This is a genomic window from Qipengyuania seohaensis (assembly GCF_002795865.1).
GTDB classification, from domain to species: Bacteria; Pseudomonadota; Alphaproteobacteria; order Sphingomonadales; family Sphingomonadaceae; genus Qipengyuania; species Qipengyuania seohaensis.
Genome location: NZ_CP024920.1, coordinates 672,664 through 788,006, shown reverse-complemented (window position 1 = coordinate 788,006; position 115,343 = coordinate 672,664). Strand labels below are relative to the sequence as shown.

Here is a 115,343-nt window from a genome sequence, read left to right as displayed (position 1 = left end):
GATTTGCTCGCAGCTGTGATGCCGGCGGCTTTCATCGCAAGCGTGTTGGCCCAGCCGGCATGGCCGTCAACCCGCTCGAGATAGACGGGACGGTCGGCAACCGCGCTGTCGAGTTCGGAAGCGGTCGGGAAGCGGCCGAGGCCCCATTTCTCCTGATTCCAGCCGCGCCCGAGGATCCACGGGCGTGCTTCGTTTTCCGCTGCAAAAGTACGGATCTTGTGCAGCGCCTCTTCCAGCGAAGTGGTGTCCGACAGATCCAGCGTCAGTGCACCAAAGCCGACGCCCATCACGTGAGCATGGGCATCGATCATGCCGGGCAGCATGACGCGGCCCTCTCCGTCTTCGCGATAGTCAGTCCGAGGCCGGTCTTCGCCTCGCTCGATCAGCTGGGCGATACGGCCATCGTCGTCGATCACCAGTGCCTCGAAGCGCTTCACCTTGCCTTCGGCATCAATCGTGATGCCGGAGACGTTGTCGACCAGGACGTCTGCCTGTGCGGGCACGGCAATAGTCGATGCGAGCAATGCGGCGAGGTATTTGGTTTTCATCAGGCAATCCCAATCCGGTAATTTTCCGACCCGTCGATAAGGCAAAGCTTGGCGGGGGCAAACCCTTTCGCCGATTGCAGCCCGCCTTCGCGGCACGTAGGTCAGCATCATGACCCAGGCAAATCCCATGCCCGCCGGAGACAAGGCAACCGATCTCCTGACACTCGACGATGTGCGTGCAGCCGCAAAGCGCATCGAAGGCGCGGTCGTACGGACCGAGCTGATGCATTCCATCACCCTGTCCGAAATTACCGGCGCGGATATCTGGCTCAAGTTCGAAAACCATCAGTTCACCGCCGCGTACAAGGAACGCGGTGCGCTCAATGCCTTGCTTCATCTGACTGAAGAACAGCGCAGCCGCGGGGTCATCGCGGCATCGGCAGGCAATCATTCGCAAGGACTTTCCTACCATGGCAGGCGCCTTGGTGTGCCCGTGACGATCGTCATGCCGTCGACCACGCCGAGCGTTAAGGTCATGCAAACGGAAAGCGTCGGCGGGAATGTGGTCCTGTTCGGCGAGACTTTCGACGAAGCCTATGACCATGCGCTTGAATTGGAGAAGGAGCGGGGCCTCACCTTCGTCCATCCGTTCGACGATCCCAAGGTGGCTGCAGGTCAGGGCACCGTCGCGCTCGAGATGCTGGCGGCGAAAGACGATTTCGATTGCCTCGTCGTGCCGATCGGCGGTGGCGGCCTGATGAGCGGCATGGCGACCGTTGCAAAGGCGCTGCGCCCGGAGATCGAGATGATCGGCGTCCAGGCGCAGCTATACCCCTCGATGTATTCGGCGGTGACCGGCGAAGAGCTACCATGCGGCGGCGATACGCTGGCGGAAGGCATTGCCGTGAAGAAGCCCGGCGACTTCACCCGTCAGATCATTGCGGAACTCGTGGACGAGGTCTTGCTGGTCGGCGAGCCCAAGCTGGAGCGGTCCGTGTCCCTCCTTCTCCAGATCGAGAAGACCGTCGTCGAAGGTGCAGGCGCTGCAGGCCTCGCTGCGGTTCTCTCAAACCCCGAGAAATTCGCGGGCAAGAAAGTCGGCCTCGTCCTGTGCGGCGGGAATATCGACACCCGCCTGCTTGCCAACGTCCTGATCCGCGATCTTGCGCGAAGCGGCCGTCTGGCGCGCCTGCGCGTGACGCTGCAGGACCGGCCAGGCGCGCTTTACAAGGTGATGCGCGAGTTCAACGACCACAACGTCAATATCATCGAGATCTACCACCAGCGGATTTTCACGACTCTCCCGGCCAAGGGACTCGTGACAGAAATCGAGTGCGAAGCGCGCGATCAGAGCCAGATCGACGGCCTGATCAAGACCCTGGAGGCCAAGGGCTATTCAGTCGAAATGGCAGAGCTGGAATAGATTCGGCTCGCAAGCGGCGGAATCCCAACGCTTTTCCGCCGGCGATTCCTTTTTCATGGTTAAGGCACTTTTAACCGGGCCTCCGATCCTGCATAAAGAATGCGTTAAACATAAATAATCGCACGCAATTCGAAGGATGCCTTTCACTCGTGACGGCCCCGATCCGCTTCCCCCGCTTCTTCGTGACGAGCCCTGCGCCGTGCCCCTATTTGCCGGGCAAGAGCGAACGCAAGGTCTTCACCGAGTTGCGCGGCGAAAGCGCCGACGAATTGAACGAAGCGCTCGGCCGCATCGGTTTCCGGCGGAGCCAGACCGTCGCCTATCGCCCATCGTGCCTCGATTGCCAGGCCTGCGTATCGGTCCGTGTCGTCGCGAACGAATTCAAGGCGTCTTCCAGCCAGAAGCGTACTCTCAAAGCGAACGATGACCTGGTGGTCAGCGAATGCCGGCCCTGGGCGACCGACGAACAGTACGAATTGCTGCGCAAATATCTTGCCCATCGCCACCCGGGCGGGGGCATGGCAGAGATGGACGAATCCGACTTTGCAGATATGGTGGAACATACGCCCGTATCCAGCTATGTGGTTGAATATAGGGAGCCGGGAGTTGGGTCGCAGCCAGGTCGTCTGGTCGGGGCCTGCCTAACGGACATTCAGGGTGACGGGCTGTCGATGATCTACAGCTTCTATGACCCTGAGATCGAGGATCGCGCCGGACTTGGGAATTTCATCATCCTGGATCACATCCGCCGCGCGGGCGCGCACGGCCTTCCCTATGTCTATCTCGGCTATTGGGTCGAAGGCTCGGGTCGGATGCAATACAAGGTTCGTTACCGGCCGCTCGAAAAGCTCACCCGTGGCGGATGGGAACGCATGCCCGAATTCGAACAGAAGCGGCTCATCGCCGCTGCGACCAAGCCGCGCGAACAGCGCGGATTGGAGCCTCTTCCCTCCAAGGACGGAAGTCAGCGCGAATACAAGCTCGCAGAATAAAAGCGCCAACCTGTTCCTGAGAACCTGCACCGCTGCACTGGCTTTGATCAGTTATCCTGTGCTTGCGCAGGATATGCAGGCGCCCGAGCGACTCGAGGACTTGATCCCCGACAGTGCCCTGGAGGACCCCGAAGCCTGGGCGCAGCAAGGCGTGGATGCGCCTGAGGAGGATGCCTCCGAGGACATACCTGACCCGAGCACCCCGATCGCGGACCCCATCGGAATCGAGATCGCCTGGCCCGACGAGATGGAAATCGACGGGTTCGAAGCCCTCGAGCCCGAAGAAGACATAGAGTTCGCCGATCTCGATACGGGAACTCCCGTGATCGCATTCGAAGACGCCGAGATCGAGAAAATTGCCGACAATCTGGTGCTCGGTTTCCCGCAAGCCGAGCCCCCATTCTCGGAGCGTGGCGATTTCGTCGCGCGCTACGAAGCGCTCTCGACGATCGAGGAACTGGGCGATTCCGATGCCAATGTCGCCCAGCTCGCCGCACGGGCCCGCGAAGATGAAGAATTGCTCGGAAACCTGCTGCGCGTCTACGGCTATTACGACGGCGAGATCATCCGTTCGATCGGGACCGTCGCTCCCGGTGACGAGGTATCTCTCGAACGGCCAGCGGTTCGCTTCGACGTGATCCCCGGAGCCCGCTTTCGCTATGGCGCGATCGACCTCGGCAATCTCGATGCCGCGCCCGACTACGCTTTGCTGCGTGACACCTTCGAGATACAGCCTGGCGACTATCTGCAAAGCGACAAGATCCTGCAGGAGCAGTTCGACCTCGACCGTGCGCTGGGCGAGAATGGCTATGCGTTCGCCGAGATCGACGAGCCCGAGCTGCTGATCGATCATGATCGCGAAGAGGGTGACCTTACCCTCCCGGTCGAACCAGGCGGCAAGTATGTCTTCGGCGAAGTCGTCAGCAGCGATCCGGGCTTCCTTTCGGGCCGACACATTGCCTCGATCGCGCGTTTCGAACCGGGCGACACTTACAAGCGCAGCCTTTCGCTGGACCTGAGGCGTGCCGTCACCGCGACGGGCCTCGTTTCGACTGTTTCGGTGACCCCTCGCGAAGTACGGGCGCCGACCGGTGACGAGCCGGGCGTCGTCGCGATGGACGTGGAAATGACGCGCGCCAAGCTGCGCACGATCGCAGGCGCAATCGGTTACGGCTCCGAAGAGGGTTTCCGCGTCCAGGCAAGCTGGGAACACCGCAACATGTTTCCTCCCGAGGGCTCGCTCAGGGTCCGCGGGATCGCGGGAACGCAGGAGCAGCTGGCGGGTGTGACATTCCGCAAGAACAATTTCGGCGGACGGGACCGTGTCCTCACGCTTGATGCCTATGCCACCACCATCGATAGCCCGGCCTTCGATGCACGTACCGTCGCGATGGTCGGTACTTACGAGCGCAAGTCGACGCTTCTCTTCCAGAAGCCGATCAGCTGGTCGGCTGGATTCGAGCTGCTTGCGACGCAGGAACGCCCACCGGAGGTCGATGGGGTTGCGAGGCCGCGCCAGACCTTCTTTGTATTCGCACTGCCGGGTTCGGTGCTGCTCGACACGACGGACGATCTGCTTGATCCGACCCAGGGTTTCCGGCTCGGCGGCCGGTTGTCGCCCGAAGCGTCGCGAACAAACGGCACAGAGAGTTTCTACCTGCGTAGTCAATTCGACGCGAGCTATTACCGGTCGGTAAGCGACAGCGTCGTGCTTGCGGGAAGGGCCACATTCGGCTCGATACCTGGAGCCCCCCTTGAAGCGATTGCACCCTCCCGGCGTTTCTACGCCGGCGGCGGCGGATCGGTGCGCGGCTATGGATTCCGCGAGATCGGCCCACGAAATGAGTTCAATGAACCTTCGGGCGGACGAAGCCTGGTCGAACTGGCCGCAGAGGCGCGGGTAAGGACCGGCTTCCTTGACGGTGCAGTTTCCGTGGTTCCCTTCATCGACGCCGGTTCGGTGGGAACGGGCACCACGCCCGATTTCGATGAAATCAAGGTCGGCGTCGGTGTCGGTGTTCGCTATCATACCGGCTTCGGCCCGTTGCGCCTGGACGTTGCCACGCCGGTCAATCCCGGACCTGACGATGCGCCGGTTGCGGTCTATGTCTCGCTTGGTCAGGCGTTCTGATGGCCGAAGTGGAAACACAGGCACCCGCCACGGCAACCAAGTCCCGCTCGCGCGTGGGCCGCGCGGGGAAATGGCTGCTTGGCGGTCTTGGAGCCCTCGTCCTCCTGGTTGCTGCTGCTCTTGTTATTTTGAACACTCCCATCGGGGAGCGCTTCCTCGCCGACCGGATCGCGCGGCAAACCTTTCCCAACGGCCTCAACATCGCCATCGGCAGGATCGACGGCAACATCTATGGCGAAGCGGTTCTCCACGATGTGCGCCTGTCGGATCCGCAAGGCGTATTCCTGACGATACCGCGCGCGGAAATCGACTGGAACCCTCGAGGCTGGCTCAACAACCGGCTCGACATCGACAGCTTCGTCGCGCGGCGTGCGACCTTGGCGCGTTTGCCGGAATTTCTTCCGAGCGAAGAAGAGGGTCCGATCCTCCCCGGCTTCGACATCGCCATCGACGAGCTTGAAATCGACAACCTCATGTTGGCGCCCGGCATCGCCGGAGGCGAGGCGCAGCGTGTCGACCTGACGGCAGAAGTGCAGGTCGAGGATCGGCGGCTGTTTGTCGACGGCGATGCTCGACTGGGCGAGAATGACACCCTCGCGGTCTTGCTCGATGCGGAACCCGATGGCGATAATTTCGACATCGAAGCAGATGTCTCCGCCTCGGCGGACGGGGTCATCGCTTCCCTCATTGGCCTGTCGGCTCCCTACGAGGCGCGGGTTAGCGGGGACGGCACCTGGTCGGCCTGGAATGGTTACCTTTACGCCCAAAGCGAGGGCGAGCGAGTGGCGGCGCTCAAACTGTCGAACCGGAAGGGCACTTTCGGTCTTCTGGGCAAGGTCGATCCCTCTGGTTTTCTCGAGGGTCTCCCGGCCAACGCACTTGGCGACGATGTCGCGCTGAGCTCACGCGTCACCATCGATAATCGCGCGTTCGACGGACGTACGATCCTTTCCGGCCGCGGCATCTTTCTCGACGGAGAGGGCCTGATCGATCTCGCCGAGAACAGGGTGGACGATTACGATGTCTCCGTGCGGCTGCGCGATCCGGAACTCTTCGGGGAAAGTTTGCGGCTCGAAGATACTACCGCAACGGCAACGCTGGATGGCGCTTTCAGCGACCTCGATATCGCGCATGACCTGCGTATCGGGGCGCTGGTCTCGGGCGACACGCGGCTGGCCGGGCTTGCGCAGCAGGGAACGGCTCGCTTCGACGGCAGTACTTGGACGCTCCCCTTGTCGGTCAGTGTCGAGCGCGTCTCTACCGGCAACGCTCTTGTCGACCCGCGGCTGGTGAATGGCGCTCTGAGAGGCCGCCTGCAGTTGGCAGGTAACCGCTTGACCGGCGATGATTTGCGTATCGCTTTTCAGGGGCTCGCTGCCAATCTTGCCCTGAGGGGCGATCTGGCTGCTGGGCGATACCAGCTTCGTGGTCCTGTGCGCGCCAATGGCCTTGCGCTCGACAACGTCGGAAGAGCGGGCGGGACCGCAATGATCGATTTCGACCTCCTGCCCGGAGGATGGCGTCTTGGCGCGGATCTCGATGCGCGTATCTCGCCTGTTACCAACGACACGCTGGCAAACCTTGCGGGCAGCACCATCCGCGTGCGCGGCGGCATAGCAACTGGCAGCGCGGCGGCGCTCGATTTTTCGACCATGCGCGTCAATGCCGAAAAGCTGCGCATGGTGCTGGACGGTTCGGTAGCGGGAGGGACCACGCAACTGGCCGGATCGGGCACACATACGGAATACGGTGACTTCACCGTCCAGGCCAGCATCGCCGATGACGGGCCCACTGCAGAACTGGTGTTCGCGCGCCCGTTTGCCGGGCTGGAAGACGTGCGGGTCGCCATCGCTCCGACCGAAGAAGGCTTCGCTATCGATACTCGGGGGGGCTCCGTCCTGGGCCCATTCGACGGGACACTTGCCCTGTTCGCCCCTGCCGATGGTCCTACCCGCATCGATGTCCAGCGGCTGACCCTTTCCGACACATCGGTCGAAGGTAGCCTAACCTTGGTTGATGGAGGCGCGGACGGACTTCTGGATCTTTCGGGCGGCGGCCTGTCCGGGACGATCGGCCTTGCGCCGCGCGCAGGGCAACAGTTTGTCGATCTCGATGTAGAGGCACGCAACGCGAGTTTCGGCGGAGATACACCGATCACGGTCGCCAGAGCGGATATCGATGCCGAAGGACTGATCGGCGACGGAACCACCAATTTCAGCGGAACGGCGAATGCGCAGGGCCTGCAATACGGCAATATCTTTATCGCAAGGCTGGCAGCGCAGGGCGAGGTTGAGAACGGTGTCGGCAGCGTGGATGCGCGCATTACCGGCCAGCGCGGGGTACGGTTCGCACTTGATCTCAACGCGCGTTTCCGGCCCGAAAGGATTGCGGTAGCCGCGCAGGGCGAATTCGCCGGTCGCTCGATCAACATGCCGCGGCGCGCCGTTCTGACGGCACAGGAAAGCGGCGGCTGGGTCCTGGCACCTACACAGCTTTCATATGGCGATGGCGGAGCGATCGCGTCCGGACGTTTCGGGGGCGGCGATCTCGCGCTCGATCTCAAGCTTTCGCAGATGCCGCTTTCACTCGCGGATGTCGCGATCTCCGGCCTCGGTCTTGGCGGCACGATTTCAGGAACCGTCGAATACAACAATTCGAAGGGATCACTGCCGACAGGGCTCGCTCGCGTGAAGGTCGACAATCTGAGCAGGTCGGGCCTCGTACTGACGTCCAAGCCGCTCGATCTCGCGCTCGTTGCGCGCCTTCAGCGCGACAGTTTCCAGGCGCGGGCCACGCTCGACAATGAGGACATCCGGCGCGGCAGGGTCCAGGCGCTGATCACCAATCTGCCTGCGCAAGGCAATGTCACCCAGCGGCTGCGGGCAGGGCGGCTCGACGGCCAGCTTCGCTTCGAAGGCGCTGCGGAAAGCCTGTGGAGGCTGGCGGCAATCGATGCGTTCGACCTGACCGGGCCGGTGTCCATCGCGGCGAATGCGACCGGCTCGCTCGCGGAACCGCGCGTCAGGGGTACGGTGTCGAGCGACGATCTGCGGGTGCGCAGTCCCCTTTCGGGCACAGACATTCGCGATGTGACCATGCGCGGCTCTTTTGCCGGCTCGCTCCTGCGATTGACCAGTTTTGCCGGGTCTACCGCCAATGGTGGTCGGGTTTCCGGTAGCGGGATCGTTGACCTCGAAGGGCTGGGTGAACGTGTCGAAGGACGTTTCGTTGAAATCCGCGGTCCGACGCTCGACTTGAGGGCTGCTGCCAGTAACGCACAATTGCTCGATGCCAACGGCCTTTCGGCCACAATTACCGGTCCGCTCCGCATCGTTTCCAACGGACTGGGCGGGACCATCGCCGGCCGCGTTCTGGTCAACCGGGCAAGCTGGAAGCTGGGCACGGCAAGCGACGATCTCAGGTTGCCGCGTATCAGCACGCGTGAGGTAAACCTTCCCGCGGACCGTCGTCGCACGGTGGCGGCGAGCAGACCTTGGCGTTACCTCATCGATGCAAAAGCCGACAGCCGGATCGACGTCGACGGAATGGGCCTCGATAGCGAATGGGGCGCGGACATTATCCTGCGCGGCACCACCGATGATCCGCGGATCGGGGGAAGCGCACAGGTGGTCCGCGGAGATTATACTTTTGCCGGGACGCGGTTCGAACTCACCCGCGGCGAAATCGATTTCGATGAAAACGTGCCGGTCGATCCCCGCCTCGACATTCGCGCCGAGACGGAAGCGAACGGCGTGAACGTTATCGTCACGATCACGGGCAGCGCGACGCAGCCGGAGGTTGCCTTCAATTCCGATCCGGCACTTCCGGAGGAAGAAATCCTCGCACGTCTGCTGTTCGGCGGCTCGATCACCACACTTTCAGCCACCGACGCCCTGCAGCTCGGCGCGGCTGTTGCCAGCTTGCGCGGCGGCGGCGGGATGGACCCGATCAACCAGTTGCGCTCGGCGATCGGCCTCGACCGGCTCCGCATCGTGGGCGCCGACGCCGCGCTTGGCCGCGGGACCGGCGTCGCTCTTGGCAAGAACATCGGACGACGCTTCTACGTCGAGATTATCACCGACGGACGCGGCTATAGCGCGACGGAACTGGAGTTCCGCGTCACCAGCTGGCTCTCACTTCTAGCGAGCGTTTCGACGATCGGGCGCGAGAGCATCGTCGCCGAGGTAAGCCGCGACTATTGAGGGGCGAGGACACTGTCGATCGGGATTATTACCCCGTTCGTCGCAGCTTCTGCGTTGCCGACAAACGTCGCGCTTTTCCCGTCTTCACGGGCCACGGTCAGAGTTTCGCCTTCACTGCTGAATACGACATCGCTGCCGCCCATGGTGGTGACAGTCACCTCGCCCCCCTGGCTTTCGATAGCCGAGAGGATGTCTTCGGGGCGCAGGTAGCCCGGCAGCATGTGATCGCGCAACAGGCCTACCAGAAGGGGACGCTGTTCTTCTGTGAGGAGCTTTTCGCCTGCTTCTCCCAGAACTTCGAATGCCGCGTCGTTAGGAGCGAGCAGCGTGTAGCTTCCAACGCCATCGAACACGCCCATCAGGTTGCTGCTCACCAGAGCATCGTTGATGGTCGATAGATCGGAAGCGTCGCCCAGGGTGGCTGCCATGGTCTGGCTCCCGTTGGAGAGCGTTGCACCCGAATTTTCGGTTTCGTCTGCGGTCTCGCCGCATGCCGGGAGGAGCACTAGTCCACCGAGGGCGAGCGCGAGCGCGAAGCGATTGGATGTCTTCGTCATTTTGGATTTCCTCAGGTCAGCAGATCGATGACGGCCGCAACAAGGCGGGTTTCGGGATCGACCCGGTACACGTAGCCATCGGAATACCGGTACATGGAGTCCGGCGTATCGTAATAACGGTCACGATATGGAGCCGGCACGTTGTAAACGTCGTAACCGCGCGGCATGGGCTGGCCCACGCTGAATTCGTCGCCGGTAATCAACGCAGCGACCGACATGATCGCGGCGTCCTCGGGATCGACGCGGTAAATCACATTGTCGGCATAGCGATAGCGATCGCGGCTGCCGAGACCGTAGTAATCGACATAGTAGTCAGGAACGTCATAGCTCGCATAACCGCTCGGCCAGACATTACCGATGCCCAGCGCACCACCGAGCAGCGGAAGCCAGCCGGAAATTCCGCTGTCTCCGTATCGTACGAGGTAGCCGTCGCGGTAGTAGTAGTCCCCGCGGCCGTAATTGGTCAGGCCGAATAGGCTGGGGCGATAATCGCTGCCGAAAAGGCTGCGGCGATAGTCGTCCTTCACCTGTCCTGGCGGATTGCAGCCGTTGCGCTTCTTCGCAAGGCCGGGAGGACACCCGTCAACCAGGCCGCGGTCCCGCTGTTCGCGGGTTAGCCAGAAGCCGCGCCCGTCGTAGGCAATACGAACATCGCGGTTGTCATTGCCGCGGTCTTCATACCGGACGCGGTCCGCGTTGCGGTTCCCGTTGTTTCCTTGACCATTACCGCGATCGTAAGTGCGCGCCGCATTGCGGTTGCCGTTACCATTGCCGTTCCCGCGCTCGGGATTCCCGGCCTGCACCGGCCGGCGGTCGCGGCCTCGGTCTGCCTTCGCGTTGCCGTTTCCGTTGCCGCGGGCTTCCTGGCCCTGAGGGCCGCGATCGGCCTTGGCGTTGCCGCCACCCTTGTTCTGGGCAGCGGCAGGCTTGCCCCCTCCGCGGTCATTTCCGTTACCTTTGCCGTTACCCTGGGCGTAGGCTCCGCTCGCGGCGAGCGCGACAGCGGCGGCTCCTGCCAGCAAAATACGCATTTGTTAATCTCCTTTGCCAGCTTCAACGGAGGGCCGCCCCATCCGGTTCCGGTTCATTTTTTGGCAAGTTTTTCAATCGCGAAGCTCAGGAGCGATAAAGGCGGGCTTCCGCCGCACGCCGCCGGACCAAGCCTTTCAGAACCCTGCCACCAGCATGCTTCCAGCGGGCGAATTCCAGAACGGCCTCGTCGTGGCGACCGGCGCAGTGGAGACGGGTGAGGGTGGCGCGTTGGATCGCCCCGGTGTTGTAGTGAAAGCTGACGAGTGCATCGAACTGGCCTTGCGTTGTCGGAGCGTCCCCGACCGCAGCTGCCACCTCTGCCGCATAGCGTTTGAGGTCGGCTTCCAGACGGGCGTCGCATTGGTCCTTTGTCCAGACTGTATCGGGTCCGATATCGGGGCCTGTCGCGCCCCAGCCGATTGTCCAGGGGGCTCCGCCGGTTCCGGGATCGGGATAGGCTTCGATCATGCCGTCGCGACGCAAGCGCGCGCAGCCTTCGAAACTCTTGATCAATTGGATTCCCGCTTCGCCGGTCCGACAGAGTGGAACGGGTGGAACACGGTCCTGGGACAAAATTTCTGATGACCCGTCGATCGCATGATCGAGAGCCTCGACCTCGGATTGACGAAAGCTCCGGCCGAGCAGGCGGCGAACAAGATCGAATATCGGTTTGCGGTTCATTTCTCTCGTACCTCGTAGATTATCGAGGCCGACGGATTAGGCAGATTCTAGCCGAGTAGGAAAATAGCGAGCGGAGCGCTGCCGAAGTGCCGGACGAATTTTGCGGGCAAAATAAAGGGCGCCCGGATTTCTCCGGACGCCCACTCGGTGATCACTGCGCTATAATGCTGAAGGATTAAGCGCTTATGTACCGGTTACTCTGCGCGGATCAGGCGCTGTAGTACATGTCGAACTCGGCCGGGCACGGCGTGGTTTCGACACGCAGCACTTCTTCCCACTTGAGCTCGGTGTAGGCTTCGATCTGGTCCTTGGTGAACACTTCGCCCTTGAGCAGGAAGTCGTGGTCGGCTTCCAGAGCTTCGAGAGCTTCGCGCAAGGATCCGCAAACGGTCGGCACTTCTGCCAATTCTGCCGGCGGCAGATCGTAGAGGTTCTTGTCCATGGCTTCGCCCGGATGGATCTTGTTCGTGATCCCGTCGAGGCCGGCCATGAGCAGCGCAGCATAGGCCAGATAGGGGTTCGCCATCGCGTCTGGGAAGCGGAACTCGACGCGCTTCGCCTTGTCGCCCGTGCCGTAGGGAATACGGCAGGAGGCCGAACGGTTGCGTGCCGAGTAGGCAAGCAGGACCGGCGCTTCGAAGCCCGGAACCAGGCGCTTGTAGCTGTTGGTCGTGGGGTTGGTGAAAGCGTTCAGGGCCTTGGCGTGCTTGATGACGCCGCCGATGTAGTAGAGGCAGTTCTCCGAAAGACCGCCGTACTGGTTGCCAGCGAAAGTCGGCTTGCCGCCGTCCCATATCGACATGTGGGTGTGCATGCCGCTGCCGTTATCGTCCTTGATCGGCTTGGGCATGAAGGTCGCGGTCTTGCCGTAGATATGGGCGACCTGGTGCACGACATACTTGTAGATCTGCATCTGGTCGGCGGTTTCGACGAGCGTGCCGAAGGTAAGGCCGAGTTCGTGCTGCGCTGCGGCCACTTCGTGGTGGTGCTTGTCGCAGTTGAGGCCCATTTCGATCATAGTCGAAACCATCTCGCCGCGGATGTCGACGGCACTATCGACCGGGGCAACGGGGAAGTAGCCACCCTTGGCACGCGGACGGTGGGCAAGATTTCCGCTCTCGTATTCGCGGCCGCTGTTGGTCGGCAGTTCGATATCGTCGAGCGTATATCCCGAACCGGCATAACCGTCTTCGAAACGCACGTCGTCGAACATGAAGAATTCGGCTTCGGGTCCGACATAGATGGTGTCGCCGATCCCGGTGGACTTGAGATAGTTCTCGGCGCGCTTGGCGGTCGTGCGCGGATCGCGCGAATACCAGTCGCCGGTCGAAGGTTCGACGATGTCGCAGAACATGATCAGCATCGGTTCGGCGCTGAACGGATCGACATAGACGCGTTCGAGGTCGGGCTTCAGGATCATGTCGCTTTCGTTGATGACCTTCCAGCCGGCAATCGAGGAGCCGTCGAACATGAGGCCGTCTTCAAGCTGGTCTTCGTCGAGCGTCTTGGCGACCATGGTGAGGTGCTGCCACTTGCCCTTCGGATCCGTGAAGCGCAGGTCGACCCATTCGATTTCCTCGTCCTTGATACGCTTCAGGACGTCCTTCGCATTTGCCATTAGATTGCCTCCAGTAGGGGTAGTTCGTGTTAGTCCCGGCTGCTGGCCGGTTTGAAAATCAGATTGCGTCTTCGTCTCTTTCGCCGGTGCGGATGCGCAATGCGCTCTCGATGGCGGAGACGAAAATCTTGCCGTCGCCGATGCGCCCGGTCTGGGCGGCTGCGGCGATGGCCTCGACGGTGCGTTCGGCGATATCGCTGGAAACGATTACCTCGAGTTTCACCTTGGGCAGGAAGTCGACGACGTATTCGGCGCCGCGATAGAGTTCGGTGTGGCCTTTCTGGCGGCCGAAACCCTTGGCCTCGGTCACGGTAATGCCGGACACGCCGATTTCGTGCAGCGCTTCCTTCACCTCGTCGAGCTTGAAGGGTTTGATGATCGCTTCGATCTTTTTCACGTCTATCCGATTCCCGCCTGCTTGTGTGAGTGCGCCCTCGATAAACGAATGCGCCTCTGCGCGCGGTGTTCCAAGAATCGTGCCAAGCGGGAAAAGTGAGGAGGAGACGAGCGGAACCGCGCAAATGCGTGCTCTCGCCATGAGCGGACAATCGGCCGCCCACAAATGGTGCCCAATGCGCAGCCTGGCGTTGCCTAATTTTTAGGCAGGCGGAATGGCGAGCCCTGCAGTCTCGGGGAGGTCGCAAAGCAGGTTCAGGTTCTGCACTGCGGCCCCGCTCGCACCTTTGCCGAGGTTGTCCAGCTTCGCCACGAGCCGCGCATGCCAGCCGCCCTCATTGCCGAAGACGAACAGTTCCATCGCGTCGGACGGCTCGGCATTTTTCTCGAGGACGAGCTTGTCGACCCCGGTGCTGTCACGCACCGAAACGATCGCGCTGTCGGCATAGAAATCGCGTAGCGCTTCGCGCAGTCCGTCGGCGGTGGGATCACCGTCCATTGCACCAAGGTGCAGGGGCACCTCCACGATCATGCCGCGATAGGCCGGGACCACCGAAGGGGCGAAAATCACGCCGTGTTGCAGACCGGCATGAGCTTTCATTTCGGGACGATGCTTGTGCGCCATGGAATAGCCGTAGCTTTGCAAGGCAGGCGCGCCATCCTGCTCGAATTGGGCGATCATGGCCTTGCCGCCGCCGGAATATCCGCTCACCGCGTTGATGGTGTAGGGCCAGTCGGCTGGCAGCAGGCCCTCCCTCACGAGCGGGGCGACGAGCGCGAGGAAGCCGGTTGGATAACATCCCGGATTGCTGACCCGCCGCGCGTCGGCAACGCGTTCGCGGCCGACGAGTTCGGGAAACCCGTAACACCATCCCTCGGCGGTGCGATGGGCGCTGGAAGCGTCGATGACGCGGGTGCCGCCAGCCGGATCGATCAGGCCCACTGCTTCGCGTGCGGCATCGTCAGGCAGGCACAGGATCGCAACATCAGCCTCGTTCAGCGCCTCGCGCCGCGCAGCTTTGTCCTTGCGCCTGTCGTCGTCGAGCGTGATCAGATCGAATTCGATGCGACCTTCGAGACGCGCGGCGATCTCCAGGCCGGTGGTCCCGGCAGCGCCGTCGATGAAGACCTTATGCACTGGTGTCGGGAGCTAGGGCGTTCATGCGTACATATCCGCTCGGACCTTCGGGTCCTTCGGTGATCCATGCCCAGTCTCCCGCGACATCGAGCAACTCTATCTCGCTGTTCGCCGCGAGTGTGGAGCCTTCGTCCGCATCGTCGCGCATGGCCAGCTTCAGCACGGCGTCGCTGCCGCCGATCGTCCGTTTCACAGGGACGACATAATGCGCTGCCAGATAGCGTCCCGCCAGCGCGACATGCGCCAGGTCGCCTCTTAGCGGAAGGGTGCCGGTCGCAGGCCGATCCACCGGACCTTTCAGTCCGACGATACCGTCCGGCAGGGAATACTGTGCGTCTTCGCTCACGAAACCTGTCTGGCTTGATATTTGTTACAAGCTCGGGCGCTTAGCCGCGCGCGCCCATTCTCGCAAGACATGCGCCTGTCATGTCCCCGTATAGCGCGCTTTGAGCATGTGCCACGCAGCACGCAGGCCGTAGGCATCGCCGCCCTTGGGGCGTCCGGGCTTGGCAGCAGGGCGCCAGGCGAATGTATCGAAATGGGCCCAATCCAGCCCTTCGCCCACGAACTTGTCGAGGAAGAGACCGGCAACGCTCGCACCTGCAAAAGAATTGCCATGCGCATTGTTCGTGTCCGCGATGTCGGATGCCAGCCATTCCCTATAGGCATCGGGGAGCGGCAGCCTCCATGGCTCGTCGTCGACACCCCGTCCGGCTTCGATAAGCGCGTCTGCCGTCTCGTCGCGGCGGGTCATGAGGGCCGGGTAATCGGGGCCGAGTGCCACGCGCGCGGCGCCTGTCAGCGTCGCAAAATCGAGGATCAGGTCGGGATTCTCTTCGCTTGCCCGCGTCAGGGCATCGCCCAGGATCAGGCGGCCTTCGGCATCAGTATTGCCGATTTCCACCGTCAGTCCCTTGCGGGACGAGAGCACGTCGCCGGGACGGAAGGCATTGCCCGCAATGGCATTTTCGACTGCGGGCACCAGCAGGTGCAGGCGGACGGGCAGCTTGCCGCCCATGATCAGCCCGCCGAGCGCCAGCGCGTGGGCGGCGCCGCCCATGTCCTTTTTCATCAGCTTCATGCCGGCTGCGCTCTTAACGTCGAGGCCGCCGCTGTCGAAGCAGACGCCCTTGCCGACGATGGCCAGAACCGGATCGCTTTCCTTGCCCCAAGTAAGGTGGATGAGCCGCGGTGCATGCTTGCGCTCGGCAGCGCGGCCGACTGCGTGGACCATGGGGTAATCCTGCTCCAGCGCATCCCCGCGGACGACCTTGAGGTCTGCGCCATGGGCCTTGGCGAGCTTTTCCGCCTGTGCCTCCAGCGAAGCGGGCCCCATATCCTCGGCAGGCGTATTCACCAGATCGCGCACGAGGCACACGGCCTTGGCTTCCGCGATCGCGCTTTCGATACGGCCCGCCTGCTTGGTAAGGAGGATGCGCGGTCCGGTCGGGTTTTCCGGCTTCTTGTAGCGCTCGAACGTATATTGCGCCGTCTGCCAGCCGTGCATTGCAGGACCCGGCTCTCCTCCGGCGCGGCGATAGGTGCCTTCCGGAAGGACCTCTGCCAGCTTGGCCATGCACCAGCTCGATAGATCGTCGGGGTTCGCGACGCCGCCGACGGCAAACCATCCGTCACCATCGGGCACGATCGCGGTCTGGTAACCGCCGCCATCGAATTTCTGCGCCTTCAGCGCCTCGCGCTGGCCTGCGGACAGTTTTTTCGCCCAATTTTCGAACCCGTCCTTGTTAACAAGGTGGATAAGCGTTGCGTCCTGGCCCTGGTCGGGCTGGATGAGAGCTGCGGTTTCGGCCATTGGTATTCACCCCGTACTAATTTGATCTCGGGCATGGAAATGAGATGCGACACCGCCTGTTCCTGATTTCACTCGCCCTGTCGAGTGCTGCTTGTACGCAATCGCCCGCCTTTACCGAGGTCCAGGACGATGCGCCTGCGGCTTCGGCCAGTGCCAGCGCCGATGCCGCGTCGGCCAGCGACGCCGCTCCTGCCGAGGTGACCTTTGAGGACGACGCGCGCGACGGGGACGCGGTGCGCGAATTTGCTTACAGTTGGCCAGCGGAGGTGACCGCAATCCCTGCCCTGGAGAAAATCCTGCGCAGCGAGCGTGACGAAGCATTGGCCGAGCAAAAGGCAGAGTGGGGGCGCTCGCTGGCCGATTTCGCCGGTGAGGATTGCGTGAGCTGCGTTGGAAGGGGTTATGAAGTCACGTGGAAGGTGGCCGCGGACATTCCCGGCTGGCTCAGCCTGACCCGCGACATGTATCTCTATACCGGCGGCGCACATGGAATGTCCGGCCGCACCTCGCTGGTCTGGGACCGCATAAAGGGCGTGGGGGTTGCAGGTGCAGACTTGTTCGAATCCGCAGTGGCCCTTGAAAACGCGCTCGGTGCGAAGCTGTGCGCGACCCTCAACAAGGAACGCGAAGAGCGGCGCGGCATTCCGGTCGATCCGCAAAGCGATGCGATATTCGAGGATTGCCCCAGTCTTGATGAAAGCAGCATCTTCATCGGCTCGTCCGACGGGAAGCATTTCGACCGTATCGGTATCTATTTCGGACCCTATGTCGCGGGTCCATACGCCGAAGGTAGCTACGAGCTCGACTTTCTCGTGAGCGCATCGGTGCTCGACGCAGTGAAGCCCGCCTATGCCGGAGCGTTTCGCGTCCGCAACTGACGGACCTCGCAATTTGCGCGCATGATCGCTACATGGGCGCGCATGACCGAATATCAGGTAATCGAGAGCGACCAGACCGTCTATCGTGACGGCACGATCAAGCTGCACGGAGCGGACGGCTTCGAGGGCATGCGCAAGGCCGGACGGCTGGCCGCGGAAATCCTCGACGAATTGACCGGTTTTGTGAAGCCCGGCGTCACCACCGGAGAGATCGACGACCTCGTGCGCAAGATGACGCTCGACGGCGGCGCGGTGCCCGCAACCATGGGCTATCGCGGCTATGCGCATAGTTGCTGCACCTCGATCAACCACGTGATCTGTCACGGGATTCCGAGTGAAAAGGCGCTCAAAGACGGCGACATCGTGAACGTCGATGTGACCCCGCTGCTCGACGGCTGGCACGGAGATACCAGCCGGATGTTCTTCGTCGGCGACGTGCCGCTCAAGGCGCGCAAGCTGGTCGATGTGACGTACGAATGCCTGATGCTCGGGATCGAAGCAGCGTCGAAGCCCGGCGCACGGCTGGGCGATATCGGCGCGGTCATCGAATCGCATGCGCGCCAGCACCGCTATGGCGTCGTGCAGGAATTCTGTGGCCATGGCCTTGGCCGCCTGTTCCATGACGCGCCCGAGGTGATCCATACCGGCCGCATGGGTACGGGTCCGGAATTGAAGCCCGGCATGTTCTTCACGATCGAACCGATGATCAACCTCGGCCGCCCGAATGCGAAACTGCTGCGCGACGGCTGGACTGCGGTGACCCGCGACAAGTCGCTTTCGGCGCAGTTCGAACACTCGATCGGCATTACCGAAAACGGGGTGGAGATCTTTACCGAAAGCCCCAAGGGCCTCCACAAGCCGCCCTATTCGTAAGCGGTCAGCTTTCCCGCGCAGCCTTTATCGCGGCACCTGCCGCCAGCGGGGCGAGCGCACATAGTCCGAGACTGATCGCGGCCGCCAGCAGTAGGCCGCTCGTATCGGGGCGGGCAAGCGAGCCTGCGCCAAATATCAGAATCGGGACAGCCAGCGGGATTACCATCAGCCCGGCCAGTGCGGCGCCGCCCCTGAGACTGGCCGTAAGTGCAGCGACTGCCAGACCGACCGCGGCAAGGCCGGGTGTCCCCGCCAGCAGGCCGAAAAGCACGGTTCGCGTTGTCTCTCCCGACAGGCCGAGTAGGGCTGCGGCGGGCAGGGTGGCGACCAGCAACAGGGGTGCGAAAGCCAGCCAGTGCGCGATCAGTCGCGACAGCATGGCCCATTCCTCGCTCACTCCGCGCAACGCGAGTTGGTCGAAAACCCCGGCTTCCAGATCGTCTGACACGAGCTTCTCGAGCGGCAGGATCGCTGCCAGCAAGGCTGCGACCCAGATGACGCCGCCACCGGTGCGGGCCAGCAATTGCGCATCGGGGCCGACTGCAAAGGGGTACAGCATTGCTACCGCGAGGAAGAACAGCAGCGGCAAGACGCCTGCACCGCCGCGCCCGCCCGGCAGAAGCAGGCCGAGATCGCGGCGAAGGAGGGTGGCCAGAGTGCTCATGCGGCATAACCCGCCAGGTCGATGGTTCGAACGTCCGGCATTGCCATCGCCTGGTGTGAAGCGACGAGCGCAATGCCCCCGCTACCGCAATGCTGCGCTACCAGCGCCTCCATGCTCGCCGCCGCCTGCGCATCGAGACCGTTCAGCGGCTCGTCCAGCAGCCAAATGGGGCAGTTGCGATTGAGCAGGCGGGCAAGGGCCGCGCGCTTCCTCTGCCCGGTTGACAGGTATCGGACCGGCACGTCCATCAGTGGCCCCAGCTGCAGCAGGTCGAAGGCCCGTCCCGGATCGCGGCAGCCGTCGAGCTTCTCGTAAAACGCCAGTGCCTTGCCCAAGGGCAGGTTCGCATCGAGGGCCAGCCGCTCGTCGACCAGCCCCATCGCCCCATCGCTCTCCACGACCCCGGCAAAAGGGCGCAGCAGTCCGGCGAGTATGCGGATCAGGCTCGATTTCCCGATCCCGTTCGCGCCCGCGATGTGGATGGCACTGCCGGGCGCGGCTTCGAAGGAAAGGCCACGGAACAGCAGCCGCTCGCCGCGGCGGCAGGCGAGGTCCGATGCTGCTAGGCGCGCTTGCATGGGCGGGAGCGATAGGCAAAAGCGCTGCCAGCGACAAGCAGGAGAGATTCGCAAATGGGTTCCGTCGAACAGCTCACCCAGGAAGAACGCGACAGCTGGCTGCGGGCCTTGCCCGAATGGTCGCTGGCCCGTGACGGCGATGCGATCGAGCGCAAGTTCGAATTCGACGACTTTTCCAAGGCCTTCGCCTTCATGACCCGCGTCGCAATGATCGCCGAGACGCGCGACCACCATCCCGAATGGTTCAACGTCTACAACCGTGTGGAGATCACGCTGACCACGCATGACGCAGGCGGATTGAGCCTGCGCGACGTGAAGATGGCCCGCAAGATCGACGCTCTACTCGCCTAAATTGCCTTCCCGCGGCGTCGGGCCAAGCTCCAGCAACAGGCAGCGGTAATATATCGCCTCGCGCGCCCGCTCCGCAGTGCCTGGCGTCATCAACATGCTGTTTTCGCGCGTGCATTCCTGTTCGAGGAGCGCGTTTTCCTCAGCACTTCGCTCCCTGATTTCCGGGCCGCCAATGAGCGGATAGCTGCGATATTCGCGGCTGGGCGTGCCGTAGAGGGCGCGGAACGCGTCGAGGGCCATCGGGTGATAAAGTGTTCCGTGGGTTTCGCTCTCACCAGCGTCCACAAAGGTCCATGTCAGATTTTCGGGAGCGTGCAGCCGTAATGCGGCGATCAAATGCTCCGTCCCCTCGCGGTGCCAGTCGCCTTCATTGGCCGTCGAGAGATAAAGCCGTCTCGCGCCTGAACCCATTTTCTCGAGATAGGCCTCGACTTCGCGGCCATATTTCATCTCTTCCCACCACATGCTTGGCGAAATGGCGATGTAGTCGTCGAACAACTCCGGCTCTTTGAGCAGCGTTTCGATCACGAATAGCGCGGCGAGCGATTCTCCCATGATTGCATCGCGGCCATCGGTGCGGAACTGCGCCTCGATCATCGGTTTGAGCTCGTCCTTCAGGAAGCGCCGATAATCTGCCGAGCCACCAGGCGTGGCTCTCAAGGCCTCTTCATATGGCGCGGGATCGGCAGCGGGCGGCGAAAGTTCGTGCCTGCGGTTCACGCTCTGGATGCCGACAAGGATAAGGGGCTCGAACGAGTAATTCATCTCGCGACTCTGCGCGATGCCGGCGATATGGGCGAAGTCCTGCTCCGGTCCGCCATCCAGCAAATAGACGACGGGAAAGGCGCGCTCCGGCTCGGCTTCGTACTCGGCCGGCAGGCGCACCGTTATCTTGCGCGTGCCTTCTTTGAGTATCGCGCTTTCGAGAGTGTAGGTCTGGCCAAGGACATAAGGTTCGGCCTCGGTGAGCTGGGCGCTTAGGGGCGCGGCAAGCAGAAGCGCTGCCAGCGACAGAATAATTCGCATAATGTTGTGGGTCCTTACTGGCCGAGAGGGCGGGCCGACTGGCGTGTCTGCTTGCGCACGCGGCCCGGCATCCAGCGCGATCCGAAAGCGATCCGTTTTGCGGTCTTGCCGACGGTGGTGTGCAGTTTGTCGCCGTGCACCGCGTCCCATGCAGCCTGCGCGACTTCAACTACCGGCGTGATCTCAAGCCCTGCATCCTTCACGCGCTGGCGAATGCCCTCATTGCTTTGTGCATTGGGCGTATGATCGAGCAGCGGCGTGTCGATGAAGCTGGGCATGATCGAGCGGACATTGATGCCGTCTTCCGCCCATTCGCCGTCGAGGCTTTCGGTAATCGCACGCACGCCGAACTTGGTGGCGGAATAGACGCTCGCGCCGGGCGTGCCGTAGATCCCGGCTGCACTGGCGGTGTTGAGCAGGCATGATCCCGGCGCGGTCTTCTTTAGATGCGGATAGGCTGCCTGCGCGCCGAACAGGACGCCCTTCAAATTGATGTCGAGGCAGCGCTCGATTTCACCGGTCGAGTTGTCCATTAGCGATCCGCCGAGCGGGATGCCCGCGTTGTTCGCAAGCACGTCGATCCGGCCGCCGCTGGCTGTGGCAAAGCCGTCGAGTGCGTGGTCCCATGCCTCGCGGTCGCGCACGTCGAACTTGTGAGCAAAGGTGAACCCGTTCTCGATCAGGGAAAGCGTCTCGTCCATGCCTGCCTGGTCAATATCGCCAAGGCCGACGAACCAGCCTTCATCCGCGAATTTCAGCGCGATCGCGCGGCCGATGCCCGAGCCCCCGCCGGTGATGAAAATCGCTTTCCGCTCGCTCATGTCTCTCTCCCTCGCGCGCCCATCAAAGCGCGGCATTATTGTAGGTGTGCCACGTGAAAATGGCCATGGCGCCGCGATAAGGACGCCATTGTTCGCCCAGTTCTCGGGTATGTTTCTCGCTTGGGCGTTCCGGCAGGTCTAGCAGGCGTCCGACAGCCTCCTGCACCGCCAGGTCTCCTGCCGGCCAGATGTCCTGCCTGCCTTCGGCAAACAGCAGGTATATCTCGGCCGACCAGCGTCCGATGCCCTTGATGCGGACCAGTTCGGCGATGGCTTCCTCGTCGTCTTGCGGCAGGCCCTCCAGGTCGAGTTCGCCGCTCTCGACGAGTTCGCACAGCGATCTGGCATAACCCTGTTTCTGGCGCGAAAGCCCGCACGCCCTCAAGGTATCGAAGTCGCGGTCGAGCAGTTCGCGCGCCGCCATCTCCTCGCCAAGTTCCGCCTCCAGTCGGTTCCAAACCGAGGCCGCCGCAGCGACGCTTACCTGCTGGCCGACGATCGTGCGCAGCAGGGTGCGATAGCCGGTCGGGCGGATGCGTTCTTCGGGATAGCCGCAGCGATCAAGCGCCGCCGCCACCACCGCGTCCTTTTCGGCTACGGCATCGAGATGCTCGCGCAATTGCGAATTGGTCAGGCCCACCTTGCGCTTCCGCTCCCTATTGAATAGCAGCGCAACGCATAGGGCCCGTTTGGCGGGCGAGGCAACAAGGATACGCAATCGATGCCCAAGCTGATCGTCACCACCCGCGAAGGCGAGACGAGCGAGATCGAAGTCGAAGACGGCCTGACCGTCATGGAAGCTATTCGCGACAACGGCTTCGACGAATTGCTGGCACTGTGCGGCGGCTGCTGTTCGTGTGCGACTTGCCACGTGCATGTCGATCCGGCCTTCCAGGACAAGCTTCCCGAGATGAGCGAAGACGAGGACGACCTGCTGGAATCGACCGAGCACCGCGTCGAGACTTCGCGCCTGTCTTGCCAGATTCCCTTCACCGGCGAACTTGACGGGTTGAAGGTTACTATCGCCCCTGAAGATTGATGTTGTTTGCGAGGTAGGGCGACCGCGCCTACCTCACGCAGCATGACACAAATTCCCATTCGCGAGCATGCGCTCGACCTGATCGGCAACACGCCGCTCGTCCGCCTCGAAGGGCCGAGCGCGGAAGCCGGCTGCGACATCTACGGCAAGTGCGAATTCGCCAATCCGGGCGCTTCGGTAAAGGACCGGGCTGCGCTTTACATCATCCGTGATGCAGAGGCGCGCGGCGAACTTAAGCCGGGTGGATGCGTGGTCGAAGGCACGGCTGGCAATACCGGTATCGGTATCGCGCTGGTGGCCAATGCGCTCGGCTACCGCACGATCATCGTGATGCCGGACAACCAGTCCAAGGAAAAGATGGACACGCTGCGCGCTCTCGGCGCGGAGCTGGTCACTGTCCCGCCGACGAAGTTCGCCGACAGCAACCACTTTGTTCACACCTCCCGTAGGCTGGCAGAAGAAACCGAAGGTGCGGTCTGGGCGAACCAATTCGACAATACCGCCAACCGTAAAGCCCATATCGAGGGTACGGCGAAGGAAATCTGGGAACAGACCGGCGGCAAGGTCGACGGGTTTACCTGTGCGGCCGGCACCGGCGGGACCATTGCGGGCGTGGGCATGGGCTTGAAAGAACTGGACGAGAACGTCGTCATCGCCCTGACCGATCCGCACGGCGCGGCGCTCTACAGCTATTACGCGACAGGCGAACTGAAGGCAGAAGGCTCTTCGGTTGCCGAAGGGATCGGGCAGGGCCGGATCACCGGCAACCTGGAAGGCGCGCCGATCGACACGCAATTCCGCGTCTCGGACGAAGAAGGTCTCGACTGGGTGGCGCGCCTGCTGCGCGAGGAGGGTCTGTGCCTCGGCCTTTCCAGCGGCATCAATGTCGCAGGAGCGGTCGCGCTCGGCAAGCAGCTCGTCGCAGAGGGACGCGAAAGTCCGAAAGTCGTCACAATCCTTTGCGACACCGGATTCCGCTACCTTTCCAGCCTCTACAACGCCGAGTGGCTGCAGGCGAAAGGCCTGCCGGTATTCGACTGGCTGAAGGCTTCCGATTGACGCCAGCCGCGAAGGGGCGCAGAATCATGAAAATGCCGCGCTATTTCGATCTTTCTTCCAGCAAGCCTCAAATTGGCGGCCTGCCCGAGGCACCGCTGGGCGGTTCGCGAGCCCAGGCGGTCCATCGCCTGCAGATCGGGATTGCCGGGGTGGTCCTGATGGTTTTGCTCGTGGGCCTGGCCAGCCTGGTGCAGGACAGGGCGCGCGAAGTGGATGCCTCCTCGGTGCCGCAGGCCGCTGCGACCACTGAGCCGAGCGCAAAGCCAACACAGGCGGATCCACTGGTGGAAGCTGGCGTGGTCCCGGACCTTCCCGCAGAACCTTCGCCTTCGAGCACTCAAAGCCCTGCCGTGATGCCTGAAACGGGCGCTGGCGATCCGAAAGCCGCTGCCGATTAAACCGGCTCTTCTTACCGTCGCGCTCCTGCTTGCCGCCTGTTCTTCCGGCGGGGAGGAGGCGCGCGGCAGTGCGCAGGAGCCGCAAGAACGGATGGGCCTCTTCACTTCGCTTCCGATCTATTGGGCGGAAGGGCAGGACATCGCCGCGATGCTGGAAAGCAATTCGCGAGATTCGAGCTGGGTGCGTTCCATGCTGGAAGAGCGATTCGAACTTGCACCTCTCGACACGCTCGAGAGCGAAGCGCTTGAAGGGCTGGATCAAGCCATTATCGCGCAGCCGCGTGCATTGGCGCCCTCGGAAAATGTCGCACTCGACGAATGGGTGCGGGGCGGTGGCAAGGCGCTGGTGTTTGCCGACCCGTTCCTGACCCAGCATTCCGAATTCGCGCTCGGCGATCCGCGCCGGCCATTTGACGTAGTATTGATCTCACCGATCCTGGCACGTTGGGGTCTGAGCCTGGAATTCGACGATACGCAGAGCCAGGACGAGCGGGTGATAGTCGGACCGGACGGCGATTTTCCCGTGCAACTGGCGGGCCGTTTCGCGCTGGGCGAAGAAGGCGAGGACGCGCGTTGCAGCTTGTCGGCGGACGCGTTGATCGCGGACTGCGCGATTGGTGCAGGGCAGGTCGTCCTGATTGCCGATGCCGCCATGCTCGACACGGAAAATTGCACTTCTCAGCGCAAGGCCGCGCTCTCCGATTTGTTGAACCGACTCGACTAATCGATTCCTTGCGGGATTTAACGGGATGCCTTGCGGGAAAACACGGGCCGGATGGCGATTCCCCGTATAAAACCGGTACTTGCGTTAGGATGATGGTAAGATTGGTAGGTGCTGTGAAGATAAATTAATCGCTATAAATCAGGTACTTGCAGGTTTATCCCGTAAAATCCCGCAATTTTCCCTTCCATCCCCGCGTCTCCCGCGATAAATCTTTCTCACATCGGACAGCCAGTGTCTTTGCGCGCCCTCCCAATCGGGATGGCGAGCCGGTCGAGCACGCGCTCGGGCGGACAGGGAGGGTGTGTCCGTGGGGGATTTGAACACAAGCCGGGGACAAGGCGTTGCAATTCGGAGGGTATAGCGGACAAGCCTATTCGCCTGCGGGCGACAAGGGCCGCTTTGTGCTTCCGCCGATCTTCCGCAAGGCCCTGAAGGAATCCAGCGACGGCCGCGTCCTGTGCCTGATGAAGCACACCAGCTGGAATTGCCTTGTCGGCTTCGGCCTGTCCCGCAAGGAAGAACTCAACGCCCAGCTCGACCGCGAAGAAGAACTGGCCGTTCGTCTCGGCAAGGAATTCGACCGCGACACGCGCGCCAGCCAGCTTTTCGGTTTCCTCGAAATGCCCTTCGACGACAGCGGTCGCTTCGTGATGCCCGAACATTTGCGCGCACTCGGCAAGATCGAGGACGGGCTCTACTTCCAGGGCGGTGGACGCTTCTTCACGCTGTGGAACCCCGCCGAACTCGCCAAGATGGGCGACGACTGGGCCGGCGCGAAAGCCGCCTGCGAAAGTTTCCTTGCCGATGCAAAGGCGAAGGGCAAATGAGCGCCGCGCCCCATATCCCCGTCCTCCTCGACGAAGTGATCGAAGCGCTCGATCCGCAGCCCGGCGACGTCATCATCGACGCGACTTTCGGCGCTGGCGGCTATACGCGCGCGCTGCTGGAGCGCGGCGCGACCGTGCACGCATTCGACAGGGATCCCGACGCGATTGCCTCGGGTCGCACATGGCGGGAGACGGAGCAAACTCCGCCCCGCCTAATTCTTCACCCGCATCGTTTCTCCGAGATGCTCGACGTCATGACGTCGGCTGGCGTCGCCAAGGTCGATGGCGTCGTCATGGATATCGGCGTTTCCTCGATGCAGCTCGACCAGGCCGAGCGCGGTTTCGCGTTCTCGTCCGACGGGCCGCTCGACATGCGGATGAGCCAGGACGGCGACAGCGCTGCCGACTTCCTCAATTCGGCCGACGAAAGCACGATTGCAGACGTCATCTACCAGTACGGTGAAGAGCGCCAATCGCGCCGCGTGGCCCGGGCGATCGTTGCTGCGCGTCCGCTGGAGACCACCGGTGAACTGGCGCGGGTCGTGCGCAAGGCTCTGGGCCACAAGCCGCATGACAAGAAGGACCCCGCCACCCGCACATTCCAGGCCATCAGAATTCACGTGAACGGCGAACTCGACGAACTGTCCCAAGGGTTGTCGGCCGCCGAACACTTGCTGCGCGAAGGGGGCCGCCTAGCGGTGGTCAGCTTCCACAGCCTCGAAGACCGGATCGTCAAGCGTTACCTTCGCGAGGCCTCCTCAACCCCGAGCGCCTCGCGTCACGTCCCAATGGTGACGCAGGACGATCCGGTTTTTTCGAAAGTCAGCAAGGCGATCAAGCCCGGCAAGGCCGAGCTCGAACGCAACCCGCGCGCCCGGTCCTCTGTCTTGCGCCACGCCACGCGCACCACCACCCCGGCAAGGGAGGCCGCGTGATGGTGCGTTCTTCCCGCCTCCGCCAGATCGGCTGGCTGCTCGCGCTCGGCGCTTGCCTCGCAGCCTTGCTCGCGCTCACGTTCAAGGTGAATGCAGTGAAGAGCGACGTGCGCCTTGTCGAACGCCAGATCATCGCTGCGGAACGCTCCAAGCTCATGCTCGAAACCGAATTCCAGACGCGCGCCAGCCAGCACCAGCTGGCGGCCTGGAACCAGGTCGAATTCGGATATTCCGCGCCCCGTGCCGACCAGTATGTCGAGCAGGAGCGCCAATTGGCCGTGCTGGGAACACCCCGTGGCCAAGACGCCCCGCAGCCCATTCGTGTCGCGATGCTGCGCCCTGTCAGCCAGGGTGAAGGCGAAGAGAGCCTCTTCGGGGACTGGCTCGGCGAGGAGGAACAACCTCCCGCCGTCGCCAGCACTACGCCTGCCCGGGGCCTCGCCACTTCACTGGCGCAGCGCCTCGCCGAGCCGGGCAACGCTTCCCTCGCCGCTGCAGAGGTGGCGCGGTGAACGCTTTTTCCGCCATCAATGGCGGACCGGGCGCTGTCAGCATGGCCGTTGCAAGTGGCCGGGTTCAACTGGTCACTCTTCGTGAACGCTCGCTCGACCTGGCGCGCTGGCGCGTGCTGTGGATCGTGGCGGCATTTGCGTTCCTCGCGCTGATCGCGGTGATGCGCATTTCCTACCTCGGCATGAACGGTGCCGAGGCGCGGGCGACCACGCTGGCCGACGCACTACTGCCCCCGCGCGGTGAAATCACCGATCGCAACGGCGTACCGATGGCCCGTGCCTTCCCTGCCTATGCCCTGTGGTTCAATCCCAAGGCGCTGGGCGAAGATGGCGAACCGCTGGTGCGTGCACCCGAAGAAGTCGCAGCGAAACTGGGCGAAATCTTCCCCGATCTCGATCAGGCCAAGGTCGCGCGGCAACTCGCTGCCGGCAAACAGGGCTATTTGCGTCGCCGCTTGCTGCCCGAAGAAGCAAACCGGGTGCAGGAAATCGGCGAGCTCGCTCTCGAAATCCCGATGGAGGAAGACCGCCACTACCCGCAGGGCAAGATGGCGGCCCATGTGCTAGGCTATGTCGCCGCCGATGGCAGCGGCCGCGTCGGCATGGAGCAGGTGCTCGACGAACACCTGAGCAACCCCGATACGCGCGGAACGCCTGTTGCACTGTCGATCGACGTTCGCGTGCAGGGCGCGCTCGAAGACGAGCTGCGCCGCGGCATGAAGCTGACGCAGGCGCAGGGCGGGGCGGGCATCGTGCTCGACGTGGATACGGGCGAAGTCCTCGCGCTCGCATCGCTGCCCGAATTCGATCCGAACAAGATCGACAAGGACGGCCAGGCGCTGATGTTCAACCGCGTGACCAACCAGGTTTACGAACTCGGTTCGACGTTCAAGCCGTTGTCGGTCGCAGCCGCGATCGATGCGGGTGTCGTGCGCGACCTGGGCACGCGCTACGATGCCTCGCCGGTGAAGGTTGGCAGGTTCTCGATCAAGGACAGCCACGCGATGGGCCCGACCCTCAATGTGGTCGAAACGCTCATCCATTCGTCGAATACCACGACCGCGCGGATTGCCGATGAACTCGGTCCGGAACGCCTGCGCCGCTACATGATAGACATGGGTATGAATGAGCGCCCGCATATCGAATTGCCGGCCAAGGGTTTTCCCATCTGGCCGGGCGATAACTGGCCGCGTTTGCGCAGCATGACGGTCAGCTACGGGCACGGCATCGCGGTTACCCCGCTCCACCTCGCCAGCGCTTATGCAGCGATGGTCAACGGCGGCGTGTGGCGCCCGGCCACCTTGCACAAGCTGGGTGCGGGCGAAGCGCCCAAGGGCCGCCGCGTGTTCAAGGCTTCGACCTCCAGCCGCATGCGCCAGATGTTGCGGGCAACGGCAATCTACGGGACGGGCCGCAATGCGGACGCTCCGGGCTATCGCGTCGGCGGCAAGACCGGTTCGGCCGAAAAGCCGGGCGGCAAGGCAGGCTATCGCAAGACCGCGCTGGTTTCGACCTTCGCCGCGGCCTTCCCGATGGACCGTCCGCGCTACGTCATCATCGCCATGCTCGACGAGCCGCGCGGTACGCTCGCCAGTTCCTACCAGCGCACTGCCGCCTGGAACGCGGCACCCATCGTTGGTCGTCTCGTCCCGCGGATCGGCCCGCTGATCGGCGTGCGCCCCGACGACACACGCGACATCGACATCTCAGCAATCAAGCCGCTTATCCCGGGAGCCATGGAATGAGGCTCGACAAGCTTTGCGAAAAAGCGGGCATCGATTGTCCGGGTGACGGCAGCGCCAATGTCACCGGTTTCGCCATCGACAACCGCAAGGTCGCGCCCGGTACGGTATTCGGCGCTTTCCAGGGCAGCGTGGTCAATGGCGAGGACTTCATTCCCGCCGCGATCGAGGCTGGCGCCATTGCCGTCGTCGCCCGGCAGCAGGCAAAGGTCGAAGGCGCGATCCACATCGCGAGCGACGAACCCCGCAAGGATTTCGCGAAGCTCGGTGCGCGTTTCTTCACGCCTGTGCCGGAACATATCGTCGCGGTAACGGGGACGAACGGTAAGACATCGACCGTCGAGATGACGCGCCAGATCTGGCGCATGGCGGGCGAACGTGCGGCCAGCATCGGGACGCTCGGCGTCACGACCCCCGACGAAAGCGTGTCGACCGGCCTCACTACGCCCGACATCGTAACCTTCCTTTCGAACATGAGCGGCCTCGCGCGTGAGGGTGTCACGCATGTCGCCTACGAGGCATCGAGCCACGGCCTGTCGCAATCGCGCAATGAGGGCGTTCCCGTCGAAGCGGCGGCGTTCACCAACTTCAGCCGCGACCATCTCGATTATCACAAGGACATGGAAGACTATTTCGCGGCCAAGATGCGGCTGTTCGACGAAGTAGTATCGGATGGAGCGACAGCGGTTGTCTGGCTCGACGGCAGCGACTGGAATGCGCGCGTGGTCGAGCATGCCAGGGCTCGCGGTCTGAAGGTCTTGACGGTCGGCGAAAAGGGTGAGGATATCTGCCTCCTCGATCGCCAGCCCACGCAGCTTGGCCAGACGCTCAAGGTCTCGCACGAAGGGACCGAGCGCACGATCAACCTTCCGCTGATCGGTGCCTACCAGGTGTCGAATGCCCTGACCGCGGCGGGCCTTGCCCTCGCCACGGGTATCGATGCGGGCCGCGTATGGGACGGCGTCGCCCGGCTCCAACCGGTTCGCGGTCGTCTCGAGCGGGCGGCCATCGCGCCGAGCGGGGCGCCGGTCTATATCGATTATGCGCATACACCGGACGCGATCGAAGCGGCCATCGCCGCGCTTCGCCCCCATGTCGGCGGGCGGCTCATCACGGTGTTCGGTGCCGGCGGCGACCGCGATCACGGCAAGCGCAAGCCCATGGGCGAAGCTGCGGCCAAGGCCAGCGATGTGGTTATCGTCACCGACGACAACCCGCGCGGCGAGGATCCTGCGGATATCCGCCGCGCCGTGCTTGAAGGCGCGCCCGAAGCCAGAGAAATAGGCGGCCGTCGCGAAGCAATACATGCCGCCATTGCAGAAGCCGGACCCGACGACATCGTGCTTCTCGCGGGCAAAGGTCATGAAACGGGTCAGATCATCGGATCGGGAGAAAACATGAAGGTCCTTCCCTTCGACGACGTGGAAGTCGCCCGCGAATGTGCGGCTGCCATCGCCAGAGGTGATGCATGAGCGCGGCTATCCTGCGCCACCCCGCCTATGTCGAATGGACGAGCGATCCGCGCGATCGCTTGCCCCTGACCCTGTGGGATTCCAATACGATAGCCGAGGTCACGGGCGGCACGGCAAGCTGCGATTTCCAGGTTTCCGGTGTAGAGATGGATAGCCGTGACGTAGTGCACGGAGACCTTTTTGTAGCCCTGAAGGGCGAAGCGATGGACGGACATCGCTTTATCGACAAGGCTTTCGAAAACGGCGCCGCAGCAGCCATTGTGGATCGGGTGGTCGACTATCCGCACGTGCTCGTTGAAGACACCACCGAAGCTCTCGCAGCGCTCGCGCGGGCGGCGCGCAGCCGGACCGAGGCGCGGATTATCGGTGTCACCGGCTCGGTCGGCAAGACCGGCGTGAAGGAAGCGATCTTTGCAGCGCTGGAACGTGCCAGTCGCGGTGCGGCACATCGTTCGACCCGCAGCTACAACAACCATGTCGGCGTCCCGCTCAGCCTGGCCCGGATGGGTGCGCGTAGCCGCTTCGGCGTGTTCGAGATGGGCATGAACCATGCTGGCGAAATCGAAGGGCTAACCGCGCAGGTCCGGCCGCATGTCGCCGTCATCACCACCATCGCGCCCGCGCATATCGAGAACCTGGGTTCGATGAAGGCGATTGCCGACGCCAAGGCGGAAATCTTTTCCGGCCTCGAACCGGGCGGCACGGCAGTCATCCCCGCCGACAGCGAACATTACGAACAGCTCAAGCTCGCCGCGCTGCGTGCCGGGGCGCACGTCGTCAGCTTCGGCAAGGCGCGCCATGCCGATATGCGCCTCCTCGACGCGATCCCGAGCGCCAATGGCGGCAGCCTCGTGACCTGCGAATTCGACACCGGCCGCTTGTGCTACACCGTGGCCGAACCGGGCGAGCACTGGGTCGCCAATTCGCTTGCCGTCATGGCGGCAGTGCGCGCGGCGGGCGGCGATATGGCCGCAGCCGGTCTTGCGCTCGCGGAAATGGGCGGCCTGAAGGGCCGGGGCGAACGCCATGGCATCGATGCGCCCGGCGGCAAGGCGCTGATGATCGACGAAAGTTACAACGCCAATCCCGCCAGCATGCGTGCCACGCTGGCGCAGCTCGGCACCACCCCCTCGACCCGTCGCATCGCCGTCCTCGGCGCGATGAAGGAGCTGGGCGACTTTGCTCCCAAGTTCCACGCCGCACTGGCGGAGCATGTGATCGCAGCCGATATCGACTATGCGGTGCTGGTGGGCGACGAGATGGGCGCTCTTGCCCGCGAACTGGGGAAACCCGTTCTCAACTCGCTTGGCAAGCCGCTCGAGTGGGAGCATTGCTTGACTGCCGACGAGGCGATCGGATTGCTCGAGGATTTCGGCATCGTGGCGGGCGACGCGGTGCTGGTCAAAGGCTCCAATTCGGTCGGGCTCGGCCGGCTCGTGGACCGTTTCACCCGCCCTGAATAGGAGGCCCCGCGCGGCCCGATGCTCTACCTCCTCGCCGAGTATTTCAATTTCGAAGGCCTGTTCAACCTGGTCCGCTACCAGACGGCGCGGGCCGGCGCGACGCTGCTTACCGCGCTGCTGATCGGCTTGCTGATCGGCCCCCGTTTCATCGACATGCTGCGCGTGCGACAGGGCAAGGGCCAGCCGATCCGCGAAGACGGACCGCAAACCCACCTCGCCAAGCGCGGCACGCCGACCATGGGCGGCCTGATGATCCTCGTCAGCCTGTTCATTTCGATGATGCTGTGGATGGACCTGTCCAACCCCTTCATCTGGGCCTGCCTTGCGGTCACCGGCGGGTTCGGCCTGATCGGTTTCCTCGACGATTACGACAAGGTGTCCAAGGCCAGCCACAAGGGCGTGTCCGGTCGCACCCGCCTGTTGTTCGAATTCATCGTCGCCGGTGCGGCGAGCTATATCATCGTCAGCCAGATCAACACCTTCGTCTACGTCCCCTTCATCAACGATTTCGGGGTCGAGCTTGGGCCGTTCTATTACGTCTTTGCCGCCTTCGTGATCGTGGGTGCGGGCAATGCGGTGAACCTGACCGACGGGCTGGACGGTCTTGCCACCATGCCGGTCATCATCGCTGCCGGGACCTTCGCGCTCATCGCCTATCTCGTCGGCCGTGTGGACTATTCCGAATATCTCGGCATTCCGCACGTTGCGGGCGCTGGCGAGCTGGCGATCATGTGCGCGGCGATTATCGGGGCGGGCCTTGCCTTCCTGTGGTTCAATGCGCCGCCTGCCGCGGTTTTCATGGGCGATACCGGTTCTCTGGCGCTCGGTGGTGCACTTGGCGCGATTGCCGTGGCGACGCACCATGAAATCGTGCTCGGCATCGTCGGCGGCCTGTTCGTGTTCGAGGCATTGAGCGTCATCATCCAGGTCGTCTGGTTCAAGCGCACCGGCAAGCGGGTTTTCCGCATGGCCCCGATCCACCACCATTTCGAGCAGCTCGGCTGGTCCGAGAGCAAGGTCGTGATCCGTTTCTGGATCGTCGCCATCGTGCTCGCACTCCTGGGGCTGGCAACGCTCAAGCTCAGATGATCACCTCGCCCGCCTGGAAGGACAAGAAATACGCGGTGCTCGGCCTCGCGCGGTCCGGCCGGGCGACGGTCGAGGCGCTGCTGGCTGCCGGAGCCGACGTGCTGGTGTGGGACGACCGCGCCGAAGCGCGCAAGCCTTACAACGGGCGCTGCGCAATTGGCGATCCGCTCGAAGCGGACCTTACAGGCTATGCCGGCGTGGTCGTCAGCCCGGGCGTCCCGCTCAACACCCACCCGATCAAGCCACATGCGGACAGCTTCGGCGCGCCGGTGATCGGCGATATCGAGCTTTTCGCGCAGGCAAGGGCCGACCTGCCGCCGCATCGGGTCGTCGGCATCACCGGTACCAATGGCAAATCGACCACCACAGCACTGGTCCATCACATCCTGAAGGAAGCTGGCGTGCCGACCACCATGGGCGGCAATATCGGCCTGCCGATCCTTGAGCAGGAGCCTCTGCCGGAAGGCGGGGTCTATGTGCTGGAGCTGTCGAGCTACCAGATCGATCTCACCTATTCGCTCGACTGCGAAGTGGCGGTCCTGCTGAACATCACGCCCGATCATCTCGACCGATATGATGGGGACTTCGAAGCTTATCGTCAGGCCAAGCTTCGTCTCTTCCGATTGCAGAATGCCAAAAGCCGCGCAATCGTGTCGCCCAACACTTCTTTGTACGATGAGGTTGCCGGGATAAGGGCGCCAGACTTTCCTCGCAATTATCTCAATACTGATCGAGCGGGGCATGCTTTGGCCGAATTCAGCCAATGGCCTGCCTTGCAGGGCACCCACAACATGCGGAATGCGGAGGACGCCGTCGTCGCTTGCCAGATGCTGGGTTTGGACGTGGAAACCATTCGACCCGCGCTAAAATCGTTTCCCGGCCTCCCCCACCGCATGGAGCGTGTCGCCGAAATTTCCGGTGTCGCCTTCATAAACGACAGCAAGGGCACCAACACCGCCGCCTCCGCACCCGCACTCGCGGCGTTCGACAACATCCACTGGATCCTCGGCGGGCTCGCCAAGGAGCCGGGGCTGGGCGAGTGCGAGGCCGAGCTCGCTCATGTGAAGGCCGCCTATACCATCGGCAAGGCCGGGCCGGACTTTGCAGCGCTGCTCGAAGGCCGCGTGCCGGTGGAGCAGTGCGAGACGCTCGACCGAGCCGTCACGGCCGCCGCCGCCAAGGCAGAGGCAGGCGACACCGTCCTGCTTTCGCCCGCCTGTGCAAGCTTCGACCAATATTCCGATTTCGAGAAACGCGGCGAGCATTTCCGCGCGCTGGTGGAGGGGCTGGAATGAGCACCATGCAGCCCTATGTCCCCGGCGCGAAACGCAAGCCTGCGCATATTCCTTCGGGCAAGATGTCCCGCTGGAGCGAAGTCAAGATCTGGTGGCGCGAGATCGACCGCGTACTGCTCGGCCTTGTCCTGCTGGTCATGACGCTGGGCACGATCGCGGTTGCCGCGGCCAGTCCGGCCAGCGCGGACCGCCTGTCCACATCGAGCACCACGCTCGATCCGCTCTATTTCTTCTACCGCCATATCGTGTGGCAAGTGCTGGCGCTGGGCGTGCTACTGGGCGTTTCCATGCTCAGCCGCGAGAATGCGCGCCGTCTCGGCGTGGTGCTGGCGGCAGGCATGATCGGCCTCCTGTTCCTCGTTCCGTTTATCGGGGTGGAGATCAACGGCGCACGGCGGTGGATCAACCTCGGCATGCAGTTCCAGCCGTCCGAGTTCCTGAAACCCGGCTTCGCGATCACCATGGCGTGGATCCTGTCCTGGCGGATGCGCGACCCGAACCTGCCGGTGCTGTTGATCGCGACTTCGCTGGTGGTCCTCATTGCTGCACTGATGATGCTCCAGCCCAATTTCGGCGGCACCATCCTGTTCGGCGGCGTATGGTTCGTGATGGTGATCCTGTCCGGCGTGCCGGTGAAGCGCCTTGGTGCGGTCATTGGCGGCGGGATTGCGGGCATTACCGCGACCTATTTCCTCTATGACAACGCGCGCCACCGTATCGACGCTTTCTTCGGCGGCGGCACGGCTTTCGACCAGGTCGACCTTGCCAGCCGTACGCTGCTTGCTGGCGGCTGGACGGGGGCGGGATACGGGCTCGGCATTCGCAAGATGAGCCTGCCCGAAGCGCATACGGACTACATCTTCTCGGTCATCGGCGAAGAGTTCGGCCTCATCGCCTGTGCGCTGATCGTGCTGCTATACCTCGCCATCGTGGTGCGCGTGCTGATGCGGCTGGTGGACGAGGACGATCTGTTCGCGCTGCTGGCCGGGACGGGCCTCGTGTCGCTGCTCGGCGGACAGGCCTTCATCAACATGCTGGTGAACCTGCAGCTGTTCCCGTCCAAGGGCATGACGCTGCCGCTGGTGAGCTATGGCGGCTCTTCCACCATTGCCGTGTGTCTTGCCGTCGGGCTGCTGATCGCGATCACACGGCGCAATCCCTATCTGAAAAGGACCACCCGGGGGCTTGGCGACCTCATCGGTTTCGGGCAGGCGGACCGGATGAACGATAAACCATCGCCTCTGTCGCGCGATATCTACCAATGACGACATCGAACCGACATTACGTGCTGGCCGCCGGGGGCACCGGAGGGCACTTGCTGCCTGCCTTCGCGCTGGCCGCCGAACTCGACCGGCGTGGCCATCACGTCGCGCTGATCACGGACGAGCGCGGGGCCGAAATCCCGGGCAAGCCCGATTTCATGCCCGCCCATGTCCTGCCCGCGGGGCGTTTCGGCAAGAACCCGCTGCAATGGGTGAAGGGCACGAAGGCGGTGCTGGAAGGCCGCAAGATGGCGCTTCGCCTGTTCGAAAGTTTCGAGCCAAGTGCGGTTGTCGGCTTCGGCGGCTATCCCTCGCTTCCGGCCGTGCTCGCCTCCACCTCGGCCAAGATCCCGACAGTGCTGCATGAACAGAATGCCGTGCTTGGCCGCGTGAACCGCCTGCTGTCGAGCCGCGTGCAGGCTATCGCCACCGCCTATCCCGATGTGCAGCGGCTCAAGCCCAAGCATGGCGACAAGGTGCACCTCGTGGGCAATCCGGTGCGTGCGGAAGTGCTGTCCCTGCGCGACGAGCCGTTCCCCTCCTATGGCGAAGACGGCCTGCTGAGGGTGCTGGTCACCGGCGGCAGCCAGGGCGCGCGCGTCCTGTCGGAAATCGTGCCCGACGGGCTGGCCATGTTGCCTCCCGCCATTCGCGAGCGGTTGCAGGTCACCCAGCAATGCCGTCCCGAAGATCTCGACATCGTGCGCGAACGCTATCGCAGCCACGGCATTCCGGCCGAACTGGCGACCTATTTCGAAGACATGGCGACGCGCCTTGCCGATGCGCACCTGTTCATCGGGCGCGCGGGCGCATCGACCATTGCGGAACTTACCGCCGTGGGCCGTCCGGGCATCCTGATCCCGCTCCCCATCGCGACCGACGACCACCAGGCCGCCAACACCCGCGAAATGGCCAAGGCGGGCGGCGCGCGCATGATCCGGCAGGATAGGTTCGAAGCGAAGGAACTGGCCAAGCAGATCCGCGTCCTGGCCGATGATCCCAAGGGTCTCGCCAATGCCGCGCATGCTGCGTGGAATTGCGGACGTCCGCGTGCGGTCGAAGACCTCGCCGACCTCGTCGAAAGCTTCGGCGGGGCGGACATGATGGACGTCATCCGCGTCGGCGGAAACAATGCCCGCGGCGCAACGCAGGGCGCGCCCGCCGGGCAGGGCGCAAGCAGGGAGATCGCGGAATGAAGGGTGTCCCAACCGACATCGGAACGGTCCATTTCGTCGGCATCGGCGGCATCGGCATGTCGGGCATCGCGGAGGTGATGAACAACCTCGGCTATACGGTGCAGGGCTCCGACATCAACGAAAGCCCGACTGTCGAACGCCTGCGCTCGCAAGGCATTGCGGTGAAGATCGGCCACGAAAAGGAAAACGTCGAAGGCGCGGCCGTCGTCGTCACCTCTACTGCCGTGCGCCGGACCAATCCGGAAGTCGCCCACGCTCTTGAAAACCGCATCCCCGTAGTGCGCCGCGCGGAAATGCTGGCCGAACTCATGCGTCTCAAATCGACGGTCGCCGTCGCGGGGACGCACGGCAAGACCACCACCACCAGCATGATCGCGGCCCTGCTCGATGCAGGCAATGTCGATCCCACCGTCATCAATGGCGGCATTATCGAACAGTACGGCTCGAATGCGCGGCTGGGCGACAGCGACTGGATGGTCGTGGAGGCCGACGAAAGCGACGGCAGCTTCCTGCGGCTCGACGGGACGATAGCGGTCGTCACCAATATCGATCCCGAGCACCTCGATCATTACGGCGATTTCGACGGCGTGAAGGACGCGTTTGTCGAGTTCATCCACAACGTGCCTTTCTATGGCGCGGCGATCCTGTGCATCGACCATCCCGAAGTGCAGGCGGTGATTGGCAAGGTCCGCGACCGCCGCGTGATGACTTATGGCTTCAGCCTTCAGGCGGATATTTGCGGCGTGAACGTGCAGCCGCATGAAGGCGGCAACCGCTTCGATGTGATCGTCCGCCAGCGCGGCGAGGAGGACCGCCGGATCGAGAACGTGACCCTGCCCATGCCGGGCCGCCACAACGTGCAGAACGCGCTCGCCGCGATTGCCGTGGCGATCGAAATGGGTTGCCCCGACGAGGTCATCTGCAACGGCTTTTCCAGCTTCGGCGGCGTGCGTCGTCGCTTCACCAAGGTGGGCGAGGTGCCGTGCCGCGAAGGCAAGGTCACCATCATCGACGATTACGGCCACCACCCGGTCGAAATCCGTGCGGTCCTTGGCGCAGCGCGCGAAGCGACGAAGAGCCGCGTAATCGCCGTGATGCAGCCGCACCGCTATACCCGCCTGCAGGACCTGATGGATGACTTCCAGAGCGCCTTCAACGAAGCCGACGTCGTCTACATCACCCCGGTCTATGCCGCAGGCGAGGACCCGATCGAAGGCATCAACGCCAACGCGCTTGTCGAAGGTATCAAGTCGCGCGGACACCGTGCCGTGTCGACGGTCGAGGACCAGGGCGATCTTGCGAAGAAACTCGCCGAAGAGATCGAGCAGGGCGACATCGTCGTGTGCCTCGGCGCAGGCGACATCACGAAATGGGCCGCAGGCCTCGCCGACGCGATCATCGAGGAGCGCGGCGCGTGATGCAGCAGCCCGATGACGTACCCAATTGGGATAGCGGCATGGCACCCGACTGCGAGGTCGAGGGCAGCGTTGCAGCGCCGGTTTCGACCGATGGGCTGCGCGGCAAGCTGACACCGCAGGCCCCGTTGGCGAAGCTGGTGTGGTTCAAGACCGGCGGCCGCGCGGACTGGCTGTTCGAGCCGGAAGACCTCGACGATCTGCGGCTGTTCCTCGAACGCCTTGGCGGCGATCTGCCCGTCATGGCACTGGGGCTCGGCTCCAACATGATCATCCGCGACGGCGGCGTGCCGGGAGTCGTGATCAAGCTGGGCAAGCCGTTCGCCAATGTCTCCATCGACGGCGAGGTCGTGTCGTGCGGCGGCGGTGCACACGGCATCCTCGTCGCCAGCGCGGCGCGCGATGAAGGCGTTGCAGGTCTGGAATTCATGCGCGGCATCCCCGGCACGGTCGGCGGTTTCGTGCGCATGAACGGCGGCGCCTACGGGCGCGAAGTGTCCGACGTGCTGATCGATTGCGACGTCATCCTGCCGGGCGGCGAATTGGTGACACTGCCCGCGACCGACCTCGAATATACCTATCGCCACTCGGCCCTGCCGGAAGGCGCGGTGGTCGTCTCCGCCCGCTTCCAGGGCCACCCGGGCGATCCCGAAGACATCGGCGCGGAGATGGACCGGATTGCGGAAGCGCGCGAGAATTCGCAGCCGCTACGCACCAAGACCGGCGGATCGACCTTCAAGAACCCGCCGGGCAAGAAGGCGTGGGAACTGGTCGATGCGGCCGGATGCCGCGGCCTCACCATGGGCGGCGCACAGGTGAGCGAAAAGCACACCAACTTCCTGATCAACACCGGCGATGCCACCAGCGCCGATATCGAAGGGCTGGGCGAAGAAGTCCGTCGCCGCGTCTACGAGCATTCGGGCGTCGAGCTCGAATGGGAAATCCAGCGGGTAGGAAGGCCCTGAGGAAATGAGCATTCTCGACCGCAAACTCCATGTCGCCGTCCTGATGGGCGGCTGGGCGAACGAACGACCAGTCAGCCTTATGTCGGGCGAAGGGGTTGCGAAAGCGCTGGAAGAGCGCGGTCACACGGTCACGCGTATCGACATGGACCGGCAGGTTGCCGCGCGTATTGCCGAGGCTGCGCCCGACGTGGTGTTCAATGCGCTTCACGGCGTTCCGGGCGAAGACGGGACGGTGCAAGGCATGCTCGACCTGATGGGTGTGCCCTATACGCACTCGGGCCTCGCCACCTCGGTCGTGGCCATCGACAAGCAGCTTACCAAGCAGGCGCTGGTTCCGCACGGCATCCCGATGCCCGGCGGACGCATCGTCAGAAGCGCGGACCTGTTCGAACGCGATCCCATGCCGCGACCCTATGTGCTGAAACCCGTCAACGAAGGCAGCTCGGTCGGGGTCGCGATCGTCACCGATGACGGCAATTACGGCAATCCGATCGCGCGAGACGCAAAAGGTCCGTGGCAGGATTTCGACGAATTGCTGGCAGAACCGTTCATTCGCGGGCTGGAGCTGACCTCCGCCGTGGTCGATTTCGAGGACGGCCCGCGCGCACTGGCCGTGACCGAACTCAAGCCCAAGAGCGGGTTCTACGATTTCGACGCGAAATATACCGACGGGATGACAGATCACATCTGCCCCGCCGAAATCCCGGAGCAGATCGAGAAGCTGTGCCTGGAAATCGCCCTGAAGGCGCACAAGCTGCTCGGCTGCAAGGGCACGAGCCGCACCGACTTCCGCTGGGACGATACGCAAGGCGAAGATGGCCTGTTCGTGCTGGAAACCAACACGCAACCGGGCATGACCCCGCTCAGCCTGGTGCCCGAACAGGGCCGCTTCGCCGGAATGGAATATGGCGAGCTGGTCGAGACCATCATTGCCGCCGCGCTGCGCGATTTCGCCACGCGCAAGGGGGGCGGCGATGGCTAAGGTCAAGCGTAAGCCGACGGGTGTTCGGCGCTCTGCCGCCGCCCGTAACCGCAGCCAGAAGGCACGCGCGGCCAAGCGGCACACGTCGGGTTTCCTCGACCGCGCAATGGCGGCGCTGCCCTTCACCGAAGAGCAGTGGCACAAGTTCTTCCTGTTCCTGATCGTGGCGGCCGGGCTAGGCATTGCCTGGACTGTGGCGAGCTATGCCGGCGTTCCGGAACTTGCCCGGACGGAACTGGCAAAATCGGCCAGCCGCGCAGGCTATGAAGTGCGCACCGTGCGCGTCACCGGCGTGGAGCGGATGAGCGAACAACTGGTCTATCAGCGCGTGCTTGGAGAAACCGATCGCCCGATGCCGCTGGTCGACGTCGAAGAAGTGCGCGAACGTCTGATGGAATTGTCGTGGGTCAAGGACGCGCGCGTCTCGCGCCAGCTGCCCGAAACACTCCGGATCGATATCGTCGAACGTGCGCCCCACGCGGTGCTCGTGAAGCCAGATCGCCTCGTGCTCGTCGATCCGGAAGGACACGAGCTGGAGCCGGTGTCATCTGCGGATGCCAAGGGACAACTGCTGATTTCCGGTCCCGGTGCACAGAAGCAAGTGGCCGAACTCGGCAAGCTGCTGGATGCGGCGCCTGCCTTGAAGCCGCAGATCGTGTCGGCGGAATGGATCGGTAATCGCCGCTGGAACCTGACTTTCAAGACCGGCCAGTTGCTGGCCTTGCCGGAAGGCGACCAGGGCCCGGCTGCGCTGGTCAAATTCGCCGAAATGGACGGGCGCAACCGCCTGATCGGGGGTAAGGCCGTGGCGATCGACATGCGTGTGCCCGACCGCGCCTATCTGCGCTGTCAGGACGGTCCGTGCCCAAGGGGGATGAACGCTCAGTAATGGCCTCCGCAGCTCCCCTCCCGCGCGTCAATCGCGTTTTCGGTGCCGTCAACATCGGCTCGTTCCGCGTGTCCGCCATGATCATGGGCCAGGCCGAAGATGGCGAGATGGTCGTGCTCGGCTCCTCCCACCGCAAGAGCGAAGGCATCAAGCGCGGTTATGTCACCGACATGCGCGCCGCGACCCACGCGATCCGCAATGCAGTCGAAAAGGCGGAAGCGAACGCGAACACCTCGGTCTCCAGCGTGTGGATCGGCTGCGCGGGTGCAGGCCTGTCGAGCAAGGTCGCGAGCGTCGAGATCGCCATCGGCGGACGGCGGATCGACGAAGACGATATCGAACACCTGCTGTTCGCGGCACGCGACCATATCCAGCCGGACGGACGCATGGTGCTTCACGCGCAGCCGGCGCACTATTCGCTCGACGGGGCGCATGGCATTGCCAACCCATCGGGACTGCACGCGGAATCGCTCGGCGTCGATGTCCATGTCACGCTGGCCGAAGGCGCGCCGGTCCGTAATCTCATCGAAGCGGTCCAGAGCGCGCATCTCGACGTGGAAGGCGTCGTCGCCAGCCCGCTTGCCGCTGCCTACGCCTGCCTCAGCGCGGAAGAGCGCGATCTTGGTGTCGCGCTGGTCGAGATCGGCGCGCAGGTCACGAATGTCTCCGTCCATGCGGGTGGCATGCTGCTGGGGCTGAGGTCCATTCCCGTCGGCTCCAACGACATCACCGACGCCATCGCCTCCTCGCTCGGCATCAGGCGCAGCCAGGCGGAGCGCCTGAAGTGCGTCTCTGGTTCAGCCATCGCCACGCCCAGCGACCACCGTGAGATGATTCCCGTCAATTCCCCCGAGGAAGAGCCCAGCGGACAGCCTGCACGCGGGGCTGACGAACATAATCGCATCCCCCGGGCAGAACTCGTTTCCATCGTCACGGATCGTCTCGGCGCGCTGACCAGCGAAGTCGGCAAGAGCCTGAAGGGCATGGGCTTTTCCGGCGCGAGCGGCGGACAGGTAGTGCTGAGCGGCGGCGGCGCGGAACTGCACGGCATTGCGGAATTCATGCAAGGGGCGCTAGGGATGCCCGTCCGCATCGGAAAACCGCCGTCCCTGCGCGGTTTGCCCGAAGCGCATGCGACGCCGGGTTTCGCCACGCTGGCGGGCCTGTGCCTCTACGCGGCGGAAGATCCGGTCGACATCCGGTCCATTGGCCCGGGCTACCAACCGACGCGCCGCTATTCGGGGCTGGGACTGGTCAATCGTGTCATGCAGGCAGTGAGAGAGTATTTTTAGGGGGTGATACGTAGCGTAACCCCTGCTTCAGCCCTTGTGGATAAGGCTATTTACCAAGGTCACAGCGATTCGCTTTTGCGCTTAGGTGTGACATAACCGTTTTCAGGCGACTTTTTACTTCGAGGAAAGCTCAATGAGCATCAATATCGGTCCGGCATCCAGCGACGATCTCCGCCCCAAGATTATGGTCATCGGCGTTGGCGGTGCAGGCGGAAACGCAATCGCGAACATGATCGAAGCCAAGATCGAGGGCGTCGATTTCCTCGTTGCGAATACCGATGCGCAGGCACTGTCCACTTCCGCTTCGGAAAAGCGCATCCAGCTCGGCCCCGACATTACCGGCGGCCTCGGTGCTGGCGCTCGCCCCGAAGTCGGCAAGGCTGCGGCCGAAGAAACCGTCGAAGATCTCGAAGATGCGCTTGAAGGCTGCAACATGCTCTTCATCGCGGCCGGTATGGGCGGCGGCACCGGAACCGGTGCGGCGCCCGTCATTGCCGAGGCTGCGCGCCGCAAGGGTGTCCTCACCGTGGGCGTCGTGACCAAGCCGTTCCTGTTCGAAGGGTCGCGCCGTATGCGCGCTGCCGAAGCGGGTATCGAAGAGCTGCAGAAGCACGTCGACACGCTGATCGTCATCCCGAACCAGAACCTGTTCCTGGTTGCCAAGGCTGAAACCACCTTCAAGGAAGCCTTCATGCTCGCCGACGAGGTGCTGCAGCAGGGTGTCCGCTCGATCACCGACCTCATGGTCATGCCCGGCCTCATCAACCTCGACTTTGCCGACGTGCGTTCGGTGATGAGCGAGATGGGCAAGGCCATGATGGGAACCGGCGAAGGCGAAGGCGACAACCGCGCGCTCGAAGCTGCGGAACTGGCCATTGCGAACCCGCTGCTCGACGGCGTCAGCATGACCGGTGCGAAGGGTGTCATCATCTCGATCATCGGCGGCGAAGACATGAAGCTGCTCGAAGTCGACGAGGCGGCGAACCACATCCGCGAACTGGTCGACGAAGACGCGAACATCATCTGGGGTAGCGCGTTCAACCCCGACCTCGAAGGCAAGATCCGCGTATCCGTGGTCGCCACGGGTATCGAACAGACCGGTATCGGCGCCGTTCCGCAGTCGCAGAGCTTCTCGATGTCCGATGCGCGTGCGCCGCAGCGCCCGGTCCTCGACCTTCCGAGCGACAGCGCCACGGATGACGAAGAGCCGTTTGAACTGAGCGAAGGCCTCTCCGCAGGTCTCGACGACGAGCCGCAGGATGAGACCCACGAAAACGACGTGAGTTCGACCGGCCTTTCGGCTGCGAGCATCGACGATTTCGGTGACGAGGACGAAGAAAGCGATGATGTCGATGGCATCGTCGACCCGCTTGCCGGCCTGCGCAACGATGAGACCGAACGTTTCGATGCCTACGGCAGCGAAGCGCCCGATCCGGCCGACGACGGTTCGTTCGGCACCGGCGATGGCTGGACCGACGAAGGCGAAGGCGCATCGGGATCGCCGCTCGACCTGTCCGATCCGCTCGAAGATAGCGCGGGTCAGGACGAGCTTCAGCTTGGTGCAGACCAGTTCGCTGACAGCGACAGCCCGCTGCAGAGCAAGCCCGGCAAGAAGCAGCCGGTCCTCGGCGGCGGCAATGAAGGTGGCGGCGCATCGCAGGGCAGCACGCTCTTCGAACGCATGGCCAATTTGTCGCGCGGTTCCGGTTCTGCCGAAAGCGAAGTCGACAGTGACGACGAAGACGAGGATGGCGACGACAGCAGCAGCGGTTCGCTCAACATCCCGCGTTTCCTCGGTCGCCAGAACAACCAGTAATCTCCTGAAACTCTCGCGACCCGTCAGGCGTTGCAAGGGGAGATCATGACCAGTTCCGTGACACATCGTGCCCTGCGCCTGGCTGCCTGCGCTCTTGCGCTTGGCGTGCCGGGCCAACTGGCCGCGCAGGAAATCGTCCAGCCGCTTCCGCCCGAAGGCACGAGCGAACTGAACTCCGCCCTGCAACGGCTGGCCCGTGATTCCGGCGATGTCGGCGCCTTGCTCGATGCCGGAGAAGCGGCGCTCAAGCTGGGCGACATTCCGGCCGCGATCGGCTTTTTCGGCAGGGCGCAGGACATCTCGCCGAACAACAGCCGCGTCACCCTCGGGCTTGCGCAGGCCTATACCTATTCGCGCCGTCCGGTCGAAGCTCTGCAATTGTTCGCGCAAGCAGAGCGGGCTGGTGTGCAACCACGGCGCATGGCCGCGACACGGGGACTTGCTTTCGACTTGGTTGGCGATGCCGCCAGTGCGCAGTCATTCTACCGGCTCGCCCTTCAGCAGGGTGAAGATGCCGAGGTGCGCCGCAACCTTGCCTTGAGCCAGGCAATTTCGGGCGACAAGGCCAGTTTCGAGGCTACGCTGCTGCCGCTCTTGCAACAGGGCGACAATGCAGCTTTTCGCACACGCTCTTTCGGGCTTGCCGTCCTTGGCGAAACGGATGCGGCGATCCAGATCGCGCGCGACATGATGCCGCGTGCGATGGCCGCAAGGGTCGAACCCTACCTTAGATACATGCCGCAGCTCACCGCTGCGCAACAGGCAGCTGCCGGCACTCTTGGCGTGTTCCCCCGCACTGCGGCGATCGGGCGGGACGATCCCGCGATCGCGCGATATGACAGCCCCTCGGTGCGTTCTGCCGACGTGGCACTCGCACCGACCGGTCCTGCGATGGGACAGCCGAGCGAACCGCGTAGGGCTGAAGGGCCCACGCGCCAGCGAACGACACCGCCGCGTGAACGTGCGGAGCAGCCGACCACGAGCGCGGACCGTTCGATCTTCAGGCCTGCCCGCAGTGCGGATCGTCCGGCGAGGGTAGAGCAGCCGGTCCGGGCCGCAGCTACTCAGGCCACGCCAGTTGCCCAGCCGCAAGCGTCGCCGCCATCGCAGCCAACCACCGTGGCAACTGTCTCACCCACGACCCCGCCCGAGGCCCTGCTCCCCCAGCGCGAGGAGGAAGAAAGCGTGGCCGACGCCTTCGCCGGTTTCGACCTGGCAGAAGCGAGCGCGGCCCCGCGCCAGGGTGCGGTAGACATCACCCGTATCCAGGCGCCCCGCGAAATCGCCGAGCCGCCTGCTCCCCCTCCGCCAGCACACCCTGCCCGCCACTGGGTACAGGTCGCGACGGGTCGCGATACCTCCGCGCTACGTTTCGACTGGCGCCGCATTGCCCGCAATGCCGACGGGCTGCTGAATGGGAAGGGCCCCTTCGTTACGCCCTGGGGAGAGGCCAACCGGCTGCTTTCCGGACCATACGAATCGCGCGACGCAGCGCGTGATGTTGTGAACCGTTTGCGCGAACTCGAAATCGACAGCTTCCCCTTCTCGAGCGATGAGGGACAGGAAATCGCCCCGCTCGATTAGGGCATCGGCCTATCCGTAATTTGGGCTTGTGCACAAGCTTTACACAAGCCTATTGCGTTCTCCCCAACCCGCTTGGGACGTTCGATTGCCAAGCGGGCGGGGCGACCTGCACAAGGCCTCACATGAGAGCCACGGGATCGCCACGATGAGAACCTCCGAAAGCCGTTCTGAGGCAGAAGAGGACGCCGCTCCGCTTGAAATGCTCACTGCCCTGTTCGAGGCGCGCGGCTGGCCGTGCGGTTTGACCGGCGACGAGATGAGCGGCGAAGTGCAGGGCAGCTGGACCACCTACCAGGTGCGCGGGATCTGGCGTCCCGAGGACATGGTGCTGCAATTGCTGTGCCTTCCGGAAATCCGGATTTCCGATGAAAAACGGGCAGTTGCGCAGGAACTCGTCACCATGGTCAACGAGCAGATGTGGCTCGGCCATTTCGATATCTGGTCGAACGGCGGCGTGCTGCTTTATCGCAATGGTACGATGCTGGGCGACGAGGGGCTGCTGAGCCTTGGCCAGGCGCAATCGCTGGTCGAAATCGCGGTCGAGGAGTGCGACCGGTTCTATCCCGCTTTCCAGTTCGTGCTGTGGGGCGACAAGAGCCCTGCAGATGCGCTGAAAGCCGCGATGGTGGACGCTGCGGGCGAAGCCTGAGGCCTCCAAGTCGCCGCTCGGCGCGCAAATGGTTGATTTCCATTAGCCAAACCCCGTCCGGTTTCGCTTGAAATCGGCGGCAATAATGCCGATATTCCCCCAAGAGGCGGGGTGAATTGTCCCCGCAATTGGGAGTTTTTGAAAATGGCCGATTGGAACGACACCGACCAGAGGCAGGCGACCTCGTCCGTGCCGCGTGCGGGTGACGCCGTATCCCGCCAGACCACTTTCGACGCTGGCCTGCGCCAGCACATGCTGTCGATCTACAACATGATGGCTTCGGGCGTGCTGCTGACAGGTATCGTCGCCCTGCTGTTCGTGGACACCGCGCTGTTCGAAGCGGCCTACCAGGTCGTGCAGACGCAGCGCGGCGCAGCAATCCAGCCGACCATGCTTGGCTGGATCATCTCGCTTTCGCCGCTCGCCTTCATCCTGGTCCTGAGCTTCGGCGGGGCGCAGCGCTTCAGCAAGGGTACGCTCCAGGTCTTCTTCTGGAGCTTCGCAGTGCTGTTCGGCATGTCGATGTCGACGATCTTCGCCACCTACACCGGTGAATCGATCGCCTCGGCCTTCTTCGCTTCGGCCGCCGCTTTCGCGGGCCTGAGCCTGTTCGCCTACACCACGAAGAAGAACCTTTCGGGCTTGGGCAGCTTCCTGCTCATGGGCCTGATCGGCATCATCGTGGCGATGCTGCTCAACGCGTTCTTCTTCCAGTCGGGCGCGATGGGTCTCGTAATCAATATTCTCGGCGTGCTGATCTTCGCAGGCTTCACTGCCTACGATACGCAGCGACTGAAAAATGAATATCACTATGTCCGCGGCACCGAATATGCGGGCAAGGCGATCGTGATGGGCGCACTCAGCCTCTATCTCGACTTCATCAACCTGTTCATGTTCCTGCTGCAGTTCCTCGGCAGTCGGGAGTAATCCCCACCACCGACCGCAGCAGCGAGTCGTTTGATCGTGCCCGGGGCGTAACTTGCGCCCCGGGCATTTTCTTTGTCCGCTCAAGGGGGTAGGAGAGTGAAACGCTTCATCGCGGGTCAATCAAGACGCGTTCATGGTGAAGACAGAAAATTCCTTGAGGAGGGTACGCGCGCCGTGAGCCGCAATTCGCACATAAACATCCGCTTCGCTGCCATCGCTGGCGGCCTGCTCGCTCTTTCGGCCTGTGCCACACCGCCTCCTCCTCCTCCCCCGCCGCCGCCCCCTCCGCCACCCGCGCCGGTTGTGATCCCGCCGCGTCCGGTCCCGCCAATGGGTGCAACCACCGGCATGACTATTCCGCTGGTAGCCGTCGATGGCGTGCGCCAGACCGTCAACGCGAACCTCACCCCGGCACAGACCGTGTGGAACCTGCGCTCCGCGCTGAACGTTGCGGCGCTCAATTGCCCCGAGCCGCAGGCGACGATGCTGGTCGACAATTACGGCGCCTTCCTGAAGCGCAACGCGCGCCAGCTTTCGGCGACCAACCGCGCCCTGCAGGGGGAATTCCGCCAGAAGTACGGTGCGACCTACCGCGACGTGCAGGATTCCTACATGACGCAGGTCTACAACTACTTCGCGCTGCCGCCCGCCATGGGCAATTTCTGCGATGCCGCGCTGGCAGTCAGCCGCGACGCGCTGACCGCAGAGGTCGGAACGCTCGATAGCTTCGCCGCTGTCGCACTCCCGCGGATCGAGAGCGTCTTCAACGATTTCTACCGCGCCTACGAACAGTACCGCGTGAACCTTGCCGCGTGGGATTCGAAATACGGTCCGCCAACCGTCACGACGACTGTCCAGGGCTACACCAATCCGCTCAGCCCCGGTGTCAACGTCGCGCCGGGCGATACCCTGGTGAATTCGATGCCTGCAACCCAGCCTGTCACGGTAGCCGGAGAGACACAGGCACCTGTCGATCTTCCGCCGTCTGCTGGCGTACAACCCGTCATCGTAGCGACGCAGGACGACGAGACCGGAGAGACGGTGTCGACGCTGCCCACCGAGGGTCCGATTTTCCAGTCGGGTGAAGTGGTGCAGGGCCAGGCGCAGGCCGGGCCGGACGACACGCCCGATCCGCAACGCTAGGGTTGCCTAAACCGGAGCGTACTCCGGGAAATTGAGCGCGCAGGCAGCAAGCAAGGTGCGGGCTGCCTCGCGATCCGCAACGTCCAGGCCGGGCGGTGGTGCCTGCATCTTGGCAGGCGGAGGAAAGGTGCCGTAGCCCGCGAACAGCGCATGCCAGCTCATCGGGGCGTATGGCGCGGCGGGACCGTATGCCTTGGCGTTGGCCTCCTCGATCGAGCCATGCGTGAACCAGGCCGTCATCATCGCTTTGAGGTTGTCCGATAGCGTCTGGTTCGCCGCGTTCTGTCGCCAGTAGTCCGTGTCGCCGCGCTGGTTCATGCGATAGTGCGCAACGATATAGTCGCGAATACCTTCGTAACGCGCGGCGATCCTCTGGTTGAAAGTGTCACGATGCGTATCGGTGAATCCGGCGCTCTCGTAGGCCTTGGCGAAATCGAGCGCGGTCGCGATGACGATATGCAGCGCCGTTGCCTCCAGCGGCTCGATGAAGCCTTGCGACAGGCCGGTGGCGAGGCAATTGCGTACCCAGCTATTCTCTAACCTGCCGACCTTCATCTTCAGGAAGCGCGGCTGAGCTTCGTCTGCGGCGACGCCCAAAGCATCTGCCAGTTCGGTGGCGGCATCGTCATCGCTGATGTGGCGTGACGAATAGACATATCCATTCCCCACCCGCGATGTCAGCGGGATCGACCAACGCCAACCTGCGCTCATCGCGATGCTTTCGGTCTGCGGAACGATCGGCTGCGTATGCGGTGTCGGCATGACCACGGCGGAATCGTTGAACAGGTTCTCCGCGAAGGGCAGGAACTGCGCACCGAGTTTCTGCTGGGCCAGCATGGCAGCAAAGCCGGAGCAGTCGACGAACAGGTCGCCTTCTATGCGCTCCCCGCCTTCGCAAAGCAGGGCCGCGATATCGCCGTCCTGTGCAAGCTCCACCTCTTCCACCTTCAGGGGGCGATGCACGACACCGCGAGGGACTGCCCAGTCGCGCAGGAATGCGCCGAGCTTGTGGGCATCGAAATGGTAGCCATAGCTTTGCGGGAAGGGGAAGTTCGCGTGCGGCACAGGGCCGCGCTTCGATGAGGCGAGCTGTGCCGCCAGGAACCAGGCGTCGGGGTGTGCGGGCACGTCTATGCCCCGGCGGCGGAGGGCGCAATTCTTGACGAAGCCTGGCTCGGTATGGAGGTCGACCGGACCCGGGAAGGGGTGGAAATAGCTCTCGCACCCCTCTCGCTCGCTCCAGCCGGTGAAGCGGATGCCAAGCTTGTAGGTAGCATCGCAGGCCGCCATCCACTCCGCCTCTTCTATGCCGAGGTGGTCGAAGAATGCCTTCAGTTGCGGCGTGGAGCCTTCGCCAACGCCGATGATGCCGATCGCCGGGCTTTCCACGACGGTGACCCTGCCGCCGCGTGCAGCCCACTCGTGGTGCAGCAGGCAGGCGGTGATCCATCCTGCGCTGCCGCCGCCGAGGACGACGACGCGAGGAGCGGAGCCTGTGCTCACCCCTGCGGCACGAACTCGATCGCGAAGCCGCCTGCGGGTGCAAGGCGGAGATCGAGCGTCTGGTCGGCGGTTACGGTCATGGTCTCGACCTCCATCGCATGGCGATCCTCGCCAAGTCCATCGGCTTTCGCGCCGTCACGCCAGATCGTTGCGGCATAGGACTTGCCGGGATCGAGGAAGGACAGTGGGACCGATGCAACACGTTCCTCTGCATCGGTAACTGCGCCAACATACCAGTTCAGCGTATCCCTATCGCGGCGGGCAATGATGGCGAATTCGCCCACTTTGCCATCGACGAGAAGGCTTTCTGCCCAGTCGGCCGGAACCCGCTTTACGAAGTCGAGCGCGCGCGGATACTTCGCCAGGTTTTCCGGCAGGTCGGCGACCATCTGGATCGGCGAGTAGATCGCTACGTAGAATGCCAGTTGCCGCGCAAGGGTGCTCGGCAGGTCAGGGGCGGTCGCACCGCGCCCTTCGAGCGAAAACACGCCAGGCGTATAGTCCATCGGACCCGACAGCATCCGCGTGAAAATGAGTTCCGGCACATGGCCCGGATCGTTCTTCGGAACCGCCCAGGCATCGTATTCAGCGCCGCGAGCGCCCTCGCGGCTCACCCAGTTCGGATAGGTCCGGCGAAGGCCGGTGTCCTTGATGGGTTCGTGCGGATTCATGACGATCTTGTGCTCGGCTGCCTCTTCAACGACCTTCAGGTGATGGCGGACCATCTCCTGCCCGTCGTGCCAGACGAAGGTCTCGCCCATGCCGCCTTCACCGGCAGGCGCGATGATCCCGCCAGCATCGGCGACATAACCGCTCTTCACCGCATCGATGCCGAGGCTTTCATAGAAGGCCATCGCGTCTTCGAGTTGTTCTTCGTATACCTTGATATTGCCGCCCGTTTCGTGGTGGCCGATGATGCGCACGCCCTTTTCCCGCGCGTACCGGGCGACTTCGACGATATCGAAATCGGGATAGGCGGTGGTGAAATCGAACTCGCGGCCATTGCCGAACCAGGTGCCGTCCCAGCCCAGGTTCCAGCCTTCGATCAGGACGCCGCGAAAGCCGTTCTCTGCGGCGAAGTCGATGTGCCGCTTGGCGTTTGCGGTCGTCGCGCCGTGCTTTTCACCGCTTGCCCAGCTGCTGTCATCGAGGTGCATTTCCCACCAGATGCCGATGTACTTGTGCGGGGTGAACCAGCTGACGTCGCCGAGCTTGTTGGGCTCGTTGAGGTTGAGGATGATGTTGCTTTCGAACAGGCCCTTAGGCCCGCCCGCGATCTGGATCGTGCGCCACGGCGTGGTGAAGGCGCCTTCGCGGATTACCTTGGGACCGCGCGGCGATGGCGCCAGCTGGGCGCGAAAACGGGTGTCGTCGATGCGGCGCAGCCACATGCCCGAATAGTCGATCAGTGCCGCCTCGTGGAAAGAGAGGTGCAGGCCGTTGTCGAGCACCATCGTCACCGGCGTGTGCACGGTAGAGAGCGCGCTCACTGGGGTCTTCGAATAGAGATATTCGTAGCGGTTCCAGTCGCCAGCGGGAATCGACCATGCCGTGCCATCGGCAGCGATGTTGAATTCGGTCAGTTCTTCCGCGATGCGATAGACGGGCTGGCGTTCCGTTTCCGGGAATTCGACGCGGAAGCCGAGGCCATCGTCGAACACACGCATACGCACGGTAATCTCGCGCGCGTCTTCATCGCGCTGGCGGAAGGTGAGGGCCAGTTCATTGTGAATGTCCTGCACCCACTGGCGCTCCCCCCACGGCTGCTCCCAGGTGCTGGCGTGGCTTTCCTCGCGAAAGGCGACCACTTCGAAATTGCGGCGCATCGGGTCGGCGTCGGTGAAAGCGAAGCCGAGGTTCGATTTGGCGATGACCGGCACGCCGTCGCGCGTGACTTCGTAATAGGGAATGCCTTCGCCGTCCGCGTCTAGCGTTACCGCGATACGCCCGTCGGGCGAGGTGACCGTTTCCGCTTGCGCCGCAGCGATCGGCAGGAGCGAGGCACCGATGAAGAGGGCGATATGGCGGATCATGTGTCGGTCTCCAGGATGATGGCGGCGAAGGGGGGGAGGGCGGTCGGCTCGGCCCCATTGATCGCAAGCAATGTGCGGCCTTCGCAATCGTCGCATTCAACGGGCTTGCTGCCGAGATTGAAGCGGCAGCGCAGCCGCTGGCCGCCGGCTTCGCGCACCAGTTCCAGCAAGTCGCCGTCGTGATTGCATTCCACCACGTGGCCATGGTGCAGGGCCGGGTTCGCCTTGCGCAATGCAATCGCCTGTCTGGTGAATTTGAGCAAGGAGTTCGCATCGCCTAGCTGCGCTGCGACGGAACGGGGACGGTTGTCGTCGCCAACCGGGAGCCATGGCGCGGTGCTGCCGAAGCCGGCACATTCGCTATCGTCCCAAGGCATGGGGGTACGCGCACCGTCGCGGCTCAGCGTCAGCGGCCAGTTCGCGATCGCCTCGGGATCGTGCAGCTGGTCGAAGGGGATATCGACCTGTGTCAGGCCCAGTTCCTCGCCATAATAGAGGATCGCATTGCCGCGCAGGCTCATCAGGAGGAGAGTCTTGAGGCGCGCGAAAGCCTGGCGGTCTTCCGGCGTGCACCACCGGCTGAGAGCACGGGGCGCATCGTGGTTTTCGAACGCCCAGCTGGGCCAGCCGAGGTCCGGTTCTTCCGGCCATTCGGCGAGGGCGGAACAGACCAGCTGCGGCGTCAATGCCTCGGCGTAGAGGAAATTGAACCCGTACGCCGAATTGAGGTGTGTTTCGCCTTCGGTAAAGGCTTTCATCTCGCGCACGGCATCGTCGCCGCCGACTTCGGCGACGGTGAAAATACCGTCGAATTCGTCGGTCAGCGCGCGGATGCGCTCGATGAAGGCGGGAATGTCCGCATGGCTCTGGTTGTAGGTCTTGAGCTGGAAGTCGAACGGCCGGGTGCGCTGCTTGTCCGTCGGCGGGGCGGGCGGATTGTCGCGCAATTGCGGGTCGTGCATCGCGAAGTTGAGTGCATCGATGCGGAAGCCGTCAACGCCGCGCTCGAGCCAGAACCGCATAACATCCAGCACAGCCTGCTGCGCTTCGCGGTTGTGGAGGTTGAGCTGGGGCTGGCTGGATAGGAAGTTGTGCAGGTAATATTGCCCACGCCGCGCGTCCCATGTCCATGCCGGGCCGCCGAAGACCGATTGCCAGTTCGACGGGGGCGAGCCGTCGGGCTTGGCATCGGCCCAGACATACCATTCGGCCTTGGGATTATCGCGGTTCGATCGGCTTTCGGCGAACCATTCGTGGTCGTCCGATGTGTGCGAATAGACCTGGTCGATCAGCACCTTGAGGCCGAGTTCGTGTGAGCGGGCGATGACCGCGTCAAAGTCTTCCAGCGTGCCGAAGATCGGGTCGACGTCGCAGTAATCCGAAACGTCGTAACCGAAATCCTTCATCGGCGACTTGAAGAAGGGCGAAATCCAGATCGCGTCCGCGCCAAGTTCTGCAATGTGCGGCAGGCGCTGCGCGATGCCCGGAAGATCGCCGATCCCATCGCCATTCGAATCCATGAAGCTGCGCGGATAGATCTGGTAGATCACCGCACCCTTCCACCAAGGCAGCTTGCCGCTCATTCGGCAGTCTCCGCAACGCGGCAGACGGCCCATCCGAAGGCGGGAAGCGAGAATGTCGCGCTGCCTGGCGCGGTGACGGCAGCGGGGCAGGCGCCTGCAAGCTGCTCGAATAAGCGCGCATCGTAGCCGAGCGTTACATTGGCTTGCTGCACTTCGCCGCTGGTATTGAAGACTGCGAGATATTCACTCCCGTCGCCGGGATCGAAACGGCTCACTGCGAAGATGCCGGGTTCCTGTTCGTAATGGCGAACAACCTGACGCCCACGCAGCAATGCCGGATGGGCGCGCCGCATCTGCGAAAATTCGGCAATCAGGCGGAACAGCGGGTGGTTCTCGTCGAAATTGCTGTCTGCCGTAGTCGCATCCGTCCCAAGTAACCGGTTATCGTTGTAAACGGCGGTTTTGGAGGGAAACATGTCTTCGCGTGCCAGCTGGTCATTGCCATCGCCGACAAAGCCCTGCTCGGCCCCGTAATAGATCACCGGCGAACCACGCAGCGCCAACATCATCGCATGTCCCAGTTTCACGCGGGCTAAAAGCTCTTCCTGCGAGATATCGGGCATGTCCGCTTTGATAAGCGTCGAGAAGCGTCCCACGTCGTGATTGCCAAGGAACGTGGGCAGCGTCAGTGCGGTTTCTACCCCGCCCTCATACAGCACGTCGCCTTCGAACAGCGTGCTTAGGACATGCGTACCTTCGCCGCGGCCCAGCACTTCGCGCATGGCTGCAGCAAAGGCAAAATCGAGCACGGCAGGCAGTTTGTCGCGACGGGTGTACTCCGCAAAGTAGCCCGCGGTCGGAATTTCCGAAGCGACTTCGCCGAACATATGAAAGTTGGGGATGCCTGCCTCTTCGGAACATGCTTCCAAAGCGGGCACGAAGGTTTGCCAGAAGCCGGGGTCGACATGGCGGGCAGTATCGATGCGGAAGCCGTCGATACCGGTACTCCGCACCCAGCCGCAATAGATCTCGATCATTCCGTCGCGGACGCGAGGGTGTTCGGTGAAAAGGTCGTCCAAACCGACGAAATCACCCTGTCGGCTGCTTTCCCCGGTGAAGGTCGTGTCCCCGCGATTGTGGTAGTAGATCGGATTATTGAGCCAGGCTGGGACCTTAACCTCGCGCTCTGCTTCCGGCACGTAGGGCGTGTAGGCGTAGGTCGGATCGGTAAGACGGGCGAAGTTTTCCTCACTCGAATCCTCGTGACCCGAAAATCCATTGTTTATCGGCTCACCGTTAAGCCCGCCGCGCGTCGAGTAGGGATAATCGCCAAGGCTGCGATAGGCATAACCGGTCTCGTCGCCCTCGGCGTAGCGGATCACGTCGGCGGTATGGTTGGTGATGATGTCCATGTAGACCTTCATCCCGCGCGCATGGGCGGCATCGACGAAAGTCTTGAATTCCTCGCGCGTGCCGAAATGGCCGTCCGGACGCGTAAAATCGGTCACCCAATATCCGTGATATCCGGCGCTTTCGTCGCCCTTCGGCCCCTGAACCGGCTTGTTCTGGAAGATCGGCGCGAACCAGATCGCGGTAACACCGAGATTTTCAAGATAGTCCAGACGCTGCGTAAGCCCCTGCAGGTCGCCGCCGTGGAAGAAGCCCTTGTGCGACGGGTCGAAACCCGTTTCCAACCGTCCGCCGGTAAAATCGCCGAGGTCGTTGGCGGTGTCGCCGTTCTCGAAGCGGTCGGGCAGGACGAAATAGACGATTTCCTCGCTTGGCAGGCGGTCGCGGAAGCTTTTCTCGGCGGCGACCGGCGTGCTTTGCGGCGCGGTCTCGGCGTTTGCGCATGATGCAAGGCCAAGGGCGAGAAGCGGGAGTGTCAGGCGGATCATGCGGAAGCTTCCTGCTGGGGAGAGAGATTGGCGAAGCGGGTTAGGAAATCGCGATGCGAGGGCATTTGCTGCGCTTCTTCGACGAGCGCTGCTTCGGTCCCGTCGAGCAGCTTGCGCAAATCGTCGCCGCTTAGCGCGTCGGCGAGGCGGTTATAGTCGCGCGCCTCGATGCCCTGTCCGGCGAGAACCTGGAACCAGCCCACTTCGGTGAACAATTCCTCGTGCTCGCGGTGGATGAAACCGGTGGCGCGCCAGTTTTCCAGCTTCGCCGCCAGCGTGTCCGGTAGGGCCATGTGCCGGACTGCGTCCCAGAAGGGCTCGCCCTCGCGCTCGTTGGCCGAGTAGTGAAGGACGAGAAAATCGCGGATGCGCGTCCATTCGAACTGAGCCTGGTCGTTGAACCAGTCGATGATGGCGGGATCGGGCGTCTTGCCCGGAAGGACCGACAGGAACCGGCTGACTGCGCTTTGCACGAGGTGGATGCTGGTCGACTCAAGCGGCTCCATGAAGCCCGCAGCTAGCCCCAGTGCGAGGCAATTGCCGTTCCAGTGCTTCTGGCGCTTGCCGGTAGTGAAGCGGATCGGCTTTGGGTCGGCCTGCGGCGATCCGTCGAGATTGCCGAGCAAAAGCGTCGCCGCCTCGTCATCGTCGAGGTGGGCGGATGAATAGACCAAGCCGTTGCCGATGCGGTGCTGCAACGGGATGCGCCATTGCCAACCCGCCTTGTGCGCGATGGAGCGTGTGTAGGGCGTAAGGTTGCCGCCATTCTCACACGGAACAGCCATGGCGCGGTCGCATGGCAGGAACTGGGTCCAGTCGTCGAAACCCGTCTCCAGCGCTTGCTCGATCAGCAATCCGCGAAAGCCGGTGCAGTCGATGAAGAAATCCGCTTCGATCCGGCGGCCATCGCCCAAATCGACAGCGGTCAGAAATCCGCTTTCGGCGTCCTGCTCGACATGGGCGATCGTGCCCTCGACACGGGCCACTCCGCGCTGTTCGGAATAGTTGCGAAGGAAAGCGGCATAGAGCCCGGCATCGAAATGATAGGCATAGGGCATCGCCGGCGAATGCGCCGTCCGCGGCCCGCGGCGCATCTTGAGCGTGCGTGCGGCCATTTCGTTGAGCGAATAATTGGCCAGCGGCCTGGCCCAACCGGCCTGTTTTGCGCGCAGCCAGTAGTGGTGGAACGGCAGCAAACCATGGGCCCGTCCGACGGGGCCGAATGCGTGCATGTAAGCTTGGCCGGGGCGTTGCCAGCCATCGAATTCGATGCCCAGCTTGAAGGTTGCCTTGGTTTCGCGGAGGAATTCGGCTTCGTCGAGGCCGAGCGCGTTGTTGAGTAAGTGGATTTGCGGGATCGTGGCTTCGCCGACGCCGACGGTTCCGATCTCTGCGCTTTCGACCAGCGTGACCCGGTGCGTGGCGGGCAGGAAGCGCGCAAGCATGGCGGCCGCCATCCAGCCAGCGGTCCCGCCGCCGGCAATGCAGATATCGAAGGTTTCCTGGTCGGTCACGAGCTCACCCTATGGGAGCCTGCCGGGATTGCCATCCTTGTAGGGAAAGTTGTCCCGGCAGGCTGGGAGGCCGGACGGTGGAAGTGCTTGCGCATATCCGCCGCCCGACCGGAGGAGCCTTAGAACTTGTAGGTAAACCCGGCGAGGAAACGACGACCGTATTCCTGGTAGTCGATTACTGCGCGCGGTTCCGGCACATCGAATTGCGACACGAAGGGCTGGTTCGTAAGGTTCTGGCCCTGGACGTAGATCGACAGGCCTTCCAGCGCGCTACCCGGCTGGAATTCGTAACCGATCTGGGCATCCACGATGGTTTCCGCACGAGCCAGGCGGCGCGTGATGTTGCCACCGAAGCCCGTGAAGTCCGCGAGGAATTCGGAGCGATAACGCACACTACCGCGGGCGCTGAAGCCGTTGAGATCGTAGTAGAGCGTGCCGTTGGCCACCCACTTCGAATAGCCCGGGATCTGGTCCACATTGCCCTGGGCATTCTCGATCTCGGTCTTGGTGTAGCCGACGCCGCCAGTCGCACCGAAGCCCTGAAGGCCCGAAACGAAGGCATCGAACGGCACCGTTGCCGAAAGTTCGGCACCGTAGAATCCACCGCCGCCGGTGTTCACTTCAGAGCGCAGCAGGCCGACCGTCGTGGCGGGCGGGTTGCCTGCCGGGAGCGGGAAGGCGCTGTAATCGAAGACCTGGGCGTCGCCGTCGATGTAGCTGACGATATCCTTGTAGAACAGCTGGGCTGCGACGACACCGGCGCCGCCAGCGAAGTATTTTTCGACGTTGAAGTCAACTGCATTGGCTCGGAAGGGACGCAGGACAGGGTTGCCGCCACCGCCATCAATGTAGGGGTACTGGCCCGTCGGGCTCTGGCCATTGTTGGTTTCGACGATCCCGTAGTCGATCGCGACGCGCAGGTCGTCGAGCTGCGGGCGCTGGATCTGGCGGCTGGCCGCCAAACGGATTACCCATCCGCTATCGAAACGCAGCGACAGGTTGGCGCTAGGCAGTATGTCCCAGAAGTTGTCGCCAAGCGACAGCGGTACCCTATCGTCCGGGGTGGAATCGTCGCCGTCGAGATCGACGAATGCGACACCGGTCGAATTCTGCTCGGTGTTAATAGCCTGGACGCCGAAGTTACCGGTCAGCTCACCCGCGCCGAGGTCCTGCTGGATGTCGAACTGGAGGTAGGCGGTCATCAGTTTTTCGGTGATGCCGTATGCCTTGGCCGGGATATCGTTGCTGTCGTTTGCTTCGAGGATCAGCGTACCGTCCGCAATTAGGCCGCGCACGTCGTAGCTGACGATCGGGCCGAGGCCGAGATAGCCGAGGTCGGTCGGACGAAGGAGCGCGCTGCTCGGGATCGCAAGCTCGGTTGCGCCACCCGACGGCATGACGAAGAATTCGTCAGGCGTGAGGCTCTTGCTGCGATCGGTGTAGGACAGGCCGAAGTTTGCCTTGGAGATGAAGCCTTCAAGCTCTTTTGCAACGCCGAGGCGGTACTGGAACAGTTCGTCTTCGATGATGCGGTTGTTGTAGTAACCGGCCTGCACACGGCTGCCACCCCAGCCCAGCGGGTCGGTCAGCACGATCTGGTTGGGATCGCTGTAGTCGAGCGTCGGCTGGAAGCTGGTGCCTTCGGTGTTCGAGAAGAACTGGATGGTGTCGGTTGCGCCGACGCCGGCGTTGTAACCGGTGCCCGAATAGCTTTCGATGCTTAGCTCGTTGCGGTCGGTGCGCGAGAAACCGAAGTCGAAGAAAGCGCTCCAGCCATCATCGCCTTCGTAATCGAGGTTGAGGCCGCCCGAATAGAGATCGGCTTTGCGCTGGAACACGTCGTTACGAACCACGCCTTCGACGTTTTCGAAGGTGCCCTGCTCGGCAAATCCGCCAAAGGGACCGTCGACGACCGTCGCGGTGCTCGGATCGAAGGTCGTACCGAACGCACCGAAGCCGAGCGGCAATTCGATGCCGCGCTTGGACTGGTCATCGTCGAAGTTGGAATAGAAACCGTCGAGCGTGACCATCAGGGTCGGTGACGCTTCCCACTGGAGCGTGCCGTTCACGCCGATGCGGGTCAGCTGTGTGGAGGTGACGAAGCTCTTGTTGCCGCCGATGACGAACGGGCTGCCCGGTTCGCCATTGCCCGCATAACCCCAGGCGTTGAATTCCTGCAGCTGGTAGGGCTCGTCCGTGTACGCGGCCGACAGCGCGATGCCGAGCGTGTCGTCGGCGAACTGGTCGACGTAGGTCGCATTCGCGCGGTAGCCGAATTCCTTCGAACCCGCATTCAGCGCGCCGAGGTCGGCATAAGAGCCCTTCGCACCGATGGCGAGGATCTGCTGACCCGTCTCGAGCGGGCGGATGGTGCGCACGTCGATCGTGCCGACAAGACCCTGGCCGACGAGGCTTGCCGACGGGCTCTTGTAGACGAGCACCTGGTTCACGACTTCGGACGGGTACTGATCGAATTCGACGGCGCGGTTGTCGCCGGTCGAAGTCTGCTCGCGACCGTTGAGAAGGGTCTGCGAGAAGTCGGGGCCGAGGCCGCGAATGGCAATGACGTTGGCGCGGCCGTTGAGGCGCTGCGAGGTCACACCGGGCAGGCGGGCGATCGATTCACCGATCGAATCGTCGGGCAGCTTGCCGATGTCTTCGGCAGTCACCGATTCGAGGATCAGGTCGCTGTTGCGCTTCTGCGCGACGGAGGTGGCAAGCGATTCGCGAAAGCCGCTGACGATGATGACGTCGCCTTCGTCGGCTTCATCGACCGGCTGGCCTTCTTCTTCCTGAACGGTGGTTGCCGGCTGCGTATCCTGTGCAGCAGCGACCGACGGGTACAGGCCGCCGACGAGTGCCAGTGCCAGAACCGGAACGCTGCTGGTCCCGGCAAGATGCTTGCGAAATGCCATTTCTGTGCTCTCCCAGATGGCCGTCCTGTATCGTTGGCAGGTCCGGCTCGAATACCCCACAGGCGGCGGAACACCGGCCTGTATGCGACTATGGATATGTCCGGCCGGGGGTCTGGCGATAGACAGCATACGTATACGCATACTGCCGCCGAAGCCTTGAGGTGCGGAAATGTCACAGGGCTCGAGGGCCGAATTCCGGTGAAGATTGGCAGTTTTGCCGGATAGTCCTATGGTCGGGCTATGGACGGGTTTTCCTGTCCGGAGGAGAGAGATGGGACGCAAGCCGACTGGTCGCCCGACCAGCTTCGACATCGCCTATGCCGCCGGCGTTTCGCAGCCGACCGTCAGCCGTGCGCTGCGCGGCGATCGCTCGGTGAGCGAGCAGACGCGCCAGAAGATCCAGCAGATCGCGCGCGACCTCAACTACACGGTCGACAAGAACGCATCCTCGCTCCGCTCCCAGCGTTCGAATACGATCGCTCTGCTCTTCTTCGAGGATCCCACGCCCGACGAAAGCATGATCAATCCCTTCTTCCTCGCTATGCTCGGCTCGATCACACGGGCCTGCGCCGACAGGGGGCTGGACCTATTGATTTCCTTCCAGCGCATGGAAGACGACTGGCACGTAAAATACCAGGACAGCCACCGCGCCGATGGGCTGATCCTCCTCGGTTATGGCGATTACACGACCTATACGCCGAAGCTGGAAAAGCTCGTGGCGCAGGGCACGCACTTCGCGCGGTGGGGGTCGGTCAGCCTTGATTCCAGCGGTGCTACGGTGGGCACCGACAATGTCGATGCAGGCCGCAAGGTCGGTGAGCATCTCGTCGGTATCGGCAAGCGGAATATCGCCTTTCTGGGGGAGGCGGATGAAACCTGTCCCGAATTCCTTGGTCGCTACACGGGCCTGTGCAAAGTGATGGAGGAAGCAGGACTTCCTGCGCCGCCGCGCTTCGATGCAATCACGACCGAAGAGGCAGGTTACGCTGCTGCGAAGGCCTTGTTGTCCAGCGGAGGTGTTTGTGACGCGATCTTCGCCGCAAGCGATCTGATCGCGATCGGAGCCATGCGCGCGATTGCGGAAGCCGGCAAGCGCGTGCCCAATGACATTGCCGTCGTCGGTTTCGACGATATCCCGGCGGCCAGTCTGACCACCCCTCCGCTGACGACCGTCACCCAGGACGTAAAGGGCGCTGGTGAAACGCTAGTCGAAGCTCTCCTGGCCCAGATCGACGAGCGCGAAGTGAAGCCGCGCAAGCTGGCGGGTGAACTGGTTATCCGGGGCAGCACCGTACAAAACTGACGCATTACGTATTCGTATACGTGTTTGCGCGAGGGCTTGCTTCGTGCGAGCCATCGCATCGTGACCGGGCAAGAAGTCCGGCCGGGGAGAGGATTGTACGATGGCGACTTCGGCCGCACCACTATCGACGCGCAAGCCGCAAATGGGTTGGGGACAGCTCGCCAATATCAGCTTCGGCTTCTTCGGCATCCAGATCGGGTTCGTCCTTCAGAACTCCAACATGAGCCGGATCTTCCAGACCGTGGGGGCATCGCTCGACGATCTTCCGGCGTTGTGGGTTGCCGCGCCGCTCACCGGCCTGATCGTACAACCGATTATCGGGCACCTTTCGGACAAGACATGGAACCGCTTCGGGCGCCGGCGGCCCTATTTCATGACCGGCGCGATCCTGGCTGCGCTGTCGTTGCTGCTCATGCCGCTCGCGCCAGCCTTCGGCGCGCCGCTGCTGTTCGCTGCCGCCTTGCTGTGGGTGCTTGACGCGAGCCTCAACATTTCGATGGAGCCGTTCCGCGCGTTTGTCGGCGATATGCTCGACAAGTCGCAGCACGCCACCGGCTATGCGGTGCAAACTGCCTTCATCGGGGCGGGCGCAGTGGTCGCCGCGATCTTCCCTTGGCTGCTGGAGCAATTCGGCGTCAGCAACGTCGCTCCCGCCGGCGAGATTCCCGATACCGTCAGGTGGAGCTTCTGGGCAGGCGCTGTCGCCCTGTTCGCGGCGATCGGCTGGACTGTCATCTCGACCAAGGAATACAGCCCCGAGGAAATGGCCGCATTCGAGGCGGAGCGAGAAGTCGAGGCAGGGCAAAGCGTGCGTGCCCTCGCGGCGAAAACCTACACTTCGGCAGCCGTATGGCTGGTTGCTGGCATTGCGGTGATCCTCGCGGTTTCGCCGCTTGGGCTGGAAAAGGAAATTCTGCTGCTGGGCGGCTTGCTCGTTGCATACGGGCTACTCAGCGCCATCGGCATTTCCATGGCCAAGCAGGGCAAGCACGCGAATATGCTGTCCAGCATCGTCGGTGATTTCTCGGGAATGCCGGACACGATGAAAAAGCTGGCTGTCGTCCAGTTCTTCAGCTGGTCTTCCCTCTTCATCATGTGGATCTATTCCGGCCCGATCGTGTCGCAGTATTTCTACGGCAGCGCCGATCCGACGACCGCCGCCTATAACGAAGGCGCGAACTGGTGGAACCTGATCTACACGGTGCAGAACGCCGTAGCTGCTGTTGCTGCACTGGCGGTCCTGCCGCTGCTTTCCAAGCGTATGGGCAAGGCGCGGACGCACATGACCTGCCTGCTCCTGGGTGCGCTAGGGTTTCTCGGGTATTTCTTCCTGCGCGATCCGAACCTGCTGATCGTATGCGAGATATTGAAGGGGATTGCGTGGGCCTCGATCCTTGCCATGCCCTATGCAATCCTTGCCAGCAGCCTGCCCCAGGCGAAGCTCGGCATCTACATGGGGCTGTTCAACATTTTCATCGTGGTGCCGCAATTGCTGGTGGCTACCGTTATGGGCAGCGTGATGAACGCATTCTTCCCGGCCGACCCCATCTGGACGATGCTTTTCGCCGCAGCGAGCTGGTCGGTGGCTGCGTTTGCCATGCTCCGGGTTGCCGTTCCGGGGGAGAACGCCAATGCGTAAGGTCATCATCGGCGCGGCCGCAGCAGCTCTGGTCGCGGGCGGTGCCTACGCAATGTCGGGCACGCCTGACGAACCGGGTAGCGTAGCGTGGGAGCCGCAAGACACCGTCACGATCGAGCATCCCGAATGGTCGCGCGATGCCGTGCTGTACCAGATCAACACGCGCCATTTTACCGAGGAAGGTACCTTCGCTGCCGCACAGGAACAATTGCCGCGCCTGAAGGAACTGGGCGTCGACATATTGTGGCTCATGCCGATCCACCCGATCGGGGAGGAGAACCGCAAGGGCACTCTGGGCAGCCCCTATTCGGTGCAGGACTATTACGCGGTGAACCCGGAATTCGGCACGGAGGAGGAGTTCCGTGAGTTTGTCGATGCCGCTCACAAACAGGGCTTCAAGGTAATCCTCGACCTTGTCGCCAACCACACGGCTTGGGATAATGCGCTGCGCAGCGATCATCCCGACTGGTACGAGAAGACTTGGGACGGCAGTTTCCGTCCGACCCCGTGGTGGGACTGGTCCGATATCATCGACCTCGACTGGTCGCAGCCGGGTGTGCGCGAGCATGTCGGCGGGGCGATGGAATACTGGGTGCGCGAATTCGACGTCGATGGCTACCGAGCCGATGTGGCGGGATATGTTCCGCTTGATTTCTGGGAGACTGCCCGTGCGCGTCTCGAAGCGATCAAGCCCGTCTTCATGCTCGGCGAGGTCCAGCAGACAGCGTTCCACCACAAGGCATTCGATGCGACCTATGCATGGGACTGGCACAACACGACGAAGAACGTGGCGCAGGGCAAGGGCAATGCGACCAGCTTCTACGGCTATTACGCCGAAAACGAGAGCCTGTGGCCGCGCTCGGCCATGCGCATGACATACATCGAGAACCACGACAGCAATGCGTGGGAAGGCACGATGGAAGAGAATTATGGCGCCGCGCTGGAGGCGATGACTGCGCTGTCCTTCACCGGCGAAGGTCTTCCCCTGATCCATAATGGAATGGAGGCATGCAATGCCAAGCGGCTGGAGTTCTTCGAGCGCGACCCGATCGACTGGGATCAGGATTCCGACTGCGGATATGGCGAATTGCTGGTCGACCTGATCGCCTTTCGAAAGGCCAATCCGGCGCTCGAAAGCGGTCAGTGGGGTGCGCGGATGCACCAGGTGGTGACAGACAAGCCCGAGCAGGTGCTTGCCTGGGCGCGGCAGGAAGACAGCAACAAGGTCGTGGGCCTGTTCAATTTCTCGCCGTCGGAAGTGAGCGTGACGCTGTTGGATGGTCTCGCAGCGGGGCGCTACACCGGGTTTCGTGAAGAAGGGGAAACGGTGCTTGCCGAGGGCGACAGTGTGACGCTTCCCGCATGGGGCTTTCGCCTTCTTTCAAGCACGCAATAGGGGCTGATCGGCCCACATTGCCGTTGCCGGGGCGCAAACCATTCTATCCCGCCTACGACCAAATGGCGCTTGCGGGTTGAGCAGCATGCATCCATCTCGGCGTCTCGCTAAGTTTAACCGTATGCAGACGCCGGGGCTCGCCTCCACATGACCCTTACTCACCTTCAGCGGCTCGAAGCCGAGAGCATCCACATCATGCGCGAGGTGGTGGCCGAAGCGGATAAGCCCGTGATGCTATATTCCATCGGCAAGGACAGCGCGGTCATGCTGCATCTTGCGAAAAAGGCCTTCTACCCTTCGCCGCCGCCCTTTCCCCTGCTTCACGTCGATACGACATGGAAGTTCAACGAGATGTACGACCTGCGCGAACGCAGCGCACAGGATGCGGGCATGGAACTGCTCGTGCATCGCAACCCCGAAGCCGAGGAGATGGGGATCAATCCCTTCGACCACGGACCGCTCCACACCGACATGTGGAAGACGCAAGGGCTGAAGCAGGCGCTGGACAAATATGGTTTCGATGCGGCTTTCGGCGGTGCGCGCCGCGACGAGGAAAAGAGCCGCGCGAAGGAGCGTATCTTCTCTTTCCGAACAGCCAGCCACGGCTGGGACCCCAAGAGCCAGCGGCCGGAACTGTGGAACCTCTACAACGCCCGCAAGAAGAAGGGCGAGAGCATCCGAGTGTTTCCGCTGTCCAACTGGACCGAGCTCGACATCTGGCAATACATCCATCTCGAGAATATCGAGATCGTCCCGCTCTATTATTCCGCCAGGCGTCCGACCTTCGAATACGAAGGCGGGTTGTTCATGGCCGACGATATCGAACGGCTGGAAAAGGTCATGGGGGAGCGCCCCGAGATTACCGAACGCTCGATCCGCTTCCGCACGCTGGGCTGCTTCCCGCTTACCGGGGCGGTCGAAAGCGAGGCTGCGACACTGCCCGAAATCATCCAGGAGATGCTGCTGACGACAACGTCGGAGCGGCAGGGCCGGGTGATCGACAAGGATTCAGGTGACGCGTCGATGGAGAAGAAGAAGCAGGAGGGCTATTTCTGATGTCCTCCGATATTTTCCAGACCGACGCCCTCATCGCCGAGGATATCGACGCCTACCTCGAAAAGCATCAGCACAAGACCATGCTGCGCTTCATCACCTGCGGCAGTGTGGACGATGGCAAGTCGACCCTGATCGGGCGCCTGCTTTACGATTCCAAGATGATCTTCGAAGACCAGCTCGAAGCGCTCAGCGCCGATAGCAAGAAAGTCGGGACGCAGGGCCAGGAGATCGATTTCGCGCTGCTGGTCGACGGCCTTGCCGCCGAACGCGAGCAGGGCATCACTATCGATGTCGCCTATCGCTTCTTCGCGACCGAGAGCCGCAAGTTCATCGTCGCCGATTGCCCGGGGCACGAGCAGTACACGCGCAACATGGTGACCGGCGCATCGACCGCCGATCTTGCCTGCATTCTCATCGACGCGCGCAAGGGCGTGCTGGTCCAGACCAAGCGCCACAGCTTCCTGTCCCACCAGCTCGGCATCAAGAACCTCGTCCTTGCCGTGAACAAGATGGACCTGATCGGTTACGACCAGGACAAATACGACGCGATTCTCGCCGACTACGAAGAGTTCGCCCGAAGCATCGGCATCGAGAGCCTCACTGCGATCCCGATTTCGGGCCTGGCGGGCGACAACATCACCACGAGGTCGGACAAAACCCCATGGTACGATGGCCCCACCTTGATGGAACACCTCGACGCGGTGGAGGTCCGCTCGGACGTGAACCTCGTCAAACCATTCCGCATGCCGGTGCAGTGGGTGAACCGTCCGAACCTCGATTTTCGTGGTTTCTCGGGACTCATTTCCACCGGCAGCATCAAGCCGGGCGACCCGGTTCGTTCGCTACCCTCGGGCAAGACCAGCAAGGTCAAATCGGTCGTCACGATGGACGGCGATCTCGAACAGGGAATTGCGGGCCAGTCGGTCACGATCACGCTAGAGGATGAAATCGACTGCTCGCGCGGCGATGTCCTGGCAGCGGCCGACAACCCGCCTGAAGTCGCCGACCAGTTCGAAAGCACCATCGTCTGGATGGACGAGGAACCGCTCGTCGTCGGCCGTGGCTACTGGATGAAGCTCGGCACGCAGATGGTCAGCGTGACCGTCGCCGAACCGAAGTACGAGATCAACGTGAACACGATGCAGCATCTTGCTGCCAAGACGCTCGAACTCAATTCGATCGGCGTGAGCGAGATCACCACCGACAAGCAGATCGTCTTCGAGGCCTACTCGGACAACCGGGCGCTCGGCGGCTTTATCCTGATCGACAAGATCACTAATCGCACGGTCGGTGCAGGTATGCTGCACTTCAGCCTGCGCCGCGCACAGAACGTGCACTGGCAGGCCACCGACATCACGCGTGACGATCACGCCGCGATGAAAAACCAGCGCCCCCGCGTCCTGTGGTTCACCGGCCTGTCCGGCTCGGGCAAGTCGACCATCGCCAACGAGGTGGAGAAGAAACTGGCGCTGATGAACCGCCACACCTTCCTGCTGGACGGCGACAACGTCCGCCATGGCCTCAATAAGGACCTTGGCTTTACCGAAAGCGACCGGATCGAGAACATCCGCCGCATCGGCGAAGTGGCGAAGCTGATGACCGACGCGGGCCTTATCGTGCTGACCGCCTTTATCTCGCCGTTCCGTGCCGATCGCCAGCTTGTCCGCGACATGATGGGCGAGGGCGAGTTCATCGAGATCCACGTCGACACCCCGCTCGAAGTGGCGGAGGCACGCGACGTGAAAGGCCTCTACAAGAAGGCGCGCGAGGGCAAGCTCAAGAACTTCACCGGCATCGACAGCCCCTACGAGGAACCGGAAGAACCCGAGATCCGCGTCAACACCGTGGCGATGAGCCCGGAGGAAGCCGCGGATTACGTGATTTCCAAGATCCTGCCGCTGAAGTGACCGCCGCGATCAGTCGACGAAATCGTCGACCCGTTCGATCACGATTGCCGGAGCCATGCCGCCTGCCGCGCACATGGTGACGAGGCCGTAACGCTTGTCCTGGCGTTCCAGTTCGTCGACCATCGTGCCGATCAGGATCGATCCGGTCGCGCCGATGGGATGGCCCAGCGCGATGGAGCCGCCATTTACATTGACCTTGTCCCAGTCGAGATCGAGGTCGCGCACGAATTTGGCCGCCACGACAGCGAAAGCCTCGTTGATCTCGTAAAGATCGATGTCGTCCTTGGTCAGGCCCGCCTTTTCCAGCACCTTCTTGGCGGCAGGCACCGGGGCGTTCAGCATCAGCGTGGGATCGTCGCCCATGTTGGCGGTCGCGACGATTCGTGCGCGCGGCTTCAGGCCATGCTTCTGCGCATAGTCCTTGCTGGTGACCAGAACGGCTGCCGCACCATCGACCACGCCCGAGCTGTTGCCCGCGTGGTGGAAGTGCTTGATTTCGAGATCCGGGTATTTCGCGTTCACCAGTCCGGCAAACGTAGTCCCGTTCTTGTCGAGCGGGACGTTGGCGATCTTGGCGAAAGCCGGTTCCAGTTCGGCAAGGCCTTCCTTGGTCGTTTGCGGACGGGGGTACTCTTCCTTGTCGAGTACCACGTTTCCGTCATCGTCCAGCACCGGCACCACCGATTTGTCGAAGCGGCCTTCCTCGATCGCTGCGGCGGCGCGCTGCTGGCTGCGGTAGCCGACTTCGTCCAGCTCTTCGCGGGTGAAGCCTTCCATGGTCGCGATGGCATCGCCGCACACGCCCTGGTGGCTCTGCGGGTGCTTGCGCATCAGGCGTTCGTTATAGCTGCCCATCATCGGCGGGCGCATTCCGGCGGCCATCTTTTCCTTCGACATGGCGGCGGTCAGGCTCATCATTTCGGTGCCGCCTGCCACGACGCAATCTTCCATGCCGCTCATCACCTGTGCAGCGGCGAGGGCGACGCTGGTGATGCCGCCGCCGCAGAACCGGTCGAGCGTCGTGCCGGACGAGGTGATATCATAGCCTGCATCGAGCGCGGCCATGCGGCCAAGGTCGCCGGCCTGCATTCCGTCCTGCGTGCTGACCGACCAGATCACGTCGTCCACGGTTGCGGTATCGAGATCGTTGCGGTCCTTGATCGCCTTGAGACAGGTTGCGGCGAGGTGCTGGGGATGCATTGCGGCGAGAGCGCCTTTGCCCTGCTTGCCGATCCCGCGCGGGGTGCGGACGGCATCGATGATATAGGCTTCGGACATGGCGTGTTCCTCTCTCGTCTTGTCGAATCTTGCGGCTTTTGCCGGTTGACGTTTGCGTAAACCTCCCGCAGCAAGGGCGCAAGAACAGTTTCTATTTGCAATGGAGAGAGCGAGCATGTCGGAAGAAGTCCTGACCGAAGTCGACAACGGTGTCCTGATCGTCACGATCAACCGTCCCGAAGCGAAGAATGCGATGACCAAGGCCGCGGCCGAGGGGATTGCCGCAGCGATGGACCGGCTCGATGCGGAAGACGACCTGCGGGTCGGTATCCTGACCGGTGCAGGCGGCACTTTCTGCTCGGGCATGGACCTCAAGGGCTTCCTTCGCGGCGAATCGCCCAGCATCGAGGGTCGCGGGTTCGGCGGCGTGGTCCAGGCTCCTCCGAAGAAGCCGCTGATCGCTGCTGTCGAAGGCTATGCGCTTGCCGGCGGTCTCGAACTGATGATCGCCTGCGACCTCGTTGTTGCGCACAAGGATGCGAAATTCGGCATCCCCGAAGCGAAGCGCGGCCTCGTGGCGGCGGCAGGCGGCGTCATGATGCTGCCCGACCAGATTCCCGAACGGGTCGCCATGGAACTGGCGCTGACCGGCGACTTCATCGGCTCGGATCGCGCCTACGAACTCGGCCTCGTCAATCGCGTGACCGATGGCTCCGCCCTCGACGGGGCGAAGGAACTTGCCGCCAAGATCGCGGAAAACGGTCCGCTCGCGGTTCGCGTATCGAAGCAGATCATGAAGGAATCGCGCGGCTGGGCGATGGGCGAACGCTACGACAAGCAGGCCCAGCTGATCGGCCCGGTCTTCGTCTCAGAAGATGCACGCGAGGGCGCGGCAGCCTTCGCCGAAAAGCGCAAGCCGAACTGGAAGGGCAAGTAAGCGGCCCGAGCCCACAAAAGGATAATCGAGAGGAACCCAATAAATGCCCGTCATCGACGTACCGCAGCCCGAATTTATGGAGGACGAGGAGATCTCGATCTTCGCCGACGCCGTCGGGAAGTTCTATGAAAAGCACGCTCCCGAAAAGCGCGTCCTGAAATGGCGCGAAGAAGGCCAGGTTGAGCGTGGGTTCTGGAACGAGGCCGGCGAAGCGGGCCTTCTCGGCACTTCGGTCCCCGAGGAATATGGCGGCCATGGCGGTGATTTCCGCCACGAAATGGTGGTCATCGACCAGCAGGCGAAACATGGCGTCGAAGGCTTCGCCGCCAGCCTGCACAATACCGTGATCCTGCCTTACCTCGTGCGCCACGGCACCGAAGAGCAGAAGAAGAAGTACCTGCCCAAGCTCGTCAACGGCGAGCTGGTGAGCGCGATTGCGATGACGGAACCGGGCGTCGGCTCCGACCTGCAAAGTATCACCACCACGGCGCTTAAGGACGGCAACGGCTACCGGATCAACGGCGCCAAGACCTATATCTCCAATGGCCAGACCGCCGATTTCATCATCGTTGTCGCCAAGACCGATCCCAACGAGCGCGCCAAGGGCATTTCGCTCATGCTGCTCGAGACGGAAGGTGCCGAAGGTTTCCAGCGCGGCAAGAAGCTCGACAAGATCGGCATGGACGCCGCAGATACCTCGGAACTGTTCTTCGACGATGTTTTCGTCCCGGCCGAAAACGTGCTCGGCGGTGAAGAAGGCAAGGGCTTCTACCAGCTCATGGGGGAATTGCCGCAGGAGCGCCTGATCATTGCCATGGGCGCAATGACGGGAATCGAGAAAGCACTCGAGACGACGATGGAATTCGTCAAGTCGCGCAAGGCTTTCGGACAGACGATCTGGGATTTCCAGAACACGCAATTCGTCATGGCCGACCTGAAGGCACGCGCGACCGCGGCGCGGGTCTTCGTCAACGATTGCATTGCAAAGCACCTCAAGCGTGAACTCAGTGTCGATACGGCCTGCATGGCCAAGTACTGGGTCACCGAACTGCAGGGCGAAGTGGTCGACAAGTGCCTGCAATTCCATGGCGGTGCCGGCTACATCAACGACTACCCGATCGCACGGATGTACCGCGACAGTCGTATTACCCGCATTTTCGGCGGCTCGAACGAAGTCATGAAGATGGTGATTGCCCGCTCGATGTAGTTCCTTCTCCTCCCTGCTCAGGCTAGGGCAGTGCCCAGCCTGACGGGGAACGGACGCTTGCGCAGAAGAAACGCCAGACGAGTATCTCGCCACGGCTTGCTGGTGGCCGGTTTTCTGGCGGTGGCCATGATCTTCGGTGGCGGTGGCTCGCCAAGCCCCAAGGCCGAAATCATCGTGCAACTGGGCTTTGTCGCAGCACTGATCGGCTGGGTCTGGTGGGCCGATGCCGAACACGACGAAGCCTTGCTGCCTGTTCCGCGCGAGCTGCTGTGGATTGGCGGCCTTTTGGTCTTGGTACCGCTCCTCCAATTGATCCCGCTGCCCCCGGGCCTGTGGCAGGCCCTCCCGGGCCGCGAGCTGGAAATTGCCTCGCTTTCCCTTGTCGACGGGGCGGGCACCTGGCAGCCGATAAGCGTCAGTCCCTCGAGGACGCTCGCCGGTCTGCTTGCGCTGGTCCCGGCGGTCGCCATCATGTGGGCGACCGCGAAACTGCCATCGCGCGACCGCCGCCTTCTCGTCCTTGCCATAGCCGGGTTGGCGCTTGCCGGAGCCGTGTTGGGCGCGCTCCAGCTGGCGAGCGGCAATGGCGCATTCCAGCTTTACGAATTGAGCCATCGCGGCTGGCTGACCGGATTCCACGCCAACCGAAATGCCGCAGTCGATGTGCTGCTGATCGGTTCGCTGGCGCTGAGCGCATATTTCGCCACCAAGGCAATGCCCCCTGCGATCCTGCGGCGCCGGATGCCGGTTCTCGTAGCGGGGCAGGCCGTCCTGCTCCTCGCTGCAATCCTGACCGGCTCGCGGATGGGTGTCTTGCTGATCCTGCCCGTGCTCGCATTGAACGCGATGATCCTGAGGCCATTCGCCGATGGCCGACTGCTCAAGATTGCCGGACGCGCGGCTTCATTCGGCGTCATCCTGCTTCTGGCGTTACCCCTGATCCTTGCCGGAAATCCCCGATTGGCCGCCGTCGCATCCCGCTTCGATGCATCGGGCGATGCCCGGCTCACGCTCTGGCGCGATACGCTGGGCGCAATCGAGGCCTTCTTCCCGTTCGGCAGCGGGATAGGCAGTTTCCCGGTGGCTTTCGCTCCGCACCAGAGTTTCGAGAGCCTGTCGGAAGCTTTCATCAACCGTGCTCACAACGATTACCTGGAATTCTTTCTCGAAGCTGGCCTGCTTGCCCCAATCGTCCTGCTCGCAGGTGCCTACCTGCTCATCCGGACGGCCATCGCGGCCTGGGCCCACGCGCCCTGGGATCGCGCTCCACAGATCTTTGCCTGCGGAACGCTGGGTGTCATTGCGCTGCATTCGCTGGTCGATTATCCCCTGCGGAACATGGCAATAGCCTGCCTCGCAGGGGTGGCAGCGGGAATGCTCACTGCGACACGCCCGGCGCGTGAGGATAAACGGGAAGCGGACGGGGACAGATGACGGGTCGTATCCTTTCACGAGTTATGACGCGATCTGCATTGCTGGCAGCCTGTTTGGGCGTGGGCGCCTGCCAGACGCCACTCGACCCTATCGTTCCGGACGGCCAAGCGGGATACGACGCGGTGGTCATCGACCCGCAAACTGCGCTGCCGGAACGCTACACTCTCGCCCCCGGCGATGTTCTTTCGGTCGCGGTCTTCGGGGAGGCCGATTTGTCGGTCGAACGCATTGCCGTGGACAATGCCGGCGTCGTGACGCTCCCGCTCATCGGTGATGTACGCGCAGTTGGTCGCAGCGCCAGTGAACTCGGTTCAGCGATAGAGGCGGCCTATGCAACGAATTACCTGCGCGATCCGCGGGTATCCGTCGCGGTGCTCGAAGCGCGCGATCGTACCATCGCGGTCGAAGGCGAAGTCGAACAGCCCGGTGTCTTCGCATATGCCGAAGGGCAGACGTTGCTGTCTGCGCTCGCACTGGCCCGCAGCCCCACGGATACGGCGAAGCTCGACGAGGTGATGATTTTCCGCACCGTTGACGGGGAACGGTCCGCCGGCAGGTTCGACCTCCGGGCCATTCGCGGTGGTCGTATGCCCGATGTGGCGCTCGTCCCGGGCGATGTGATCGTCGTGGGTTATTCCAGCGTTCGCGGCGCTTGGCAGGACGTCCTGCGCGCCGTTCCGGTGTTCGGCATATTCAGGCCGATCGGATGACGGACCAGTCACTTCCGCCCCTTATCGGCGAACGGGACCGTTACGCGGCGGCCTATGCGGCTGCCGGTGAAAATGCCGTCAGCGCTGCGATCCGCAACATTATCGGGGCTGTGCGCCGCTATTTCTGGATGGCAATCGCGATCGTCGGTGCAGCCGTCGCGCTCGCCGTCATCGTTACCATGCTGGACACGCCGCGTTACACGGCAGCCGCCAGCCTGCAGATCAACGACCAGAGCGACGAGGTGCTGGGCGCCGATCTCGATCCCCAGATCGCACCACCGTCGGATTGGGACATCGACCGCTTCCTCAACACGCAGCTCGACGTGCTGCGCAGCAGGGCGCTGGCTGAAAGAGTGGCCGATGCCCTCGATCTTGCCAATGACGAGCGTTTCTTCGCCGCTATGGAAGTGCCTGCACAAACCGGCGCGGCGAGCGAGACTGAAAAGCGCAAGCTGGCCGTGGCGCTCCTGCAGGGCAACACCGAGGTCGAGCTGCGCCGCACGACCCGTATCGCCATGGTCGAATTCTCGAGTACTGACCCCGAAGTCACTGCGCGGATCGCGAACGCCTTCGCTGAAGAATTCATCCAGCAAAACCTCCAGCGTCGCTTCGACAGCTCTTCCTATGCCCGGAATTTCGTGGCCGAACAGCTCGACGAGGCACGTGCTTCGCTGGAGGAAACGGAAGCGGCGCTGAACGATTACGCGCGCCAGACAGGTCTTATCCGCACGCGCGATGCCATGGCCACCGGCGGCGCGGACCTTGCTGCCGGGACGGTAACCTCTTTCAGCCTGCTGCAATACAACCAGGCCGCGATCCGGGCGCGCGAGGCTCGCATCGCTGCTGAATCTCGCTGGGACGCGGTGCGCAATTCGCCCCTCCTGTCGTCGCAGATCGTTCTCGCCAATCCGACGGTTCAGGCCCTGATGACCCGCCGCGCGCAATTGGAAAGCGAGCTGGACGCTGCCCGGGATCGTTATCTTCCCGGCCATCCTGCAGCCGCGCGCATCGAGGGCGACCTTGCTGCAGTGAACGGGCAGCTAAGCCGGACAGCTAACGAAGTGCGCCAATCGGTCCGGGCCGAATATCTTGCAGCGCAGGCAGCCGAGAACCGGCTGGACAACCAGGTAAATCAGGCACGCGGGGACACGCTTGCCGAACAGGACCAGTCGGTGCGGTACAACGTGCTCGCACGCGAGGCCGATACGGCGCGCTCCATCTATGAGGGGCTGCTGCAGCGCTATCGCGAGCTGAATGCTTCTGCGGGCATCGCATCCAGCAACATCACGATCATCGATCGGGCGCAGGCTCCCGATATGCCATCTTCGCCCAGCCTCCCGCGCAATCTTGCAATCGGCTTGCTGCTCGGGCTCGCGTTGGCGGGCATTGCGATTTTCCTTCGCGACCAGCTCGACGATGTGATCCATACGCCTGAAGACGTGGAGGAAAAGCTCGGGCTTTCCCTGCTAGGCGTCGTACCACGCACGGAAACCGGCACCCCTCTTGAGGAGCTTGCGGAGCCGAAGTCGGCAATTTCCGAAGCTTACAATTCGATGCGTGGGGCGCTGCTTTATTCGACCCCGACCGGATTGCCGAAGATCATCGTGGTCACCAGTGCGCAGGCTGCCGAGGGCAAGAGCACGACCAGCTTCGCGATTGCCGCGGGTCTTGCAAGGATTGGCGTTGCGCCCCTGCTCATCGATGCTGATTTGCGCCGACCGACCCTGCACAAGATCGCCGGTATCAAGAGCGAGCGGGGCCTCACCGACCTCCTTATCTCGCGCGAGGAACCTCGCGATGCCGCAACGCGTGTTTCATTGGGCGAGGCTGAATTCGACGTGCTTCCTGCCGGTCCCTTGCCGCCAAGCCCCACGGAACTTCTTTCCTCACCGCGCATGGCGCAATTGCTGGAAACATTCGGGCAGCAGTACGGCGTGGTCATCATCGACAGTCCGCCGGTCCTCGGCCTGGCCGATGCGCCCATGCTGGCAGCGATTGCCGATGGCACGATTTTCGTCGTCGAAGCCGAACGGGGCCGCAGCGGTTCGCTCAAGGCGGCGCTGCGCAGGCTGCGCTCGATGGAACCGACGATCCTCGGCGCCGCGCTTGCCAAGTTCGATCCTTCACGGTCGGGCAATCGATACTCCGCCTACTACGGCTATGACTACTACGCCTATTCCGACAAGAAGGACGCCATCCCGTCATGACAAGCCTGCGAGCCAAATGGCTCGTGACGGGGGGCGCCGCGATCTTCGCCGTGGTCGCGTTCTTTTCCGGATTCGACCGGATCACGGCGCACCAGCCCAATGACGAGCGATTGATACCCGCACCCTTCCGCGTCGACGCCGACCGTGTTGCAGCTTCACTTTATTTGCTCGGGCGTGAGCCTGAGCTCGCGCAGGCTGCTGCAAGCCGGGCGATCCTCGCCGATCCGCTGGACGCACGCGGCCCCGCATTCCTTGGTGCGGCAGCGTACCGGGCGGGCCGGACCGAGCTGGCAGAGCGAGCCATGAAGACCGCAACGCAGCTAAGCCCGCGCGAGCCTTTGAGCCGCGCGGCCCTTGCAGCGCATGCGATCGAGCGCGGTGAGGTTGAGGAGGCTGCACTGCATTTCGATGCCCTGTTGCGGGCGCAACCTGCCGCAAGGGAACTCGATGTCCTGTTTTCCATGATGGAATCCAGCGAGGATGGGAGAGCGGAGCTTGCCCGCAGGCTCGCGGGCGAAACCTTGTGGAGCGAAGCGTATCTGCGCGCAGAAGGCCAGCGTCAGGAAGTACTACGAGACCGCGCCCGGTTCCTGACCATCAGATCCGAGCAAATCGGCCTCGAATGTTCCCGTGTGGAGCCGCTCGTGAGGGCGCTGGCGGATCGAAATCTGCGTGCGGATGCTCAGGCTCTTCAGGCCGCAAATTGTACGGACCCTGAAAGCAACCAGTTGTTGATCGATCCAAGTTTCGAGCGACTGGGCCAGGACGCGCTGTTCGGGTGGCGCCGCCATCGGTCGGGGGATGTGCAGATCTCCGCCGTTGGTACCGAGGATCGGCGGGTGGAAATGAGCAATCGAACCAGTGTGACACGGCTCGTGCTGTCCCAGCCGGTTGCGCTTAAAGCTGGCGAGTACCGCGCCTTTGGCAGCGTTGCGGGGGCGAATTCCGACACACTTCTCGCATCGCTGGACTGCGGCACACCGACGCGGCCGGGGCAGGGTGGCGGTGCGCTGGCACGGGGGCAGTTGCTGCGTGCGCCCGATTGCGACAACCAGGTCTTCGGCATCTGGTTGCGGCCCGGCGCAGGCGCTGTCTCGCTCGACAATATGCGGCTGGAGGCAGTCGGACAGCCTGACTAGAGCAAGCCGGCGTAAGCGGCCTCCCAGCGCTGTGCCACCGCATCGCGTGAGAATGGCCCGAGTGCCAGACTTTTTGCAGCGCTGCTCATCCTCTTCCATGCCTCGTCCGAGAGCGTGAAGCCGTCGACCAAGGCCGCAGTGATGTCATCGACGGATGTACCGCAATCGATCGCCGCGCCGGAGGCGAAACCCTCCGGCAGATTGCAGTTCGAACTCATGAGCGCAGGGATACCTTCCGCCCACGCTTCGAGCACCGCCATTGGTAGTCCTTCGCTGTGCGAGGGAAGTACAAGGAAGCGGGCGAGATCGAACAGGGCGGCCTTTTGCGATCCGAACGCGGTGCCGACGAACTCGACCCCGGCCCCGGCAGCACCGGGTAAGGCCTGCTCCAACGCCGCTATCCCAGCGTTGTCGCCCCAGCCGGCGATCACGAGCGAAGCTTCGGGTGGGAGGCGATCGCGCGCCTTCACCCACGCTGCGATCAATCCGCCCAGGTTCTTCTTCTCGTGAATCCTGCCAAGATACAGCGCGACGGGGCCGCGGGACGCCGCCGATGACATGCGTGCCGGTGGCGCGGCATTCGGGATCGAAACGGTGGAGGCGGCTGGCACTTCTCGCGCGATGTCGGCCGTCTCGGCCTGCGTAAGCGCATGGAAAAGCGACGCCTTTCTCCAGGCACCTTGCTCCCACAACGCGCGGGCAATGTTCTTCTTCCACGCATTGCGCGAGGTGATCCACGGGGCGAGCATTCCGTGGGGACTGACGACCAACGGCTTTCCCGTTCGCTGCGCCCAGTCGCCCGCAGCTTTGACCGGATACTGCCAGATCCCGTGGAGGTGGAGCAGGTCCAGTTGCGCCGCGTCGAGCAGGCTCCGCAATTCCGGCGCATAGGCAATTGCTGCCGGTCCGTGAGGCTTCGCAAGTTGTCGCTCGATCCCCTCGATGCGCCAGCCATCCTGTGCCGCAGCCTCGTCTTCGATGCCCAGCACGACCGGCACGGCACCGAGGCTGTGCAGGATATCGGCCTGCGCCACGACAGCTTCGAATACGCCGCCATTGCGGCGCGAAACCCACGAGCTCAGCAGGCCGATCCGCTTACCCGCGAGGGGGGAAGGGTTGCTCAGGCCTCGACGACCTTCTGTTCGATAGCGCCGAAGATCGAGTGGCCTTCTGCGTCCTTCATCTCGACCCGGACGGTATCGCCGGGCGCCATGAAGCGCGTCTTCGCTTCGCCATCGGCAATCGTCTCAATCATGCGGATTTCCGCGATGCAACTATAGCCGAGCCCGCCTTCTGAAACGGGCTTGCCCGGATCGCCATCGGGGCCCTGGTTCGACACGGTGCCCGAACCGATGATGGTGCCAGCGCCAAGCTCACGCGTCTTGGCGGCATGAGCGACTAGGTCCGCGAGGTTGAAGGTCGCATCCACCCCGGCATTGGCGCGGCCGAAGGGCTCGCCATTGTAGTCGACCATCAGCGGCAGGTGGATGACGCTGCCTTTCCATGCATCGCCAAGCTCGTCGGGAGTGACCGCGACGGGGCTGAAGGCGCTGGCGGGCTTTGACTGGAAGAAGCCGAAACCCTTGGCGAGTTCGCCCGGGATCAGGCCGCGCAGGGAGACATCGTTGACCAGCATGACCAGCTTGATGTGATCGGCGGCATCTTCGCTCGACACGCCCATCGGCACGTCGTCGGTGATGACCGCGATTTCGCCTTCCATGTCGCAGCCCCACTTGGTGTCCTTGAGCGGGATGTCGTCGCGCGGGGCGAGGAACTTGTCGCTGCCGCCCTGGTACATCAACGGGTCGTGATAGAAGCTCTCCGGCACTTCCGCACCGCGCGCCTTACGCACCAGTTCGACGTGGTTGATATAGGCCGAGCCGTCAGCCCACTGGTAGGCACGGGGCAGCGGCGAATGCGCTTCGCGTTCGTGAAAGCGTTCGCACGGCACGGTCCGGTGCTCCACATCGGTGTAGAGCGCGTTCAGCTTCGGCGCGACTTCGTCCCAATTGTCGAGCGCGGCCTGCATGGTGGGCGCGATGTTGTCGGCCGCGCAGAATCGGGTGAGGTCTTTCGACACGACCACCAGCTTGCCGTCGCGGGTTCCGTCCTTGAGTGTGGCGAGCTTCATGGGGTCAATTCCTCTCTGGATTGTCTGTTTGGTTGTCCGGATGGGCGCGCTGGAAGGCGGGCAGGGCCAAGCAGGCCTGTTCGATCCGGGTAATGCGGGGCTTGTCGCTGAAGTCGAAACCGAACCGCTGCGCGTTGTAGACCTGTGGCAGAAGGCAGACTTCGAAGAAGCCGGGGCTGTCGAACAGGAAGTCGCCGGTATCGAGCTGCGCGAGCCGCGCCTCGAGCGGGTCGAGCGTGCGAGCGAGCCAGTGGCGGTACCACACACCGATCTCGTCCTGCGACTTGCCATATTCGTTGGCGAGGTACTTGAGCACCGGCAAGTTCAGCGGGGCGTGCAATTCAGTTGCGATGGCATAGGCCAGTTCGCGCGCGACATAGCGGTCCTCGATGTCGGAAGGCAGCAGGGCCTTGTCGGGATAGGCCTCGTCGAGCCATTCCAGCTGCGCCATCGACTGCACCCGGTCCTTGCCGTCTGCTTCCAGCAGCGGGACCGAACCGAAGGGATTGCGGCGGGTGAAGGCTTCGCCCTTCTGTTCCGAGGTCAGCAGGTTCACCGGCACGTATTCATACTCCAGCCCCTTCAGCTCCAGCGCGATGCGCAGGCGGTAACTGGTCGAGGAGCGGTAGTAACCGTGCAGCTTCATCATGCGGCGTCTCCTACAGAGTGGAACATGTGGAACACGGTCCAGGCGAAATAATTGCCGGACCCGTCAATCCCGTCGAAACCGGGACACAGGACGGGCTGGGAGCAGCTCATGAGCGCCTGATGCCCGCGTTCCTGAAAGTAGGAAAGGGCATCAGAAAGCGGCGATCCCCGTAATGGCGCGGCCAAGGATCAGCGCGTGGACGTCATGCGTGCCCTCGTAGGTGTTGACTGTTTCCAGGTTCACCATGTGGCGGATCACCTGGTATTCTTCCGAAATGCCGTTGCCGCCATGCATGTCGCGTGACTTGCGGGCGATATCGAGCGCCTTGCCGACATTGTTGCGCTTCACGATCGAGATCATGTCCGGCGCGAACTTGCCTTCGTCCATCAGGCGGCCGACGCGCAGGGATCCCTGCAGGCCGAGAGCGATCTCGCTCATCATGTCGGCCAGCTTGAGTTGGTAAAGCTGCTTGGAAGCGAGCGGTACGCCGAACTGGTGTCGGTCGAGGCCGTACTGGCGCGCAGCGTGGAGGCAGAATTCCGCCGCGCCCATTGCGCCCCAGCTGATGCCGTAACGGGCTCGGTTGAGACAGCCGAAGGGGCCCTTTAGACCCTGTACTTCGGGAAGCAGCGCATCGGCGCCGACTTTCACCTCGTCCATGACGATCATGCCGGTGGTCGATGCACGCAGTGACAGCTTGCCGTCGATCTTGGGGGCGGAAAGGCCTTCCATGACCTTTTCAAGGACGAAACCGCGGATGCCGCCGCCATGCGCTTCGCTCTTGGCCCAGACGACGAAGACGTCAGCAAAAGGCGCGTTGGAAATCCACGTCTTGGAGCCGGAAATCTTGTACCCGTCGCCATCCTTCTTCGCGACAGTCTTCATCCCGCTCGGATCGGAGCCCGCGTCGGGTTCAGTCAGGCCGAAGCAGCCGATCAGTTCGCCGCTGGCAAGGCCGGGAAGGTATTTCTGCTTCTGCTCTTCCGAGCCGTAGGCATGGATCGGATACATGACGAGGCTGGACTGGACCGAGGCCATCGAGCGATAGCCGCTGTCGACGCGTTCGATCTCGCGCGCGATGAGGCCGTAGGCGACATAGCTTGCGCCGGCACCGCCATATTCTTCCGGAACGGTAGCACCCAGCAAGCCTGCCTGGCCCATCAGCGGGAAGAGCTCGGGGGCATCGATCTCTTCGCGATAGGCGTCCGTGACACGCGGCTGCAGTTCGCTTTGCGCGAAACCGTGCGCGGCATCGCGGATCATCCGCTCTTCCTCGGTCAGCTGTTCGTCGAGATTGAAGGGATCGTCCCAGGCGAAAGGCACCATGCCGGCCATATAGTCTCCTCTGTTACGTTCTTGCCGATGGCACCAAGCGCAACGCGGCGCAAGGGGGTGTCAGGCGACTTCCGCGTCCTGCCCGGTAAACAGGGCGTAATCGGTCTCGTCGCATATTCCGGTCACCCACTCCTCGCCCACCTTCAGCCAGGCGTGGAAGCGGTTTTGCGCATTCCCGTCCAGCCGTGTTCCGATGAACAGATCGGAACGGATGCCGCGCCGCTGCAACATTGTGCGCGCAGCCAGCGCCTGGGGAAGGCAATTGGGCGATCCGGGCACATTGCGCAGCGCCCTGGCGATGGCGAAGCGGATGCGTCTTGCAGCTTCCAGGTCGGCCCCTGCCGGAGTGGTGGTGCCAGGTGCGCCCACCGAGGCGAAGCGTTCATGCCACCGCCCCGAGGCCACGCCCGCCACCAATGCCTTTGCATAAAGCAGCGCGGCCATGGCCTCGAACGTCGCGAGGCGGTCAGCGCTGTCGAGCGCTAGGAAGGTGCGCAGCTTCGGCATCAGCGCACAAGATTATCACGTTTTGGGGCGCAATGCCTCAATTTACGTGTTCGAGGGCCTTGCGGCAGTCGTCGGCGCATTCACGACACATCTTCGCGCACAATGCACAATGCGGATTGTCGTGCTGGGCACATTCTTCCGCACAGGTCTCACACGCCTTGATGCAAGCTTCCATCTGGGCGCGGAGCACATCGATGTTTTGGGCGGTGCGTCGAACGGCCAGCCGGGCCGTGGCTGCGCAGACATCTGCGCAATCGAGGCAGTTACGGATGCACTGCGCCATCGCCATGTCCTCTGCCACGCAGGCATCGGCGCAGGAGGTGCAGAAAAGCGAGCAGAGCATCGCATGGCGCGCGGCAAGGACGAGTTCTTCGGTCTCGTCCTCGACTTGCGGATGGGCTGCGATCATTGATGGAAGCGACATGGGGGGTCTCCGTTAATTACCTTGTTCTCATTCAAGGCAATGGCGGGAGCAGCCCGTTCGTTCCGTCAGGCAGGATCAGTGGTGCGCGGCGGCCTGCTGAACCGAGTGGATTACCTCTGCAGGCGGGCATGGCTTCGACAGAGCGGTGGCATTGGGAAACCGCTCGGCGACCTGGGCCGGGGTAATCTGTCCGGAATGGAAGATAACCTGCACGTCTTCCGCCATCATCTGTTCGGCCAGCGGATAGACGATACCGTCACCCAGTTGCACGTCGAGGATCGCGATGTCGGGCTTGTTCTTCTGATAGGCGAGCATTGCCGAGGATAGGTCGTCGAAGGGACCTTCGACCAGATATCCTGCTTCTGATACGGTATCGCATAGGTCGTAGCCGACGATCAGTTCGTCCTCGGCAACGAGTATGCGCAGTGGTTGCTGCTGTCCCATCCTGCTCTCCTCACGTGCGCTGACCCAACGGATTCAACGCGCACACGAGAAAAGGTTCCCGAGCTCAGGCAGTGGAGCCGTACTTCAGCTGGAATGCCTGCACATCGCCGCCCGCGAGGAGGGCTGCTTGGCCTACCCAATCGTCGCGGCGGATGCGGCCCTGGAAGCGTCCGAGCTGGGCGTCCACGCGTTCGATTTCGGCATCCTCCCAGGCTGCAATCTGGTCGAAGCGGGTGACGCCAAGTTCGCCCAGCGTCGCGGCGAGCTTGGGACCGACACCCTTGATCCGCGTGAGATCGTCGCCGCCGGTCGGCTTGGCGACGGAGGCTGTGGCCGGAACGTCGGCGTCCTTGGCCGCGGCAGGCGGGCTGTCGATCAGGGCGGCATTGCGGCGGGCCTTGTCGGCGCCCTCGTCCAGCACGTCTGTCTTTGCGCCCGTCACATGGGTGCGACGGGTGGAACGGAAGAGATAGAAGGCAATGACGATACCGATCAGCAGGGCGACCAGTATCAGCGGCCATTGTTCGGCGACCAATTCGCTCATGACGTTTCCTCTTGGCTTTGTTCAGTGACGGAGGGATCGGGAGCGCGGCCCCAGATCACCCATCCGATGGCAAGGCCGAGCCCGTAGGCGGCCAGCATCAGGGCAGTGGTTTCCAGCCAGATCGGCATCAGCGTGGTCCCGGCGTATCGACAGGGGTGGGGGTCACCGGCTCGATCCGGATGACGGAAAATTCAATGCGGCGATTGGCGGGATCGTCTGCCTCCAGCCCTTCGACCGGTTCGGCAGACCCAACCCCGCGGGCGCGCAGTCCGTCGCGCGGGATACCGCGCCGCACCAAGGCTTCGCGAACGGCGCGGGCACGGTCCTGGCTTAGCTCAAGGTTGCCCGGTTCGGTGCCGCTGCGATCGGTATGACCGATAATCGCGATGATCGAACCGAGGCATGGACGCAGGGCGACCGCCACTTCGTCGATCAGAATATTGCTGGTGTCGAGCAGCGCCGCGCTGCCCTCCTCGAAGCGGATGGAGCGCGTGCGGAGCAGGGTTTCGACATCGTCCTGGCAGTGAAGCGGTTCGAAATCGACATCGTCGGACGATGCATTGGCCCAGCCGTCTTCCCAACTGACCCCTCCGACGCCCGGCAGGCCTGCCACGAGTTTGGCAGCACGGTCCCTTGTCCCTTCGTCGAGGTCTTCGCCGCCCGAAAGCATGGGGTGGCGGATCGGGGCGCCCTGCTTGGTTTCGAAGCGTGCGGCGACTGGTTCGTAACCCGCTTCGGCGATTGCGGTCCTGGCTCTTTCGTCGAGCCTCTGCGCCAAAGCCTCTGCGCCCGATTTGCTGCCAACATAGCCAAGCGCCGCGACAAGCACGGCGCCGAGCGAGATGGCGAGGGCGGGACGGGACTTCATGGTTCCGCCTTCTAGCTGCGCGCCGCAGGGGTGCAAGGCCCACGGCGCGCGCTGTGGGCAAAGTTACATCTGCGCTTCGGCGCTGCGAGCCAGCTCGACGAATTCCTGCCGCCAGAAATCGCGCTGGCGGCCGGCGAGGCGGATTACATCGTCCCACGAATAGTCGGCGAGGAGTTCGTCGCCCCGCAGTTTCTGGCCGTATGCGGCGACGGCTGCGGCAAAGGCGAAGTCACCCTGCGGCAGGCGCTGCGTGGCCAATCGCTCGGCAGGCAGGCGATACTGGAGCAGTTTCGATTTCGACCCGCCAGGCAGCTTGTAGCGCAGCTGTACGAAGGCTGCCTCATTCGCATCGCCCGCCTTGGCCTTGCCGCGATTGCCGGCATAGCGGCGCTCTCCGATCCAGCCCTTCGCGCCCGTGGGGATCACTTCGTAAAGCGCCGTCACCTGGTGTCCGGCACCGATATCGCCGGCATCGACACGGTCGTTCGCGAAATCCTGTTCCCGAAGCGCGCGGTTCTCATATCCTATCAGGCGGTACTGACTGACGACTGCGGGATTGAATTCGACCTGGATCTTCACATCCTTGGCGATGGTAAAGAGCGTAGAACTCATTTCGTCGCGCAGCACCTTTTTCGCTTCAAGCGCGCTGTCGATATAGGCGTAGTTACCGTTACCGTGATTGGCGATCTGTTCCATCATCGCCTCGTTGTAGTTGCCGGTGCCGAAGCCGAGGGTGGTCAGCGTGATGCCGCTGTCGCGCTTCTTTTCGATCTTGTCGATCAGGGCATCGGTGTCCGACATTCCGACGTTGAAATCGCCGTCGGTGGCAAGGATTACGCGGTTCACACCGCCCTTGATGAAGCCTTGTTCCGCCATCGAATAGGCGAGGTCCAGCCCGGCAGCGCCAGCGGTGGAGCCACCTGCACCCAGCCGGGCAAGCGCCGCGCGTACCTTGGCAGGATTGCTGGTCGGCTCCAGCACTACGCCGGTGGAGCCGGCATAGACGACGATGGATACCTTGTCGTCACGGCTCATTTCAGAGGCGAGGCCCGACAGCGCGCGCTTGACCAGCGGTAGCTTGTCGGGGCTGTCCATCGAACCCGATACGTCGACAAGGAACACGAGGTTTGCCGCCGGGCGTTCGCTACGCGGCAGGTCGTATCCGCGCAGACCGACGCGGATCAGCTTGGCTTCCTCGTTCCACGGGGTGGCCGCCGTGCTGAGCGTGACCGAGAACGGCTTGCTGCGATCCGCGGGCGCGGCATAGTCATAGCGGAAGTAGTTGATCATCTCCTCGGTCCGCACGGCGTCCTGCGGCGGCAGCTCACCCATGGTGAGGAAGCGTCGAGCATTGGCGTAGGCACCGGTGTCGACATCGACCGAGAAGGTCGAAACCGGCTCGCTGGCGGTGACCCTGATCGGCGAGACTTTCTCTCCGGCATAGCGTTCGCGGTCTTGCGGCGGGATCACCATGCCGTGATCGCCGATCCAGGGCGCGGCCACCGAAACCGGCGGGGGAGGGGCCATGGCCATCTCCGCGTTTTCGTACATGACAGAAGTGTCGGCGGATTCCTCGATATCGACAGTCGTCAGGCGTTCTGTCCTTTCGCTGCCATCCTTGACGCCTTCGCAACCGGCCAGGCCGAAAATGAGGGCGGCTGTCGAAACGAAGGCAAGGGAGCCTCCGGTAATGCGCGTTGCGTTGTCCATTTTTTTCCTCTCCACGATTCGCTCTCCCAGTGTGATGTTATTACATAAATTACGGCATCAACAAGGCAAGAATGTGGCGAAAATAGGGCAAGAGTCAATCGGGGCATGAGGTATCGGCGACGCGAAGCGCTGTTCGCGAAGTCTAAATAACTGATATTTTTGATTTTTTGAGAAGCGGGGTAGTGGCGGCCCTATTCGGGCGTTTCTGCCTTATTTCGCCTGAACAGCACCCGATCTTCGGGACCGAAGCCGCGTTTCCAGATCACGAAGCCGTATGTCAGCAGGATCGCGGGCACGCCGAAAGCCAGTTCCGCCCACTCGGGAAGCTGCGTAGCCGCCCAGCCGACGAGAACCGCAGGGGCTACCGCATAGAGCAGTGCCCATCGCCAATTGTTGATCGGGTGGCCGAGGATGCGGGTCAGCAGCAGGGCCTTGACGAGGCTCGCGACACCCAGGGCGATCATCAGCGCAAGGGCAGCGGCGGCGGCCTTGTAAGGCTCGCCATAGCCGAGGCGTTCAACCAGCATGATCAGCGTGATGGTAAGCGCCGCCTGGAACGCGATGGTCCCGACCGAAATCGCCAGGTTACGACCACGGGCGACGTAGATAAGCACGGCTTCGGACACGACCGCCGTCGCCGCCACGACCTCGGCGGCAAGCAGGAAGGCAAGCGCGCCTGTCCCGCCGACGAATTCGGGTCCGACGAGACCCATGACCGCTTCGCCCGGCACGCCCAGCGCGAGCGCAATGCCGGCCTGCGCTGCGATGATCCAAAAACCGACCTGGCAGACCTGCTTGGCAATGGCCGCGTAGTTCTTGGTCTTGAGGTTCTTGGTGATGACCGGCCCAAGGATCGGCTCGAAACTGGTTTTGAGCTTTTGCGGCAGGCTCGCGACCTGCTGGGCGATGTAGTAGACACCAACTGCCGCAGGGGCCGCGAACAGGCCGAGGATGAAGATGTCGAGGCGGCGCGTCCCCCACTCGATGGCATCGGCCGTCGCCAGCGGCAGCGCGCGAGCCGTTACCTTGCGCATATAGCCCAGTTCCGGACGCCAGTGCTTGGGTGGGCCGTAGCTGCGGAAGAATGCGTAGAGGCCGGTGAACAGGCCAGCATAGATCGAAACGAGATAGGCGAGTGACAGCCCGGAATCGGAAAGGGCGGGCACGAAAAAGAATACCCCGGCCATGATCGAGATCGTCCACGGCTCGACCACCGCCCGTGCGCGCACGGTGGTGGCGATATCGTATCTATAAGCCTGCGCCGCCAGCACGATTTCGGTGAGGGCGTAACCGGGGATAGCCAGTACGATCAGCCTATCGAGTTGGGTGTACTCGCCACTCGGGAACATCGGAGCAGGCACCAGCCAGAAGAATGCCGCCGCCAGTGCGGAAAAGATAATTGCCAGCAACAAGCCGTCGTAGACGAGATTGGCAGGGTGGGTTCCTTCCTCGCCATCGGCCAGCCTCTGCGCGAGACCACGCTTCTCGCCCATCGAACACATCAGCGCGACAAGTTCGACTACGACGAGAGCGGAGGCAAAGCGTCCGAGCGCCTCGGGGCCGTAGAGGCGGCCAGCGATGAACAGGAACGGCAGGCGCGCCAGCAGGCGCAGCAGGAAGCCGATGAAATTCTGCCTTCCGCCCTTGGCGATGGCGGTCAGGTCTTCGTCATTGGTAGCCGCAGTCATCCCGCGTCGCCCTGTTCGGCTTTGAGCGGCCGCGCAAGGATGCCTTCGACCACGGACTTCGGCTCATCACCTTTCAAGAGGTCGTAGACGGCCGTCACGATCGGCATGGCTACGCCTTGGCGTGCGGCCAGTTCCACCAGTACCGGCGCGGTATGCGCGCCTTCTGCCACGGTACGCCGGTCGCTCATCAGCGTGTCGGCGCTCTCCCCTTCGCCCAGCGCCTTGCCGAGCGAGAAATTGCGGCTGGAGGTGGAAGAGCAGGTCAGCACGAGATCGCCAAGGCCGCACAATCCGGCGAGCGTTTCGGCCCTCGCGCCCAGCGCCTCCCCGAAGCGCAGCATTTCGGCATAGCCGCGTGCGATCAGCGCCGCGCGTGCGTTCTGGCCCAAGCCGAGGCCCTCCACCACGCCGCAAGCGATCGCCAGCACGTTCTTGACCGCGCCGCCGATCTCGGCGCCCACGACGTCGTCGGAAAAATAGGGGCGGAAGGCAGGCCGTGCGATGAGCGGGGATAGGCGATCCCATTGCTCTGCCCCGCCGCCGCACGCCAACGTTACGGCCGTCGGCAATCCGGCGGCGACTTCATGGGCGAAAGTGGGGCCGGAAAGCACCGCCACCGCGCTGCGCGGAGCGGCTTCCTTTGCGACGTGGTTCATCAGCCTGCCGCTGCCCGCCTCGATACCTTTCGAGCAAAGGACGAGGTCGGCCGGATGGGATGGCATGGCCGAAAGGACGGAGCCCATGTGCTGGGCCGGTGTGACCACCAGTAGCGCATCGAGAGTGGCCATCTCGGCAAGATCGCTGGTCGCGGTAATCCGCTCGCTCAAACTGGCGCTCGGCAGGTAGAGCGAGTTGGTGTGGGCAGAGTTGATCTCGTCGACCAGTTCTTCCTCGCGCGCCCAGATCTTCACTGCACGGCCATCGCTCGCCAGCATTTGCGCCAGCGCCGTGCCCCAGGCACCGGCTCCGAGAACCCCTACGCCGCTCATGCTTTCACTCCTGCGCCGCGCACCGGCTCTGCCTGCGGGTCGAGCGGCCAGCGAGGGCGTGCCGCGATGTCGAGCGGGTCGGGCTGGAAGTCATGCATGGCAAGCCTTTCGACGCCGGCCCAGGCGATCATCGCGGCATTGTCGGTGCACAGCTTGGGCGGCGGAGCGGTGAAGCGCATCGAATGGCGATCCGCCAGTTCCTCCAGCGCCGCACGCACCGTGGCATTGGCCGCAACGCCGCCTGCAACGACCAGCGTATCGGTGCGGCCCATGGCGTCCAGCGCAATGGAAAGCCGGTCGATAACGCAGTCGACGGCCGCCTTCTGGAAGCTGGCGGCGATGTCTGCTTCGGCATATTTGCCGGACTGGTAAGCCCGCATGACCGCGCTCTTGAGCCCGGCGAAAGAAAAGTGCGGTTCGCCGCTGCCGACCATCGGTCGGGGCAGGGGTACGACGGTTTCATCGCCTTCCTTGGCGAGCCGTTCGACCGCCGGGCCGCCCGGAAAGCCGAGGCCCAGGATCTTCGCGGTCTTGTCGAAGGCCTCGCCCAGCGCATCGTCGATCGTCGTCGCAAACCGGCGGTATTCGCCGACGCCGTCCACGCGCAGGATCTGGCAGTGTCCGCCCGATACAAGGAGGAGGGCATAGGGAAATGCAAGGTCGGCATCCGCGAGACGCGGGCTGAGCGCGTGGCCCTCGAGGTGGTTGATCGCAATCAACGGCGTGTCGCTTGCCATGGCAAGGGCCTTGGCGCTGACGAGGCCGACCATCACCCCTCCGATCAGGCCCGGCCCCGCCGTGGCGGCAATCGCATCGCAATCGGCCAGTGTTACGCCTGCATCGGCAAGCACGCCCTCGATCATGGGGGCCAGCCGTTCGGCATGGGCGCGCGCCGCGATTTCCGGCACCACCCCGCCGAAGGGCGCGTGTTCCTCGTCCTGCGAGGCGATCCGCTGGGCGACAATCCGCCGCTCGCCATCGACCAGCGCGGCTGCGGTTTCGTCGCAGGAACTTTCGATGCCGAGTACGAGCGTCATAACTTCGCTTTCCCTTAGCGGTCTCGCTCGCTAGGGCAAGCCGCCGATATGCCAGACACGCCCATCCTTCGCCTTGGAACCCGCCGTTCGCCGCTTGCCATGGCGCAGGCAGAGGAAGCCCGCGCACGCCTGTGCGCCGCCCATGGCTGGGATGTGGGTGCAGTCGAATTGGTTCCCGTCATCGCCAGCGGCGACAAGATCCAGGACCGCCCGCTCGCCGAAATCGGGGGCAAGGCGCTGTGGACGCGCGAACTCGACCTGTGGCTCGTCGAGGGGCGGATCGATGCGGCGGTACACTCGATGAAGGACGTTGAGACCATCCGCCCCGACGAGATCGCCATCGGCGCGATCCTGCCGCGCGCGGACAAGGCCGATGTCCTGCTGGGTGCTGCGTCCATTTCGGCCATTCCGCAAGGCGCGAAGGTCGGCACCAGTGCGCCGCGCCGGGCAGCCCAATTGCTCCACGCGCGACCCGACCTCGAAGTCGTCGGTATCCGCGGCAATGTGGCGACGCGCATGGCCAAGCTCGAAGCAGGCGAAGCTGACGCCACTTTCCTTGCTGCGGCGGGTCTGTCCCGCCTGGGCGAGGACAATGTCGGCGTCAGGCTCGATCCGGAAGACTGGCTTCCAGCGCCCGCGCAGGCCGCGATCGGCATCGAATGCAGGGCCAGCGACGAACGGACCCGCGAAGCACTGGCGCAAATCAGTCACGCGGAGAGCCGCGATGAAGTTCTGGCCGAACGCGCCCTGCTTCAAGGACTGGGCGGGACATGTCACAGTCCGATTGCGGTGCTTACCACGCGCACCGATGGTCGTCTTACCATGCGCGCGGCGATCTTCAGTCCGGATGGCAGCCAGCGCGTCGAAGGTACGGCCAGCTTCGCTTGCGACGATCTTGCCGCACCGGGCGAATTGGCCCGCACCCTGCTCGATGATGCGCCGCCTGAGATTGCAGTCAATTTCGGGCAGATGGAATGACCTGCCGGGTCTTCGTCTTTCGCCCGGAACCGGGGCTTTCGGTTACGCTCGAAACGGCGAAAGCGCTTGAACTGGATGTCGAAGGTTGTCCGCTTTTCGAAGTCGAGCCGGTCGAATGGGGGGCGCCCAAGGCGGATAGTTACGACGGGCTGCTGGTCGGCAGTTCCAATGTCTTCCGTCACGGCGGCACACATCTTACGCGCCTCACTTCCCTGCCGGTCTATGCGGTAGGCGAAGCGACGGCCGAGGGTGCGCGCGAAAAAGGCTACATGGTCGCCCGCACGGGCACGGGCGGTTTGCAGGCATTGCTAGACAACATGAAACCGGGTGAACGCCACATGCTGCGCCTTGCAGGCGAGGCCCATGTCGAGTTGCAGGCGCCCGAGGGCATGACCATCGATACGCGCGTGGTCTACCGGACCGAGCCGCTCGACATACCCGATGAGATGGCCGACATTATGCGCGTGGGCGGAGTGGTGCTGCTGCATTCGGGCGAAGCGGCCAAGCGCCTGTTCGAGGAATGCGAGCGGCTTGAAATCGACCGGTCCAGGCTCGCATTGGCGGTCCTGGGCCCCCGCATCGCCGACCTGGCGGGCGAGGGCTGGCACTCCATCCACATCGCAAACCAGCCCCGCGATGCCGAGCTACTGGCCTTGGCCGAGCAATTGTGTCAGACCATGACCAACTGATATGACGCCCGGTCAGAGGCGTCCGGGGTCGTGGATTGGAGTAAGATGGACGAGTTTTCGAGGACTCGGCGTGCGCGTGGTGGGATGCGCCCGATGTTGCTTGCCGTGGGCGGCGCTTTCGCTCTCGGGGCGGGCGTGGCCGGTTATATTGCGTGGCGCATGGACGCCGCGCCGGCCAGCGACGCAGAACCTGCACAAATCGCAGACAACACTCCGGCCGAGGGCGGCAAACCTTCGCCGACACCCAGCGCCAGCGAAAGCGCGGCTGCGGCGGAGGCGGTGGAGCGTGTGGCAGAACAGCAGGGCGGCATAGACCAGCGCCTCGCCGCTGCGGAACAGCGCCTGTCGAGGCTCGACCTTCAGGCGCAGGCAGCCGCCGGTAACGTGGCGCGCGCGGAAGGCCTGCTGATTGCTTTTGCGACCCGCCGTGCGGTCGATAAGGGGGCCGAACTCGGCTATCTCGCAGACCAGCTCCGGCTGCGCTTCGGCGATGCGTTGCCGAATGCGGTGAACACCATCCTCACCTTCTCGCGCGAACCGGTCACGCTCGACCAGCTGATTTTCCGCCTTGAAGGTCTCGCGCCCAGCCTGCAATCGGGCGAGGGCAAGCCGAGCCTCGAACGCTTCGCCGACGAACTGGGCTCGCTCTTCACGATCCGCCGTGAAAGCGCGCCGTCGCCGCAGCCCCAGCAGCGGCTGGAGCGTGCGCGCCTGTTCCTGGAAAGCGGCCGTCCGGATTCGGCAGTGGCGGAAGTACGCAATTTGCCGGGTGCAGTGAATGCCGAAGGCTGGCTGCGTGATGCTGAACGCTATGCTTCGGCCCAGCGCGCGCTCGACCTTATCGAAACGGCAGCGGTGCTGGAACCGCGCCGCCTGCGCGATGGTGCGGGTAACCGGATCGAACAACCGAGCCCGGTCGAAGAGTAGCTCAGGCCTTCATGAGTTCGGGCACGTCGCCCGATACGCCGCGCGCTTCGTCCATGAAGAACTTCTTCAGCATGCCGGAACGCTGGACCCCGGCCATGCCAAGGCGGCGGACTGCGCTGGCAGTCTTGCCCGGCACGCCGAACAGGCGCGTCAGGCTGTCGGTTGCGCCCATGACCATGATGGAATCGAGCGCGCGCCATTTCTCGTAGCGTTCGAGTATCTGCATATCGCCAAGATCCAGGCCTAGCCAGCGGGCATCGCCCAGCACCTCTACCAGCGCTCCGACGTCGCGCAGGCCGAGATTGAGGCCTTGGCCTGCAATCGGGTGCATCCCGTGTGCGCTGTCGCCGATAAGTGCCATCCGCTCGCCAACTATGCGCACGGTATGCTGGAAACTGAGCGGGTACGACGTGCGCGCGCTATTCAGGCGTAGTTCGCCGAGCAGGTCGCCCATGCGCTTCTGGACTTCGGCCAGGAAGGCGCGCTCACCCATTTTCAGAACGCCGGCAGCGTCCTTCTCGTCGACGGTCCAGACAAGCGCGCTGCGATGCTGGCCGTCGGGCCCGTCGAGAAGTGGGAGAAGGGCAAAGGGGCCAGCCGGATAGAAAATTTCCCACGCCACGCCGCCATGGGGCTTGCTGTGGTCGAGTCCAACGATGATCGCGCGGTGGGAATAGTCCCAGCTGGCCATCTTCAGCCCCGCATCCTCACGCGTGGGCGAACTGCGGCCTTCCGCGCCGACCAGCAGGTCCGCGGTCAGTACTTGCCCGTCCGCAAGCGTCGCGGAGACGCCATATGCATTGCGCTGGCGATCGACCACGTCGACCGGGGCGTGCAGGGTGATGAGGCTTTCGTCCTTCACCGCCTCGAACAGGGCCGTGCGCAGAACGCGATTGGCGAACATCCGGCCGAGCGAGCCATCGTGCTCTTCCGGCGTGAAGTCGATGCGTCCCGGTTTCATCTGGTCGAGCACGGCGATGCTCTCGATCGGGCAGCCATAGGGCTCCAGCGTGTCCGCCAGGCCGATATTGCGGAACAGGCGCCAGCTTGCCGTCGAGATCGCAGACGCACGTCCATCGAAACCGTCTGCTGTCAGGTCGGCGGGATCGGCCCGGTCTAACAGGTGGCTGGAAAAACCCTGTTTCGCAGCTGCCAGCGCCAGTGTGGAGCCGACGAGACCGCCGCCGAGGATGAGCAAGTCGCGCTTGTCTGTCATGGTCACGGTCCCTAGAGCGGGCGGCGTGACACTGGCAAGGATTATGGACGTCTCGCTGGCCCGGCTGGCCGCTTTCATGCTTGCCATCACGTGCCTGATGTCCGGTGCCGCGTTTGCGCAGGACAAGACCGCGCGCTTCGGCGACGAGAATATCTCCGTCGAACTATTCGCCGACGGCTCGCCCACACCGGGTAAGGAATGGCTCCTTGCGCTGCGGTTCACGCCGTCCAGCGAGGAGTGGCACGGATACTGGTCTAATCCCGGCGATGCGGGGCAGGGGATGGACCTGCAACTCGACCTTCCCGATGGCTGGAATGTCGGAAAGCCGCTCTATCCCGTGCCGCAAACCTTGCTCATCGGCGGCCTGATGAACCACATCTTCGAGGGCGAGTATGTCGTTCTCGTGCCCGTCACTCCCGGCGCTGACGCAGCGGTCGCCAATCTCGCTCCCGTCACGGGCTTCGTCGAATACCTCGCCTGCACCGACCGGATCTGCGTCCCGCAGGATGCCGTTCTCGAAGCCAGACGCGGCGGAGATTTCGCCGATTGGCGCGGCCGTATCGCACCTCTACTCGACAGCGAGGCCGGGTTCGAAATTTCTGGCGAGCGTCTGCGTATCGGCATCCCGCTACCCGCCGAGATGGAGCTGGGTGAGCTTCACCTTTTCGTGGAAAACACTAGCCTGGGCAATGGCTTGCACCTGGAGTATGCCGCCATCCAGACGTGGATCCGCGATGGCAACCTGCTGGTTGCCGAAATGCCGCTGGCGAGGACCAAAGGCGTCGGCGGCGACCGGCCCGACCGGATCGAGGGTATCCTTGCCCTGGGCGGGGGCGAGGGGGTGCGGTTCGTGGCAACGCCTGCAGACGTGCCGCTGGAAGGCCTGAAGCCTTTCCGGGGGCCGCAGGAAACGCCCGCCTTCGGACTGCTGCTTGTCGCAGCGCTTATCGGCGGCCTGCTCCTCAACATCATGCCATGCGTGTTCCCGATCCTGAGCCTCAAGGCTCTCGCCCTGGCGCAAGCGGGTGGCGACGAGGGCGCGGCTCGTCGCGATGCGCTGGCATATACCGCAGGTGTCGTGCTGGCGTGCGCCGGGCTCGGGGCGCTGATCCTGCTGTTACGATCTGCCGGCCAACAGGTGGGTTGGGCGTTCCAATTGCAGGAGCCTGTCATCGTGGCGAGCCTATTCGCGCTGGCGGCGCTAATCACCGCGAATTTCGTCGGCCTGTTCGCCATACCGGGCCTCGCCATTTCCGGAGGCAAACCGAGTTCGGGCGGATCGTTCGCCACGGGACTGCTGGCCGCCTTCGTTGCGACGCCTTGCACAGGTCCCTTCATGGCCCTCGCGCTGGGCGCTGCGCTCGTGCTGCGCCCGATAGAAGGTTGCGCTATCTTCACAGCGCTCGGCATCGGGTTGGCGCTGCCGTTCCTGCTGGTCGGTTTCGTGCCTGCCTTCCGCAAGCGTTTGCCGAAACCCGGTGCCTGGATGGAACGTTTCAGGCGCTGGATGGCGCTTCCGATGGGGCTGACAGTGCTGGCGCTTGCTTGGCTCTTGTGGCGGATCGGGGGAGGTGTTTTCCTTCTCTCGGCGACGGGTGTTGCGGCAGGGCTGATCTATTTCGCAGGCATGATTTCTCCTGAAGGCCATGCGCCCGGGCGAGCCAGGACGCTTCCGGCGCTAATCGGTCTGGCGATGGCGACCGTATCTGCAATCGGCATGGTGCGGACATACGATCCTCCCGTCGCCGACAGCGCGCAAAGCATTCTCGAACCGCAGGAATTTTCGCCTGCCAACCTCGCCGCAGCAAGGGCGAGCGGACAGCCTGTATTCGTCTGGTTTACGGCCGACTGGTGCATTACCTGCAAGGTCAATGAAGGCATCGGGATCGAGCGCGAAGAAACGCGCGCGACGTTCGAGGAGGCTGGCGTTGTCGCGATGCGCGGGGACTGGACCCGCCGCGATGACGACATCGCCGCGTTCCTGACCCGGCAAGGGGCAGCCGGCGTGCCGCTATACCTGTGGTATCCTGCAGGGGGCGATGCGCGGCAATTGCCGCAGGTGCTTACGCCTGATCTTCTTCCGGATCTTGCTCGGGAAGAAGCGGCGCGCAATCCGAGATGAATTGCGCCGGAAGGCGGCTGGGATTGAGGATGATCGACCCGCCGCCCGGCACAGTCGCTTCCACCGTTCGCGGACCCGTCAGCACTTCCAGCCGCGGATCGACTGCCGGTGTGCGTCCGCGCCATATCCAGACTTCGCCGTCTTGTTCCGCATCGATCCAGAAGCGTTCGACATGGCCGTTGCCGATCATGGCCAGCACAGCCTTGGCATGGGCATCGGCCTGGACGAAACGGGTGTAGCGCAACATGTCGCCCTCACAGGCGAGTGCCATCAGAGGGGTCGCACCGGGCTTGCCATAGAGCAGGCGCTCGCGGTCCTCGCTGTAGGCCCAGACCGCGCCCTTGGTATCGGGCGAATCGATCGGGGTGCGCGGTGCATTGCGTTCGGCTGCAATGCGTTCACGTGTTACATATTCGTCTGATGCAGGGGGCTTGCACGCAGTGACCAGCAGGAGTGCGCCCAGCGCGATGGTGCGAAACATGGCGCGCAGCTATGCCAAAGGGTGCGCGAGCGTCAACGCGGGAGCGACGAAACCTCACAGCTTCGCTGGCGCAGACATATCCGCGCCTGCACAACCTACTCGGCGGGCTTGACGAATTTCATCACGACGCGGTCCGTTTTCCCCCTGATCGAAGGATCGAAGACGCTGATATCGTGAGTGTCATCGGGATTGGCGAGCAAATCGCTTTCCGCTTCCAGCCTGAAGCCGGCCTTTGCGAAATCGTCTCGAATTACCTGCGGGTCGATACGATGGTATTCCTCGACCGTGGCGCGGGTGTCCCCCGTGTTGCCGACGTGGTCGATGACGCCCACGATACCGCCAGGGCGCATCATCGAATAGAGCGCGGCGAGGTAATCGGCAGGCTCCGAGCGGGGAACGTCGTATTCTTCCGATTCCCAATAGAGGTCGTGATAGACGAGGTTCATGATCGCAAAGTCGAACCGTTCCTCACCCGGCTCGAACACTTCGAAACGGTAGCGTTCGAGGGCAATGCCCGGCTCTCGCTGTCCCAGCGCCGCCCACGCCTCTTCGTTGTAGAACTGTTCGGGTTCGAGCGCAGTCACGCTGCCATCCTCACCCACGGCACGCGCGAGGATCTCTGCCCAGTAGCCTCCACCCGAGATCAGGTCGGCAGCGTCATCGCCCTGCTCGAGGCCGAGAAACGCCAGAACTTCGGCGGGCTTGCGGCTCTCGTCGAGCGCACGGGCGGCCTCGGGGCGGGCATCGTTAGCGACGGCTGCACTGATGTCTTCGGTCGAGAGGGACGGCGCCATGGCTGCTTCCCCCGCATTGTCTGCTGCTGGTTGCGTGCAGGCCGCGAGTGCCAGAGCCAAGGCTCCCGTCAGGACGATAGGCAATTTCATGGTTCTTTCCCCTTGTTCAATGGCGAGAGCATGAACCGCTGTCCGGCACGTGGGAAGGACGCTGCCGGACGCTGGTCGAGACCGGGGCGTAACTTGTCGAAGTCTGGCGGTTCGAGCGCTGCCGCCTAGGGTTTGCCGCCCATCCGCTTGTAGCGCGTCTTGCCATAGCGCGTCTTGCGCGTTCCGGGCCTGCCCGCATCGCTGCGGCCGACGCGGGGGGCTTTCTTCTCCTCGTCTCCGAGGCCAAGCTCGTCGTTCTCCAGCTTGCGGATTTCGTCGCGCAGGCGGCCGGCCTCTTCGAATTCGAGATCGGCTGCGGCGGCACGCATCCGCTTTTCCAGGTCTTCGATGTAGGCGCGAAGATTGTGGCCGACGAGGTTGTTGCGCTCGTCGTCGCCCGTACTGACGGTGACGCCATCCTGCGACGCGGTATCGGCCACGATATCGGCGATCTTCCGCTTGATCGTCTGCGGGGTGATCCCGTGTTCCTCGTTATAGGCGCGCTGCTTTTCGCGGCGGCGGTCGGTTTCCGCCATGGCGCGTTCCATGCTGCCGGTAATGCGGTCTGCATAGAGGATCACCCGCCCGTCGACGTTACGCGCGGCGCGCCCGATGGTCTGGATGAGCGAGGTTTCCGAACGCAGGAAGCCTTCCTTGTCGGCGTCGAGGATGCAGACGAGGCCGCATTCGGGGATGTCGAGGCCTTCGCGCAGGAGGTTGATGCCGACCAGCACGTCGTAGACGCCAAGGCGGAGGTCGCGGATCAGCTCGATACGCTCCAGCGTCTCCACGTCGGAGTGCATGTAGCGAACCTTCACGCCCGCTTCGTGCATGAATTCGGTGAGGTCTTCCGCCATGCGCTTTGTCAGCGTGGTGACGAGCGTGCGGTAGCCCATCTTGGCGGTTTTCTTGCATTCCTCGATGCAATCCTGGACCTGGTCTTCCACCGGCTTGATCTCGACCGGCGGGTCGATGAGGCCGGTGGGGCGGATGACCTGTTCGGCAAAGACGCCGCCCGTCTGTTCCATCTCCCACGAACCGGGCGTGGCGGAGACCGCAAAGGTCTGCGGCCGCATGGCGTCCCATTCGTTGAAGCGCAGCGGGCGGTTGTCGATGCAGCTGGGCAGGCGGAAGCCATACTCCGCGAGCGTGATTTTGCGGCGATGGTCGCCCTTTGCCATCGCGCCGATCTGCGGCACGGTCTGGTGGCTTTCATCGACGAAAAGCAGCGCGTTTTCAGGTAGGTATTCAAATAGCGTTGGCGGCGGCTCGCCCGGCAAGCGGCCGGTCAGGAAGCGACTGTAATTCTCGATCCCTGCACATGAGCCGGTGGCCGCGATCATTTCGAGATCGAAATTGGTACGCTGCTCCAGCCGCTGCGCTTCGAGCAAGCGGCCTTCCTCGTGCAGTTCCTTCAACCGCTCGGTGAGCTCGAATTTGATGGCCTCACTGGCCTGTTTCATCGTCGGGCCGGGCGTTACGTAGTGCGAGTTTGCATAGACGCGCACCTTGTCGAGGCTGGCCCCCTTCTTGCCAGTGAGTGGGTCGAACTCACTGATTTCCTCGATCTCGTCACCGAAGAAACTGACCCGCCAGGCCATGTCTTCGTAGTGTGAGGGGAAGATTTCGAGATTGTCGCCGCGTACACGGAAATTGCCGCGCGCGAAGCCAGCATCGTTTCGCTTGTATTGCAGCGCGACAAGCTTGCGGATCAGCTCGCGCTGGTCCACCGTCTCGTCTTTCTTGATGTCGAAGATCATGGCCGAGTAGGTTTCGACCGATCCGATACCGTACAGGCAGGACACCGAAGCTACGATGATCACGTCGTCGCGCTCCAGCAGCGCACGCGTGGCCGAGTGGCGCATCCGGTCGATCGCCTCGTTCACCGAGCTTTCCTTCTCGATGTAGGTGTCGGACCGCGGCACATAGGCTTCGGGCTGGTAATAGTCGTAATAGCTGACGAAATACTCGACCGCGTTTTCCGGGAAGAAGCTCTTGAATTCGCCATAAAGCTGCGCGGCGAGGATCTTGTTCGGCGCCAGGATCAGGGCAGGGCGCTGCAATTCCTCTATCACCTTCGCCATGGTGAAGGTCTTGCCCGAGCCGGTAACGCCGAGCAGCGTCTGGGTCTTTTCACCTTCTCGCGCGGAGGCGACGAGCTCCTTGATCGCGGTCGGTTGGTCGCCAGCGGGCGTATAATCGCTCACCAGCTTGAACTTGCGGCCACCCATCGATTTTTCGGGGCGCGCGGGCTTGTGCGGGACGAACTCGCCCGTGGTGTCGGGTTCTTCGAGGCCGCGCCTGATAACGAGTTCTGACATGTGCGCACATATGGGGAACGAACGGAGCGTGTGCAACGGCGGCTTGCGCACGCGCGGCTTGCTGCTAGCGTCGCACGACAAATCACGCGGAGAATTCCATGCGCATTACCCTGACCCTTGCCATTGCAACCATCGCGCTTGCCGCCTGTGGCAGTTCGAGCGATGCCGACACCGATGGCGATGGCACCGTATCCGCCGACGAGGTCGAAGCTGCGGCCGCGAAGGTGAAGCCGCTGGAACCGGGCGAATACAAGATGAACATGGAGCTGGTCGAACTGGTCGATCCGTCCATGAGCTCCGAGGATATCGCCAAGGCGAAGGAATTCATGAACGCCATGGCGAACGCGGCCCCTGCACGCTGTCTCAGCGAAGAAGAAGCGAGCAAGGGTATGATCGGCATCGCCGAGCAGTTGCAGAACGGCGATTGCACGATGGACAGCCTGACTTCCGATGCCGACGGGATGCAAGCCGCAATGACCTGCAAGGCAGGCGGCGGAGATGCGAAGATCACCATCGACAGCCAATCGACCGGAACTGCCAGCGAGATGACGATGACTGCCGTCGAACCGGTTGCCGGCAGCGAAGACACGAAACGCGTTGCCATGAAGGTCGGTATGACCCGCACCGGTGACTGCACCTGAAGCGAAGGGTTCCTGTTCAGGAAACCGCCATCGGCCTCGTGCATTCTCCTGAATGATGCAGACGCCGTCATTTCAGGAAACCCGCGAGGAAGTCAGCCGCAGGCTGGCACTTGCCGCAGAGCCGAGCCCGGATGACGCGCGCGGGCCACGCGCGCTCCTGCTGGCGAAGGAATTCCTCTGGCCCCTGGAGCCGGTGAAGCGCCGTTTCGAGGATTTCACCGCGACGCCTGCGGCAAACCCCAAGCGCGTGATGCTGCTGCCAGGATTCGGTGCGCACCCGGTCCGGATGCGCTGGATGGCCCGCAAGCTCGAGGATGCCGGGCACACGGTGAAACGCTGGGGCATGGGATATAATCTCGGCGCGACTGCTGACCGTTTCGCGAAAGTCGAAGAGCGCCTGATCGACCTCTATCACCGTCGCGGGGAGCCGATCGTGCTCGTCGGCTGGAGCCTCGGCGGCGTGATGGCGCGCGAGCTGGCCAAAAAGCACCCCGACAAGATCGCCAAGGTCGTGACGATGGGCTCTCCTTTCTCGGGCAGCCCGCGCGCGAACAACGGCTGGCGTGCCTACCAGGCAATTGCCGGACACCGTGTGGACGAGCCGGAAATCGAAACCGTCGTCAGCGAAAAGCCGCCCGTAGAAACGGTTGCTTTCTGGTCGCCGCGCGACGGCATCGTCCACCCGCGATCGGCCTGCGGGAGGCCCGGCGAACGCGACCGGGCGGTGGCCTTGCGGTGCACCCACATGGGCTTTGTCCTGACCCACGAAGCGGTTTCGGCGCTATTGTCGGAACTGGATCGCTCCTGAACCTTTAGTTTGTGAGGCGGGACGGTTAGTCCTGCGAAGGGCCGCGTCCTGCGGCTCGATGCAATCTCTGGGGGATCATGAGCGGCTCTGCCGACTTCTTCAACGAAATGCGCGAGCCGGACGGCTCGGTGCGCGACGCTTATTCGTCATACTGCGACTGGTACGACGAACAGGATGCAAAGCTGCTGAAGCGCAAGCATTCCGAAGCGGAGACCAATTTCCGCAAGACCGGGATCACCTTCAACGTCTACGGCGAGGACGAGGCCGAAGAACGCCTGATCCCGTTCGACATGGTGCCGCGGATCATCACCGCGAACGAGTGGCGCAAGCTGACCAAGGGGATCGAGCAACGCGTCAGCGCGCTCAATGCCTTCATGCACGATCTCTATCACCGCCAGGAGATCATCCGCGCTGGCCGGCTTCCGCAGCGCCTGCTGCGGGACAATGCTGCCTGGCTGCCCAACATGGTCGGATTTACACCTCCAGGCGGTGTCTACACCCACATCGTCGGCATCGACCTGGTGCGCACCGGACCGGACGAATTCTTCGTGCTCGAGGACAATGCGCGCACCCCGTCGGGCGTCAGCTACATGCTGGAAAACCGGGAAACCATGATGGCCATGTATCCCGAACTCTTCATGCGGGTGCCGGTCGAAAGCGTGTCCGATTATCCGCGTCGCCTGGCGAAGAGCCTGGCCGCCTGCGCTCCTGCCGCTGCCGGTGATCGCCCGGTCGTGGCGGTCCTGACGCCGGGCATCTACAATTCGGCCTATTTCGAACACGCATTCCTTGCCGACCAGATGGGCGCGGAGCTTGTCGAAGGTAGCGACTTGCGCGTGATCAACGGCCGCGTCGCTATGCGCACGACGAGCGGGTACAAGGCGGTGGACGTGATATACCGCCGGGTGGACGACGAATTCCTCGATCCGTTGACCTTCAATCCCGACAGCGTGCTTGGTGTACCGGGCATCATGGACGTCTATCGTTCCGGCGGCGTCACTATCGCCAACGCGCCTGGCACAGGGGTATGCGACGACAAGGCGATCTACTCCTTCATGCCCGAAATCGTCGAATTCTATACCGGCGAGAAACCGCTCCTGCCGAATGTCCAGACCTGGCGTTGCGCCGATGAGGACAGCCTCAAATACGTGCTCGACAACCTGGAAGAGCTGGTGGTCAAGGAAGTTCACGGTTCCGGCGGTTACGGCATGCTGGTTGGGCCGGCATCGTCGAAGAAGGAAATCGAGAAGTTTCGCGCGAAGCTGGTCGCAAACCCGTCCAACTACATCGCGCAGCCCACGCTCGCCCTGTCAACCTGCCCGATTTACACAAAGAAAGGCCTCGCCCCGCGCCACGTCGACTTGCGGCCTTACGTTCTCGTTTCGCCCGACAAAATCGACATCACACCCGGCGGCCTTACGCGCGTAGCGCTGGAAGAGGGATCGCTGGTCGTCAATTCGAGCCAGGGCGGCGGGACCAAGGATACCTGGGTGCTGAAAGACTGATGCTAGGCAGAACCGCAAACGGATTGTTCTGGATGTTCCGCTACCTCGAGCGGGCGGAGAACACTGCGCGTCTGCTGGATGCGGGAATGCGCATGGCGCTGACACGCGACCTGGTTACGGCTGAGGAGGAATGGCGCTCGGTCATCTCCACCGCCGGACAGCGTGCCTCCTATGAAGCGAAACACGGTACCTATACAGGCAGCCAGGTGTGGAACTTCATGTTGCGCGACAAATCCAACCCGGCCTCCGTCCTCGCGATGTTCGGACTGGTCCGGCAGAATGCGCGGCTCGCCCGCAACGCCATCAGCGGGGAGCTATGGGAAGCCATCAACGAAAACTGGCTGATCATCGACGAGCAGCTGAAGAAGCCGGTGGCGGAAAACCGGGTGCTCGACACCGTCGCCACTATCCGAAGGGCGGGAACGCTGGCTCATGGCGCCCTGGCCGGTTCCATGCTGCGGGACGAGGGCTACCATTTCGCCCGCGCAGGGACTTTCATAGAGCGCGCCGACAGCATCTCCCGCATTCTCGACATCAAGTACTACCTGCTCTTGCCGTCGCTATCTTATGTCGGATCCAGCCTCGACACAGGGCAATGGGACCAGGTGCTGCGCTCGGTCTCCGGCGATCGCGCCTATCGCTGGCTGAACGCCGGACAGATCGATGCGAAGGGCATTTGCGAGTTCCTTATCCTTGACCAACGTTTCCCGCGCAGCCTGGCCTTCTGCTATTGTGCCCTGCGCGATGATCTCGCGGCACTTGCCCGGCTGCACGGCGTCGAGGGTCAGAGCAATATGCTCATGCGCGATGCGGATACGCATCTCACCGATCTGACGATCGAAGATATCTTCGATCAGGGACTGCACGAATTCCTTGTCGAATTTACCCGGGACAATGCAGGAATCGCCGAAGCCATTTCAACCGATTACAGGTTCCTTGCCTGATGCGCCTTTCTATCCGCCACACCACCAGATACCGTTTCGGGCAGCCCGTCGTGCATGCATTGCAGCGACTGCGCCTGGTGCCCAAGCAAACGCAGGGGCAGGAAATCCTCGATTGGTCGATGGAATACGAAAACGCCCGCGAAGAGCTGCAATTCGAAGACCAGCATCACAACACGACGACGCTGATTGCGGTCGAACCGGGAACGCGCGAAGTGGTCGTCACGTGCAAGGGCACTGTCGACACTCATGACCATGCTGGTGTCATCGGGCGCCACGCCGGACACCTACCGCTGTGGAGCTTCCTGTCTCAGACATCGCTGACACGCCCGGGACCCGGCATCCGCAAGTTCCTCAAGGAGTTCGAGAGCGGCGGGGCAGCGGGGCTGGACCAGTTGCACGAAATATCGCGCCGCGTCCTTGAAGAGGTCGAGTACAAGATTGGATCGACCATCCCGAAGACCACCGCCGAAGAGAGCTTCGCGGCCAAGGCGGGCGTCTGCCAGGACCATGCCCATATCTTCATCGGCATGGCGCGTGCGCTCGACATTCCGGCACGTTACGTTTCGGGATATCTGATGATGAACGACCGGATCGAACAGGAAGCGACCCATGCCTGGACCGAAGCTTTCGTCGATGGACTGGGCTGGGTCGGCTTCGATGTTTCCAACGGGATAAGCCCCGATGCGCGCTACGTCAGGGTTGCCACAGGTCGCGATTATCGCGATGCGGCCCCTGTAACCGGCATCAGCTTCGGCAATTCGGAGCAGGTGCTGGAAGTCGACGTCTCGGTCGAACAGCAGCAAGTCCAACAATAGACGACGTTTTTTTTGGGATCGACATGACATATTGCGTAGGAATGGTGCTCGAAAAGGGCCTCGTGCTGATGAGCGACACCCGCACGAACTCGGGCGTCGACAACATCTCGGTCTTTCGCAAGATGTTCACCTGGCAAGTGCCCGGAGAGCGTATCCTGACGGTCATGACCGCAGGCAATCTGGCGACCACGCAAGCGGTGATCAGCCAGCTCGAAGAACGAACAAAGCAGCCCGATGACCGCGACAACGCGATCCTGAAGGCTCCCACCATGTTCCAGGTGGCGACCGAAATCGGCAAGCTCCTGCGCGAGATCATTTCGGATCGGCAGGGCGCCAATGGCGACCGGGGACGCGGGCGTTTTACCGCCTCGATCATCGTCGCGGGCCAGATCGCCGGCATGGAACCGCGCCTGTTCATGGTTTATCCCGAAGGCAATTTTATCGAGGCGAGCCTCGACACGCCTTTCTTCCAGATCGGTGAGACCAAGTACGGGCGACCGATCATCATTCGCGGCTATGACCGCACGATGAGCCTCGAAGACGGGGTAAAGTTGCTGATGGTCAGTTTCGATTCCACGCTGAAGGCCAACCTTTCCGTGGGCCTGCCGCTAGACCTCCAGGTCATCAAGCGCGATAGCTTCGAAGCGGGACACCAGCACCGCGTGACCCATGACGATCCCTATTTCCAGGCGATTTCGTCGAGCTGGGGCGATGCCTTGAAGAACGCGTTTCACTCGCTGCCGGACTACAGTTTCTACAACGGCGACGACTGACGCGGGAAAGCATCCATTTCGGATCAATTATTTCGCCGCGGTAATCGCCGGCGGTTCCCATATCTATCAATAGTTTGCATCCATATCCGTAGTCATCCGGAATGCGCATTGTCCCTTATGCTGCCAGCATTGCGGACATGGAACAGCGACAGACACTTCACATCGTAGACGGCTCGACAAGGGCGCGTGCTGCGCAGGCCCACATCGGTTTCGGGATGGGGCACCATTGCGAAGTCTACGCCGATGTCGCCGAGCTTCTGGCGTCCTCGCCCGAAAGTGGCTTGGTTCTGGCCCGAGACGACGAGGATCACGGTACCGTGGCTGTCGTACTGCGCAGCCTGGCTTCGAGAGGGATATGGCTGCCGGTAGTGGGCACGTCGGTAGACCCGCGACCCGGCCGTGTGGTCGCCGCCATCAAGGCAGGGGCCCTCGACTATTTGCGGCTTCCCTTCGAATTCAGCCGCCTGAGCGAGGCGATCGCGCGGATTGCACAGGAAGCGGAGGCTTATGGCGCTGCGAGACGCAAGATGATCGAGGCACGCAGCAGGATCGCATCCCTATCGCCGCGCGAACGCGAAGTGCTCGACTGGCTGGCCGAGGGACGCAGCAACAAGATGATCGCGCGCGAATTGGAGATCAGCCCGCGAACGGTCGAAATCCACCGGGCAAACATGATGAATAAGCTTGGTGCGCACCACGCTGCCGAAGCCGTTCGGCTGCGGATCGAGGCGCATCTTGACGGCGCACAGACTTACGCAGCCTGAGCGGATTACGTTTCGAGCCTGCGGGTCGCACCGACAGGCGGGTCAGCGGCAAAAGGAACCGCGGCCGAATTCCAGGTGGAGGTGATCGCGATGGGCCGCGTTGTAATCGGGTCCCAGAACGGTCCCGAACCGCTTGCACGCGCTGGAGTGGATTGTTCGCAGGAACTGCCGCTCCGCCGGTGAGGCGTTCCACCCGCTCTGGACGGTAATTCTTCGGCCATCGTTCAATACGAAGGCGGACACATCGACCGCCTGCGCGCGCGAATGGGCGGAAAGTCGGTTCGTGCCCGCGACATTGCGGCAGGAATAGCTGCCCATCGTCTCGATCCGCTCAAGACCGCTGCCAAGGATCTGGCGAGCTGCGCGATCGACGCCGAACCGCGCCCAGGCGGCGAAGTCCTTGGCGACAGGGCAGGCGACCGTCGTGAGATTGGTGACATCGAAGCGACCAGTGTCACCGTGCAGGGCGCTGAGACGCACCGTATTTTCCGTGGAGCAGCTACCGGCCTGAAGCTTGTCGGGCAGGGGCGAGAATTGCGCGCGCGTGCTGCCGAGCTCGGCAAGGCATTGCAGCGCTTCTCCGGTCGGTTGAGGCAGAGTTTGAGCGGAGCTGGTGGGACGTGAAGGCGCCGCGCCGCCGCGCTCCGGAACGGCGCCGCACGCGGCCAGTGCCAGGGCTGCCAGCGATGCTGATAAGGCTGCGATCCTCATGCTACAGAAGGCTACATCGGCTCTGACAGCGGAGCAAGGGCGCGGATTATTCAGGCGCGAGCACCTGTTCCCAGAGTTCGATTTTCACCCCGTCAGGATCGAGCAGCCAGGCAAATTTGCCATAGCCTTCATCGACGCTGTCCAGGACATCGACACCCTTGCCCTTCAGCTGCGCGACGAAAGTGTCGAGATCGTCGACCCGCAGATTGATCATGAATCCGCCGCGCCCCGGCTTGAGATACTGGTCGTCCTTGAAATGGCTGATCAGCGAATAGGGCTTTTCGCCGGTCTCCTCGCTCCAGTTGAGCTGCGGTCCGTAATTACCGTCGATGCCCAGCGTTTCGCGATACCAGGCGCGGGTCGCTTCCGGGTCTTTCACCACGTAGAAGACGCCGCCCAATCCTGTAACCTTGGCCATCTGGGCCTCCTTTCAATAACCGCTTGCCTGTCCGTCCTTGCGCATCTCGGTAGCCCCGGTCAGCACGCCGGTTTCGGGGTCACGCGCGATCGCCTGGTACCCGCCGAACATGATGCCGTTCGAGACGACCTCGACCTTGTGTCCCATCGCACGCAAAGCTTCGACGGTTGCGGCCGGAATACCCGGTTCGACATGCAGCGTGCCTAGCGGGTCGGCGGAGGGTCCCTCCAGCGCTTCTGTCGGCTGTCTTCCGCCGTCGTGATTGAGCCGTGCGGCATCGCCTGCCTCCTGCAGGTTCATGCCATAATCGACGATGTTGACCAGCACCTGCACATGCCCCTGCGGCTGCATTCCGCCGCCCATCAGGCCAAGCGTCATGAACGGCTTCCCATCCTTCTTAACAAAGGCGGGGATGATGGTGTGGAAGGGGCGCTTGCCCGGCTCGTAGGCATTGGGATGGGCCGGATCGAGGCTGAATAGTTCTCCTCGATCCTGGAACATGAAGCCTGTACCGGGCGCCACAAGCCCGCCGCCCATGCCGCGATAGTTCGACTGGATCAGGCTGACCATCATCCCACTGCCATCGACAACGGTGAGATATGTGGTGTCGCCTTCACCCTCCAGTTTCGGCTCGCCGGGCCCAAATTCCGGCACCGCACGCGCCGGATCGATTAGGTCGAAACGTTCGCGACCATACTCTTCACTCAGCAATTCCTCGGGGAACCGCGCGAAGTCGGGGTCGGCATAGAAGCGGGCGACATCGGCATAAGCCAGCCGCTTGGCTTCGGTGATGTAGTGCAGGACTTCGGGGCTTCCGCGTTCCCATTGCGAGAGGTCGACGTTCTTCAGGATGTTGACCATCTGGAGAGCGGCGAGACCCTGGCTATTGGGCGGCAATTCGCACAGCTCGTATCCGTTCTTGTAGAGCGCGCAGGCGGGCTCCACCCAATCGCTTTCGTGGTCGGCGAAATCCTCGCGCGTAAAGGCGCTGCCCTGCGCTTGCAGGTAGGCGACCATCACATCGGTCAGCTCGCCGTCGTAGAAGGCGTCGCGCCCATCGCGGCCGATGGCCTCCAGAGTGTTCGCAAGGTCGGGATTACGGAACATCTCTCCTGCCTCGGGTGCGGTCCCGTCGGAGAACCAGACTTTGCGGGCGTTGTCGAACTCGAAGGGATAGGCCTCTTGCCGGGCCGTGTAGGCTCGCAGCGAGCGGTCGAGATACATGGCGATGACCGGTGCGATCGGGTGGCCTTCGCGGGCGTAGGAGACGGTGGGAGCAAGCACGTCGCTCATCGCCAGCTTGCCGAAACGTTCGTGCATGGCGAACCACGCATCCACCGTGCCGGGGATGGTGACAGGCAGGGGGCCGACCGGCGGCAGGCTGTCCGCGCCATCCAGCTTCTCGAGCAATTGGTCGAGCGTCTGTCCCTTAGGTGAGCGGCCCGACCCGTTGATACCGTACAGCTTCCCGCTTGCCGGATCGTAGACGATGGCAAACAGGTCGCCGCCGATGCCGTTTCCGGTAGGCTCCATCAGGCCGAGCGCGGCATTGGCAGCAATAGCCGCATCGACTGCGCTGCCGCCCGCCTTCAGGATATCGAGCGCGATTTGCGTCGCCAGCGGATGAGCCGTTGCGGCCATGCCGTTTTGTGCAATCACGGGGCTGCGCGACCAGTTTGCGCCGACCGGCCTGCCACCCGCACCGATCTGCTCTTCTACTGGGCGTTCTTCGGTCTGATCCTGCGCGGTCGACGGAACCGCGACCAACGCCAGTGCCGTGGCTCCTGCCAGTATCGCTCGCATCTCACTCTCCAATTCGTTTGGAGAGCGGTGTGGAACGCCTTTCTCAGGCTTGCAAGGGGGCTGCGGATTTCGCGGTCGCCTTGCTGACCAGCCAGATCGCAACCCATGCCGCGATGAAGCCGGGGACGATCTCGTAAAGGCCGCCGTCAAACCCGGGCAGGGCGGAGTTCCAGCCCAGCGCGATCCAGCCCATTACGACCGCCGCACCGGTCACCAGCCCGGCCACCGCGCCTGCGCCCGTCATCCGGTCCCAGGTGAGCGACAGGATGATCAGCGGGCCGAATGCTGCGCCAAAGCCGGCCCATGCATTCGAGACGAGGCCCAGGACCTGGCTTTCGGGATCGCTGGCGATCCAGATGGCGGCCAGCGCCACCAGCGCCACGCAGATCCGGCCGACGTTCACGCTCTCGCGTTCGCTCGCCTGCTTGCGGAAGAACAGCTTGTAGAAGTCTTCCGTCAGAGAAGACGAGGCCACCAGCAATTGCGAACTGATCGTCGACATGATCGCGGCCAGCAGGGCTGCCAGCAGGAAACCGGTAATCAGTGGATGGAACAGAAGGTTCGCAAGGACGATGAAGATCGTTTCGGGGTCGTCCACAACGATGCCGTTACGCTCTGCGAAGGCACGTCCGGCAATGCCGATACCGATGGAGCCGAGCAGGGCCACCCCCATCCACGTCATGCCGATGTTGCGCGCATTCTTCACCTTGGCGACCGTGTCGATGGCCATGAAACGCACGATAATGTGCGGCTGGCCGAAATAGCCGAGGCCCCAGGTCACGGCGCTGATGAAGCCGAGCAGGGTCAGGCCCTGCGTCAGGCTCAGGAAACCGGGAACGTCGACTTCGGTAAGCGATCCGCCTGCGCTGCCGCCTTCGCCGAACATCACGACCAAGGGCATGATGACGAGTGCGGTGACCATGATCAGGCCCTGCACGAAATCGGTGAGGCTTACGGCGAGGAAACCGCCGACCATCGTGTAGCCCAGCACGACCAGCGCGGTGATCCAGATGCCGAGCATGTAGTCGCTCATCCCTGCGTCCGGCAGCAATCCGGCGAAGCTCGTCTCGAACAGCTTACCACCCCCGACGAGGCCAGCAGCGGTATAGACCGCGAAGAATACCACGACGATCAGGGCGGAAATTACCCGCAGGGCCACTGCCTTGTCGGGGAAACGATTGGCGAGGAATTCGGGGATCGTCAGCGCATTGCCCAGTTCTTCGGTCTGTTTGCGGAGGCGCGGGGCAACGATGATCCAGTTGAACAGCGCACCCACGAAAAGTCCGATGCCGATCCAGGCCTCCACGAGACCCGCCGCATAAAGCGCGCCCGGAAGCCCGAGCAGCAACCAGCCGCTCATGTCGCTAGCCCCCGCGGATAGCGCGGCAACCGATGGCGACAGGTTGCGACCGGCGAGGAGATAGCCCTCGCTGGTGTCGGTGGAACGGCGCCAGGCCCACAGGCCGATGCCGATCATGAGGACGAAATACAGGGTAAGCGAGATGAGTGTTCCGGTTTGCATGGGCGTGCTGGTAACAAATGCAACCGGTGCTGGCTACCGTAGCCCGGGAAGGCCCCGCTGGAGCGGACCGGGGTCGGTCAACTCTGCAGGGCATTCGAGGACTTGGCTCAGGGGCCGGCCGCGCGGTTTGACCGCGGCTAGATCATGATCCGTAGGAATCCACAGCGTCGAACAGGGCCGTAACTGCAGACCGCTCTTCCACCGACAGTTCCGGGCGCCATATCTCGAAGATGAGGACGACACGGTCCCTTGTTCCGCGGTTCACCGCTTCGTGAAGGATGGAATCGTCGAAGGTCAGAAGTGTACCTTCATGCCATTGCCGGTCTTCACCGCCCACGCGGAACATGCATCCTTCGGGCACGATTAACGGCAAGTGGCACACCAGCCGGATGTTGAGCAGGCCCAGGTGCGGTTCTATCGCTGCGCCGGCGGCCAGCTTGGAAAACATGATTTGCGGAGCGCGCTTGTCGAGCTTGAGCAGGTCGACCTTCTCAAGCGCCTTCATGGTCAGGGGGCACTGTTGTGCGTTCTCGGGAATTTCCTTCCCGCTTTCCCATAATGTGAGACTGCTCCAGTCGGGATTATCCAGCAGCCCATGTTTGGGCGGCCGTGTGGGATCGCTGTAGAGGTAGGGTCTGAATCCGTCTGCCCGCTCCATCAAGGGCAGCAGCTCATCCCGGATTTCTGCCGATCGGCTCTCGAGCTCGCTCGCCCAACCGAATTCGCTGTTCTCGTAATATCGCCGCTGGGGCAAGTCGGGGTAAAAGAAGCTGCGCGGGTTCTGCAATTCAGATTGGGCCGCGCGGCGGCCCATCAGGATATCGACTGCCTTGGCGAAGCGGGGCGGACGGCTCCCGGGACCGAAGCCAGCTTTCGCAAGCGAGCTTTCCAGATAGTCCTGAAAGCGAAGTGCCAGCCGCTGGACCGCCTCCTGGGCCCGGCCCAACTCGGCGGCGGAGACCGCGCCGGGGTTCGCCGCCGATGCCTTTAGTGCAGCCTGGTAAAAGGCATTGGCAGTCTTGTCATCGCCCGCAGCGACACGAAAATCAGCCTTGCGGATAAGCGCGCCGACATTGGCCGGCTGGGACGCGATAATCCGGTCGATTGCTGCTTCATCGTCGCTCGCCACAGCGCATGCTCCCCTGCATTCCCATCATTGACTGCAGGAGTAGCGAAGGCGGTGACCGGTTCCAAGACCGCATTGTCACCGCCATGCTTGCGCTGCGTGTCCCGCAGTCGTGCTTTTCGTCAGCCCTGAGCGGCGCGCTTGGCGCGCTTGCGCTCGTGCGGATCGAGGATGGCCTTGCGCAGGCGGATGTTCTCCGGCGTCACTTCGACCATCTCGTCGTCGTCGATATAGGCGATGGCCTGTTCCAGCGTCATCACGCGGGGCGGGGTGAGGCGGATGGCATCGTCCTTGCCGGTCGAACGGAAGTTCGTCAGCTGCTTCGACTTCATCGGGTTTACTTCGAGATCGTCCGGCTTGGCGTTTTCGCCGATGATCATGCCTTCGTAGATCTTGGCATTGGCACCGATGAACAGTTCGCCGCGTTCTTCAAGCATGTTCAGCGCATAGGCCGCTGCTTCGCCCGGGACCATGGAGATCAGCACGCCGTTTTGACGGCCTTCGATTTTGCCACGGAACGTGTCGTACTTCTCGTAGAGGCGGTTCATGATGCCCGTACCGCGCGTGTCGGACAGGAATTCGCCATGATAGCCGATGAGGCCGCGCGAGGGGGCCGAGAAAGTGATGCGGGTCTTGCCGACGCCGCTGGGGCGCATTTCGGTCAGTTCGCCCTTCCGGCGCTGCATCTTTTCCACAACCGTGCCCGAATGCTCGTCATCGACGTCGATGACGACGGTTTCGAACGGCTCCATGCGCTGTCCGTTCTCTTCACGGAACAGGACGCGCGGGCGGCTGATGCCGAGCTCGAAGCCTTCGCGGCGCATCGTTTCGATGAGGACGCCGAGCTGCAATTCGCCGCGGCCTGCAACTTCGAAGCTGTCCTTGTCCGCACTTTCGGTGATGCGGATTGCGACATTGGTTTCCGCTTCGCGATAAAGGCGATCGCGGATCATCCGGCTGGTTACCTTGGTGCCTTCGCGGCCAGCAAGCGGACTGTCGTTGACAGTGAACTGCATGGCGAGCGTCGGCGGATCGATCGGCTGCGCTTCGATTGGCGTCTTCACGCTGGGATCGGCGATGGTGTTGGAGACGGTCGCCTTTTCGAGGCCCGCAAGCGCGATGATATCGCCCGCGACAGCGCTTTCGACCGGTACGCGTTCGAGCCCGTCGAAGGCCATCAGCTTGGTGGCGCGGCCCACTTCGATAACCTTTCCATCGGCGTCGAGCGCGTGGATCGGATCATTCAGTTTCACGGAGCCCGACTGGACGCGGCCGGTCAGGACGCGGCCCATGAAGTTGTCGCGGTCGAGCAGGGTGGCAAGGAAGCTGAAAGGTGCTTCGGTGTCGAGGCCCGGTGCGGGCACGTGGTCTACGATCAACTTGAACAGTGGCTCGAGGTCGCCCGAACGCGCGGTTTCGTCGTTGCTGGCATAGCCATCGCGGCCCGAGGCCCACAGGCTCGGGAAGTCGAGCTGGTCATCATTCGCGTCGAGCGAGGCGAAGAGGTCGAACACTTCGTCAAGCACTTCCTGCGGACGCGCATCGCCGCGGTCGATCTTGTTGACGACTACGATCGGGCGCAGGCCGAGGCCCAGCGCCTTGCCGGTGACGAACTTGGTCTGCGGCATCGGACCTTCGGCGGAATCGACCAGCAGGATAACGCCGTCGACCATGCTCAGGATGCGTTCGACTTCGGCGCCGAAGTCGGCGTGGCCCGGGGTGTCCACGATATTGATACGCGTGCCGTTCCACTCGACGCTGGTGCACTTGGCGAGAATCGTGATGCCACGTTCTTTTTCCAGGTCGTTGGAGTCCATCGCACGCTCTTCGACGCGCTGGTTTTCGCGGAAGGTGCCGGACTGGCGGAAGAGCTGGTCGACCAGCGTGGTCTTGCCGTGGTCGACGTGGGCGATGATCGCCACGTTGCGTAGATCGCGGGACATGATTTTGCTTTCGTAAGGGTATCGGAGCGGCGGGCACGGATTCGGCTCTGCCAATTCGAGCGCGCCCCTAGCTTAGATGCTGCAATGCGGCAAGCTTTTGAGAGTGTGACTCAAACAGCACACCTGTCCGAACGCAACCGATCTGCCGCGCTAAATGCTTGTATGGAAACGACCAGCGCAATAATTCGACACCAGCTTGCGTGATTGTGGGGACTACGCAGCCGACCAAGTTATGGTTTTGAGAGAGGATTATTCATGAATTTCAATCGTTTCGGCCGGAAAGCGGCCGTTCGTACAGTCCTGTTGGCCGGTGCCGCAGCTATTACGCTGCCGAGCGCCGCCGTCGCGCAGGACCAGCAAGTCGCAGAGCCCGACGCCGATGAAATGGCGCTCGAGACCGAAGAGCAGGATATGGGCAACGTCATCGTTGTGACTGCGACCAAGCGCGAACAGACGCTGCAGGAAGTCCCGGTTTCGGTTTCGGTTACTTCGGGCGAAGTCATCGAGCAGGCGCAGATCCGCGACGTTCTCGATCTCCAGACCGTTGCGCCTTCGCTGCGCGTCAGCCAGCTCCAGAGCTCGTCGAACACCACCTTCTTCATCCGCGGCTTCGGTAACGGCGCCAACAACTTCGGTCTCGAACCGTCGGTCGGCGTCTTCATCGACGGCGTCTTCCGTTCGCGTACCGCAGGCGCTCTTTCCGACCTCGCCAACGTCCAGCGTATCGAAGTCCTCCGCGGTCCCCAGTCGACCCTGTTCGGCAAAAACGCATCGGCCGGTGTCATCTCGGTCGTCACACGCGAACCGCAGTACGAACTCGGCGGCAGCGTCGAGGCGGTATACGGCAATCTCAACCAGATCATCATCAAGGGTGACCTCACTGGCCCGATCGGCGAAAATCTCGCGTTCTCGGTCGACGGTTCCTACAATAAGCGCGATGGTTACGGGCGGATCGTCAACCTCGATGCTGACCTGAACGATCGCAACCGCTGGTCCGCCCGCGGCCAGTTGTTGTTCGAACCGACCGCAGACCTCAAGTTCCGCCTTATCGGCGACTACAGCCGTATCGACGAAGTCTGCTGTACTGTCGGCAACGTCCGCAACGGTCCGACCGGCGCAGCGATCTTTGCGCTCGGTGGTGCGATCGATCGTGAAAACCTGTTCAGCTACGATACCTACCTCAACCGTGAGCCGGTCAACGAAGTGGACAACTACGGCGTTTCGCTGCAGGCCGACTGGAACGTCGGCGCGCTGACCGTGACGTCGATCACGGCCTATCGCGAACTGGACAACTTCTTCGACCAGGACATCGACTTCACCAGCGCCGACCTCGCCAGCGAAGTTCGCGCTCAGGACGTCCAGACCTTCACCCAGGAACTGCGCGTGTCGTCTGACTTCGACGGTCCGTTGAATTTCCTGCTCGGCGGCTACTACTTCGACGAAAGCATCAACCAGGAAAGCGAACTGCAGACCGGTTCCGATTTCCGTGGCTATGGTGAATTCCTCGGTGCATTTATCGCCCAGGACCCGACCTTCTCGTTCAACACCATCGAAGGTGCGCTCGGCCTGCCGCAGGACAGCATCTTCAACACGCCGCTCCTGACCAGCGAAGCATATTCGATGGACAACAAGGCGTGGTCGATCTTCGGCCAGGTGGACTTCGAGGTTCTTGAAGGTCTCGTCCTCACCGGCGGGTTCAACTACACGGACGACAAGAAGGACTTTGCACTCAGCCAGGTCTCCTATGACCCGCTCGCAAACGTCAATCTCGTCGATGCGGTCATCGTCGGCCAGATCGCCGGTGCCCTCGGCATTTCGCCGGCGGATGTGACGCCGGCCGTGATCCAGGGCTTCGCAAGCAATCCGGCAACTGCGCCTATCTTCGGTGCAATCGCCGCTGCTGCGACCGACCCCACGGTCAACCCGCTGCTGGGCCTTCAGGCATTCCAGTTCCAGCCGCCGTTCGTCGACCTGCCGAACTCGATCGAAGACGGCCGCACGCGTGACGACGATTTCTCGTACACTCTGCGTCTCGCCTACGACGTCACGCAAGACCTGAACGCCTACATCAGCTACGCGACTGGCTTCAAAGCCAGCTCGGTCAACCTGTCGCGCGATTCACGCCCGGCATTCGGTGACTACATCCCGGGTCCGTTCGGTAGCCAGATCCTGGCGCCGTCCTCGCCGATCCTGAACGCTGGACTCGCTGTTCCCAACCTGACGACGGGTTCGCGCTTCGCTGGTCCGGAGCAGGCAAAGGTCTGGGAAGTTGGCCTCAAGGCACAGTTCGACCGCATGGGCTTCAACCTGGCTGTGTTCGACCAGTCGCTCGAAGGCTTCCAGGACTTCCTTTTCACCGGCACCGGCTTCCAGCTGACGAATGCGGGTGAACAGTCGGTTCGCGGTTTCGAATTCGACACGACGATCAACCCGGTCGATCCGCTGGTCCTGACCTTCGCAGTGACGCACCTCGATCCGCTGTTCGACAGCTTCGTCGACGGTCCGGCTGGTGATCTTTCCGGTCAGCGTCCTGCAGGTATTCCTGCGTGGAACATCGCCACCTCGGCGACCTACACGCATGAATTCGGCCTGTCGGGCAACCGCCTGGTCACCCGTCTCGACTACAACCACACCAGCAATACGCAGATCCTCAACGCAATCGGCGGCTTCGGCTCCGACGAGGCTGCGCGTGCGGTTGCCCGCGACTATCGCCGCGAGATCAACCTCGTGAACGCGTCCACGACGTTTGCGATGGAGAACGGTCTGGAATTCGGCCTGTGGGCACGTAACCTGCTGAACGACCAGTACATCGGCACCCTGTTCCCGAGCGTTGCTCAGGAAGGTTCGATCTCGGGTTACCCGAGCGCACCGCGCACCTACGGCGGCGTGGTACGCTTCCGCTTCTAAGCGGCGAGCACCCCTGAAACAAGGAGAAGGGGGCTTTCGAGCCCCCTTTTTCATGCCATTCATAATTCAGGTGCTGCCGGTCCCATTGCGGGACGCGTGGATCGATGTCCCGGAATCGTCACAGCAGGTAGGTTATAGGGGAAATGCGACCCGAGGGTTTGTCCCCTGACGAACCTAGCCTTGATCCCCCGCCTCAGAGCGGGGGATTTTCTTTTACAGCGCCCTCAGGGCTTGTGCGGGCTTAGCCTTCAGCAAGGGAAGCGATCCGCCCACGGCGAAGACCAGCACGGTTACAAGCCCGAGCCCGAGCACTGCCAGCACCTCGCCCCAATCGGGCAGCCAGTCGAACTCGAATAGCTGGGTTACCACGAGCCATGCGGTAAGGCTGCCAAGCCCCAGCGCCACGAGTGCGAGCGCTCCTGCAAGAAGAGCATATTCGATCAGCTGCATGACCAGCACCTGGCGCCGGTCCGCGCCCAATACGCGCAGGACGACCGTGTCATAGGTGCGCGAGGCCCGCGCCGCAGCAATCGCGCCAAGCAGCACTGCAAGACCTGCCAGAACCGCCACGCTCGCCGCGGCAAGCGTCGCCAGTCCGACCTGTTCGAGGATTGTGCGCACCTGCTGGAGGACACCACCCACCTCGATTACCGAGGTCGACGGCAATTCGCGCACCAGCGCCTGCAGAAGCGGGCCTTTCGGCGTGCCTTCGGCCAACTCAACCGTCGCCGCGAGGTTGTGCGGCGTATCGCGCAAGGCATTCGGGCTCAGCACGAAGACGTAATTGAAACCCATGCTTTCCCAGTCGACCTGGCGGAGGCTCGCGATCTGGGTTTCCACTTC

At 62.9% G+C, this 115,343-nt stretch carries 101 protein-coding genes (2 of these 101 only partly in view); 55 read left to right on the top strand and 46 right to left on the bottom strand.

What is annotated here, in order from left to right:
- Window positions 1-548 carry the 5' portion of an amidohydrolase gene (locus tag CVE41_RS03880; RefSeq protein ID WP_100259469.1) on the bottom strand. Its footprint begins 1,102 nt before the window's first position, so the window shows 548 of its 1,650 coding nt (coding positions 1-548); it begins with the start codon at window positions 546-548; its stop codon lies beyond the left edge, outside the window.
- Window positions 549-657: 109 nt separating this feature from the next.
- Here CVE41_RS03880 and CVE41_RS03875 point away from each other — a divergent pair, with 109 nt between their 5' ends.
- From CVE41_RS03875 to CVE41_RS03860, 4 genes are all read left to right on the top strand, one after another.
- Window positions 658-1,911, top strand: coding sequence for a threonine ammonia-lyase (locus tag CVE41_RS03875; protein WP_100259468.1), 1,254 nt, complete (start codon window positions 658-660; stop codon window positions 1,909-1,911).
- 149 nt (window positions 1,912-2,060) lie between these two features.
- Window positions 2,061-2,903: an arginyltransferase gene (locus tag CVE41_RS03870; RefSeq protein WP_100259467.1), complete on the top strand. Its 843-nt coding sequence runs from the start codon at window positions 2,061-2,063 to the stop codon at window positions 2,901-2,903.
- 100 nt (window positions 2,904-3,003) lie between these two features.
- Window positions 3,004-5,034 carry an autotransporter assembly complex protein TamA gene (locus CVE41_RS03865; protein WP_232725786.1) on the top strand — a complete coding sequence of 677 codons (2,031 nt, stop codon included), beginning with the start codon at window positions 3,004-3,006 and terminating at the stop codon, window positions 5,032-5,034.
- The gene (locus tag CVE41_RS03860; RefSeq protein ID WP_100259466.1) at window positions 5,034-9,236 is read left to right on the top strand and encodes a translocation/assembly module TamB domain-containing protein; all 4,203 of its coding nucleotides are present in this window, start codon (window positions 5,034-5,036) and stop codon (window positions 9,234-9,236) included. Before CVE41_RS03865 ends, CVE41_RS03860 begins: the two co-directional genes overlap by 1 nt.
- On the opposite strand, the gene CVE41_RS03855 is transcribed toward CVE41_RS03860, so the two are convergent.
- The 8 genes from CVE41_RS03855 to CVE41_RS03820 form a co-directional block, all read right to left on the bottom strand.
- Window positions 9,230-9,793: a fasciclin domain-containing protein gene (locus CVE41_RS03855; RefSeq protein ID WP_100259465.1), complete on the bottom strand. Its 564-nt coding sequence runs from the start codon at window positions 9,791-9,793 to the stop codon at window positions 9,230-9,232. The genes CVE41_RS03860 and CVE41_RS03855 overlap by 7 nt on opposite strands.
- Window positions 9,794-9,804: 11 nt before the next feature.
- Window positions 9,805-10,824 (bottom strand): hypothetical protein, encoded by a 1,020-nt coding sequence (locus tag CVE41_RS03850; RefSeq protein ID WP_100259464.1) that lies wholly within the window; start codon window positions 10,822-10,824, stop codon window positions 9,805-9,807.
- A gap of 85 nt (window positions 10,825-10,909) precedes the next feature.
- Window positions 10,910-11,338 carry a lysozyme gene (locus CVE41_RS03845; protein ID WP_232725785.1) on the bottom strand — a complete coding sequence of 143 codons (429 nt, stop codon included), beginning with the start codon at window positions 11,336-11,338 and terminating at the stop codon, window positions 10,910-10,912.
- Between the two features lie 376 nt (window positions 11,339-11,714).
- Window positions 11,715-13,124, bottom strand: coding sequence for a type I glutamate--ammonia ligase (glnA, locus tag CVE41_RS03840; protein ID WP_100259462.1), 1,410 nt, complete (start codon window positions 13,122-13,124; stop codon window positions 11,715-11,717).
- A gap of 58 nt (window positions 13,125-13,182) precedes the next feature.
- Window positions 13,183-13,521 (bottom strand): P-II family nitrogen regulator, encoded by a 339-nt coding sequence (locus CVE41_RS03835; RefSeq protein ID WP_100261359.1) that lies wholly within the window; start codon window positions 13,519-13,521, stop codon window positions 13,183-13,185.
- A gap of 201 nt (window positions 13,522-13,722) precedes the next feature.
- On the bottom strand, window positions 13,723-14,658 hold the full coding sequence (gene argC, locus CVE41_RS03830; RefSeq protein WP_100259461.1) for an N-acetyl-gamma-glutamyl-phosphate reductase: 936 nt from the start codon (window positions 14,656-14,658) through the stop codon (window positions 13,723-13,725).
- On the bottom strand, window positions 14,651-15,004 hold the full coding sequence (locus CVE41_RS03825; RefSeq protein ID WP_100259460.1) for a hypothetical protein: 354 nt from the start codon (window positions 15,002-15,004) through the stop codon (window positions 14,651-14,653). Before CVE41_RS03825 ends, argC begins: the two co-directional genes overlap by 8 nt.
- 78 nt (window positions 15,005-15,082) lie before the next feature.
- Entirely contained in the window at window positions 15,083-16,471 is a 1,389-nt protein-coding gene (locus CVE41_RS03820; protein ID WP_100259459.1) for a leucyl aminopeptidase family protein, read from the bottom strand.
- A 44-nt stretch (window positions 16,472-16,515) separates the two neighbouring features.
- Here CVE41_RS03820 and CVE41_RS03815 point away from each other — a divergent pair, with 44 nt between their 5' ends.
- Window positions 16,516-17,349 (top strand): DUF3298 and DUF4163 domain-containing protein, encoded by an 834-nt coding sequence (locus CVE41_RS03815; RefSeq protein WP_100259458.1) that lies wholly within the window; start codon window positions 16,516-16,518, stop codon window positions 17,347-17,349.
- Between the two features lie 42 nt (window positions 17,350-17,391).
- Window positions 17,392-18,222, top strand: a complete 831-nt coding sequence (gene map / locus CVE41_RS03810; RefSeq protein ID WP_100261358.1) for a type I methionyl aminopeptidase — start codon at window positions 17,392-17,394, stop codon at window positions 18,220-18,222.
- Window positions 18,223-18,226: 4 nt separating this feature from the next.
- Here the strand turns inward: map and CVE41_RS03805 are convergent, their stop codons facing one another.
- Both CVE41_RS03805 and ccmA read right to left on the bottom strand, forming a co-directional pair.
- The gene (locus tag CVE41_RS03805; protein ID WP_100259457.1) at window positions 18,227-18,886 is read right to left on the bottom strand and encodes a heme exporter protein CcmB; all 660 of its coding nucleotides are present in this window, start codon (window positions 18,884-18,886) and stop codon (window positions 18,227-18,229) included.
- Window positions 18,883-19,464 (bottom strand): heme ABC exporter ATP-binding protein CcmA, encoded by a 582-nt coding sequence (gene ccmA / locus CVE41_RS03800; RefSeq protein ID WP_100259456.1) that lies wholly within the window; start codon window positions 19,462-19,464, stop codon window positions 18,883-18,885. Before ccmA ends, CVE41_RS03805 begins: the two co-directional genes overlap by 4 nt.
- A gap of 54 nt (window positions 19,465-19,518) precedes the next feature.
- Between ccmA and CVE41_RS03795 the strand changes: the two genes are divergently transcribed.
- Window positions 19,519-19,815, top strand: coding sequence for a 4a-hydroxytetrahydrobiopterin dehydratase (locus CVE41_RS03795; RefSeq protein ID WP_100259455.1), 297 nt, complete (start codon window positions 19,519-19,521; stop codon window positions 19,813-19,815).
- Here the strand turns inward: CVE41_RS03795 and CVE41_RS03790 are convergent.
- From CVE41_RS03790 to CVE41_RS03780, 3 genes are read right to left on the bottom strand one after another with little or no spacing between them, the layout of a single operon-like run.
- Window positions 19,804-20,841 carry an alpha/beta hydrolase gene (locus tag CVE41_RS03790; protein ID WP_100259454.1) on the bottom strand — a complete coding sequence of 346 codons (1,038 nt, stop codon included), beginning with the start codon at window positions 20,839-20,841 and terminating at the stop codon, window positions 19,804-19,806. The two genes, CVE41_RS03795 and CVE41_RS03790, sit on opposite strands and share 12 nt — an antisense overlap.
- Window positions 20,842-20,855: 14 nt before the next feature.
- A complete protein-coding gene (locus CVE41_RS03785; protein WP_100259453.1) occupies window positions 20,856-21,662 on the bottom strand; it encodes an SDR family oxidoreductase in 807 nt (268 codons plus the stop codon).
- A gap of 22 nt (window positions 21,663-21,684) precedes the next feature.
- Window positions 21,685-22,302, bottom strand: coding sequence for a DNA-3-methyladenine glycosylase family protein (locus CVE41_RS03780; protein ID WP_100259452.1), 618 nt, complete (start codon window positions 22,300-22,302; stop codon window positions 21,685-21,687).
- 81 nt (window positions 22,303-22,383) lie between these two features.
- Here CVE41_RS03780 and CVE41_RS03775 point away from each other — a divergent pair, with 81 nt between their 5' ends.
- The 24 genes from CVE41_RS03775 (at window position 22,384) to CVE41_RS03655 (ending at window position 48,337) form a co-directional block, all read left to right on the top strand.
- Window positions 22,384-22,701, top strand: coding sequence for a 2Fe-2S iron-sulfur cluster-binding protein (locus CVE41_RS03775; RefSeq protein ID WP_090480814.1), 318 nt, complete (start codon window positions 22,384-22,386; stop codon window positions 22,699-22,701).
- A 42-nt stretch (window positions 22,702-22,743) separates the two neighbouring features.
- Entirely contained in the window at window positions 22,744-23,760 is a 1,017-nt protein-coding gene (locus CVE41_RS03770) for a cysteine synthase A (RefSeq protein WP_100259451.1), read from the top strand.
- 26 nt (window positions 23,761-23,786) lie between these two features.
- Window positions 23,787-24,158, top strand: coding sequence for a hypothetical protein (locus CVE41_RS03765; RefSeq protein WP_100259450.1), 372 nt, complete (start codon window positions 23,787-23,789; stop codon window positions 24,156-24,158).
- A 91-nt stretch (window positions 24,159-24,249) separates the two neighbouring features.
- The gene (locus CVE41_RS03760) at window positions 24,250-24,882 is read left to right on the top strand and encodes a Gldg family protein (protein ID WP_100259449.1); all 633 of its coding nucleotides are present in this window, start codon (window positions 24,250-24,252) and stop codon (window positions 24,880-24,882) included.
- A 341-nt stretch (window positions 24,883-25,223) separates the two neighbouring features.
- Window positions 25,224-25,709 (top strand): division/cell wall cluster transcriptional repressor MraZ, encoded by a 486-nt coding sequence (locus CVE41_RS03755; protein WP_100259448.1) that lies wholly within the window; start codon window positions 25,224-25,226, stop codon window positions 25,707-25,709.
- The gene (gene rsmH, locus CVE41_RS03750; RefSeq protein ID WP_100259447.1) at window positions 25,706-26,644 is read left to right on the top strand and encodes a 16S rRNA (cytosine(1402)-N(4))-methyltransferase RsmH; all 939 of its coding nucleotides are present in this window, start codon (window positions 25,706-25,708) and stop codon (window positions 26,642-26,644) included. The genes CVE41_RS03755 and rsmH overlap by 4 nt, the downstream gene beginning before the upstream one ends.
- Window positions 26,644-27,156 (top strand): hypothetical protein, encoded by a 513-nt coding sequence (locus CVE41_RS03745; protein WP_100259446.1) that lies wholly within the window; start codon window positions 26,644-26,646, stop codon window positions 27,154-27,156. The genes rsmH and CVE41_RS03745 overlap by 1 nt, the downstream gene beginning before the upstream one ends.
- Before the next feature lie 41 nt (window positions 27,157-27,197).
- A complete protein-coding gene (locus CVE41_RS03740; protein WP_100259445.1) occupies window positions 27,198-28,901 on the top strand; it encodes a peptidoglycan D,D-transpeptidase FtsI family protein in 1,704 nt (567 codons plus the stop codon).
- A complete protein-coding gene (locus CVE41_RS03735) occupies window positions 28,898-30,370 on the top strand; it encodes a UDP-N-acetylmuramoyl-L-alanyl-D-glutamate--2,6-diaminopimelate ligase (protein WP_100259444.1) in 1,473 nt (490 codons plus the stop codon). Before CVE41_RS03740 ends, CVE41_RS03735 begins: the two co-directional genes overlap by 4 nt.
- Window positions 30,367-31,833: a UDP-N-acetylmuramoyl-tripeptide--D-alanyl-D-alanine ligase gene (locus CVE41_RS03730; RefSeq protein WP_100259443.1), complete on the top strand. Its 1,467-nt coding sequence runs from the start codon at window positions 30,367-30,369 to the stop codon at window positions 31,831-31,833. Before CVE41_RS03735 ends, CVE41_RS03730 begins: the two co-directional genes overlap by 4 nt.
- Before the next feature lie 18 nt (window positions 31,834-31,851).
- Window positions 31,852-32,922 carry a phospho-N-acetylmuramoyl-pentapeptide-transferase gene (gene mraY, locus CVE41_RS03725; protein ID WP_100259442.1) on the top strand — a complete coding sequence of 357 codons (1,071 nt, stop codon included), beginning with the start codon at window positions 31,852-31,854 and terminating at the stop codon, window positions 32,920-32,922.
- Window positions 32,919-34,217 (top strand): UDP-N-acetylmuramoyl-L-alanine--D-glutamate ligase, encoded by a 1,299-nt coding sequence (gene murD, locus CVE41_RS03720; protein ID WP_100259441.1) that lies wholly within the window; start codon window positions 32,919-32,921, stop codon window positions 34,215-34,217. The genes mraY and murD overlap by 4 nt, the downstream gene beginning before the upstream one ends.
- On the top strand, window positions 34,214-35,482 hold the full coding sequence (locus tag CVE41_RS03715; protein WP_100259440.1) for an FtsW/RodA/SpoVE family cell cycle protein: 1,269 nt from the start codon (window positions 34,214-34,216) through the stop codon (window positions 35,480-35,482). The genes murD and CVE41_RS03715 overlap by 4 nt, the downstream gene beginning before the upstream one ends.
- Window positions 35,479-36,675: an undecaprenyldiphospho-muramoylpentapeptide beta-N-acetylglucosaminyltransferase gene (murG, locus tag CVE41_RS03710; protein WP_100259439.1), complete on the top strand. Its 1,197-nt coding sequence runs from the start codon at window positions 35,479-35,481 to the stop codon at window positions 36,673-36,675. The genes CVE41_RS03715 and murG overlap by 4 nt, the downstream gene beginning before the upstream one ends.
- A complete protein-coding gene (murC, locus tag CVE41_RS03705) occupies window positions 36,672-38,093 on the top strand; it encodes a UDP-N-acetylmuramate--L-alanine ligase (RefSeq protein WP_100259438.1) in 1,422 nt (473 codons plus the stop codon). Before murG ends, murC begins: the two co-directional genes overlap by 4 nt.
- A 38-nt stretch (window positions 38,094-38,131) precedes the next feature.
- On the top strand, window positions 38,132-39,055 hold the full coding sequence (murB, locus tag CVE41_RS03700) for a UDP-N-acetylmuramate dehydrogenase (protein ID WP_100261357.1): 924 nt from the start codon (window positions 38,132-38,134) through the stop codon (window positions 39,053-39,055).
- A 4-nt stretch (window positions 39,056-39,059) separates the two neighbouring features.
- A complete protein-coding gene (locus CVE41_RS03695; RefSeq protein WP_100259437.1) occupies window positions 39,060-40,037 on the top strand; it encodes a D-alanine--D-alanine ligase in 978 nt (325 codons plus the stop codon).
- Window positions 40,030-40,926 carry a cell division protein FtsQ/DivIB gene (locus CVE41_RS03690; RefSeq protein ID WP_100259436.1) on the top strand — a complete coding sequence of 299 codons (897 nt, stop codon included), beginning with the start codon at window positions 40,030-40,032 and terminating at the stop codon, window positions 40,924-40,926. Before CVE41_RS03695 ends, CVE41_RS03690 begins: the two co-directional genes overlap by 8 nt.
- Window positions 40,926-42,218, top strand: coding sequence for a cell division protein FtsA (gene ftsA, locus CVE41_RS03685; protein WP_100259435.1), 1,293 nt, complete (start codon window positions 40,926-40,928; stop codon window positions 42,216-42,218). The genes CVE41_RS03690 and ftsA overlap by 1 nt, the downstream gene beginning before the upstream one ends.
- A 133-nt stretch (window positions 42,219-42,351) precedes the next feature.
- Window positions 42,352-44,034 (top strand): cell division protein FtsZ, encoded by a 1,683-nt coding sequence (ftsZ, locus tag CVE41_RS03680; protein WP_100259434.1) that lies wholly within the window; start codon window positions 42,352-42,354, stop codon window positions 44,032-44,034.
- Between the two features lie 45 nt (window positions 44,035-44,079).
- Window positions 44,080-45,618: an SPOR domain-containing protein gene (locus tag CVE41_RS03675; protein WP_100259433.1), complete on the top strand. Its 1,539-nt coding sequence runs from the start codon at window positions 44,080-44,082 to the stop codon at window positions 45,616-45,618.
- 145 nt (window positions 45,619-45,763) lie between these two features.
- Complete coding sequence (locus tag CVE41_RS03670; protein ID WP_100259432.1) at window positions 45,764-46,267, top strand: type III secretion system chaperone family protein; 504 nt, start codon at window positions 45,764-45,766, stop codon at window positions 46,265-46,267.
- A 144-nt stretch (window positions 46,268-46,411) separates the two neighbouring features.
- A complete protein-coding gene (locus tag CVE41_RS03665) occupies window positions 46,412-47,194 on the top strand; it encodes a Bax inhibitor-1/YccA family protein (protein ID WP_100259431.1) in 783 nt (260 codons plus the stop codon).
- A gap of 174 nt (window positions 47,195-47,368) precedes the next feature.
- Window positions 47,369-48,337: a hypothetical protein gene (locus CVE41_RS03655; RefSeq protein ID WP_157799387.1), complete on the top strand. Its 969-nt coding sequence runs from the start codon at window positions 47,369-47,371 to the stop codon at window positions 48,335-48,337.
- A gap of 6 nt (window positions 48,338-48,343) precedes the next feature.
- Here the strand turns inward: CVE41_RS03655 and CVE41_RS03650 are convergent, their stop codons facing one another.
- From CVE41_RS03650 to CVE41_RS03625, 6 genes are all read right to left on the bottom strand, one after another.
- Window positions 48,344-49,840 (bottom strand): tryptophan halogenase family protein, encoded by a 1,497-nt coding sequence (locus tag CVE41_RS03650; protein ID WP_100259428.1) that lies wholly within the window; start codon window positions 49,838-49,840, stop codon window positions 48,344-48,346.
- Window positions 49,837-51,873, bottom strand: a complete 2,037-nt coding sequence (locus CVE41_RS03645; RefSeq protein WP_100259427.1) for a glycoside hydrolase family 97 protein — start codon at window positions 51,871-51,873, stop codon at window positions 49,837-49,839. Before CVE41_RS03645 ends, CVE41_RS03650 begins: the two co-directional genes overlap by 4 nt.
- Entirely contained in the window at window positions 51,870-53,456 is a 1,587-nt protein-coding gene (locus tag CVE41_RS03640; protein WP_232725784.1) for an alpha-amylase family glycosyl hydrolase, read from the bottom strand. Before CVE41_RS03640 ends, CVE41_RS03645 begins: the two co-directional genes overlap by 4 nt.
- Window positions 53,453-55,294, bottom strand: coding sequence for an alpha-amylase family glycosyl hydrolase (locus CVE41_RS03635; RefSeq protein ID WP_100259425.1), 1,842 nt, complete (start codon window positions 55,292-55,294; stop codon window positions 53,453-53,455). Before CVE41_RS03635 ends, CVE41_RS03640 begins: the two co-directional genes overlap by 4 nt.
- The gene (locus CVE41_RS03630) at window positions 55,291-56,808 is read right to left on the bottom strand and encodes a tryptophan halogenase family protein (RefSeq protein WP_100259424.1); all 1,518 of its coding nucleotides are present in this window, start codon (window positions 56,806-56,808) and stop codon (window positions 55,291-55,293) included. Before CVE41_RS03630 ends, CVE41_RS03635 begins: the two co-directional genes overlap by 4 nt.
- A gap of 119 nt (window positions 56,809-56,927) precedes the next feature.
- The gene (locus tag CVE41_RS03625; protein ID WP_100259423.1) at window positions 56,928-59,723 is read right to left on the bottom strand and encodes a TonB-dependent receptor; all 2,796 of its coding nucleotides are present in this window, start codon (window positions 59,721-59,723) and stop codon (window positions 56,928-56,930) included.
- Window positions 59,724-59,994: 271 nt separating this feature from the next.
- On the opposite strand from CVE41_RS03625, the gene CVE41_RS03620 reads away from it, so the two are divergent.
- The 5 genes from CVE41_RS03620 to cysN all read left to right on the top strand — a co-directional run bounded on the left by CVE41_RS03620 (window position 59,995) and on the right by cysN (window position 67,024).
- Window positions 59,995-61,026 carry a LacI family DNA-binding transcriptional regulator gene (locus CVE41_RS03620; protein ID WP_100259422.1) on the top strand — a complete coding sequence of 344 codons (1,032 nt, stop codon included), beginning with the start codon at window positions 59,995-59,997 and terminating at the stop codon, window positions 61,024-61,026.
- Window positions 61,027-61,126: 100 nt separating this feature from the next.
- Window positions 61,127-62,665 carry an MFS transporter gene (locus CVE41_RS03615; RefSeq protein WP_198507711.1) on the top strand — a complete coding sequence of 513 codons (1,539 nt, stop codon included), beginning with the start codon at window positions 61,127-61,129 and terminating at the stop codon, window positions 62,663-62,665.
- On the top strand, window positions 62,658-64,061 hold the full coding sequence (locus CVE41_RS03610; RefSeq protein WP_100259420.1) for an alpha-amylase family glycosyl hydrolase: 1,404 nt from the start codon (window positions 62,658-62,660) through the stop codon (window positions 64,059-64,061). Before CVE41_RS03615 ends, CVE41_RS03610 begins: the two co-directional genes overlap by 8 nt.
- A gap of 147 nt (window positions 64,062-64,208) precedes the next feature.
- Window positions 64,209-65,117, top strand: coding sequence for a sulfate adenylyltransferase subunit CysD (cysD, locus tag CVE41_RS03605; protein ID WP_100259419.1), 909 nt, complete (start codon window positions 64,209-64,211; stop codon window positions 65,115-65,117).
- Window positions 65,117-67,024, top strand: coding sequence for a sulfate adenylyltransferase subunit CysN (cysN, locus tag CVE41_RS03600; protein ID WP_100259418.1), 1,908 nt, complete (start codon window positions 65,117-65,119; stop codon window positions 67,022-67,024). Before cysD ends, cysN begins: the two co-directional genes overlap by 1 nt.
- Before the next feature lie 9 nt (window positions 67,025-67,033).
- On the opposite strand, the gene CVE41_RS03595 is transcribed toward cysN, so the two are convergent.
- Complete coding sequence (locus tag CVE41_RS03595; protein WP_100259417.1) at window positions 67,034-68,302, bottom strand: acetyl-CoA C-acetyltransferase; 1,269 nt, start codon at window positions 68,300-68,302, stop codon at window positions 67,034-67,036.
- A gap of 115 nt (window positions 68,303-68,417) precedes the next feature.
- Between CVE41_RS03595 and CVE41_RS03590 the strand changes: the two genes are divergently transcribed.
- From CVE41_RS03590 to CVE41_RS03565, 6 genes are all read left to right on the top strand, one after another.
- Window positions 68,418-69,179 (top strand): crotonase/enoyl-CoA hydratase family protein, encoded by a 762-nt coding sequence (locus tag CVE41_RS03590; protein ID WP_100259416.1) that lies wholly within the window; start codon window positions 68,418-68,420, stop codon window positions 69,177-69,179.
- 43 nt (window positions 69,180-69,222) lie between these two features.
- Window positions 69,223-70,386, top strand: coding sequence for an acyl-CoA dehydrogenase family protein (locus tag CVE41_RS03585; RefSeq protein ID WP_100259415.1), 1,164 nt, complete (start codon window positions 69,223-69,225; stop codon window positions 70,384-70,386).
- A gap of 102 nt (window positions 70,387-70,488) precedes the next feature.
- Window positions 70,489-71,820: an O-antigen ligase family protein gene (locus CVE41_RS03580; protein ID WP_100259414.1), complete on the top strand. Its 1,332-nt coding sequence runs from the start codon at window positions 70,489-70,491 to the stop codon at window positions 71,818-71,820.
- A gap of 23 nt (window positions 71,821-71,843) precedes the next feature.
- Window positions 71,844-72,530, top strand: coding sequence for a polysaccharide biosynthesis/export family protein (locus CVE41_RS03575; protein WP_232725783.1), 687 nt, complete (start codon window positions 71,844-71,846; stop codon window positions 72,528-72,530).
- Window positions 72,527-74,737: a GumC family protein gene (locus CVE41_RS03570; protein WP_100259412.1), complete on the top strand. Its 2,211-nt coding sequence runs from the start codon at window positions 72,527-72,529 to the stop codon at window positions 74,735-74,737. The genes CVE41_RS03575 and CVE41_RS03570 overlap by 4 nt, the downstream gene beginning before the upstream one ends.
- Window positions 74,734-75,876 carry a tetratricopeptide repeat protein gene (locus tag CVE41_RS03565; RefSeq protein ID WP_100259411.1) on the top strand — a complete coding sequence of 381 codons (1,143 nt, stop codon included), beginning with the start codon at window positions 74,734-74,736 and terminating at the stop codon, window positions 75,874-75,876. The genes CVE41_RS03570 and CVE41_RS03565 overlap by 4 nt, the downstream gene beginning before the upstream one ends.
- Here CVE41_RS03565 and CVE41_RS03560 read toward each other — a convergent pair.
- The 6 genes from CVE41_RS03560 to CVE41_RS14850 form a co-directional block, all read right to left on the bottom strand.
- Window positions 75,873-76,958, bottom strand: a complete 1,086-nt coding sequence (locus tag CVE41_RS03560) for a glycosyltransferase (RefSeq protein ID WP_269800179.1) — start codon at window positions 76,956-76,958, stop codon at window positions 75,873-75,875. The two genes, CVE41_RS03565 and CVE41_RS03560, sit on opposite strands and share 4 nt — an antisense overlap.
- Window positions 76,959-76,996: 38 nt before the next feature.
- The gene (locus CVE41_RS03555) at window positions 76,997-78,007 is read right to left on the bottom strand and encodes a fumarylacetoacetate hydrolase family protein (RefSeq protein ID WP_100259409.1); all 1,011 of its coding nucleotides are present in this window, start codon (window positions 78,005-78,007) and stop codon (window positions 76,997-76,999) included.
- A gap of 4 nt (window positions 78,008-78,011) precedes the next feature.
- Entirely contained in the window at window positions 78,012-78,653 is a 642-nt protein-coding gene (maiA, locus tag CVE41_RS03550) for a maleylacetoacetate isomerase (RefSeq protein ID WP_100261356.1), read from the bottom strand.
- 153 nt (window positions 78,654-78,806) lie between these two features.
- The gene (locus tag CVE41_RS03545) at window positions 78,807-79,982 is read right to left on the bottom strand and encodes an acyl-CoA dehydrogenase (RefSeq protein ID WP_100261355.1); all 1,176 of its coding nucleotides are present in this window, start codon (window positions 79,980-79,982) and stop codon (window positions 78,807-78,809) included.
- A 69-nt stretch (window positions 79,983-80,051) separates the two neighbouring features.
- On the bottom strand, window positions 80,052-80,498 hold the full coding sequence (locus CVE41_RS03540) for a lasso peptide biosynthesis B2 protein (protein ID WP_100259408.1): 447 nt from the start codon (window positions 80,496-80,498) through the stop codon (window positions 80,052-80,054).
- A 37-nt stretch (window positions 80,499-80,535) separates the two neighbouring features.
- Window positions 80,536-80,589, bottom strand: coding sequence for a hypothetical protein (locus tag CVE41_RS14850; RefSeq protein ID WP_232725839.1), 54 nt, complete (start codon window positions 80,587-80,589; stop codon window positions 80,536-80,538).
- An 18-nt stretch (window positions 80,590-80,607) separates the two neighbouring features.
- Here CVE41_RS14850 and CVE41_RS14845 point away from each other — a divergent pair, with 18 nt between their 5' ends.
- Window positions 80,608-80,910, top strand: a complete 303-nt coding sequence (locus CVE41_RS14845) for a hypothetical protein (protein WP_232725870.1) — start codon at window positions 80,608-80,610, stop codon at window positions 80,908-80,910.
- An 87-nt stretch (window positions 80,911-80,997) separates the two neighbouring features.
- Here CVE41_RS14845 and CVE41_RS03530 read toward each other — a convergent pair whose 3' ends face one another.
- The 8 genes from CVE41_RS03530 to tsaD all read right to left on the bottom strand — a co-directional run bounded on the left by CVE41_RS03530 (window position 80,998) and on the right by tsaD (window position 88,202).
- On the bottom strand, window positions 80,998-81,366 hold the full coding sequence (locus CVE41_RS03530) for a response regulator (RefSeq protein WP_232725782.1): 369 nt from the start codon (window positions 81,364-81,366) through the stop codon (window positions 80,998-81,000).
- Window positions 81,367-81,430: 64 nt separating this feature from the next.
- Window positions 81,431-81,910 (bottom strand): hypothetical protein, encoded by a 480-nt coding sequence (locus tag CVE41_RS03525; protein WP_100259406.1) that lies wholly within the window; start codon window positions 81,908-81,910, stop codon window positions 81,431-81,433.
- A complete protein-coding gene (locus tag CVE41_RS14940; RefSeq protein ID WP_269800166.1) occupies window positions 81,907-82,038 on the bottom strand; it encodes a hypothetical protein in 132 nt (43 codons plus the stop codon). The genes CVE41_RS03525 and CVE41_RS14940 overlap by 4 nt, the downstream gene beginning before the upstream one ends.
- Window positions 82,038-82,778: an OmpA family protein gene (locus CVE41_RS03520; RefSeq protein WP_100259405.1), complete on the bottom strand. Its 741-nt coding sequence runs from the start codon at window positions 82,776-82,778 to the stop codon at window positions 82,038-82,040. Before CVE41_RS03520 ends, CVE41_RS14940 begins: the two co-directional genes overlap by 1 nt.
- A 63-nt stretch (window positions 82,779-82,841) precedes the next feature.
- Window positions 82,842-84,488: a vWA domain-containing protein gene (locus tag CVE41_RS03515; protein ID WP_100259404.1), complete on the bottom strand. Its 1,647-nt coding sequence runs from the start codon at window positions 84,486-84,488 to the stop codon at window positions 82,842-82,844.
- A gap of 191 nt (window positions 84,489-84,679) precedes the next feature.
- Window positions 84,680-86,176, bottom strand: a complete 1,497-nt coding sequence (locus CVE41_RS03510; RefSeq protein WP_100259403.1) for a lipopolysaccharide biosynthesis protein — start codon at window positions 86,174-86,176, stop codon at window positions 84,680-84,682.
- Window positions 86,173-87,165, bottom strand: a complete 993-nt coding sequence (locus CVE41_RS03505) for an NAD(P)H-dependent glycerol-3-phosphate dehydrogenase (protein ID WP_100259402.1) — start codon at window positions 87,163-87,165, stop codon at window positions 86,173-86,175. The genes CVE41_RS03510 and CVE41_RS03505 overlap by 4 nt, the downstream gene beginning before the upstream one ends.
- Complete coding sequence (tsaD, locus tag CVE41_RS03500; RefSeq protein WP_100259401.1) at window positions 87,162-88,202, bottom strand: tRNA (adenosine(37)-N6)-threonylcarbamoyltransferase complex transferase subunit TsaD; 1,041 nt, start codon at window positions 88,200-88,202, stop codon at window positions 87,162-87,164. Before tsaD ends, CVE41_RS03505 begins: the two co-directional genes overlap by 4 nt.
- A gap of 48 nt (window positions 88,203-88,250) precedes the next feature.
- On the opposite strand from tsaD, the gene hemC reads away from it, so the two are divergent.
- The 3 genes from hemC to CVE41_RS03485 all read left to right on the top strand — a co-directional run bounded on the left by hemC (window position 88,251) and on the right by CVE41_RS03485 (window position 90,796).
- Window positions 88,251-89,180: a hydroxymethylbilane synthase gene (hemC, locus tag CVE41_RS03495; protein ID WP_100259400.1), complete on the top strand. Its 930-nt coding sequence runs from the start codon at window positions 88,251-88,253 to the stop codon at window positions 89,178-89,180.
- The gene (locus CVE41_RS03490) at window positions 89,177-89,869 is read left to right on the top strand and encodes a uroporphyrinogen-III synthase (RefSeq protein ID WP_100259399.1); all 693 of its coding nucleotides are present in this window, start codon (window positions 89,177-89,179) and stop codon (window positions 89,867-89,869) included. The genes hemC and CVE41_RS03490 overlap by 4 nt, the downstream gene beginning before the upstream one ends.
- A 93-nt stretch (window positions 89,870-89,962) precedes the next feature.
- Window positions 89,963-90,796 carry a hypothetical protein gene (locus tag CVE41_RS03485; RefSeq protein WP_332835725.1) on the top strand — a complete coding sequence of 278 codons (834 nt, stop codon included), beginning with the start codon at window positions 89,963-89,965 and terminating at the stop codon, window positions 90,794-90,796.
- A 1-nt stretch (window position 90,797) separates the two neighbouring features.
- Here CVE41_RS03485 and CVE41_RS03480 read toward each other — a convergent pair whose 3' ends face one another.
- Entirely contained in the window at window positions 90,798-92,012 is a 1,215-nt protein-coding gene (locus CVE41_RS03480; RefSeq protein ID WP_100261353.1) for an FAD-dependent monooxygenase, read from the bottom strand.
- Between CVE41_RS03480 and CVE41_RS03475 the strand changes: the two genes are divergently transcribed.
- Window positions 91,987-94,134 (top strand): protein-disulfide reductase DsbD family protein, encoded by a 2,148-nt coding sequence (locus tag CVE41_RS03475; protein ID WP_232725781.1) that lies wholly within the window; start codon window positions 91,987-91,989, stop codon window positions 94,132-94,134. The genes CVE41_RS03480 and CVE41_RS03475 overlap by 26 nt on opposite strands.
- Here the strand turns inward: CVE41_RS03475 and CVE41_RS03470 are convergent.
- From CVE41_RS03470 to uvrB, 3 genes are all read right to left on the bottom strand, one after another.
- Entirely contained in the window at window positions 94,076-94,615 is a 540-nt protein-coding gene (locus CVE41_RS03470; protein ID WP_100259396.1) for a hypothetical protein, read from the bottom strand. The genes CVE41_RS03475 and CVE41_RS03470 overlap by 59 nt on opposite strands.
- A gap of 95 nt (window positions 94,616-94,710) precedes the next feature.
- On the bottom strand, window positions 94,711-95,499 hold the full coding sequence (locus CVE41_RS03465) for a class I SAM-dependent methyltransferase (RefSeq protein ID WP_232725780.1): 789 nt from the start codon (window positions 95,497-95,499) through the stop codon (window positions 94,711-94,713).
- Between the two features lie 125 nt (window positions 95,500-95,624).
- The gene (uvrB, locus tag CVE41_RS03460; protein WP_100259395.1) at window positions 95,625-97,820 is read right to left on the bottom strand and encodes an excinuclease ABC subunit UvrB; all 2,196 of its coding nucleotides are present in this window, start codon (window positions 97,818-97,820) and stop codon (window positions 95,625-95,627) included.
- A 98-nt stretch (window positions 97,821-97,918) separates the two neighbouring features.
- On the opposite strand from uvrB, the gene CVE41_RS03455 reads away from it, so the two are divergent.
- The 7 genes from CVE41_RS03455 to CVE41_RS03425 all read left to right on the top strand — a co-directional run bounded on the left by CVE41_RS03455 (window position 97,919) and on the right by CVE41_RS03425 (window position 104,070).
- Complete coding sequence (locus tag CVE41_RS03455) at window positions 97,919-98,461, top strand: DUF3617 domain-containing protein (RefSeq protein ID WP_100259394.1); 543 nt, start codon at window positions 97,919-97,921, stop codon at window positions 98,459-98,461.
- Between the two features lie 52 nt (window positions 98,462-98,513).
- A complete protein-coding gene (locus tag CVE41_RS03450) occupies window positions 98,514-99,269 on the top strand; it encodes an esterase/lipase family protein (protein WP_332835724.1) in 756 nt (251 codons plus the stop codon).
- Between the two features lie 77 nt (window positions 99,270-99,346).
- Window positions 99,347-100,774 (top strand): circularly permuted type 2 ATP-grasp protein, encoded by a 1,428-nt coding sequence (locus CVE41_RS03445; RefSeq protein WP_198507710.1) that lies wholly within the window; start codon window positions 99,347-99,349, stop codon window positions 100,772-100,774.
- Entirely contained in the window at window positions 100,774-101,718 is a 945-nt protein-coding gene (locus CVE41_RS03440) for an alpha-E domain-containing protein (protein ID WP_100259392.1), read from the top strand. Before CVE41_RS03445 ends, CVE41_RS03440 begins: the two co-directional genes overlap by 1 nt.
- Window positions 101,718-102,533, top strand: coding sequence for a transglutaminase family protein (locus tag CVE41_RS03435; protein WP_100259391.1), 816 nt, complete (start codon window positions 101,718-101,720; stop codon window positions 102,531-102,533). Before CVE41_RS03440 ends, CVE41_RS03435 begins: the two co-directional genes overlap by 1 nt.
- Window positions 102,534-102,556: 23 nt before the next feature.
- Window positions 102,557-103,306, top strand: a complete 750-nt coding sequence (locus tag CVE41_RS03430) for a proteasome-type protease (RefSeq protein ID WP_100259390.1) — start codon at window positions 102,557-102,559, stop codon at window positions 103,304-103,306.
- 137 nt (window positions 103,307-103,443) lie between these two features.
- Entirely contained in the window at window positions 103,444-104,070 is a 627-nt protein-coding gene (locus CVE41_RS03425; RefSeq protein ID WP_100261350.1) for a response regulator transcription factor, read from the top strand.
- Window positions 104,071-104,112: 42 nt separating this feature from the next.
- Here the strand turns inward: CVE41_RS03425 and CVE41_RS03420 are convergent, their stop codons facing one another.
- The 6 genes from CVE41_RS03420 to typA form a co-directional block, all read right to left on the bottom strand.
- Window positions 104,113-104,781, bottom strand: a complete 669-nt coding sequence (locus CVE41_RS03420; protein WP_100259389.1) for an extensin family protein — start codon at window positions 104,779-104,781, stop codon at window positions 104,113-104,115.
- Window positions 104,782-104,827: 46 nt separating this feature from the next.
- Entirely contained in the window at window positions 104,828-105,199 is a 372-nt protein-coding gene (locus CVE41_RS03415; RefSeq protein WP_100259388.1) for a VOC family protein, read from the bottom strand.
- Window positions 105,200-105,211: 12 nt separating this feature from the next.
- The gene (gene ggt / locus CVE41_RS03410) at window positions 105,212-107,002 is read right to left on the bottom strand and encodes a gamma-glutamyltransferase (protein ID WP_100259387.1); all 1,791 of its coding nucleotides are present in this window, start codon (window positions 107,000-107,002) and stop codon (window positions 105,212-105,214) included.
- Between the two features lie 43 nt (window positions 107,003-107,045).
- Window positions 107,046-108,524, bottom strand: a complete 1,479-nt coding sequence (gene putP, locus CVE41_RS03405; RefSeq protein WP_100259386.1) for a sodium/proline symporter PutP — start codon at window positions 108,522-108,524, stop codon at window positions 107,046-107,048.
- 142 nt (window positions 108,525-108,666) lie between these two features.
- Window positions 108,667-109,653 (bottom strand): aspartyl/asparaginyl beta-hydroxylase domain-containing protein, encoded by a 987-nt coding sequence (locus CVE41_RS03400; protein WP_100259385.1) that lies wholly within the window; start codon window positions 109,651-109,653, stop codon window positions 108,667-108,669.
- 119 nt (window positions 109,654-109,772) lie between these two features.
- Entirely contained in the window at window positions 109,773-111,593 is a 1,821-nt protein-coding gene (gene typA, locus CVE41_RS03395) for a translational GTPase TypA (protein ID WP_100261349.1), read from the bottom strand.
- A 255-nt stretch (window positions 111,594-111,848) separates the two neighbouring features.
- Between typA and CVE41_RS03390 the strand changes: the two genes are divergently transcribed.
- A complete protein-coding gene (locus tag CVE41_RS03390; protein WP_100259384.1) occupies window positions 111,849-114,500 on the top strand; it encodes a TonB-dependent receptor in 2,652 nt (883 codons plus the stop codon).
- Window positions 114,501-114,713: 213 nt separating this feature from the next.
- Here CVE41_RS03390 and CVE41_RS03385 read toward each other — a convergent pair whose 3' ends face one another.
- Window positions 114,714-115,343, bottom strand: the 3' end of a protein-coding gene (locus CVE41_RS03385) for an ABC transporter permease (protein WP_100259383.1). 1,878 nt of this gene lie beyond the right edge of the window; the window shows 630 of its 2,508 coding nt (coding positions 1,879-2,508); its start codon lies off the right edge, out of view — the gene reads right to left on this strand; its stop codon occupies window positions 114,714-114,716.

Bases quoted from the DNA above. Each gene is read 5' to 3' on its own strand.
- CVE41_RS03875 (WP_100259468.1), top strand. From the start codon at position 658: ATGACCCAGGCAAATCCCATGCCCGCCGGAGACAAGGCAACCGATCTC.
- CVE41_RS03860 (WP_100259466.1), top strand. From the start codon at position 5,034: ATGGCCGAAGTGGAAACACAGGCACCCGCCACGGCAACCAAGTCCCGC.
- CVE41_RS03855 (WP_100259465.1), bottom strand. From the start codon at position 9,793: ATGACGAAGACATCCAATCGCTTCGCGCTCGCGCTCGCCCTCGGTGGA.
- CVE41_RS03850 (WP_100259464.1), bottom strand. From the start codon at position 10,824: ATGCGTATTTTGCTGGCAGGAGCCGCCGCTGTCGCGCTCGCCGCGAGC.
- glnA (WP_100259462.1), bottom strand. From the start codon at position 13,124: ATGGCAAATGCGAAGGACGTCCTGAAGCGTATCAAGGACGAGGAAATC.
- CVE41_RS03820 (WP_100259459.1), bottom strand. From the start codon at position 16,471: ATGGCCGAAACCGCAGCTCTCATCCAGCCCGACCAGGGCCAGGACGCA.
- CVE41_RS03815 (WP_100259458.1), top strand. From the start codon at position 16,516: ATGCGACACCGCCTGTTCCTGATTTCACTCGCCCTGTCGAGTGCTGCT.
- map (WP_100261358.1), top strand. From the start codon at position 17,392: ATGACCGAATATCAGGTAATCGAGAGCGACCAGACCGTCTATCGTGAC.
- CVE41_RS03805 (WP_100259457.1), bottom strand. From the start codon at position 18,886: ATGAGCACTCTGGCCACCCTCCTTCGCCGCGATCTCGGCCTGCTTCTG.
- ccmA (WP_100259456.1), bottom strand. From the start codon at position 19,464: ATGCAAGCGCGCCTAGCAGCATCGGACCTCGCCTGCCGCCGCGGCGAG.
- CVE41_RS03795 (WP_100259455.1), top strand. From the start codon at position 19,519: ATGGGTTCCGTCGAACAGCTCACCCAGGAAGAACGCGACAGCTGGCTG.
- CVE41_RS03790 (WP_100259454.1), bottom strand. From the start codon at position 20,841: ATGCGAATTATTCTGTCGCTGGCAGCGCTTCTGCTTGCCGCGCCCCTA.
- CVE41_RS03785 (WP_100259453.1), bottom strand. From the start codon at position 21,662: ATGAGCGAGCGGAAAGCGATTTTCATCACCGGCGGGGGCTCGGGCATC.
- CVE41_RS03775 (WP_090480814.1), top strand. From the start codon at position 22,384: ATGCCCAAGCTGATCGTCACCACCCGCGAAGGCGAGACGAGCGAGATC.
- CVE41_RS03770 (WP_100259451.1), top strand. From the start codon at position 22,744: ATGACACAAATTCCCATTCGCGAGCATGCGCTCGACCTGATCGGCAAC.
- CVE41_RS03765 (WP_100259450.1), top strand. From the start codon at position 23,787: ATGAAAATGCCGCGCTATTTCGATCTTTCTTCCAGCAAGCCTCAAATT.
- CVE41_RS03760 (WP_100259449.1), top strand. From the start codon at position 24,250: ATGGGCCTCTTCACTTCGCTTCCGATCTATTGGGCGGAAGGGCAGGAC.
- rsmH (WP_100259447.1), top strand. From the start codon at position 25,706: ATGAGCGCCGCGCCCCATATCCCCGTCCTCCTCGACGAAGTGATCGAA.
- CVE41_RS03745 (WP_100259446.1), top strand. From the start codon at position 26,644: ATGGTGCGTTCTTCCCGCCTCCGCCAGATCGGCTGGCTGCTCGCGCTC.
- CVE41_RS03740 (WP_100259445.1), top strand. From the start codon at position 27,198: ATGGCCGTTGCAAGTGGCCGGGTTCAACTGGTCACTCTTCGTGAACGC.
- CVE41_RS03735 (WP_100259444.1), top strand. From the start codon at position 28,898: ATGAGGCTCGACAAGCTTTGCGAAAAAGCGGGCATCGATTGTCCGGGT.
- CVE41_RS03730 (WP_100259443.1), top strand. From the start codon at position 30,367: ATGAGCGCGGCTATCCTGCGCCACCCCGCCTATGTCGAATGGACGAGC.
- mraY (WP_100259442.1), top strand. From the start codon at position 31,852: ATGCTCTACCTCCTCGCCGAGTATTTCAATTTCGAAGGCCTGTTCAAC.
- murD (WP_100259441.1), top strand. From the start codon at position 32,919: ATGATCACCTCGCCCGCCTGGAAGGACAAGAAATACGCGGTGCTCGGC.
- CVE41_RS03715 (WP_100259440.1), top strand. From the start codon at position 34,214: ATGAGCACCATGCAGCCCTATGTCCCCGGCGCGAAACGCAAGCCTGCG.
- murG (WP_100259439.1), top strand. From the start codon at position 35,479: ATGACGACATCGAACCGACATTACGTGCTGGCCGCCGGGGGCACCGGA.
- murC (WP_100259438.1), top strand. From the start codon at position 36,672: ATGAAGGGTGTCCCAACCGACATCGGAACGGTCCATTTCGTCGGCATC.
- murB (WP_100261357.1), top strand. From the start codon at position 38,132: ATGGCACCCGACTGCGAGGTCGAGGGCAGCGTTGCAGCGCCGGTTTCG.
- CVE41_RS03695 (WP_100259437.1), top strand. From the start codon at position 39,060: ATGAGCATTCTCGACCGCAAACTCCATGTCGCCGTCCTGATGGGCGGC.
- CVE41_RS03690 (WP_100259436.1), top strand. From the start codon at position 40,030: ATGGCTAAGGTCAAGCGTAAGCCGACGGGTGTTCGGCGCTCTGCCGCC.
- ftsA (WP_100259435.1), top strand. From the start codon at position 40,926: ATGGCCTCCGCAGCTCCCCTCCCGCGCGTCAATCGCGTTTTCGGTGCC.
- ftsZ (WP_100259434.1), top strand. From the start codon at position 42,352: ATGAGCATCAATATCGGTCCGGCATCCAGCGACGATCTCCGCCCCAAG.
- CVE41_RS03675 (WP_100259433.1), top strand. From the start codon at position 44,080: ATGACCAGTTCCGTGACACATCGTGCCCTGCGCCTGGCTGCCTGCGCT.
- CVE41_RS03670 (WP_100259432.1), top strand. From the start codon at position 45,764: ATGAGAACCTCCGAAAGCCGTTCTGAGGCAGAAGAGGACGCCGCTCCG.
- CVE41_RS03665 (WP_100259431.1), top strand. From the start codon at position 46,412: ATGGCCGATTGGAACGACACCGACCAGAGGCAGGCGACCTCGTCCGTG.
- CVE41_RS03645 (WP_100259427.1), bottom strand. From the start codon at position 51,873: ATGATCCGCCATATCGCCCTCTTCATCGGTGCCTCGCTCCTGCCGATC.
- CVE41_RS03640 (WP_232725784.1), bottom strand. From the start codon at position 53,456: ATGAGCGGCAAGCTGCCTTGGTGGAAGGGTGCGGTGATCTACCAGATC.
- CVE41_RS03635 (WP_100259425.1), bottom strand. From the start codon at position 55,294: ATGATCCGCCTGACACTCCCGCTTCTCGCCCTTGGCCTTGCATCATGC.
- CVE41_RS03625 (WP_100259423.1), bottom strand. From the start codon at position 59,723: ATGGCATTTCGCAAGCATCTTGCCGGGACCAGCAGCGTTCCGGTTCTG.
- CVE41_RS03620 (WP_100259422.1), top strand. From the start codon at position 59,995: ATGGGACGCAAGCCGACTGGTCGCCCGACCAGCTTCGACATCGCCTAT.
- CVE41_RS03615 (WP_198507711.1), top strand. From the start codon at position 61,127: ATGGCGACTTCGGCCGCACCACTATCGACGCGCAAGCCGCAAATGGGT.
- CVE41_RS03610 (WP_100259420.1), top strand. From the start codon at position 62,658: ATGCGTAAGGTCATCATCGGCGCGGCCGCAGCAGCTCTGGTCGCGGGC.
- cysD (WP_100259419.1), top strand. From the start codon at position 64,209: ATGACCCTTACTCACCTTCAGCGGCTCGAAGCCGAGAGCATCCACATC.
- cysN (WP_100259418.1), top strand. From the start codon at position 65,117: ATGTCCTCCGATATTTTCCAGACCGACGCCCTCATCGCCGAGGATATC.
- CVE41_RS03595 (WP_100259417.1), bottom strand. From the start codon at position 68,302: ATGTCCGAAGCCTATATCATCGATGCCGTCCGCACCCCGCGCGGGATC.
- CVE41_RS03590 (WP_100259416.1), top strand. From the start codon at position 68,418: ATGTCGGAAGAAGTCCTGACCGAAGTCGACAACGGTGTCCTGATCGTC.
- CVE41_RS03585 (WP_100259415.1), top strand. From the start codon at position 69,223: ATGCCCGTCATCGACGTACCGCAGCCCGAATTTATGGAGGACGAGGAG.
- CVE41_RS03575 (WP_232725783.1), top strand. From the start codon at position 71,844: ATGACGCGATCTGCATTGCTGGCAGCCTGTTTGGGCGTGGGCGCCTGC.
- CVE41_RS03570 (WP_100259412.1), top strand. From the start codon at position 72,527: ATGACGGACCAGTCACTTCCGCCCCTTATCGGCGAACGGGACCGTTAC.
- CVE41_RS03565 (WP_100259411.1), top strand. From the start codon at position 74,734: ATGACAAGCCTGCGAGCCAAATGGCTCGTGACGGGGGGCGCCGCGATC.
- CVE41_RS03555 (WP_100259409.1), bottom strand. From the start codon at position 78,007: ATGAAGCTCGCCACACTCAAGGACGGAACCCGCGACGGCAAGCTGGTG.
- maiA (WP_100261356.1), bottom strand. From the start codon at position 78,653: ATGAAGCTGCACGGTTACTACCGCTCCTCGACCAGTTACCGCCTGCGC.
- CVE41_RS03545 (WP_100261355.1), bottom strand. From the start codon at position 79,982: ATGGTGCCTTTCGCCTGGGACGATCCCTTCAATCTCGACGAACAGCTG.
- CVE41_RS03540 (WP_100259408.1), bottom strand. From the start codon at position 80,498: ATGCCGAAGCTGCGCACCTTCCTAGCGCTCGACAGCGCTGACCGCCTC.
- CVE41_RS14845 (WP_232725870.1), top strand. From the start codon at position 80,608: ATGCGGATTGTCGTGCTGGGCACATTCTTCCGCACAGGTCTCACACGC.
- CVE41_RS03530 (WP_232725782.1), bottom strand. From the start codon at position 81,366: ATGGGACAGCAGCAACCACTGCGCATACTCGTTGCCGAGGACGAACTG.
- CVE41_RS03525 (WP_100259406.1), bottom strand. From the start codon at position 81,910: ATGAGCGAATTGGTCGCCGAACAATGGCCGCTGATACTGGTCGCCCTG.
- CVE41_RS14940 (WP_269800166.1), bottom strand. From the start codon at position 82,038: ATGCCGATCTGGCTGGAAACCACTGCCCTGATGCTGGCCGCCTACGGG.
- CVE41_RS03520 (WP_100259405.1), bottom strand. From the start codon at position 82,778: ATGAAGTCCCGTCCCGCCCTCGCCATCTCGCTCGGCGCCGTGCTTGTC.
- CVE41_RS03515 (WP_100259404.1), bottom strand. From the start codon at position 84,488: ATGGACAACGCAACGCGCATTACCGGAGGCTCCCTTGCCTTCGTTTCG.
- CVE41_RS03510 (WP_100259403.1), bottom strand. From the start codon at position 86,176: ATGACTGCGGCTACCAATGACGAAGACCTGACCGCCATCGCCAAGGGC.
- CVE41_RS03505 (WP_100259402.1), bottom strand. From the start codon at position 87,165: ATGAGCGGCGTAGGGGTTCTCGGAGCCGGTGCCTGGGGCACGGCGCTG.
- tsaD (WP_100259401.1), bottom strand. From the start codon at position 88,202: ATGACGCTCGTACTCGGCATCGAAAGTTCCTGCGACGAAACCGCAGCC.
- hemC (WP_100259400.1), top strand. From the start codon at position 88,251: ATGCCAGACACGCCCATCCTTCGCCTTGGAACCCGCCGTTCGCCGCTT.
- CVE41_RS03490 (WP_100259399.1), top strand. From the start codon at position 89,177: ATGACCTGCCGGGTCTTCGTCTTTCGCCCGGAACCGGGGCTTTCGGTT.
- CVE41_RS03485 (WP_332835725.1), top strand. From the start codon at position 89,963: ATGTTGCTTGCCGTGGGCGGCGCTTTCGCTCTCGGGGCGGGCGTGGCC.
- CVE41_RS03475 (WP_232725781.1), top strand. From the start codon at position 91,987: ATGAGCAAGTCGCGCTTGTCTGTCATGGTCACGGTCCCTAGAGCGGGC.
- CVE41_RS03480 (WP_100261353.1), bottom strand. From the start codon at position 92,012: ATGACAGACAAGCGCGACTTGCTCATCCTCGGCGGCGGTCTCGTCGGC.
- CVE41_RS03470 (WP_100259396.1), bottom strand. From the start codon at position 94,615: ATGTTTCGCACCATCGCGCTGGGCGCACTCCTGCTGGTCACTGCGTGC.
- CVE41_RS03465 (WP_232725780.1), bottom strand. From the start codon at position 95,499: ATGAAATTGCCTATCGTCCTGACGGGAGCCTTGGCTCTGGCACTCGCG.
- uvrB (WP_100259395.1), bottom strand. From the start codon at position 97,820: ATGTCAGAACTCGTTATCAGGCGCGGCCTCGAAGAACCCGACACCACG.
- CVE41_RS03455 (WP_100259394.1), top strand. From the start codon at position 97,919: ATGCGCATTACCCTGACCCTTGCCATTGCAACCATCGCGCTTGCCGCC.
- CVE41_RS03450 (WP_332835724.1), top strand. From the start codon at position 98,514: ATGATGCAGACGCCGTCATTTCAGGAAACCCGCGAGGAAGTCAGCCGC.
- CVE41_RS03445 (WP_198507710.1), top strand. From the start codon at position 99,347: ATGAGCGGCTCTGCCGACTTCTTCAACGAAATGCGCGAGCCGGACGGC.
- CVE41_RS03440 (WP_100259392.1), top strand. From the start codon at position 100,774: ATGCTAGGCAGAACCGCAAACGGATTGTTCTGGATGTTCCGCTACCTC.
- CVE41_RS03435 (WP_100259391.1), top strand. From the start codon at position 101,718: ATGCGCCTTTCTATCCGCCACACCACCAGATACCGTTTCGGGCAGCCC.
- CVE41_RS03430 (WP_100259390.1), top strand. From the start codon at position 102,557: ATGACATATTGCGTAGGAATGGTGCTCGAAAAGGGCCTCGTGCTGATG.
- CVE41_RS03425 (WP_100261350.1), top strand. From the start codon at position 103,444: ATGGAACAGCGACAGACACTTCACATCGTAGACGGCTCGACAAGGGCG.
- CVE41_RS03420 (WP_100259389.1), bottom strand. From the start codon at position 104,781: ATGAGGATCGCAGCCTTATCAGCATCGCTGGCAGCCCTGGCACTGGCC.
- CVE41_RS03415 (WP_100259388.1), bottom strand. From the start codon at position 105,199: ATGGCCAAGGTTACAGGATTGGGCGGCGTCTTCTACGTGGTGAAAGAC.
- ggt (WP_100259387.1), bottom strand. From the start codon at position 107,002: ATGCGAGCGATACTGGCAGGAGCCACGGCACTGGCGTTGGTCGCGGTT.
- putP (WP_100259386.1), bottom strand. From the start codon at position 108,524: ATGCAAACCGGAACACTCATCTCGCTTACCCTGTATTTCGTCCTCATG.
- typA (WP_100261349.1), bottom strand. From the start codon at position 111,593: ATGTCCCGCGATCTACGCAACGTGGCGATCATCGCCCACGTCGACCAC.
- CVE41_RS03390 (WP_100259384.1), top strand. From the start codon at position 111,849: ATGAATTTCAATCGTTTCGGCCGGAAAGCGGCCGTTCGTACAGTCCTG.